At 73.6% G+C, this 111,653-nt stretch carries 106 protein-coding genes and 1 pseudogene (2 of these 107 running past the window's edge); 67 read left to right on the plus strand and 40 right to left on the minus strand.

Annotation, left to right across the window (positions count from 1 at the left end; all coding sequences use genetic code 11):
- The 17 genes from E8M80_RS05840 to E8M80_RS05920 all read left to right on the plus strand — a co-directional run.
- Positions 1-201 carry the end of a chromate transporter gene (locus tag E8M80_RS05840; protein ID WP_137124739.1) on the plus strand. It extends 324 nt beyond the left edge of the window, so 201 of the gene's 525 nt are visible here — the last part of the coding sequence; its start codon lies beyond the left edge, outside the window; the stop codon is at positions 199-201.
- Positions 198-1,466 carry a Coenzyme F420 hydrogenase/dehydrogenase, beta subunit C-terminal domain gene (locus tag E8M80_RS05845; RefSeq protein WP_240789912.1) on the plus strand — a complete coding sequence of 423 codons (1,269 nt, stop codon included), beginning with the start codon at positions 198-200 and terminating at the stop codon, positions 1,464-1,466. The genes E8M80_RS05840 and E8M80_RS05845 overlap by 4 nt, the downstream gene beginning before the upstream one ends.
- Complete coding sequence (locus E8M80_RS05850; RefSeq protein ID WP_240789913.1) at positions 1,463-1,786, plus strand: hypothetical protein; 324 nt, start codon at positions 1,463-1,465, stop codon at positions 1,784-1,786. The genes E8M80_RS05845 and E8M80_RS05850 overlap by 4 nt, the downstream gene beginning before the upstream one ends.
- A gap of 39 nt (positions 1,787-1,825) precedes the next feature.
- Entirely contained in the window at positions 1,826-3,235 is a 1,410-nt protein-coding gene (locus E8M80_RS05855; RefSeq protein WP_137124740.1) for an FAD-binding oxidoreductase, read from the plus strand.
- A 73-nt stretch (positions 3,236-3,308) separates the two neighbouring features.
- The gene (lptF, locus tag E8M80_RS05860; RefSeq protein WP_137124741.1) at positions 3,309-4,445 is read left to right on the plus strand and encodes an LPS export ABC transporter permease LptF; all 1,137 of its coding nucleotides are present in this window, start codon (positions 3,309-3,311) and stop codon (positions 4,443-4,445) included.
- A complete protein-coding gene (lptG, locus tag E8M80_RS05865) occupies positions 4,442-5,566 on the plus strand; it encodes an LPS export ABC transporter permease LptG (RefSeq protein ID WP_137124742.1) in 1,125 nt (374 codons plus the stop codon). The genes lptF and lptG overlap by 4 nt, the downstream gene beginning before the upstream one ends.
- 5 nt (positions 5,567-5,571) lie before the next feature.
- Positions 5,572-7,830 (plus strand): LPS-assembly protein LptD, encoded by a 2,259-nt coding sequence (locus E8M80_RS05870; RefSeq protein WP_240789914.1) that lies wholly within the window; start codon positions 5,572-5,574, stop codon positions 7,828-7,830.
- 61 nt (positions 7,831-7,891) lie between these two features.
- A complete protein-coding gene (locus E8M80_RS05875; RefSeq protein ID WP_137124743.1) occupies positions 7,892-9,229 on the plus strand; it encodes a peptidylprolyl isomerase in 1,338 nt (445 codons plus the stop codon).
- A 10-nt stretch (positions 9,230-9,239) separates the two neighbouring features.
- A complete protein-coding gene (rsmA, locus tag E8M80_RS05880; protein ID WP_137124744.1) occupies positions 9,240-10,073 on the plus strand; it encodes a 16S rRNA (adenine(1518)-N(6)/adenine(1519)-N(6))-dimethyltransferase RsmA in 834 nt (277 codons plus the stop codon).
- Between the two features lie 229 nt (positions 10,074-10,302).
- Entirely contained in the window at positions 10,303-11,814 is a 1,512-nt protein-coding gene (locus tag E8M80_RS05885; protein WP_137124745.1) for a replicative DNA helicase, read from the plus strand.
- Positions 11,807-12,898 carry an alanine racemase gene (gene alr / locus E8M80_RS05890; protein WP_137124746.1) on the plus strand — a complete coding sequence of 364 codons (1,092 nt, stop codon included), beginning with the start codon at positions 11,807-11,809 and terminating at the stop codon, positions 12,896-12,898. Before E8M80_RS05885 ends, alr begins: the two co-directional genes overlap by 8 nt.
- Positions 12,899-12,902: 4 nt before the next feature.
- A complete protein-coding gene (locus E8M80_RS05895) occupies positions 12,903-13,688 on the plus strand; it encodes an ABC transporter permease (protein ID WP_137124747.1) in 786 nt (261 codons plus the stop codon).
- The gene (locus E8M80_RS05900) at positions 13,685-14,461 is read left to right on the plus strand and encodes an ABC transporter ATP-binding protein (RefSeq protein ID WP_137124748.1); all 777 of its coding nucleotides are present in this window, start codon (positions 13,685-13,687) and stop codon (positions 14,459-14,461) included. The genes E8M80_RS05895 and E8M80_RS05900 overlap by 4 nt, the downstream gene beginning before the upstream one ends.
- A 108-nt stretch (positions 14,462-14,569) precedes the next feature.
- The gene (locus E8M80_RS05905) at positions 14,570-15,361 is read left to right on the plus strand and encodes a class I SAM-dependent methyltransferase (RefSeq protein WP_137124749.1); all 792 of its coding nucleotides are present in this window, start codon (positions 14,570-14,572) and stop codon (positions 15,359-15,361) included.
- Positions 15,362-15,613: 252 nt separating this feature from the next.
- Complete coding sequence (locus E8M80_RS05910) at positions 15,614-15,805, plus strand: hypothetical protein (protein ID WP_137124750.1); 192 nt, start codon at positions 15,614-15,616, stop codon at positions 15,803-15,805.
- Entirely contained in the window at positions 15,802-17,190 is a 1,389-nt protein-coding gene (locus E8M80_RS05915; protein WP_137124751.1) for an amidase, read from the plus strand. The genes E8M80_RS05910 and E8M80_RS05915 overlap by 4 nt, the downstream gene beginning before the upstream one ends.
- 123 nt (positions 17,191-17,313) lie before the next feature.
- Complete coding sequence (locus E8M80_RS05920) at positions 17,314-18,198, plus strand: TauD/TfdA family dioxygenase (RefSeq protein WP_137124752.1); 885 nt, start codon at positions 17,314-17,316, stop codon at positions 18,196-18,198.
- Here E8M80_RS05920 and E8M80_RS05925 read toward each other — a convergent pair.
- Both E8M80_RS05925 and E8M80_RS05930 read right to left on the minus strand, forming a co-directional pair.
- A complete protein-coding gene (locus tag E8M80_RS05925) occupies positions 18,129-18,659 on the minus strand; it encodes a hypothetical protein (RefSeq protein WP_137124753.1) in 531 nt (176 codons plus the stop codon). The genes E8M80_RS05920 and E8M80_RS05925 overlap by 70 nt on opposite strands.
- A 33-nt stretch (positions 18,660-18,692) precedes the next feature.
- Positions 18,693-20,255 (minus strand): outer membrane beta-barrel protein, encoded by a 1,563-nt coding sequence (locus tag E8M80_RS05930; protein WP_170979212.1) that lies wholly within the window; start codon positions 20,253-20,255, stop codon positions 18,693-18,695.
- Positions 20,256-20,446: 191 nt separating this feature from the next.
- Between E8M80_RS05930 and E8M80_RS05935 the strand changes: the two genes are divergently transcribed.
- The 7 genes from E8M80_RS05935 to E8M80_RS05970 all read left to right on the plus strand — a co-directional run bounded on the left by E8M80_RS05935 (position 20,447) and on the right by E8M80_RS05970 (position 26,472).
- A complete protein-coding gene (locus E8M80_RS05935; protein WP_137124755.1) occupies positions 20,447-21,169 on the plus strand; it encodes a Crp/Fnr family transcriptional regulator in 723 nt (240 codons plus the stop codon).
- Positions 21,170-21,394: 225 nt separating this feature from the next.
- The gene (locus tag E8M80_RS05940) at positions 21,395-21,802 is read left to right on the plus strand and encodes a hypothetical protein (RefSeq protein ID WP_137124756.1); all 408 of its coding nucleotides are present in this window, start codon (positions 21,395-21,397) and stop codon (positions 21,800-21,802) included.
- Between the two features lie 20 nt (positions 21,803-21,822).
- The gene (locus E8M80_RS05945) at positions 21,823-22,383 is read left to right on the plus strand and encodes a hypothetical protein (protein WP_137124757.1); all 561 of its coding nucleotides are present in this window, start codon (positions 21,823-21,825) and stop codon (positions 22,381-22,383) included.
- A 53-nt stretch (positions 22,384-22,436) separates the two neighbouring features.
- Positions 22,437-23,291, plus strand: a complete 855-nt coding sequence (locus tag E8M80_RS25765; RefSeq protein WP_170979213.1) for a hypothetical protein — start codon at positions 22,437-22,439, stop codon at positions 23,289-23,291.
- Between the two features lie 151 nt (positions 23,292-23,442).
- Complete coding sequence (locus tag E8M80_RS05960; protein WP_137124759.1) at positions 23,443-24,774, plus strand: dihydroorotase; 1,332 nt, start codon at positions 23,443-23,445, stop codon at positions 24,772-24,774.
- Positions 24,771-25,454: a nitroreductase gene (locus E8M80_RS05965; RefSeq protein WP_137124760.1), complete on the plus strand. Its 684-nt coding sequence runs from the start codon at positions 24,771-24,773 to the stop codon at positions 25,452-25,454. Before E8M80_RS05960 ends, E8M80_RS05965 begins: the two co-directional genes overlap by 4 nt.
- Positions 25,455-25,599: 145 nt before the next feature.
- Positions 25,600-26,472, plus strand: coding sequence for a DMT family transporter (locus E8M80_RS05970; RefSeq protein WP_137124761.1), 873 nt, complete (start codon positions 25,600-25,602; stop codon positions 26,470-26,472).
- Between the two features lie 4 nt (positions 26,473-26,476).
- On the opposite strand, the gene E8M80_RS25770 is transcribed toward E8M80_RS05970, so the two are convergent.
- Together E8M80_RS25770 and E8M80_RS26995 are read right to left on the minus strand one after the other, a co-directional pair.
- Complete coding sequence (locus tag E8M80_RS25770) at positions 26,477-26,971, minus strand: hypothetical protein (protein ID WP_170979204.1); 495 nt, start codon at positions 26,969-26,971, stop codon at positions 26,477-26,479.
- A gap of 106 nt (positions 26,972-27,077) precedes the next feature.
- Positions 27,078-27,461: pseudogene (locus E8M80_RS26995) on the minus strand (acyltransferase family protein); the annotation flags it as partial.
- Here E8M80_RS26995 and E8M80_RS25775 point away from each other — a divergent pair.
- Positions 27,346-27,633 (plus strand): hypothetical protein, encoded by a 288-nt coding sequence (locus E8M80_RS25775; RefSeq protein ID WP_170979205.1) that lies wholly within the window; start codon positions 27,346-27,348, stop codon positions 27,631-27,633. The pseudogene E8M80_RS26995 and the gene E8M80_RS25775 overlap by 116 nt on opposite strands.
- Positions 27,634-27,651: 18 nt before the next feature.
- Here the strand turns inward: E8M80_RS25775 and E8M80_RS05980 are convergent, their stop codons facing one another.
- Positions 27,652-28,434 carry an SDR family oxidoreductase gene (locus E8M80_RS05980; protein ID WP_137124763.1) on the minus strand — a complete coding sequence of 261 codons (783 nt, stop codon included), beginning with the start codon at positions 28,432-28,434 and terminating at the stop codon, positions 27,652-27,654.
- 30 nt (positions 28,435-28,464) lie between these two features.
- Here E8M80_RS05980 and E8M80_RS05985 point away from each other — a divergent pair, with 30 nt between their 5' ends.
- From E8M80_RS05985 to E8M80_RS05995, 3 genes are read left to right on the plus strand one after another with little or no spacing between them, the layout of a single operon-like run.
- Positions 28,465-29,370: a YicC/YloC family endoribonuclease gene (locus E8M80_RS05985; RefSeq protein ID WP_240789915.1), complete on the plus strand. Its 906-nt coding sequence runs from the start codon at positions 28,465-28,467 to the stop codon at positions 29,368-29,370.
- Entirely contained in the window at positions 29,360-29,995 is a 636-nt protein-coding gene (gene gmk, locus E8M80_RS05990) for a guanylate kinase (protein WP_137124764.1), read from the plus strand. Before E8M80_RS05985 ends, gmk begins: the two co-directional genes overlap by 11 nt.
- Before the next feature lie 3 nt (positions 29,996-29,998).
- Positions 29,999-30,922: an AEC family transporter gene (locus tag E8M80_RS05995; RefSeq protein ID WP_137124765.1), complete on the plus strand. Its 924-nt coding sequence runs from the start codon at positions 29,999-30,001 to the stop codon at positions 30,920-30,922.
- Here E8M80_RS05995 and E8M80_RS06000 read toward each other — a convergent pair.
- From E8M80_RS06000 to E8M80_RS06045, 11 genes are all read right to left on the minus strand, one after another.
- Positions 30,912-31,904 carry a glycosyltransferase family 2 protein gene (locus E8M80_RS06000; protein WP_170979214.1) on the minus strand — a complete coding sequence of 331 codons (993 nt, stop codon included), beginning with the start codon at positions 31,902-31,904 and terminating at the stop codon, positions 30,912-30,914. The two genes, E8M80_RS05995 and E8M80_RS06000, sit on opposite strands and share 11 nt — an antisense overlap.
- A gap of 137 nt (positions 31,905-32,041) precedes the next feature.
- Positions 32,042-32,527, minus strand: coding sequence for a F0F1 ATP synthase subunit B (locus E8M80_RS06005; RefSeq protein ID WP_370287212.1), 486 nt, complete (start codon positions 32,525-32,527; stop codon positions 32,042-32,044).
- Positions 32,527-33,129 carry a F0F1 ATP synthase subunit B' gene (locus E8M80_RS06010; RefSeq protein WP_137124767.1) on the minus strand — a complete coding sequence of 201 codons (603 nt, stop codon included), beginning with the start codon at positions 33,127-33,129 and terminating at the stop codon, positions 32,527-32,529. Before E8M80_RS06010 ends, E8M80_RS06005 begins: the two co-directional genes overlap by 1 nt.
- Positions 33,130-33,223: 94 nt before the next feature.
- A complete protein-coding gene (locus E8M80_RS06015) occupies positions 33,224-33,448 on the minus strand; it encodes an ATP synthase subunit C family protein (protein WP_131546781.1) in 225 nt (74 codons plus the stop codon).
- 75 nt (positions 33,449-33,523) lie between these two features.
- The gene (locus tag E8M80_RS06020; protein ID WP_137124768.1) at positions 33,524-34,279 is read right to left on the minus strand and encodes a F0F1 ATP synthase subunit A; all 756 of its coding nucleotides are present in this window, start codon (positions 34,277-34,279) and stop codon (positions 33,524-33,526) included.
- Positions 34,280-34,297: 18 nt separating this feature from the next.
- On the minus strand, positions 34,298-34,594 hold the full coding sequence (locus E8M80_RS06025) for an AtpZ/AtpI family protein (RefSeq protein WP_137124769.1): 297 nt from the start codon (positions 34,592-34,594) through the stop codon (positions 34,298-34,300).
- A 101-nt stretch (positions 34,595-34,695) separates the two neighbouring features.
- Entirely contained in the window at positions 34,696-37,053 is a 2,358-nt protein-coding gene (locus E8M80_RS06030; RefSeq protein ID WP_170979215.1) for a bifunctional diguanylate cyclase/phosphodiesterase, read from the minus strand.
- 10 nt (positions 37,054-37,063) lie between these two features.
- Entirely contained in the window at positions 37,064-37,537 is a 474-nt protein-coding gene (locus E8M80_RS25780; protein ID WP_170979216.1) for an oxidoreductase, read from the minus strand.
- A gap of 123 nt (positions 37,538-37,660) precedes the next feature.
- The gene (locus E8M80_RS06035) at positions 37,661-41,755 is read right to left on the minus strand and encodes a chromosome segregation SMC family protein (protein ID WP_240789916.1); all 4,095 of its coding nucleotides are present in this window, start codon (positions 41,753-41,755) and stop codon (positions 37,661-37,663) included.
- Positions 41,752-42,381, minus strand: a complete 630-nt coding sequence (locus tag E8M80_RS06040; protein WP_240789917.1) for a thioredoxin domain-containing protein — start codon at positions 42,379-42,381, stop codon at positions 41,752-41,754. Before E8M80_RS06040 ends, E8M80_RS06035 begins: the two co-directional genes overlap by 4 nt.
- A 93-nt stretch (positions 42,382-42,474) precedes the next feature.
- On the minus strand, positions 42,475-42,942 hold the full coding sequence (locus E8M80_RS06045) for a DUF721 domain-containing protein (protein ID WP_137124771.1): 468 nt from the start codon (positions 42,940-42,942) through the stop codon (positions 42,475-42,477).
- On the opposite strand from E8M80_RS06045, the gene E8M80_RS06050 reads away from it, so the two are divergent.
- Entirely contained in the window at positions 42,936-43,991 is a 1,056-nt protein-coding gene (locus E8M80_RS06050; RefSeq protein WP_240789918.1) for an A/G-specific adenine glycosylase, read from the plus strand. The genes E8M80_RS06045 and E8M80_RS06050 overlap by 7 nt on opposite strands.
- Before the next feature lie 177 nt (positions 43,992-44,168).
- On the opposite strand, the gene E8M80_RS25785 is transcribed toward E8M80_RS06050, so the two are convergent.
- From E8M80_RS25785 to E8M80_RS06070, 4 genes are all read right to left on the minus strand, one after another.
- Positions 44,169-44,819, minus strand: coding sequence for a hypothetical protein (locus E8M80_RS25785; RefSeq protein WP_170979217.1), 651 nt, complete (start codon positions 44,817-44,819; stop codon positions 44,169-44,171).
- A 47-nt stretch (positions 44,820-44,866) separates the two neighbouring features.
- Entirely contained in the window at positions 44,867-45,952 is a 1,086-nt protein-coding gene (locus tag E8M80_RS06060; protein ID WP_137124772.1) for a site-specific DNA-methyltransferase, read from the minus strand.
- A 264-nt stretch (positions 45,953-46,216) separates the two neighbouring features.
- A complete protein-coding gene (locus tag E8M80_RS06065) occupies positions 46,217-46,678 on the minus strand; it encodes a GFA family protein (RefSeq protein ID WP_137124773.1) in 462 nt (153 codons plus the stop codon).
- Between the two features lie 180 nt (positions 46,679-46,858).
- The gene (locus E8M80_RS06070; protein WP_240789919.1) at positions 46,859-47,497 is read right to left on the minus strand and encodes a ribonuclease HII; all 639 of its coding nucleotides are present in this window, start codon (positions 47,495-47,497) and stop codon (positions 46,859-46,861) included.
- Positions 47,498-47,524: 27 nt separating this feature from the next.
- Here E8M80_RS06070 and E8M80_RS06075 point away from each other — a divergent pair, with 27 nt between their 5' ends.
- Positions 47,525-48,598, plus strand: coding sequence for a nitronate monooxygenase family protein (locus E8M80_RS06075; RefSeq protein WP_137124774.1), 1,074 nt, complete (start codon positions 47,525-47,527; stop codon positions 48,596-48,598).
- Positions 48,599-48,787: 189 nt separating this feature from the next.
- On the opposite strand, the gene E8M80_RS06080 is transcribed toward E8M80_RS06075, so the two are convergent.
- Entirely contained in the window at positions 48,788-50,008 is a 1,221-nt protein-coding gene (locus E8M80_RS06080) for an MFS transporter (protein ID WP_137124775.1), read from the minus strand.
- On the minus strand, positions 50,005-50,736 hold the full coding sequence (locus E8M80_RS06085; protein ID WP_137124776.1) for a helix-turn-helix transcriptional regulator: 732 nt from the start codon (positions 50,734-50,736) through the stop codon (positions 50,005-50,007). The genes E8M80_RS06080 and E8M80_RS06085 overlap by 4 nt, the downstream gene beginning before the upstream one ends.
- A 101-nt stretch (positions 50,737-50,837) precedes the next feature.
- Here E8M80_RS06085 and E8M80_RS06090 point away from each other — a divergent pair, with 101 nt between their 5' ends.
- On the plus strand, positions 50,838-51,188 hold the full coding sequence (locus E8M80_RS06090) for an antibiotic biosynthesis monooxygenase (RefSeq protein WP_137124777.1): 351 nt from the start codon (positions 50,838-50,840) through the stop codon (positions 51,186-51,188).
- A gap of 156 nt (positions 51,189-51,344) precedes the next feature.
- On the opposite strand, the gene E8M80_RS06095 is transcribed toward E8M80_RS06090, so the two are convergent.
- The 3 genes from E8M80_RS06095 to E8M80_RS06105 all read right to left on the minus strand — a co-directional run bounded on the left by E8M80_RS06095 (position 51,345) and on the right by E8M80_RS06105 (position 55,980).
- Complete coding sequence (locus E8M80_RS06095; protein WP_137124778.1) at positions 51,345-53,291, minus strand: hypothetical protein; 1,947 nt, start codon at positions 53,289-53,291, stop codon at positions 51,345-51,347.
- A gap of 87 nt (positions 53,292-53,378) precedes the next feature.
- On the minus strand, positions 53,379-54,500 hold the full coding sequence (locus E8M80_RS06100; RefSeq protein ID WP_137125039.1) for a pyridoxal phosphate-dependent aminotransferase: 1,122 nt from the start codon (positions 54,498-54,500) through the stop codon (positions 53,379-53,381).
- 52 nt (positions 54,501-54,552) lie between these two features.
- Positions 54,553-55,980, minus strand: coding sequence for a gamma-glutamyltransferase (locus E8M80_RS06105; protein ID WP_137124779.1), 1,428 nt, complete (start codon positions 55,978-55,980; stop codon positions 54,553-54,555).
- 399 nt (positions 55,981-56,379) lie between these two features.
- Here E8M80_RS06105 and E8M80_RS06110 point away from each other — a divergent pair, with 399 nt between their 5' ends.
- Both E8M80_RS06110 and E8M80_RS06115 read left to right on the plus strand, forming a co-directional pair.
- Complete coding sequence (locus E8M80_RS06110) at positions 56,380-57,114, plus strand: DsbA family protein (RefSeq protein ID WP_137124780.1); 735 nt, start codon at positions 56,380-56,382, stop codon at positions 57,112-57,114.
- Complete coding sequence (locus E8M80_RS06115; protein ID WP_170979219.1) at positions 57,111-57,932, plus strand: MBL fold metallo-hydrolase; 822 nt, start codon at positions 57,111-57,113, stop codon at positions 57,930-57,932. The genes E8M80_RS06110 and E8M80_RS06115 overlap by 4 nt, the downstream gene beginning before the upstream one ends.
- A gap of 3 nt (positions 57,933-57,935) precedes the next feature.
- Here E8M80_RS06115 and E8M80_RS25790 read toward each other — a convergent pair whose 3' ends face one another.
- Positions 57,936-58,406, minus strand: coding sequence for a CAP domain-containing protein (locus E8M80_RS25790; RefSeq protein WP_170979206.1), 471 nt, complete (start codon positions 58,404-58,406; stop codon positions 57,936-57,938).
- 348 nt (positions 58,407-58,754) lie between these two features.
- Between E8M80_RS25790 and E8M80_RS06125 the strand changes: the two genes are divergently transcribed.
- The 3 genes from E8M80_RS06125 (at position 58,755) to E8M80_RS06135 (ending at position 61,584) form a co-directional block, all read left to right on the plus strand.
- Entirely contained in the window at positions 58,755-59,735 is a 981-nt protein-coding gene (locus E8M80_RS06125) for a succinylglutamate desuccinylase/aspartoacylase family protein (protein ID WP_137124782.1), read from the plus strand.
- Positions 59,736-59,998: 263 nt separating this feature from the next.
- Positions 59,999-60,889: a fumarylacetoacetate hydrolase family protein gene (locus tag E8M80_RS06130; protein ID WP_137124783.1), complete on the plus strand. Its 891-nt coding sequence runs from the start codon at positions 59,999-60,001 to the stop codon at positions 60,887-60,889.
- A gap of 5 nt (positions 60,890-60,894) precedes the next feature.
- Entirely contained in the window at positions 60,895-61,584 is a 690-nt protein-coding gene (locus E8M80_RS06135; protein WP_137124784.1) for a polysaccharide deacetylase family protein, read from the plus strand.
- Here the strand turns inward: E8M80_RS06135 and E8M80_RS06140 are convergent.
- Positions 61,569-62,216: a NeuD/PglB/VioB family sugar acetyltransferase gene (locus tag E8M80_RS06140; protein WP_170979220.1), complete on the minus strand. Its 648-nt coding sequence runs from the start codon at positions 62,214-62,216 to the stop codon at positions 61,569-61,571. The two genes, E8M80_RS06135 and E8M80_RS06140, sit on opposite strands and share 16 nt — an antisense overlap.
- A gap of 108 nt (positions 62,217-62,324) precedes the next feature.
- On the opposite strand from E8M80_RS06140, the gene E8M80_RS06145 reads away from it, so the two are divergent.
- Positions 62,325-62,939 carry a Tat pathway signal protein gene (locus E8M80_RS06145; RefSeq protein ID WP_137124786.1) on the plus strand — a complete coding sequence of 205 codons (615 nt, stop codon included), beginning with the start codon at positions 62,325-62,327 and terminating at the stop codon, positions 62,937-62,939.
- 196 nt (positions 62,940-63,135) lie between these two features.
- Here the strand turns inward: E8M80_RS06145 and E8M80_RS06150 are convergent, their stop codons facing one another.
- The 3 genes from E8M80_RS06150 to E8M80_RS06160 all read right to left on the minus strand — a co-directional run bounded on the left by E8M80_RS06150 (position 63,136) and on the right by E8M80_RS06160 (position 65,807).
- The gene (locus tag E8M80_RS06150; RefSeq protein ID WP_170979221.1) at positions 63,136-63,744 is read right to left on the minus strand and encodes a glutathione S-transferase family protein; all 609 of its coding nucleotides are present in this window, start codon (positions 63,742-63,744) and stop codon (positions 63,136-63,138) included.
- 28 nt (positions 63,745-63,772) lie between these two features.
- On the minus strand, positions 63,773-64,003 hold the full coding sequence (locus tag E8M80_RS06155; RefSeq protein ID WP_137124788.1) for a hypothetical protein: 231 nt from the start codon (positions 64,001-64,003) through the stop codon (positions 63,773-63,775).
- Positions 64,004-64,178: 175 nt separating this feature from the next.
- Positions 64,179-65,807 (minus strand): electron transfer flavoprotein-ubiquinone oxidoreductase, encoded by a 1,629-nt coding sequence (locus tag E8M80_RS06160; protein WP_137124789.1) that lies wholly within the window; start codon positions 65,805-65,807, stop codon positions 64,179-64,181.
- A gap of 83 nt (positions 65,808-65,890) precedes the next feature.
- Between E8M80_RS06160 and E8M80_RS06165 the strand changes: the two genes are divergently transcribed.
- Together E8M80_RS06165 and E8M80_RS06170 are read left to right on the plus strand one after the other, a co-directional pair.
- Positions 65,891-66,715 carry a uracil-DNA glycosylase family protein gene (locus E8M80_RS06165; RefSeq protein ID WP_137124790.1) on the plus strand — a complete coding sequence of 275 codons (825 nt, stop codon included), beginning with the start codon at positions 65,891-65,893 and terminating at the stop codon, positions 66,713-66,715.
- A 143-nt stretch (positions 66,716-66,858) separates the two neighbouring features.
- The gene (locus E8M80_RS06170) at positions 66,859-68,661 is read left to right on the plus strand and encodes a lytic transglycosylase domain-containing protein (RefSeq protein ID WP_240789920.1); all 1,803 of its coding nucleotides are present in this window, start codon (positions 66,859-66,861) and stop codon (positions 68,659-68,661) included.
- Positions 68,662-68,690: 29 nt separating this feature from the next.
- Here E8M80_RS06170 and E8M80_RS06175 read toward each other — a convergent pair whose 3' ends face one another.
- On the minus strand, positions 68,691-69,644 hold the full coding sequence (locus E8M80_RS06175; RefSeq protein ID WP_170979222.1) for a sterol desaturase family protein: 954 nt from the start codon (positions 69,642-69,644) through the stop codon (positions 68,691-68,693).
- An 86-nt stretch (positions 69,645-69,730) separates the two neighbouring features.
- Here E8M80_RS06175 and E8M80_RS06180 point away from each other — a divergent pair, with 86 nt between their 5' ends.
- The gene (locus E8M80_RS06180; protein ID WP_137124793.1) at positions 69,731-70,561 is read left to right on the plus strand and encodes a creatininase family protein; all 831 of its coding nucleotides are present in this window, start codon (positions 69,731-69,733) and stop codon (positions 70,559-70,561) included.
- Between the two features lie 66 nt (positions 70,562-70,627).
- Positions 70,628-71,167, plus strand: coding sequence for a molybdenum cofactor biosynthesis protein B (moaB, locus tag E8M80_RS06185; RefSeq protein ID WP_137124794.1), 540 nt, complete (start codon positions 70,628-70,630; stop codon positions 71,165-71,167).
- Between the two features lie 127 nt (positions 71,168-71,294).
- Here moaB and E8M80_RS06190 read toward each other — a convergent pair whose 3' ends face one another.
- Positions 71,295-72,410, minus strand: a complete 1,116-nt coding sequence (locus E8M80_RS06190) for a PA0069 family radical SAM protein (protein ID WP_137124795.1) — start codon at positions 72,408-72,410, stop codon at positions 71,295-71,297.
- A 122-nt stretch (positions 72,411-72,532) separates the two neighbouring features.
- Between E8M80_RS06190 and E8M80_RS06195 the strand changes: the two genes are divergently transcribed.
- The 5 genes from E8M80_RS06195 to E8M80_RS06215 all read left to right on the plus strand — a co-directional run bounded on the left by E8M80_RS06195 (position 72,533) and on the right by E8M80_RS06215 (position 75,710).
- The gene (locus E8M80_RS06195; protein WP_137124796.1) at positions 72,533-73,249 is read left to right on the plus strand and encodes a glycosyltransferase; all 717 of its coding nucleotides are present in this window, start codon (positions 72,533-72,535) and stop codon (positions 73,247-73,249) included.
- 18 nt (positions 73,250-73,267) lie between these two features.
- Complete coding sequence (locus E8M80_RS06200) at positions 73,268-73,855, plus strand: TIGR04282 family arsenosugar biosynthesis glycosyltransferase (protein WP_206035581.1); 588 nt, start codon at positions 73,268-73,270, stop codon at positions 73,853-73,855.
- Positions 73,852-74,433, plus strand: a complete 582-nt coding sequence (locus E8M80_RS06205) for an HPP family protein (protein WP_137124798.1) — start codon at positions 73,852-73,854, stop codon at positions 74,431-74,433. The genes E8M80_RS06200 and E8M80_RS06205 overlap by 4 nt, the downstream gene beginning before the upstream one ends.
- A 159-nt stretch (positions 74,434-74,592) precedes the next feature.
- Complete coding sequence (locus tag E8M80_RS06210) at positions 74,593-75,270, plus strand: DJ-1/PfpI family protein (protein WP_137124799.1); 678 nt, start codon at positions 74,593-74,595, stop codon at positions 75,268-75,270.
- A 65-nt stretch (positions 75,271-75,335) separates the two neighbouring features.
- Complete coding sequence (locus E8M80_RS06215) at positions 75,336-75,710, plus strand: hypothetical protein (protein WP_137124800.1); 375 nt, start codon at positions 75,336-75,338, stop codon at positions 75,708-75,710.
- Positions 75,711-75,893: 183 nt separating this feature from the next.
- On the opposite strand, the gene E8M80_RS25795 is transcribed toward E8M80_RS06215, so the two are convergent.
- Positions 75,894-76,211 carry a hypothetical protein gene (locus tag E8M80_RS25795; protein ID WP_170979223.1) on the minus strand — a complete coding sequence of 106 codons (318 nt, stop codon included), beginning with the start codon at positions 76,209-76,211 and terminating at the stop codon, positions 75,894-75,896.
- Between the two features lie 78 nt (positions 76,212-76,289).
- Here E8M80_RS25795 and E8M80_RS06225 point away from each other — a divergent pair, with 78 nt between their 5' ends.
- On the plus strand, positions 76,290-76,889 hold the full coding sequence (locus E8M80_RS06225; protein WP_170979224.1) for a lysozyme inhibitor LprI family protein: 600 nt from the start codon (positions 76,290-76,292) through the stop codon (positions 76,887-76,889).
- Between the two features lie 78 nt (positions 76,890-76,967).
- On the opposite strand, the gene E8M80_RS06230 is transcribed toward E8M80_RS06225, so the two are convergent.
- The gene (locus tag E8M80_RS06230) at positions 76,968-79,829 is read right to left on the minus strand and encodes a ribonuclease E/G (RefSeq protein ID WP_137124803.1); all 2,862 of its coding nucleotides are present in this window, start codon (positions 79,827-79,829) and stop codon (positions 76,968-76,970) included.
- Positions 79,830-80,480: 651 nt separating this feature from the next.
- Between E8M80_RS06230 and E8M80_RS06235 the strand changes: the two genes are divergently transcribed.
- From E8M80_RS06235 to prfB, 3 genes are all read left to right on the plus strand, one after another.
- On the plus strand, positions 80,481-81,614 hold the full coding sequence (locus E8M80_RS06235; RefSeq protein ID WP_137124804.1) for an N-acetylmuramoyl-L-alanine amidase: 1,134 nt from the start codon (positions 80,481-80,483) through the stop codon (positions 81,612-81,614).
- Between the two features lie 49 nt (positions 81,615-81,663).
- Entirely contained in the window at positions 81,664-84,288 is a 2,625-nt protein-coding gene (locus E8M80_RS06240) for a penicillin-binding protein 1A (protein ID WP_137124805.1), read from the plus strand.
- Positions 84,289-84,297: 9 nt separating this feature from the next.
- Positions 84,298-85,429 (plus strand): peptide chain release factor 2 gene (prfB, locus tag E8M80_RS06245; RefSeq protein ID WP_137124806.1). Its coding sequence is split into 2 segments (ribosomal slippage): positions 84,298-84,366 and positions 84,368-85,429, totalling 1,131 coding nucleotides; the frame shifts between segments, so codons are not numbered across the junction.
- A 77-nt stretch (positions 85,430-85,506) separates the two neighbouring features.
- Here the strand turns inward: prfB and E8M80_RS06250 are convergent.
- Positions 85,507-86,319: a hypothetical protein gene (locus tag E8M80_RS06250; protein ID WP_137124807.1), complete on the minus strand. Its 813-nt coding sequence runs from the start codon at positions 86,317-86,319 to the stop codon at positions 85,507-85,509.
- Positions 86,320-86,491: 172 nt separating this feature from the next.
- Between E8M80_RS06250 and E8M80_RS06255 the strand changes: the two genes are divergently transcribed.
- Genes E8M80_RS06255 through E8M80_RS25800 form a run of 3 tightly spaced genes read left to right on the plus strand, consistent with a single transcriptional unit; the run spans position 86,492 to position 92,038 of the window.
- On the plus strand, positions 86,492-89,020 hold the full coding sequence (locus tag E8M80_RS06255) for a glycosyltransferase (protein ID WP_137124808.1): 2,529 nt from the start codon (positions 86,492-86,494) through the stop codon (positions 89,018-89,020).
- Complete coding sequence (locus E8M80_RS06260; RefSeq protein ID WP_137124809.1) at positions 89,017-89,580, plus strand: hypothetical protein; 564 nt, start codon at positions 89,017-89,019, stop codon at positions 89,578-89,580. Before E8M80_RS06255 ends, E8M80_RS06260 begins: the two co-directional genes overlap by 4 nt.
- Before the next feature lie 16 nt (positions 89,581-89,596).
- Complete coding sequence (locus E8M80_RS25800; RefSeq protein ID WP_170979225.1) at positions 89,597-92,038, plus strand: hypothetical protein; 2,442 nt, start codon at positions 89,597-89,599, stop codon at positions 92,036-92,038.
- Positions 92,039-92,041: 3 nt separating this feature from the next.
- On the opposite strand, the gene E8M80_RS06270 is transcribed toward E8M80_RS25800, so the two are convergent.
- Positions 92,042-93,928 carry an AMP-binding protein gene (locus tag E8M80_RS06270; RefSeq protein WP_137124810.1) on the minus strand — a complete coding sequence of 629 codons (1,887 nt, stop codon included), beginning with the start codon at positions 93,926-93,928 and terminating at the stop codon, positions 92,042-92,044.
- Between the two features lie 124 nt (positions 93,929-94,052).
- Between E8M80_RS06270 and E8M80_RS06275 the strand changes: the two genes are divergently transcribed.
- A complete protein-coding gene (locus tag E8M80_RS06275; protein WP_170979226.1) occupies positions 94,053-94,760 on the plus strand; it encodes a PolC-type DNA polymerase III in 708 nt (235 codons plus the stop codon).
- Positions 94,761-94,763: 3 nt separating this feature from the next.
- Here E8M80_RS06275 and E8M80_RS06280 read toward each other — a convergent pair whose 3' ends face one another.
- Positions 94,764-96,212 (minus strand): DUF294 nucleotidyltransferase-like domain-containing protein, encoded by a 1,449-nt coding sequence (locus E8M80_RS06280; protein WP_170979227.1) that lies wholly within the window; start codon positions 96,210-96,212, stop codon positions 94,764-94,766.
- Positions 96,213-96,270: 58 nt separating this feature from the next.
- Positions 96,271-96,888, minus strand: a complete 618-nt coding sequence (locus E8M80_RS25805) for a hypothetical protein (RefSeq protein ID WP_170979228.1) — start codon at positions 96,886-96,888, stop codon at positions 96,271-96,273.
- A gap of 158 nt (positions 96,889-97,046) precedes the next feature.
- Between E8M80_RS25805 and E8M80_RS06285 the strand changes: the two genes are divergently transcribed.
- The 5 genes from E8M80_RS06285 to E8M80_RS06305 all read left to right on the plus strand — a co-directional run bounded on the left by E8M80_RS06285 (position 97,047) and on the right by E8M80_RS06305 (position 100,447).
- Positions 97,047-97,352, plus strand: a complete 306-nt coding sequence (locus E8M80_RS06285; RefSeq protein ID WP_137124813.1) for a DUF4212 domain-containing protein — start codon at positions 97,047-97,049, stop codon at positions 97,350-97,352.
- 3 nt (positions 97,353-97,355) lie between these two features.
- Positions 97,356-99,140 carry a sodium:solute symporter family protein gene (locus E8M80_RS06290; protein WP_137124814.1) on the plus strand — a complete coding sequence of 595 codons (1,785 nt, stop codon included), beginning with the start codon at positions 97,356-97,358 and terminating at the stop codon, positions 99,138-99,140.
- Between the two features lie 75 nt (positions 99,141-99,215).
- On the plus strand, positions 99,216-99,536 hold the full coding sequence (locus E8M80_RS06295) for a hypothetical protein (protein ID WP_137124815.1): 321 nt from the start codon (positions 99,216-99,218) through the stop codon (positions 99,534-99,536).
- Positions 99,537-99,650: 114 nt separating this feature from the next.
- Positions 99,651-99,950: a hypothetical protein gene (locus E8M80_RS06300; protein WP_137124816.1), complete on the plus strand. Its 300-nt coding sequence runs from the start codon at positions 99,651-99,653 to the stop codon at positions 99,948-99,950.
- Between the two features lie 101 nt (positions 99,951-100,051).
- A complete protein-coding gene (locus tag E8M80_RS06305; protein ID WP_137124817.1) occupies positions 100,052-100,447 on the plus strand; it encodes a hypothetical protein in 396 nt (131 codons plus the stop codon).
- A gap of 203 nt (positions 100,448-100,650) precedes the next feature.
- Here E8M80_RS06305 and E8M80_RS06310 read toward each other — a convergent pair whose 3' ends face one another.
- Positions 100,651-101,460: a ferredoxin--NADP reductase gene (locus E8M80_RS06310; protein WP_137124818.1), complete on the minus strand. Its 810-nt coding sequence runs from the start codon at positions 101,458-101,460 to the stop codon at positions 100,651-100,653.
- A 92-nt stretch (positions 101,461-101,552) separates the two neighbouring features.
- Between E8M80_RS06310 and E8M80_RS06315 the strand changes: the two genes are divergently transcribed.
- The 6 genes from E8M80_RS06315 (at position 101,553) to E8M80_RS06340 (ending at position 107,518) form a co-directional block, all read left to right on the plus strand.
- Entirely contained in the window at positions 101,553-102,275 is a 723-nt protein-coding gene (locus E8M80_RS06315; protein ID WP_137124819.1) for a GNAT family N-acetyltransferase, read from the plus strand.
- 333 nt (positions 102,276-102,608) lie between these two features.
- On the plus strand, positions 102,609-103,988 hold the full coding sequence (locus E8M80_RS06320) for an esterase-like activity of phytase family protein (protein WP_137124820.1): 1,380 nt from the start codon (positions 102,609-102,611) through the stop codon (positions 103,986-103,988).
- Between the two features lie 78 nt (positions 103,989-104,066).
- Positions 104,067-105,254: an amidase gene (locus E8M80_RS06325; protein ID WP_137124821.1), complete on the plus strand. Its 1,188-nt coding sequence runs from the start codon at positions 104,067-104,069 to the stop codon at positions 105,252-105,254.
- Positions 105,251-105,778: a GNAT family N-acetyltransferase gene (locus E8M80_RS06330; RefSeq protein ID WP_137124822.1), complete on the plus strand. Its 528-nt coding sequence runs from the start codon at positions 105,251-105,253 to the stop codon at positions 105,776-105,778. Before E8M80_RS06325 ends, E8M80_RS06330 begins: the two co-directional genes overlap by 4 nt.
- A gap of 37 nt (positions 105,779-105,815) precedes the next feature.
- Complete coding sequence (locus E8M80_RS06335; protein WP_137124823.1) at positions 105,816-107,081, plus strand: DUF2254 domain-containing protein; 1,266 nt, start codon at positions 105,816-105,818, stop codon at positions 107,079-107,081.
- A 116-nt stretch (positions 107,082-107,197) separates the two neighbouring features.
- Positions 107,198-107,518, plus strand: a complete 321-nt coding sequence (locus tag E8M80_RS06340) for a hypothetical protein (protein WP_137124824.1) — start codon at positions 107,198-107,200, stop codon at positions 107,516-107,518.
- A 191-nt stretch (positions 107,519-107,709) separates the two neighbouring features.
- On the opposite strand, the gene E8M80_RS06345 is transcribed toward E8M80_RS06340, so the two are convergent.
- Entirely contained in the window at positions 107,710-108,087 is a 378-nt protein-coding gene (locus E8M80_RS06345) for a hypothetical protein (protein ID WP_137124825.1), read from the minus strand.
- A gap of 45 nt (positions 108,088-108,132) precedes the next feature.
- On the opposite strand from E8M80_RS06345, the gene E8M80_RS06350 reads away from it, so the two are divergent.
- Positions 108,133-109,071 carry a metalloregulator ArsR/SmtB family transcription factor gene (locus E8M80_RS06350; protein WP_137124826.1) on the plus strand — a complete coding sequence of 313 codons (939 nt, stop codon included), beginning with the start codon at positions 108,133-108,135 and terminating at the stop codon, positions 109,069-109,071.
- Positions 109,072-109,081: 10 nt separating this feature from the next.
- Positions 109,082-111,653: the 5' portion of a methionine synthase gene (gene metH, locus E8M80_RS06355; RefSeq protein WP_137124827.1), read on the plus strand. 929 nt of this gene lie beyond the right edge of the window; only the first 2,572 of its 3,501 coding nucleotides appear in the window; it begins with the start codon at positions 109,082-109,084; its stop codon lies off the right edge, out of view.

The raw sequence follows: 111,653 nt of genomic DNA on the forward strand, positions 1-111,653 counted from the left end.
CTGCGGGTGGTCGAGCGCGGGCTGGTGCCGATCGCGGTCGGGCTGATCGGCGCCTCGGGGCTGATCCTGGCGCAGGGCACGGCGACGGGGTGGGTGCCGGTGCTGCTGACGGCGGCCTCGGCCATCTTTGTCTGGCGGACGGATTTCTCGCCCCTCTGGGTCCTGGGGGCAGGCGCCGTCGTCGGGTTCTTCCTGCTGTGAACGTCGCGACGCCGCCACTGCGGGCGCCGGAGCCGCGAGGGCTCTGCACGGATTGCGGCGTCTCCCGCATGGCGGATGCCAAGGCCTGCGGCACCGCCTGCCAGTTCATCCGCCCCGACTATGCCGCGCTCGAGGCGAAGGCGCATGGCCGCGCGCGCGACCCCGCCCGGCCGGACGAGGCGCATTTCGGCCCCTTCCGCCGCATGCTCCGCGCCGCGCTGCGCGCCCCGGCGGAGGGCGCGCAATGGACCGGCATCACGACCCGCATCGCCGAACGCCTGCTGGAGACCGGCGCCGTCACCGCCGTGCTGACCATGGCGCCCGACCCCGAGGACCGCTGGAAGCCCGTGCCCGTGCTGGTGACGAAGCCGGACGGCATGGCGCAGTGCCGCGGCATGCGCATGGGCTACGCACCGCTGCTGGCGCTGCTGGAGCCGGCGGCGGCGGCCGGGCACCGGCGCATCGCCGTCATCGGCATCCCGTGCCAGGTCTATGCGCTGCGCGCGCTGCAGGATCGCCTCGGCTTCGAGGAAGTGTTCGTGATCGGGACGCCCTGTTCCGACAACACCACGACCGAGAATTTCCATCGCTTCCTGGCGCTGGTGGACCCTTCGCCAGCGACGGTGACGTACCTGGAATTCCGCGCCGACTACCACGTCGAGATCCGCCACGAGGACGGCCGGAAGCGGGAGATCCCGTTCCTGCTGCTGCCGCTGGCCGACCTGCCGGCGGATTTCTTCCCGCTGACCTGCCGAACCTGCGTCGACTACACGAACGTGCTGGCCGACATCACGGTCGGCTACATGGGCGGCACCGGTGCGCAATGGCTGATCGTGCGCAACGCGAAGGGGGAGGCGCTGGTCTCGCTGCTCGGCGAGGAGGTGGTGCTGGAAACGCCCGCCAGCGCCGGGCGCCGCACCGCCGCGGTCCGCGGCTTCATGGCGAATACCGAACGCGCGGCGGGCGGGCTGCCGCTGCGGCGGATGCCGAACTGGGCGCGCCCGATCGTCGCCTGGCTGCAGCCGCGCATCGGCCCGCGCGGCCTCGAATTCGCCCGCGCGCGGGTCGAGATGAAGGCGATCGAGACGGTGCTGCATCTGCGCCGGCAAAGGCCCGCGATGATGCGCAACATGATCTCGCGCCATGTCTGGGCATTGGTGGAACGCTACGGGCTGAAGCCCGGCCCGGGCGAGACGCGCGAGAGCCTTGCGCCCTCGCCGCCGCGCGCGCAGAAGGCCGCGGCACACGAAGGACCACGCCCATGATGGACAAGGACGCGCTGACCGCCTGGGCGCTCGCCAATGGCTGGACGATGATCGCGGGGAACCCCTCGCTGACCAAGCCGTCCTCGCCCAAGGAGGCGATCGTGCGCATGCTGCTCAAGGCGACTGTCGTGACGATCGAGGCGAAGAAGCCCGCCGGGAAGTGGGAGAAGCTTGCCTCCGAGCCCTATGGCAAGATCGAGGCCGACCCCGAGGGCGGCCCGCCCCAGGGCCTCGGTTTCGGCAAGTTCCCGAGCCTGACCATGCTGATGCAGGAAAACCGGGACCGGCAGGTCTTCGCACGGATGACCGGCAAGGGCTGAGATTGACCGACCGGCGGCTTGCGCGGCATGTCGCGGGCCATGTCCGACCTGCCCGCCGCCCTCGCGACCCTGCTCGGCCCCGCCGGGCTGCTCACCGACCCCGCCGACATCGCGCCGGCGCTGTCCGACTGGCGCGGCCTCTATCGCGGCGCGGCGCTGGCGGTGCTGCGCCCGGCCGACACCGCCCAGGTGGCGGACTGCGTGCGGATCTGCGCGGATGCCGGCATCGCCATCGTGCCGCAGGGCGGCAACACATCGATGGTCGGCGGCGCGACGCCCGAGGGTAATGGACGCTCGGTCGTTCTCTCGCTCGCGCGGCTCAACCGCACTCGCGACATCGACCCGCTCGACATGACCATGACGGCCGAGGCCGGCGTGGTGGTGAAGGCCGCGCAGGACGCGGCGGCCGAGGCGAACTGCCTCTTCCCGCTGTCCTTCGGCGGCGAGGGAACGGCCATGATCGGCGGCATCCTGTCGACCAATGCCGGCGGCAACACCACGGTGCGATACGGCAATGCGCGCGAATTGATGCTCGGCCTGGAAGTGGTCCTGCCCGACGGGCAGGTCTGGAACGGGCTGCGTCGCCTGCGCAAGGACAACACGGGCTATGCGCTGCGCCACCTGTTCGTGGGCGCCGAGGGCACGCTCGGCATCGTCACCGCCGCCACGCTCCGGCTGTTTGCCCGCCCGCGCGCCAACGAGGTGCTGTTCTGCTCGGTGGCCGACGAGGATGCGGCACTGGCCGTCTTCCGTCGTTTCCGCGACGCCGACGAGACCGCGATCCGCGCCTTCGAGTACATGTCGGGCCTTGGCGTCGATTTCGCGGTGAAGCACATCCCCGGCGTGACGCTGCCGCTTGCTCAGCGCGCCGACCACTACATCCTGGTCGACCTCGCTTCGACCCGGGCGGATGCCGACCTGCAGGGGCTTGCCGAGCAGGTGCTGGGCGCCGCGATGGAGGCGGGCGAGGTCCTGGACGCCGTGGTGGGCGGCAGCGAGGCGCGCCGCCAGGCCCTCTGGCGCATCCGCGAGGAACACCCGGAGGCGCAGCGCAAGGAAGGCGCCTCGGTCAAGAACGACGTCTCCGTCCCGGTCTCGAAGGTGCCGGACCTCATCCGCCGCGCCTCGGCCGCGTGCGCGGAGCTGATCCCGGGAATCCGCCCCGTCCCCTTCGGCCACATGGGGGACGGCAACATCCACATGAACCTGGAGCAGCCGCCGGGCATGGACGCCGGCGCCTTCCTCGCGCGCAGCCACGACATCATGGACACCGTGAACGTGGTGGTGCGCGACCTCGACGGGTCGTTCAGCGCGGAGCACGGAATCGGCCGGCTCAAGACCGACATGATGGAAGCCTGGCGCGGCGGCGCCGAACTGGATGCGATGCGGCGCATCAAGGCGGCGCTCGACCCCGCCGGGCTGATGAATCCCGGCAAGGTGCTGCCGTAACCGGGGGTTGAAGCGGCCGCCGGGCCGCGAGGCTTCCGGCCAGGGTGACAAAGCTTTAGGTTGCCGGGCCCGCATGACCCGGATCGACCGCTACCTGTTCCGCCAGCTCGCCGCCGCCCTCATCGCCGTCACGGTGGGGCTGGCGGCGCTTGTCTGGCTCACGCAGTCGCTCCGCTTCATCGAGCTGGTGCTCGACCGCGGGCTGTCGCTGCTGGTCTTCATCAAGCTGACCAGCCTGATGCTGCCCAACTTCTTCGCGATCATCCTGCCGATCACGACCTTCGTCGCGGTGCTGTTCACCTATGTGCGCCTGGCGGCGGACCGGGAACTGGTGGTGATGCGCGCGGCGGGCCTGTCGCAGTGGCGGCTGGCGCGCCCGGCGGTGCTGCTCGGCGCCCTTGCGACCGGGCTCTGCCTCCTGCTCAACCTCTGGCTCGTGCCGCTCTCGCATACTGCCTTCCGGCAATGGCAGTTCGAGATCCGCAACCAGCTGGTCGGCGTGCTGCTGCAGGAAGGCGTCTTCTCCCAGGTGGGGGACGACCTGACCGTCTACGCGCGCTACCGCGACCCGGATGGAACGCTGCGCGGCATCCTCGTGCACGACCAGCGCGACGCCGGCGCGCCGGTCACGATCCTGGCCGAGGCCGGCCGCATCACCACCACGCCGACAGGCCCGCGCGTCACGCTCATCAACGGCGTGCGCCAGCAGGTGGAGGCCGCGCGGGGCGAGGTGCCAATGCGCCTCAACACGCTCTCCTTCACCGAGAACAGCATCGACCTCGCCCGCGCGGGCCGGGGGGAGGAGGCGCGCTCGCGCGATTCGCGCGAACGCTCGATCCGCGAATTGCTCGACCCCGACCCCGCCGAGGGCTTCCGCGACCGCGACCTCCGCCGCTTCAGGGCGGAGGCGCACCAGCGCCTCTCTTCGCCGCTCACCGCGGTCTCCTTCGCGCTCGTGGCGCTGGCGGTGGCGCTCACCGGGCAGTTCCGCCGCCATGGCGGGGGCCTGCGCATCGCGGTCGGCATCGGCATCGGCGTCGGCCTGCTGGCGGCGGGGCTTTCGGCCGGCAACCTAGCGGCGCGCGACAATGCCTTCGTGTCGTTGATCTGGGCGCAGGCCATCCTGCCCGGCATCGTCGCCGTCTGGTGGATGCTGGGCGCGCCCGGCTGGCCGCGCGGCGCGCCGCCCCCGGTGCCGGCCGCGCCATGACCCTCGCCAAGACGCTGATGTCCTACGTCGCGCGGCGCTTCGCCAGCGCCACGCTCGCCATGCTGGTGGCGCTGGCCGGCCTCGTCGCGCTGTTCGACCTGATCGAGCTGCTACGCCGCGCGGCGACCCGCCAGGACGCGACCTTCGCGCTGGTGTCGCAGATCGCGGCGCTGCGCATTCCCTTCGTCGCGATGCAGATCCTGCCCTTCGCCATCCTGCTCGGCGGCATCATCGCCTTCTGGCGCCTGACGCGGTCCTCGGAACTGGTCGTGGCGCGCGCGGCGGGCGTCTCGGCCTGGGGCTTCCTCGCGGGGCCGGTGCTGGTCGCGGTCGTCCTCGGCGCCGTCGCGACGGCGGCGATCTCGCCCCTGTCCTCGGCCATGCTGGCGCGGGCGGAACGGCTCGACCAGCAATACCTGCGCAATGCCGGGGGTATCACCGCGCTGGCCGGCGGCCGGCTCTGGCTGCGCCAGGCCGATGAGGGGCTGGACCCGCGCGGCGTCGCCATCGTCTCGGGCCGGCCGGTCACGCCGCGCGACCTCCGGCCGGGGGAGGCGTTCCGCCTCGATGGCGTGACGATCTGGCGTCTCTCCGCCGACGATCGCCCGCTCGCGCGCGTCGAGGCGCCCTCCGCCGTGCTGACGCAGGGGCGCTGGATCGTTGCCGAGGCGGTCTCCTTCGGTGGCGCCCGCCTGCCGACCCCCGTGCAGCGCCTGGAACTGCCGACCGACCTGACGCCCGCGCGCATCCAGGATTCGTTCGCGAGCCCCGACACGCTGTCCTTCTGGGCGCTGCCGGACTTCATCGCGGTGCTGGAAGGCGCCGGCTTCTCAGCCGTGCGGCACCGGTTGCACTTCCAGTCCCTGCTGGCGCTGCCGCTGCTGGCCGCGGTCATGGCGCTGCTGGCCGCCGGCTTTTCGATGCGCTCGTCGCGGCGCGGCGGCGTGGCGCAGATGATCGGCGGCGGCGTCGCGGCCGGCTTCGCGCTGTTCGTGATCGACAAGGTAACGGGCGAATTCGGGGAGGCCGGCACGCTGCCTGTCGTCTTCGCCGCCTGGGCGCCGGCCGGGGCGGGCTTCCTGCTCGCGACCGCGCTGCTGCTGCATCTCGAGGACGGGTGAGGACGATGCCGACGATGCCGAGGCTCGCGCCGCTCGCCGCCGCCTTCCTGTTCGCCGCAGCCCCGGCGTCGGCGCAGACCGCGGCGCCGGCGCCGATCGTGGCGCCGCGCGATGTTGCCCCGGTGCTGCCCGGCACCCCTGCCGCCACGCCCGCGGCGCCCGCGCGCCCCGCCGACGACCAGCCCGTCACCTTCACAGCCGCCGAGGTCGAGTACGACCAGAACCGCGCGCTCGTGGTCGCGCGCGGGCGGGTCGAGGCCTGGCAGGGCGGCCGCGTGCTGCGCGCCGACGAATTCACCTACGACCGCAACACCGGCGTCGCGACCGCGCGCGGCAACGTCCAGTTGATCGAGGCCGACGGCCAGGTCCTGTTCGCCGAGAGCGTCGTCCTCGAGAACCAGTTCCGCGACGGCGTGCTCGACGGGCTGCGCGCGCTGCTGGCGCAGAACGGCCGGCTGGCCGCCGCCGGCGCGCGGCGCACGGGCGGCAATGTCTTCGACCTCTCCCGCGTCGTCTATTCGGCGTGCAGCCCCTGCGAGAACGACCCGCTCGCGCCGCCCGTCTGGCAGTTGCGCGCGCGCACCGCCACGCTCGACCAGGCGGCGCGCCAGGCGCGCTACCGGGACGCCGTGGTCGAATTCGGCGGCGTCCCGCTGTTCTGGACGCCCTACCTGCAGCATCCGGCCGGCGACGCGCCGCGCCAGTCGGGCTTCCTGAGCCCGACCTTCGGCATCACCGACTTCCTCGGCGCCTTCGTCGAGACACCTTACTACTGGGCGATCGACCAGAGCCAGGAACTGGTGCTGCGGCCGCAATTCGCGACGCGCGCCGCGCCCAACCTCGGTCTCGAGTACCGCCGCCGGTTCAACGCCGGGGAGATCGAGGCGGAAGGCTCGCTCGGCTACCTCGACGGGGACGACAACACCTCCCGCGGGTTCGCCGGACATATCTTCTCGCGCGGGAGGTTCTCGATCGACGAGACCTGGCGGACGGGCTTCGACTTCAACCGCGCCACCAGCGAGGATTACCTCCGCATCTACCGCTACGGCGCGCGGCGGCTGCTGACCTCGACTGCCTTCGTCGAGGGCTTCTGGGGGGCCGATTCCTACGCCCGCTTCGATTCACAGATCTTCCAGGGCCTGCGCGACACCGACGACAACAGCCGCATCCCCGTCGTGCTGCCCAACCTCTATTTCGACTGGCGCGCGCCGCGCGACAGCCTGGGCGGCACCTTTACCTTCGACACCTGGAACTTCGCGACCTTCCGCGACCGCGGCACCGACACGCAGCGCGCCGCCGTGCGGCTCGGCTATTCCCTGCCCATGTCCGACCGCGCGGGCGGGCTCTGGACGCTGCGCGCGCAGTCCGACCTCGCGGGCTATGGCTACAGCGACCTCGGCCTCGCGCCTAATTTCTCGACCGCGTCCAACGACGGCAGCATCGGCACCGCCAATATCCGCGCGGCGCTCGACTGGCGCATGCCCTTCATCCGTTCGGCCGGCGAATACGGGCACCAGATCGTCGAGCCGCGCCTTCAGGTGGTGGCCGGGCCCGTCACCGGCGCGCAGGCCGGCGTGCCGAACGAGGACAGCATCGATTACGAGTTCACCGACGCGAACCTGTTCAACCTGAACCGCTTCGGCGGCCGCGACCGGCAGGAAGGCGGGACGCGCATCGACTATGCGCTGCGCGGCGCCTGGTACTTCCCGAATGGCGGGCTGCTCGAGGGGCTGGCCGGCGCGTCCTACCGCATGCAGCGCGACGGCGGGCCCTTCTACGAGGGCAGCGGGCTCGAGAACCGCGCCTCGGACTATGTGGCCCGCGCGCGCGTGATGCCCGTTCCCTGGCTCGAATTCATGGGTCGCGGCCGCTTCGCGCAGGACGACGCCGACCTGCGCTTCCTCGACCTCTCCTCCACCCTCTATCTCGAGACCGGAACCTCGCTGACGGCGGGATACCTCTACACGCCGGCGGTGCCCTACCTGAATCCGGTCCGCAATCGCGACGAAGTCGCTTTCGGCGTCACCCAGCGCGTCGGATTCTGGCGGTTCAGCGCCTTCGGTCGCTACGACATCAACGAGAACCGCGCCGTCGCGGTCTCCGCCTCGGCCGGCTACGAGGACGAGTGCTTCCTGCTTGAGGCGCGCTTCCTCCGCCGCTTCGCGGAGGATCCCGCGACGCAGGACCTCTATCCCGCCAGCACGATCCTGATGTTCCGGATCGGGCTCAAGACCGTGGGCGACATCGGGTTCCGCGCCATCTGACCCGGCGCGGGCGCAACCCGCGCTTCCCCCTCGGGGCGCGACGGCCTAAGAAGGCCCGGCCATGACCGCCGTGACGATCCCCCACGCCCGGCGCCTTGCGCGCCTTCCGGCCCTGCTCGCCGCCTTCATCCTCGGCGCGCTCGCCGCATCGCCGCCGGCCCAGGCGCAGCGTGCCAACCGCATCGCGGCGGTCGTGAACGGGGATGTCATCACCCAGGCCGAGGTCGAGAGCCGCCGGCGGCTTCTCGCACTGTCGGCCGGCGTCACCGGCGACGTGGCCGGGCGGGCCGACGACCAGATCCTGCGCCTGATCATCGACGAGCGGCTGCGCACGCAGGAAGTCGCGCGCCGGCGCATCGCCGTGACCGACCAGGACATCGCCAACTCGGTCGCCGACATCGAGACACGCAACGGCCTGCCGCAGGGCGGCCTGCGCGACAACCTGCGCCGCCAGGGCATCGACCCGCGCGTGCTGTATGACCAGATCCGCGCGCAGATCGGCTGGAACCGCCTGCTGCGCGGCCAGCTCGGCGCCCAGGCCAATGTCAGCGAGGCCGAGATCGCGGAATACGTGGCCGCGCAGCGCGCGCGCACCGGCCAGCCGGAATACCTCGTTTCCGAAATCTACATCCCCGTGACCAACCCGGGGCAGGACGCCGACGTCCAGCGCTTCGTCTCCGACATCATCGCCCGCCTCCGCCAGGGCGTGCCCTTCCCGATGGTCGCGACGCAGTTCAGCCAGTCCCAGACCGCGCTGCTCGGCGGCGACCTCGGCTGGGTCCCGCCCGACCGGCTGGACCCCGAAGTGGCCGCGGTCGTCCAGCAGATGCCCGAGGGCGCCGTGTCGAACCCGATCCGGGTGCCCGGCGGCTTCGTCATCGTCACGCTGCGCCAGAAGCGCACGGCCGGCCGCGACATGGCGACCATGCTGACCATCCGGCAGGCCTTCCTGCCCTTCGAAGGCCAGGTGAACCCGGCGGCACCCACGGCGCAGCAGCTCCGCCAGGTGGAAGCGGCGCAGCGGATCTCGGAATCGGCGCGGTCCTGCGATGCGCTCGAGGCCGCCGCGCGCGGCGGGCCGCGCCCCTCCGACCCCGGCACGGTGCGTCTCGACACCATCACGCCGCCTGAATTGCGCGACCTGCTCGGCAGCTTGCCGATCGGGCGGCCCTCGCAGCCGATCATCTCGCCCGACGGCGTGCTCATTATCGCGGTCTGCTCGCGGGAGACCCGCAACCTGGCCGAGATCACGCCGGACCAGGCGCGCGACCGCCTGCTGCGCGAACGGGTCGAGCTGGTCTCCCGCCAGGTGCTGCGCGCGCTGCAGCGGCGCGCGCAGATTGACATCCGCTCCACGCGCGAGGCCCCGGCCGCCGGCCAGCCGCAGCGCCGCGGCTGACCGCGGCTGCGTGGCGGACGAGACCCTTCCCGGCCTGCGCGAGACCATCGCGCGGCACGGGCTCGATGCCCGCAAGTCGCTCGGCCAGCATTTCCTGCTCGACGCCGCGCTCTGCGCGCGGATCGCGGCGCTGGCCGGTAACTTGGCCGGCCGCCACGTGCTGGAGGTGGGGCCGGGCCCCGGCGGGCTGACGCGCGCCCTGCTCGCGACCGGCGCGGCCGAGGTGGTGGCGGTGGAACTCGATCGCCGCGCGGTGGCGGCGCTGGCCGACCTCGCCGCGGCGCATCCGGGGCGCCTGCGTGTGATCGAGGGCGATGCGCTCAGGATCGACCCGGCCGCGCTGCTGCCCGGGCCGCGGCGGATCGTGGCCAACCTGCCCTACAACGTCGCCTCCCCGCTGCTGGTCGGCTGGCTGCGCGGCGCCGCCGCGATCGAGGGCATGGCGCTGATGTTCCAGCAGGAAGTGGCGGAGCGCATCTGCGCCGCGCCCGGCACCGACGCCTATGGCCGGCTGTCGGTGCTGGCGCAGTGGCGCTGCCGGTGCGCGTTGCTGCTGCGCCTGCCGCCCGGCGCCTTCAGCCCGCCGCCCAAGGTCTGGTCGGCCGTGGTCGGCTTCACGCCGCATGCGGAGGATCCCGGCCCTGCGCTGTTCGCCGCGATGGAACGCACCACCGCGGCCGCCTTCGGGCAGCGGCGGAAGATGCTGCGTGGGGCGCTCAAGGTGCTGGGCGAGGCCGAGTCGCTGCTGGCGGTGGCGGGCATCGAGGGGACGCGGCGGGCGGAGACGCTGAGCGTCGCGGAATTCGACCGGCTGGCGCGGGCGGTGCTGGCGCGGGGCCGATGAAGGGCGGGGGAGGGGAACCTCCCCAGAGCCGGGACCCCACGGCGTTGCTTTGCAGCCCCGCGTGGCCCCCGAGCCGTCCGTTCCTTGGCTCTTGGCGCCACACCTCGATGGATCGGCACCAGGTGCCAAGGAAGGTTGAGGGGGGCGCGGGGGGAGAAGTTCCCTTCTCCCCCCCCTATCCACAGCCATCCACAGCGCACGCCCCGCCCAGCCGGTCTAGACTGCCCCCATGAATGACATCGACCCCGCGGGGGGCAGCCTGCTTGGCCTCTCGCAGCGCCTGCCGCCCTCCAACCTCGCGGCCGAGCAGGCGCTGCTCGGCGCGCTGCTCGCGAACAACAAGGCCTATGAGCGGGTCTCGGAGTTCCTGGCGCCCGAGCATTTCGCCGACCCGATCCATGGCCGGATCTTCCAGGCGATCCAGCGCCGCGTGGAGGCCGGGCAGCTGGCCGACGTCGTCACGCTGCGCGGGGAATTCGAGCATTCCGGCCTCCTCGACGAGGCCGGCGGGCCGGCCTACCTGGCGCAGCTGCTCTCGGCCATGGTCGGCATCATCAATGCCGGTGAATACGGGCGCGTCGTCTACGACGCCTATCTGCGCCGGCAGCTGATCGATCTCGGCGAGGTGGTCGTGAACCGCGCCTTCGGCGCCGAGGCCGAGCTCGACGCCCGCATGCAGTTGGAAGCCGCCGAGCAGGCGCTGTTCGACCTGGCGAAGGAGGGCGGCGCGGGCGATGGCGGCTTCGTGTCCTTCGAACGCGCGCTGACGCTGGCGGTCACGCATGCCGAGAAGGCATTCACGACGCCGGGCGGCGTCTCGGGCCTGCCAACGGGGCTGCGCGACCTCGACGCCAAGACCGGCGGGCTGCATCCCTCGGACCTGCTGATCGTCGCGGGACGGCCCGGCATGGGCAAGACGGCGCTGGCCACCAAGATCGCCTTCGGTGCCGCGAAGTCGATCCTGCGCGCGGCGCGGGAGGAGGACCCGAACGCCGTGCCCAAGGGGGGCGTCGCGATCTTCTCGCTGGAAATGAGCGCCGACCAGCTCGCGACCCGCCTGCTGTCGGAGGAAGCGCGCATCTCGGGCGACCGCATCCGCCGCGGCGAGATCGGCCAGCGCGACTTCGACCGCTTCGTGGAGGTGAGCCGGGAGATGGCCGCCCTGCCGCTCTGGATCGACGACACGCCGGCCATCACCATCTCGGCGCTGCGGACGCGTTGCCGGCGGCTCAAGCGCACCAAGGGGCTCGACCTCGTGGTGGTGGACTACTTGCAGCTGATGCGTCCGGCGGCGGGGACGCGGCCGGAGAACCGGGTGCTCGAAATCTCGATGATCACGCAGGGGCTGAAGGCGATCGCGAAGGAGCTATCAGTGCCGGTGATCGCGCTCTCGCAGCTCTCGCGCGCCGTGGAAAGCCGCGAGGACAAGCGGCCGCAGCTGTCGGACTTGCGCGAATCAGGCTCGATCGAACAGGACGCCGATGCGGTCATGTTCGTCTACCGCGACGACTACTACCTGCAGCAGCGCCAGCCCAAGGACCTGAACTTCGACAACCCCGAGAAATTCCACGACGCGATGGAAAAGTGGAAGTCGGACATGGAGATGGCGCACAACAAGGCGGAACTGATCGTGGCCAAGCAGCGCCACGGCCCGACCGGCATGATCCGCCTGTATTTCGAGGCCGAGTTCACCCGCTTCGGCGACCTCGACACCCAGCACGAGGAGCCGATGCGTGGCTGAGCCGCTGTTCGGCCAGCCGGTCCTGCGCGTCGACCTGCCCGCGATCGTCGCCAATTGGCGCGACCTCGCGGCGCGCGGCGCGCCGGGGGCGGTGGCCGGGGTGGTGAAGGCGAACGGCTACGGCCTCGGCGCTGCGGAGGTGGCGCTGGCGCTGCGGGCGGCCGGCTGCCGGCACTTCTTCGTCGCCTGCCTGACCGAGGGGCTGGCGCTGCGCGCGGCGCTCGGCGCCGGGCCGATGATCGCGGTGCTGGAAGGCTTCCCGCCGGGTGACGATGGCGACGCGGCGCTGGTGCCGGTGCTGAACGCGCTCTCGGACGTCGCGGCGCATGGCGCGGCCGGCCGCGCGGCGGGGGTGGCGCGGCGGGCGATCCTGCATCTGGACACCGGCATGGCGCGACTCGGCCTCGATGCGGGGGAGCAGGCGCGGCTGGCCGCCGACCACGGGCTGCTGGCGGGGCTCGATCCCCTTTATGTGATGACCCACCTCGCCTGCGCGGACGAACCCGGTCATCCGCTGAACGCGGAACAGGCCCGGCGCTTTACGGCGGCGTGTGCGGCGCTGCCGCCGATGCGGCGGTCGCTTGCCAATTCGTCCGGGCTGTTCCTCGGGCCGGGCTTCGCCTCGGACCTCGCGCGGCCGGGCTGCGCGCTCTATGGCGTCAACCCGACGCCGGGCGCGCCGAACCCCATGCGCCAGGTGATGCGGCTCGAGGTGCCGGTGCTGCAGGTGCGCGACATCCCGGCCGGCGCGACGGTCGGCTATGGCGCATCCTGGGCGGCCGCGCGCCCTTCGCGCATCGCGACGGTTGCCGCGGGCTATGCGGATGGCTACCTGAGGAGCCTGTCGGGTTGCGCCGTGGCGGAATTCCGCGGCCGGCCCGTCCCCCTCGTCGCGCGAGTGTCCATGGACCTGACCACCTTCGACGTCACCGACCTGCCCGAGATCGTGCCCGGCGAACACCTGGTGCTGATCGGCGGCGCCGGCTGCAGCCCGGACGAAGTCGCGGCACGCGCGGGCACGATCGGGTACGAGGTGCTGACCTCGCTGGGCGCACGCTACGCCCGCGACTACATCCGGGGCTGAGCGCTTGGACTTGGTGCTGAACCCTGTCGCCGCGATCGGGCGCGGCGTGCTCCATGCCTGCCGGACGGTGGGCGCGGTCGCGCTGTTCGCGCTGGAGGGCGTCTCGCACCTGCTGCGGCCGCCCTTCTATGGCCGGCTGTTCCTGCGGCACCTGGTGGAGATCGCGTATTTCTCGCTGCCCGTGGTGGCGCTGACCGCGATCTTCACCGGCATGGTGCTGGCGCTGCAATCCTACACGGGCTTCGCGCGCTTCAACGCGGAAGGCGCCGTGGCCAATGTCGTCGTGCTGTCCATCACGCGCGAACTCGGCCCCGTCCTGGCCGGGCTGATGGTGGCGGGACGGATCGGCGCCGCATTCGCGGCCGAGATCGGCACCATGCGCGTGACCGACCAGGTCGACGCGCTGACCACGCTGTCGACCAACCCGATGAAGTACCTGGTGACGCCCCGGCTGCTGGCCGGCATCGTGGCGCTGCCCTTCCTTGTCGTGGTGGCCGACATCCTCGGCGTCATGGGCGGCTGGCTGATCGGCACGACGAAGCTCGGCTTCGGCTCGGCCGGCTACCTCAAGGCCACCATGGATTTCCTCGAGGTGATGGACGTAGTCTCCGGCCTCGTGAAGGCGGCCGTGTTCGGCTTCGTCATCACGCTGATGGGCTGCTGGTGCGGCTACAACAGCCGCGGCGGCGCGCAGGGCGTGGGTGCCGCAACGACAACCGCCGTCGTCTCGGCCTCCATCCTGATCCTGGCGCTCGACTACGTGCTGACCGAGATGTTCTTCGCCCGATGAGCGACGCCGCACCCAAGATCCGCCTGCGCGGCCTTTCCAAGGCCTTCGGCGCGAAGACGGTGCTGGACGGGGTCGACCTCGACATCCGCGCCGGGCACGGGATGGTGATCCTGGGCGGATCGGGGTCGGGCAAGTCGGTCACCATCAAGTGCATCCTCGGCCTGATCGCGCCCGATGCCGGCACGATCGAGATCGACGGCCGCGACATCCTCCGCATGTCGCGGCGCGAGCGCGAGGCGCTGAACGACCGCATCGGCATGCTGTTCCAGAACGGGGCCCTGTTCGACAGCCTGCCGGTCTGGGAGAACGTGTGCTTCAAGCTGCTGGCGCAGAAGCGCATCACGCGCGCCGGCGCGCGCGACAAGGCGGCGGAGGTGCTGGCGCAGGTGGGGCTCGCGGCGTCGGTCGGCGACCTGTCGCCCGCCGAGCTCTCGGGCGGCATGCAGAAGCGCGTCGGCCTCGCGCGCGCCATCGCCGCCGAGCCCGACATCATCTTCTTCGATGAACCCACAACGGGCCTCGACCCCATCATGGGCGCGGTGATCGACGGTCTGATCGTGGACGTGGTCAAGCGCCTCGGCGCCACGGCCGTGAGCATCACGCACGACATGGCGAGCGCGCGGCGCATCGGCGACGACGCGGCGATGCTGCACAAGGGCACGATCGTCTGGACCGGGCCGGCGGCGGCGCTGGGGGATACCGGCAACGCCATGGTCGACCAGTTCGCGCGTGGCGAACGGGAAGGGCCCATCCAGATGGAACTGCGGCGCTAGCGCCGCCCTGCGGCGATTGTCCTGGCTCCCCCTTCGCGCGCGGGCGCATCATCAACCCTGAATCTGCGATTGCCGCAGATCCGTCGCGAAACGGAAGGGGCCGCCCGCATGGCCGAAGACGTCATCCGCTTCCCAGACGGGAAGGTCTATGAGCGCAGCATGGGGGCCTGGAGCCGGCTGGCCGGATCCGTCTTCCTCGACTGGCTCGCGCCGGCGCCCGGGCTGCGCTGGATCGATGTCGGCTGCGGCAACGGCGCCTTCACCGAATTGCTGATGGCGCGCTGCGCGCCGGCCGAGACGCTGGGCGTCGACCCCTCCGCCGGGCAGCTGGCCTACGCGCGCGAACGCCCCGGCGTGGCGGGCGCCCGCTTTCTCGAAGGCGACGCCATGGCGCTGCCCTTCGAGGATGCCCGCTTCGACGCCGCCACCCTGGCGCTGGTGATCTTCTTCGTGCCCGATCCCGCGAAGGGCCTGGCCGAGGCGGTGCGTGTCGTGCGCCCCGGGGGCGAGGTCTCGGCCTATGCCTGGGACTTCTTCGGCGGCGGCTTTCCCTTCGAGCCCTTCCTGGAGGAATTGCGCGCGCTCGGCATCGTGCCGACGCTGCCGCCGCGCGTGGACGCCTCGCGCATGGAGGCGCTGCGCGAACTGTGGACGGAGGCGGGCCTCGAAGGGCTCGAGACCCGCCGGATCACGGTCAGGCGGGAATTCGCGGATTTCGATGACCTCTGGGCGAGCAGCACGGGCTCGGCGAGCATCAAGCCGGTGCTCGACCGGCTGGCGCCCGCGGATCTCGACCGCTTCAGGGACGGCGTGCGCGCGCGCCTGCCGGCGGGCGAGGCCGGCCGCATCGCCTATGACGCGACGGCTAATGCCATCCGCGGGCGGGTTGCCGGGCGGTAGGCCCGCGCACGTCGCCTGGACGAACCCCTCCTCTCCGCGAGGCGGCGGATGCGCACGATCCGGGCAAGGAGATGCCGGGCGGACGCCGTCTCGTCGGATCGCGCCGATGGGCCGCGCGCGCCAAGGCGCGCCGCGATGACGCGCCCGACGACAGCCGCGCCTGGCCGCTTGACCGCCCCGCGCGGGGGCGCGAGCCTTGCGCCGGGACGGAACACGCGCGGAAAACGGCAGGCCACAGCCGGAGCCCCCTTCATGCCCATCGCTGACCCCGAAACCGAATTCGACATCGCGCTGGCGCGCGCCGGCCTCACCGTACCGCCGGAACGCCGTGCCGCGATGTTTGAGGGCTTCCTCGCCTGGCGGGTGATGCGCGCGACGCTGGCCGAGCCCCTGCCGCCCACGACTGAGCCCGCCTTCGGCCTGCGCCAGAAGGCCCCGCGATGACCGCGCCGCTTCCCGGCCTTGCCGAGGCCTCGCGCGCCATCGCCGCCGGCACGCTCTCCCCTGTCGCGCTGACCGAGATGGCGCTGGCGCGCATCGCCGCCCTCGACCCCGCGCTGCATGCGTTCATCGAGGTGACCGCGGAGCGCGCGCGCGCCGCCGCCCGGCAGGCCGTGGCCGAGATCGCCGCCGGGCGCCGCCGCGGCCCGCTGCACGGCATCCCCTATGCGCTGAAGGACATCTACGACGTCGCCGGCATCCGCACGACCTGCCATTCGCGGCTGATGCTGCAGAACATGGCGCATGAGGACGCGGTCACGACCGCGCGGCTCGAAGCGGCGGGGATGGTGCTGCTCGGCAAGCTGTCGACCCATGAATTCGCGCGCGGCGGCCCGACCGACAGCCTGCCCTTCCCCAATGCGCGCAACCCCTGGGACCCGCTGCGCTTCGCGGGCGGGTCGTCCTCGGGTTCCGGCGTGGCGGTGGCGGCGGGCATGGTGCCGCTCGCGATGGGCAGCGACACGGCGGGCTCGATCCGCCTGCCGGCCTCCTATTGCGGGATCGTCGGGCTGAAGGCGACCTATGGGCGGATCAGCCGGCGCGGCGTCTTTCCGCTGTCCTTCACGCTCGACCACGCCGGGCCGCTGGCGCGCACGGCGGAGGATTGCGCCATGGCGCTGCAGGTCCTCGCCGGCCATGACCCGGAGGACCCGGGCTCGGCCGACGAACCCGTGCCGGACTACCTGGCCGGGATCGGCGCGGGCATCGCGGGCGCCGTGATCGGCCGGGCGCGCGCCTACGACATCGAATCCGGCGTGGATGCCGAGACGATGGCGGCGCTCGATGCCGCCTGCGACGCGCTGCGCGGCCTTGGCGCCACGGTCATGGAGGTCGGCCTGCCGTCGCGCGCGCGCACCGACGCCTGCACGCAGACCATCCTGCTCGCCGAGGGCTTCGCCATCCACCAGCAGTGGCTGCGCGATCGGCCGGAGGCCTATGGCCGCGTGACGCGCGAACGCCTGATGATGGGCGCCTTCGTCTCCGGATCCGAATACGTGCAGGCGCAGCGGCTGCGCCGGGTCGTCGCGGCGGAGGTGGATTCGGTTCTTGCACGGTGCGACGCGATCCTCTGCGCCGGCAGCACCTCGGCCGCGCCGCTGCTGGAGGAGGTGGACGAAGGCCCGTTCCGCCGGTCGCACCCGGTCACGGCTGCCTTCAACAGCACGGGGCATCCGGTGCTCGCGATGCCCTGCGGGTTTGGCGCGGGCGGCCTGCCGCTGTCGCTGCAACTGGTTGGCCGATCCTTCGGGGAGGCCGACCTGCTGCGCATCGCGCATGCCTATGAACGCGCCGCGGGCTGGTGGGAACGCCGGCCGCCGCTCGGGTAGTGAGCCTTCGTGTCCGCGCGCCTTCCCGGCACCCTTGACCCGCGCGCCCTCCCGGCGCGACCCTCACCCCCGCGAGAGCCCGGCCGCCGGCCGCGGACCGGGCCGAATCCGAGGAACGCGCCCATGCCGCTGACGCTCAAGGCCCTGCACCCGCTCTTTGTCGCCGAGGCGACCGGCGTCGACCTGCGCCAGCCCCTGCCGCACGGCATGGCGGACGACATCCACCGCGCGATGGACACCTACGCGGTACTGGTCTTTCCCGGCCAGGCGCTCGACGACGACCAGCAGATGGATTTCGGCCGCGCGCTCGGCACGCTCGAGCCGACGCGCGGCGTGGTGGACGCGCACAGGCACCGCCTGAAGCACCAGGAGATGAACGACATCTCCAACCTCGACACCGACGGGACGCTGCTGGCTGCCGACGACCGGCGCCGGATGTTCAACCTCGGCAACCGGCTCTGGCACTCGGATTCCTCGTTCAAGGCGACGCCCGCGCTCTATTCCATGCTGCATGCGCGCGTGATCCCGCCCGAGGGCGGCGAGACCGAGTTTGCCGACATGCGCGCCGCCTGGGACGCGCTGCCCGAGCGGACGAAGGCGAAGGTGAAGGACCTCACGACCTGGCACTCGCTGATCTATTCGCGCGCGCAACTCGGCTTCGATGCGTACACGGAGGAGGAGAAGCGCGCCTTCGCCCCGGTGCCGCAGCGGCTCGTGCGCCGGCATCCAGGCTCGGGGCGCGTGTCGATCTACCTGTCTTCCCATATCGGGCGCGTGGAGGGGATGCCGGTGCCCGAAGGCATGGCCCTGATCCGCGACCTGATCGAGCACGCGACGCAGCGCGACTTCGTCTACAGCCACCGCTGGAAGCAGCATGACCTCGTGATGTGGGACAACCGCTGCACGCTGCACCGGGCGCGGCCCTTCGAGGACGCGACCTACCCGCGCGACATGCGCCGGGTGACGCTGCAGGACGTGGCGCCGACGCTGGAGCAGGCGGCGGCGTAGCGCGCCGTCACGCTCCGCCTTCCGTCGGCCCTGGCCCGAGGCGCGGCCAGGCGTCGGGCGGCAGGTGGGGCGGCAGCCCCTCGGCCGTGTTGCGCCGGCCTGGTGCGGATCGCCGCGGCCGTGGCGCCCGGCTCGCGCAGCAGCGCGGCGGAGGATTGGCGAGACGCGTTGAGCGCCGCGTAGCGCAGCAGTTCCTCCGTCTGCTCGACCGGCATCGCGTCGAGCCGCGCGGCACGACGGCCAGCGCCGTAGATCACGCCGATCCGGTAGCCGACCGGCTTGACGCAGCGTGCTACGCCGATCCCACACAGCACGATGGCGTGCGGGCGCAGGTCGTACAACTTGCAGCCGCCCCAGAATCCGAGACTGCGCGGCTGCTGCGCGGCCTTCAACGCCGCGCGGGAGGCGTAGTAGGCCAGCCGGTCGAGTTGCCGGGCGACGAAGCGCATCAGGTCACGCATGGATCGACGTCCTGACCCCGAAGGCGGGAGCAGTCAGTAGTAGAAGCCGGCGCGCAGGAAGACCTGGTGCCGGCTGAAATCGGCGAAGTCCACGTTCGCGTCGCGCCGCGTGAAGCGGTAGTCGAGGCCAACCGCGATGTTCTGCGTCAGCCGGTACCGCACGCCCGCCGAGGCGTCGTAGTAGTCGTCCGTGCGGACCACGCCCACGAAGTCGCTGACGCCCCAGGACGCGCGCAGGATGCCGGTCAGGTTCGGCATCAGGCGCTGCTCGTAGCGCAGCCCGACGACGGAGTAGACGTAGCCGGCGGCACCGGGCAGCGTCGTCTCCTCGATCGAGCGGTCGGCATAGGCGACGAGCAGCGTGCCCGGCCGCGGCCGCCAGCGGAGCGAGAAGTTGAAGGCCGGCGTCTGGATGTAGCGCAGCAGCGGGTCGTCGTAGTCCTGCCGCATCAGACCGGCGAAGACCTCGCCGGTCAGGGTGGGATCGAGCCGGTAGCGCGCGCCCATGCCCACGCGCCAGCCGGAGGAGGACCGCCGGAAGCCGAAATCGTCCTGCGTCTGCTCGTAGTGGCGGAAGTCGCCCAGCGCCTCGACGAAGGGCTGGATGAAGGGGTCCGCCTCGTAGCGCGCGAGCACGCCGGCGGTGGTGCGGGTGCGGTCTCGGTCGGCGTTGTTCACCGGGCCGAAGGGCGTCGTCGAATCCTCGTAGACCAGGCGCTCCACCGCGGCGCCGACCCGTAGCGCGACATTGCCGATGCGCTGCCCGACGCCGCCATAGGCGCGGTAGTCGTAGTACTCGACCGGGCTCTCGCCAAAGGCCACGGAATCGGGCGTGCCGCGATCCTCGTGGTCGCGGGAGGCGAGCGCGCCGAGATAGATCTGCGTCGTGTCCGTGATGTCGAGCCGCGCCTCGGCGTCCACGCGCCAGTCGAGCGTGTTCTCACTCGTGTAGGTTGCGTAGTTCGTCCAGTCGAGGCCGCCGGAGACGGCGAACCAATGCCGGTCGAGGTTGGATTCGAGAGCCGCGCGCGGCGAGACGACGGTCACGAAGTCCGCCCGCGGCGACCGCCGCGTCGCGAAGGCGTTGCTGTCGTAGTAGGCGGCCGTGTCCACCGAGGGATAGAGCGTGAAGGCGCCGAGGCGGATGCCCTCGAGCGCGCCCGGCGCACCGGGGCTCGCGGCCGGCGCGGGGCCGGATGGCGCGGGCGCCACGCTCTGCGCGTCCGCGCGCGCGAAGCCTTCCACCTCGGCCGTCACGGCGGCCTCGACCGCAGGCCGCACCGGGGCCGGCGCGGCGCCCACGATCGTACGCGTAATGGAGCGGTAGACCGGCAGGCTGGCACCGACGAAGCCGCTCACCTGCTGTGCCGCGGCGCGCGCCAGCCCGGCGGCGGCGTCCGGCGTGGCGACGAGGGAGGGATCGCGGCGGATCGCCTCGTTGAGGGCGCGGAGCAGGCCGCCCGGACCGTCGGTCGCGCCCGTGCGCAGCGCGGCGCCGACGGCGGCGGGGGGCTGCGTCTGGGTCGCGCCGGGCAGGGGCGTCGTGGCCAGGACCGCGGCGCAGGCGGCGAGCAGGGCGAGGCGATGGGGTGTCACGACAGGTCCTTCTGGTCTGCGGCGGTCGCGAATCGCGGATACAGAATGTGTGAATATAATATTTGATGCAGTTTAACCTCATCTGCCCGGGGCGAGAGGGGCTCCAGGATGCAGGCGGGAGGGAACTGTTGCCGCAGAACCATGGTGTGGGTTTCCGGCTGTCCCGGCCGGGCGGCCCTGGGCGGCCGCCGATGGAATGCCGGCTGTGCGAGGTGCGGCGGCTCGCGCTGTTCCGGCCCTTCGCGGGCCAGGTGCTGGAGCGCCTCGGTCGCCTGCGGGCCGGCACGCGCGAGGTGGCGGCCGGCGCCCCGATCAGCAGCCCCGGCCTCGCCGACGGGCACCTCTACACCGTCTATCAAGGCTGGGCCTTCAGCTTCCGCCTGCGCCCGGATGGACGGCGCCAGATCCTGGACTTCCACCTGCCCGGAGACCTGCTGGGCACCGAATCGCTCGCCGTGCCGAGCACGGAGATCGGGCATGAGGCGCTCACCCCTGTGCTGCTCTGTGCCTTCCGCCGCGACGTGCTGCTCAAGGCCGTCCATGACGAGCCCGCCTTCGGCGAGGCCCTGTCCTGGATGACGGCGCGCGAGGGGGCGACGTTCGCTGAGCGGCTGGTCTCGCTCGGCCGCCGCAAGGCGAGCGAGCGGGTCGCGCACCTGCTCCTCGAATTGTGGACGCGCCAGCGCTGGCGTGACGGCGGGTCCGCCGTGCATTGCGCCTTCCCGCCGACGCAGCGCCACCTTGCCGACGCGCTCGGCCTCACGCCCGAGCACGTCAACCGCGCCATGGCCGAACTGCGCGAGGCCGGGCTGATCGAGACCCGCCGCCGGCGACTGCTAGTGAAGGATCCGGAACAGCTCGCCAGGATCGGGGACTGGACCGACACATACCTGACACCGCGCCCGCTGTTCTGATCTGAGTTCAGAACGCGCCCCAGGGCGCCGCGGCACATTGATCTGGATCAGCCGGACGACCGACCTTTCCGCATGCCGGTGCGGCGGATTTGCGGGGCGGCATTGCGGCAGATCAATTCCGGATCTTGCCGAATATCGTATGTAAGAAACATGCGAAATATAGCCTCAGGCTCCGCGCGTCGGTCGGCAGCACGATGGCAGGCCCGCCTTCCGGCGGTCGTCGCCGTGGTTGCGGTCACGTCCTGCGCGCAGGCCGGCCCGGTGCTGAGCCCGGCCGCTTGGTGCGACGGCTTCGAGCGTGGGCGCCTCGGCATCGCCGGGCGCATGGAAGGCGTGAACCTGGTCCGGCTACGCGCCGCTGAGGCGCGCGTCGCGCCCAGCATCGCGGGCACCCGCGCGGTCAGCGGCGTCTCGCTGCTCGGCGGCTACCAGGAGGAACTCGAGCGCACGCGGCCGGACACCGGCACGGCGGCGATCTTCCTCGCGACGGCCAGCGCGGTGTCGGTGACCTACGACCTGGTCGCCGAGGTGAACGGATTGCTCTGCGTCAGCACGAGCACGGCGCAGGCGCGGCGGATCGCCGCCGCGGCAGCCGACGCGCAGCGCGAGATGCTGGCCGAGGCCCGCCGATGACACACGAAACGGAGGAGACGATGCCAGGCACCGAAAAGACACCGTTCGGGCGCCGTGCCCTGGTGGCGCTGTTGGCCGGCACGGCGATGGCCGGGCTCGGCGCCCTCGCCGCCACTGCGGCCGAGGAGGGCGGCGGCCATTCCGGTGGCAGCAGCGGCGGTGGCCATTCGGGCGGCAGCAGCGGCGGCGGCCATTCCGGCGGCGGTGGCGGCGGCGGCCATTCCGGCGGGGCGGGGCCCGGTGGCGGGCAGGGCCGGGCGCCCGGCTGGGCGGGCCGCGGCGCTGGCGGGCAGGGCGGAACGCATCACGGTTCCGAGCGCGGCGGGTATCGCTACGGCCGCGCCGGCGGGCGCGGCGGCGAGGGCGACGACCACGACCATGGCGAGGAGGGCGGCACCGACCGTGGCCGGCCCGGGCAGCCCGGAGCGGAGATCGTGACGCAAACCGCGCCCACGCTGACGGATTCCAGCCCGTCCGGCGGCCTGCTCCCCGGCATCGTCGGCGGCTCGGGCGGCGGCGAAGACTTCGTTGCGACAGGCCGCGGCAGTTGGGCCGTGGACAGCAGCGTGCTCAGGCGATGACGGCGAACGGCGCTGACAACGCATCACAATCCAGCAAGGACAGGACAAGTCGCATGACGAATCTCAGGACCCAGTTGAAGGCGGGTGTCGCCGCGGCGGCGCTGGCGATCGGCCTGTTCGCGGCCGCGCCCGTGCTGACCGGCAACGGTGACGGCGCCGCCTGGGCGCAGGGCCAGGGGCAAGGCCAGGGCCAGGGTGGCCGCGGCGCGGGTGCCGGTGGCCCCGGTGCTGGCGGTGCTGGCGGCGGCGGTGCCGAGAGCCGCGGCGGCGGCCAGGGCGGCCGCGCCGGCACGGCGGCGGCGCCGAGCGGGCGCGGCAGCGAGAGCGGCCAGCGCGGCCCGTCCTCCGACAGCGACGGCACGCCGCATCGCGGCCAGCCTGCGGCGGGCGACCGTGGCGGCCGCCCCGTCTGGGCCGGCGACGGCGCCCTTCCCGTGGTCGAGCTCGGCCGGCTTAATGTCTCGCGCGCGCCGGTCCGCGTGCTCGAATCCCGCTATGCGGAACTGCTGACCAACTGGGCGACGATCGGCACCACCAGCATGACGCTGGGTGGCGTGACCTACACGGTGGCCGAGCTCTACAGCCTGCCCGCGGCGCAGTTCGCCGCCCTGCTCCAGAGCTACTACGACCAGATCACGCGCATCGACTCGCCGCTCGAGAATCTCGGGCTGCTGCGCACGATCTACCTGAACCCGACGAACATGCTCCCGGGCGTGACGCCGGCCTCGACCAACGACCTGGCGGCGATCGCCATCGCCAGCGCGTCGGACAAGACCGTCCCGGTCACGAACGAGACGGTGATCGCGCTCAGCACGATCCTCGGGCTGAACATCCTCGCCTCCGACGTGCCGACCATCGCGGCCGCCGCGCTGCTGGTGCAGCAGGCGATCATCGCCGGCCACGGCTGAGATACCTGCCCCCGGGACCTCCCGGGGCACGTGACTGCGAAGGGCGCATGGGTGCATCCCATGCGCCCTTCGTGCATCCGGGCGCCCGCAGCCTTCCCCGCGCCGGCATCCGGTGCGACATAGGCCGAGGCGCTTGACGGAGGCTCTGCCCATGGACCGGTTCGATCTCATCCTGAAGGGCGGGCATGTCGTGATGCCCTGGGGCGTGGAGGAGGCCGACCTCGCCATCCGCGCCGGCCGCATCGCCGCGATCGGCGACCTGCGCGGGGCCGAGGCCGCCGAGGTGGTGAACTGCCGCGGCCTGCACGTCCTGCCCGGGCTGATCGACCCGCATGTGCATCTGCGCGACCCCGGCGACGCGAAGGTCGAGACCATCGCGACCGGCACCAAGGCCGCGGTGCTGGGCGGCCTGACGGCGGTGTTCGACATGCCCAACACGGCGCCCGCCATCACCGATGTCGCGCGGCTCGATGCCAAGCGCGCCGGGCTCGCGGGCGTCGCCTGGTGCGACGTCGGGCTCTATGTCGGCGCGACCAAGACGAACATCGCGACGCTCGCGGACCTCGAGCACCAGGCCAATGTCTGCGCGATCAAGGTCTTCGCGGGCAGCAGCACCGGCGACCTGATGGTGGAGGACGACGAGAACCTCGAGCGCGTGATGCGCGCCGGGCGGCGGCGCATCGCCTACCATTCCGAGGACGAGTACCGCCTGCAGGCCCGCAAGCCGATGTTCACGCCCGGCATGCCGCACCGCAACCACATGGAATGGCGCGACGTGGAATGCGCGCTGCTGGGGACGCGCCGGCTGATGGCGCTGGCCCGCCGGACGAACCGCCCCGCTCATATCCTGCACGTCTCGACCGCCGAGGAACTCGACTACCTGAGCGAGTACCGCGACCTCGCGACCTGCGAGGTGCTGCTGAACCACCTGACCCAGACCGACGAGGCCTATGACCGGCTCGGCGGCTATGCGGTGATGAACCCGCCGATCCGCGACGCGCGCCACCTCGAGGCCGCCTGGGCGGCGGTGCGCGACGGGCGGGTCGATTGCGTAGGCTCAGACCACGCGCCGCATTCGCGCGAGGCGAAGGAGCGTCCCTGGCCCAATACCGCGGCGGGGCTGACCGGCGTGCAGACCATCGTGCCGCTGATGCTCGACCACGTGAGCGCCGGGCGGCTCTCCCTGCCGCGCCTGGCCGACCTGATGGGCACCGGGCCCGCGCGCGTCTATGGCGCGCTGAACAAGGGGCGGCTTGCGGTCGGCTACGACGGCGACGTGACGGTCGTGGACATGAAGCGCACCCGCACCATCGAGGAATCCTGGATCGTCTCGCCCTGCGGCTGGACGCCCTTCGCCGGGCACCGCTGCACCGGCTGGCCGATGATGACGATCATCCGCGGCCATGTCGTGATGCGGGAGGACGAGGTCCTGGGCGCCCCCGCCGGCCGCCCGGTCACGTTCGCCGACACGGCGCGCGCGTGACCGCCGAGGCCGTCGCGGCGGCGATCACCTCCCGCCGTTCGATCCGCGCCTTCCTGCCGACGCCGGTGCCGCAGGCGACGGTCGAGCGCATCCTCGACATCGCGGCGCGCGCGCCGTCGGGGACCAACATGCAGCCCTGGCGGGGCTACGCGCTGGCCGGTGAGCCGCTGCGGCGGCTCTCGGCCGCGCTGGCCGCCGAGGCGCTGGCGGGCACGAAGCAGGAAGGCGAATACAAGTACTACCCGGACGCCTTCTTCGAGCCCTACCTCTCCCGCCGCCGCAAGGTCGGCTGGGATCTCTACGGCCTGCTCGGCATCGCGAAGGGCGAGGCGGAGAAGATGAAGCGCCAGCACGCGCGCAACTTCGATTTCTTCGGCGCGCCCGTCGGGATCGTCTTCACCATCGACCGGCGGCTCGAGATCGGCTCCTGGCTCGACTACGGCATCTTCCTCGGGAACGTCATGACGGCGGCGCGCGGCTTCGGCCTCGACACCTGCCCGCAGGCCGCCTTCGCGCCGCATCACCGCACCATCCGCGCGCATCTGCCTGTTCCCGACACGGAAGTCGTCGTCTGCGGCATGGCGCTGGGATACGCGGACCCGGCGGCGCCGGAGAACACGCTGGTGACGGAGCGCGTGCCGGCGGCGGAATTCTGCCGCTTCCTCGGATGGGACGGCTGAACACGACCAGGCCAGCAAGGCCGGGGGCGGGAATACCCCCGGACCCCCTCCTTTTTCTGTCGTCTGGCGCCGGCCCCGGCGGCCGGAGCCCGGTATCCAAAGAAAGGAGGGGGTTCGGGGGCGTTCACTCCCCCGACCTTCGCTCATGCCGCCGCTGACCGGCGCTGCGCTGTGGCTCCGCCTCGTCGTCATCGGCGCCCTCTGGGGCGCATCCTTTCCCCTGATCCGCTACCTCGCCTTCCATTTCCCGCCCTTCACGCTGGCGGCGGTGCGCGGCGCGATGGCGTCCGTCGCGGTGCTGGCCTTCCTGTGGTGGCGGCGCGAGCTCGCCGCCATCGACCGGCGCGTGGCGATGGGCGCGCTCGTGCTCGGCACGTTGAACGGCGTGCTGCCCAATACGCTCATGCCGCTGGCGCTGATGCGGATCGAGGCGGCGCCCGGCTCGCTCGTGCAGGCGGCGGGACCGCTGGTGGTCACGCTTCTGGCTGCCGCCTTCCTGCCGGGGGAGAAGCCGACGCGGCGCATGCTGGGCGGCGTCGCGCTCGGCTTCGCGGGGATTGCGCTGGTGGTCGGGCCGGGCGGCATGTCGGGCGGGTCGCTTGCCGGTGCCGCGCTGATCTTCTGCGCGACCTTCTCCTACGCGCTCGGTACCATCTGGATGCGGCTCAAGCCGCGCGGCGCGGCGGCGGCGCTGGCGCTTGGGCAGCAGGGGGTCTCGGCCATCCTGTCGGGCATGCTGGCGCTGGCGGTGGACGGCACCGGCGCGCTGGCGCAGCCGGCCGGCGTCTGGGCGGTCGCGGTGGTGCTCGCCATCCTCGCGACCGCGGTGCCGCTCACGATGTTCCTGGGCCTCGTCACCCGCGCGCGGGCGGCGGATGCCTCGATGGTCAGCTACCTGCAGCCGGTCTTCGCCACCCTGATCGCCGCCGCGTGGCTGCGTGAAGTGCCGTCCTGGCCGACGCTTGCCGGCGGCGCGGTGGTGCTGGCCTCGGTCTGGCTCGTGACGTCGCGCCGGTAGCGCCCTACAGCCCCAGGGCGCGCGCGAGCCCAAGCCTGCGCGCAATGCCGGACGCCGCCAGCGGCACCGTGACGCCGACGAACACCAGCAGCGGCAGGAGCGCCGGCGTGGCGATGCCGAACAGCTTCGTCATCACGATCCGCGTGCCGGCCAATGCCATGACATGCAGGACGTAGATCGCCATGCTGCGCCGCCCGAGAAATGCGAAGGCGGCGCGCAGCGACCCGCTCAGCCTGGCCGAAGCCGCCGCCACCGCCACGGTGCCGGCGATGGCCGCGACGGCTGACAACGGATGCCAGGCCAGCGCCGCGATGCCGCCGGCGCGCATCGCCGCGAAGGTCTCCGGCCCAGCGATCGCGACCAGCGCCGCCATCGTCGTTCCGCAGACCGCCATCGCGACGAGTACGATCCCGGCGACCTGCCGGTTCCCCAGCCCGGCGGGTGCGGCGATCCGGCCCCGCGCCCCCACCGCGCAGCCAAGGGCGAAATAGAGCAGCATCTTGGACGCGAGAGCCGGGCACGACCGGCATCCCCCCCGGCGCGCCCAGGAAGACGACCACGGCGACGCCGACGAGGCCCGCGGCGCCGATCAGCGGCAGCAGCAGGACCGCCAGCAGCTGCAGCACGAGCAGCACATACAGGAACCAGAACTGCGAAGGCGGCGAGACGAACACCATTCCGGCCAGCGCTCCGGGGAGGTCGTCGAGGGGCGCATTGACCAGGGTCCCGGCGGCGTGAATGACCAAGATCTGCGTGCTGCCCCACAGCAGGTAGGGCCAGGCCAGCGCGCCCAGCGACCGCTTCGCCACGCCCGCCCGTCCGCCTTCCAGCCGGTCCGGCAGGAACAACCCGGAGAGGAAGAAGAACAGCGGCATGTGGAACAGGTACATCGCCAGCATCAGCGGCCGGAACCAGTCGGTCTCCGGCCTGATCCCGGCATCGATCAGGCCACCGATCGCATGCCCGGCGACGACAAGGACGATGCCGATGCCCTTCGCCACGTCGATCCACGCGACGCGCGCCGCGGGTGCGGCCTCCCGGCCACCCGCGACGAGGGCCTGTTCGCCGAACCGGGATGCCTTCATCACATGCGACATGACCCGTTTGTCCGCCGCCTCTTCGCGCGGCCTCAAAGACCGGCAGGGAAAACTTCTGCGCTGAACGGCGCCCGCGCGTCGGTCAGCGTGCCTGCCCCTTGGCCGCCACGCGCGAGAAGATCCAGGCGCGCAGCGCCGGCGTCAGGGCCCCCGTGAGGCGCGCCATGGCGTAGGTCGGCCACGGATAGGCCACGCGCACCTGCCCGCGCGCGATGCCGGCGAGCGTGCGCCGCGCCGCTTCCTCCGCGTCCATGAGGAAGGGCATGGGAAAGGCGTTCGCGGCTGTCATCGGCGTGCGGACATAGCCCGGGCAGATCGCGTGCAGGCGGATGCCGCGGGCGCGTTCCGTCGCGTCCAATGCCTCCGCCCAGCGCTGCACCGCGGATTTCGTGGCGCAATAGGCCGGCGCGCCGGGGGCGGCCACGAAGGCAGCGAGCGAGGCGACGACGGCGACGCGGCCGCGCACCCCGTCGGCTCCCGGTGCCTGCGCCGCCATGGCGTCGATCGCGGGGAGCGCGGTGTTCAGCACGCCGGTCACGTTCGTTTCGAAGATCGCGCGCGCCTGAGCGGCCGGCTCCGTCGCGCCGCCCGTGCCGGCCGAGATGCCGGCATTGGCTATCACGAGGTCGAGCCGTCCGGCGCCGCCGATCCAGCCCGCCATGGCGGCGGCATCGGTCACGCTCAGCACCGCCGGGCGTACCTCGGCGCCTATCGCGCGGCAGGCGGCGGCGGCGTCCTCCAGCCGTGCGGCGTCGCGCCCCGACAGGTGCAGCGTCGCGCCGGGCCTGGCGCAGGCCAGCGCCAGCGCGCGGCCGAGGCCAGAGGAGGCGCCGGTGATCAGCACATGGTCCCAGGCTGCTTGCATCCTGCCCCTCCGCGGGGGAGAAGCGGCGCCATGGCCGCACATCCCCTCTCCTCCATGACCGGCTTCGCCCGCGACAGCGGAACGCTGCCGGACGGGTCCTCCTTCGTCTGGGAAATCCGTAGCGTCAACGGGCGCGGGCTCGATGTGCGGCTGCGCCTGCCGAACGGCTTCGACATGCTGGAAAGCCCGCTCAAGGAAGCGGCGGCGCGGGTGCTCAAGCGCGGCAATGTCTCGGCGACGCTGACCGTGAAGCGGGAGGATCGCGGCGCGGCCCGCCTCACGCCGGACCCCGTGGCGCTCGAACAGGCGCTCAGGATGGCGCTGGACCTGGCGGCACGCATCCCAGGCTGCCCGCCGCCGCGCGCCGAGGCCCTGCTGACGCTGCCCGGCGTGCTGCGCGCCGAGACCATCGAGCCCGACGAGGCGGAGGAGGAGGCCAAGCGCGCCGCCGTCGCCGCCGCCTTCGGCCGCGCGGTCGATGGCCTCGTCGCCTCGCGCCGGGCGGAGGGCGCCAAGCTCGCGGACATCCTGGGCGTGCTGCTCGACGAGGTGGCGGCGCTGCGCGACCTCGCGCAGGCCGAGGCGGCCGAGCAGCCGGCGCAGCACGCGGCGCGGCTGCGCGAGGCCCTGGCCGCGCTGCTGGAGGGCGAGCGCCGCGTGCCGGAGGACCGCCTGGCGCAGGAAGTCGCGCTGCTGGCCACGAAATCCGACGTACGGGAGGAACTCGATCGCCTGTCCGCCCACATCGCCGAGGCCCGCCGCATGCTCGCGAGCGGCGAGGCGATCGGCCGCAAGCTCGACTTCCTGACGCAGGAATTCGTGCGCGAGGCGAACACGCTCTGCTCGAAGTCATCGAGCACCGCGCTGACGCGCATCGGGCTCGAGCTCAAGGCCGCGATCGAGCGGCTGAAGGAGCAGTCCGCGAATGTCGAATGACGGCATCGCGCGGCGCGGCTTCTGCCTCGTGCTCGCGGCCGCGCCGGGGGCGGGCAAGACCTCCGTCTCCCGCGCGCTGCTCGAGACCGAGCCCGCGCTGTCCCTGTCGGTCAGCGCCACGACGCGCGCACCCCGGCCGGGGGAGCAGGAGGGCGTGCACTACTTCTTCAAGTCGCCCGCCGAGTTCGACGCGATGGTGAAGCGCTCGGAGTTCCTGGAACACGCGCATTTCCTCGGCCGCGCCTACGGCACGCCGCGCGCGCCGGTGGAAGCGGCGCTGGCGGCCGGGCGCGACGTGCTGTTCGACATCGAATGGCAGGGCCACCGCCAGATGATGGCCATGCTGCCCGAGGACGTGGTCGGCGTGTTCCTGCTGCCGCCCTCGCTGCCCGACCTCGAGGCCCGGCTGCGCGGCCGCGGCCAGGACAACGAGGTCGAGATCGCGCGCCGCATGGCCGTGGCGCGGGAGGAGATCGCGCACTGGGACGAGTTCGACCACGTGGTCGTCAACCGCGACTTCGCGCAGACGGTCGCGCAGGTGCGCGCCATCCTGCACGCGGCGCGGAGCGAGCGGCGCCGCCAGCCCGGCATGGCCGAGTTCATCGCGCGGCTCCTGGCGGGCTGACGCTTGGGCGTCATCCTCGAGATCGTCGCGCCCGTCTTCGTCATCGTCGCCCTGGGCTGGATCGCGGCGCGCCGCCGCCTGGTGGACGAGGCGGGCTTCCGCGGCCTCAACGCCTTCACCTTCAGCCTGGCGGCGCCGGCGCTGCTGTTCGCTGGCGGCACGTCGGGCCACGTGGGCGGCGGGCCGGCGGCCTTCGCCTTCTTCGTCGCCTCGACGCTGTTGTATGGCGCGGCGCTCTGGTTCGCCGTGCGGCGGCTCCGCCTGCCGCTGGGGGAGGGCGGGCTGTTCGCGCTGAACTGCACCTTCGGCAACACGGTGATGATGGGCATCCCGCTGATCGCGGCGGCCTATGGGCAGGCGGGGCTGACCATCCTGGTCGCGATCCTGGCGCTGCATTCCATGGTGCTGCTGGGGCTGGCCACGGTGGTGGCCGAGATCGGACTGCACCAGCACGCCCCCTGGCGGCGGGTGCTGGCCGCGACGGTCGGCGGCGTGGCGCGCAACCCGATCGTGATGGCGGTCCTGGCCGCGCTGGTCTGGAGCACGCTCGGCCTGCCGGTGCCGCCGGTGGTCCGGCGCACGCTGGACCTGCTGGGCGCGGCGAGCCCGCCGGTCGCGCTGTTCTGCCTCGGCGGCTCGCTGGCGGCCTTCCGCATGGGGGGCGCGCTCGGGGAGGTCGCCTGGGCGACCGTGCTGAAGCTCGCGGCGCTGCCGCTGCTGGTCTGGGGGCTTTGCCTGCTGCTCGGCCTGTCGCGGCTGGAGGTCGCGGTGGCCGTCACGACCGCGGCGCTGCCGACCGGTGCCAATGCCTTCCTGCTGGCGCGTCGCTACGCCACGGGGGCGGAGCGGTCGGGGGCGACGGTGCTGGTCTCGACGGTGGTCTCGGTCTTCACCCTCGCGATCCTGCTGGCCTGGTTCAGGGCATAACGCCGGGTGGCGCCGCCCGGCCCGGCCGGTGCGGCCGCGACACCGCGCGCAGCCGGGCCTCGCCACCCTCGAGGACGACGCGCCAGGCCTCGGCCGGTGCTTCGGGCGAAGGGTGCCAGGCCAGCGCGGCGTCGCGCGCGAAAACCTCCTCCGGGTCCGAGACGCCGGCCGGGAGCGCACCCAGTTCCCCGAGCGGGCGCCAGTCGAGCCTCACCGTCCCGGGCAGCGCCTTTCCCGACGGTGCGAAGGGATAAGCGAGCGCGGTCGCGCGCATCCTCTCGAGCGGCAGGGTCTGGCGAGGCGCATCGACGTCGCCAAGCTGGCGCCGCATCCGGTGCAGGTGGAAGGAAGCGCCCGGCGGCGCGTGCCGGACGTCCGCGGCGCCACGCGACCCGAGCCCGGCCTTGACCGCAAGCTGCCACCCGCTGCGCACCGGCACGTGGTCGAGCCAGCCGAGATCGCACTGCGCGACCAGGCGCAACCCGGTCGCGCCATGACTGCCGAGGCCGATGGCCAGTGGACCCTTCGCCTCGCGCCAGCGGCGGGAGACGGCGACCTTTCGCGTCTCGCTCCAGGGCTCCGGCAGGGCCTCCATGCCGCCCGCGACTTCGAACCGTGCGAATTCCTGCGCGGCGAGCGGCCAGAGGTTGCGCCAGCGCCAGATCCCGGCGTCGCACTCCGGCTGCAGGCGCGCGAGCAGGTCGGCCCGCGTCGCCACGGCCGGGAATTCGTCGGCGTCGAGGGGAAAGACCCAGTCCGCGCCGAGCGAAAAGGCCTGCTCCACCAGCGCGGACACGACGAGGTCCTGTGTCCGTGCCCGGTGCGGGAAATTCCACCAGGTCAGCGGCATCTGCTGTGTGGCCGCCGCCAGTATCTCCCGCGTGCCATCCACCGAGAGGTGGTCCGCGACCAGCACGCCGTCGAACAGCGCGGCGCAGTGGCCGAGGAACTGCGGCAGGATATCCGCCTCGTTGCGGATCATGGAAACGGCAAACAGGCGCATCGCGGCTCGCCCTGAATGGTGCGTCGACCTTGCCGCACGCGGCGGAGCCTGTCGCGCGCCACGAAAAAGGGCGCCAACCTTGCGGCAGGCGCCCTGCTTCGGTCGGCGGCGCGCCGTCAGGCCGCGCGCAGCGCCTTGGACAGGTCGACGACGCTGGCGTCCACCAGCGCGGCGTCGGCCGCGGCGTCGTGCGTCTCGGCAATCACGGCGCGCGCTGCCACGACCGCGATCTCGGCCGCCGCGTTCCGCACATCGGCAACCGCGCTGGCTTCCGCGGCGGCGATGCGGTCCATGGCCATGCGCTCGCGGCGCTTCGCGGCGGCCTCGGCCTCGGCGGCGGCGGCGATGGAGAGGCGCTCGGCCTCCTCGCGGGCACGCGCAAGCAGTTCGGCGGCCTCGGCGGCCGCGGCGGCGCGCTCGGCCTCGGCGGCGATCAGCATCTGCTCGGCCTGGGCGCGGAGATCCGCGGCCTCGGCCAGCTGGCGGCGAATACCATCGGCCTTGCCGTCGAGCGCCCCCGTCAGCACGCCCCAGATCTTCCTGCCCAGCAGGGCGAAGAACAGGACGAAGGAGACGGCAACCCAGAACTTCGGATCGGACATCAGGCCCTCCCGCTCGCTTCGAGGGCACGACCGACCGCGACATCGACCTTGGCGCGGTCGGCGCGGCCCACGAGGCGCGCGACCAGCGCCTCGGCCGTGTCGGCGGCAACGCCCCGGATGGCGCCCATCGCTGTGGCGCGGGCGGCGTCGATGCGTGCCTCGGCCTCGGCGACCTGCGCGGCCAGCCGGGCGTTCAGCGCGGCCGACTTGGCGTCGCTGTCGGCCTGCGCGGCCTGCACGGCGCTGGCCACCGCCGTCCGCGCCTCGGACCGCGCGGCCTCGGTGGCGGCGTGGTGGGCGGACATGGCGGCGTCGGCCTCCGCCTTCGCGGCCTGCGCGGCCTCGAGGTCGGCGGCGATGCGGCGGTGGCGCTCCTCGATCACGGCGCCGACGCGCGGCAGCGCGACATGCGTCATGAGGTACACCAGGGCCGCGAAGATCAGCAGCTGCCAAACGATCTGGCCGACCAGCAACCGCCCCTGCTCGGGGTGGCTGAAGGCGAGCTGCGGCATCCCCTCGACGGGCACCGCCGAGGAACTCGCTGCCATCGCGATGGTGGGCAGGGTGGCGGCCAGGGCCGCCAGCAACATCACTCGGCGCATCGCCGTCGTCTCCTCGCCTGCATGGCCCGGGCACGGGGCGCCGGGGCCGGCCCGCATGCCCCGCCGCGCCCGGATGGGCGGGCGGGGCAGGGGATCAGGCGAACAGGATGAGGAAGGCGATCAGCAGCGCGAACAGCGCGACCGCTTCCGTGAGCGCGAAGCCCAGGATGCCGATCGGGAAGACCGCGTCGCGGGCCGCCGGGTTGCGCGCCACGCTGGTGATCAGCGAGGAGAAGATGTTGCCGATGCCGAGACCCACGCCGAACAGCGCGATGACGGCGATACCAGCCCCGAGGGCCTTTGCAGCGGCGACTTCCATGATACTCGTCCTTCCGTCTTTACATGGAGGTTCTGTACGTACGCGTGTGCAGATGCACCCCGGTCACATGGCGGGTCAGTGCAGGTGCACGGCGTCGTGCAGGTAGATGCTGGTGAGGATCGCGAACACGTAGGCCTGCAGGAAGGCCACCAGGAATTCGAAGCCCACCAGGGCAATGTTCACCGCGAGCGGCATGGCGGCCACGAAGGGGCCGACCGCGCCGAGGCCGCCCAGCAGCACGACGAAGGTGGCGAACACCTTCAGCATGACGTGGCCGGCGACCATGTTCGCGAAAAGGCGGACCGAGAGGCTCACCACGCGGGAGAAGTAGGAGATGACCTCGACCGGGATGATGATCGGCGCCAGCCACTTGGGCGCGCCCTCGGGGAAGAAGTAGCTGAAGAAGTGCATCCCGTGGATGCTGAGCGCGACGCCCGTCACGACCACGAACACCACGAGCGCCAGGGTCAGCGTGACCATGATGTGGGAGGTGAAGGTGAAAGCGTAGGGCAGCATGCCGAGCATGTTGCCGAACAGCACGAACATGAAGACCGAGAAGACGAAGGGGAAGTACTTCCTGCCGTCGTCGCCCACCTGGTCGCGCACCATGCCGGCCACGAATTCGTAGGCGCTCTCGCCCAGCGCCTGCAGGCGGCCGGGGACGAGTTCGCCGCGGTCGGCCGTCGCCTTCATCAGGTAGAAGGTCAGCGCGACGGCCACCACCATGAACAGGTTGGACTGGCTGAAGGACACGGCATCGCCGAAGATGCCGAGCACCGGCGAAAGCTCGAACTGGCTGAGCGCGTCGATCGTCTTGCCTTCAACGGCCACCGTCTGGTCTCCCGTCCGTCACTGCGCGCGCGGTCGCTTCCGGGGACTGAACAGGCGATAGACGTTCATCACCCCGGCGGCGCTGCCCATGACGAAGAACACCAGGAAAAGCCAAGGCCAGGTGCCGAGCCACCGGTCGAGCAGAAAGCCCAGTCCGATGCCGACCACCAGGGCCGAGAACACCTCGACCCCCGCCCGAACGCCGATTCCCCAGGGACTTTGCGGCAACTGGCCCTGCCCCCGCGGGGGCTTGTCCAGGCCCTCGCGGGCCCTGGCCTGTCGCAACCTATCCTCGAAACCGTTGCGTTCGTTCACCTTAGCTCCCTGGCGGGACCCCGCCGGAAGGCAGGCCGCGCTTTACGGGCCGCCCCCCTGCCTGTCAAGCGCATGACGCGGCGCAGCATCGCCCGGGACGATCAGGCGGCGCTGGTCAGCGCCTGGCCACCGGCCGCGCCGCATGCGGGCTCCGGCGCGGCCGCGGAGCCGGCCATCAGCGCGAGCGCCTTCGCCGGCATGGGCCGGCCGAGCAGGAAGCCCTGCGCCTCGTCGCAGCCGATCTCGCGCAGCCGCGCGAGCTGCTCCACCGTCTCCACCCCCTCGGCCACCAGGCTGGCGCCGAGGCCGTGCGCGATCCGCACCACCGCGTCCACGATCCGTTCCGTCCGCGTGCTGCTGCCTAATCCCGCGACGAAGGTGCGGTCGAGCTTGATGACGTCGAAGGGCAACTGCTGAAGGTAGCCGAGCGAGGAATACCCGGTGCCGAAATCATCCAGCGCCAGCCGCACGCCGAGCTCGCGAAGCCCCGCGAGCGTCGCCGCCGCGGCGCCGGGGTCGCGGATGAAGACATCCTCCGTCACCTCGAGCTCGAGCCGGTCGGCGCGGCCTTCCTCCAGTTCCAGCGCCTCCCGCACCAGGGCCGAGACCTGGCCGGACACAATGTGCCGCGCCGAGACATTGACCGCGACCCGGACATCGATCCCCTCCGCCCGCCATGCCGCCTGCTGCCGGAGGGCCATGCGCAGCGTGTGGCGGACGAGCCTGAGCGACAGGCCGGCGGCCTCGGCGGCCGGGATGAAGCGATCGGGCGGCACCGCCCCGCGCACCGGGTGGCGCCAGCGCAGCAGCGCCTCGCAGCCGGCGAAGCGGAGGTCGGCGACGCGGAACTTCGGCTGGTAGTCGAATTCGAAGGCGCGGTCGGCCAGCGCCTGCTTGACGTCGGCCTCGAGCAGCCGGCGCTCCGCCTGTTCCGCCGCCATCGCCGCAGAGAAGCGCAGCGACCGGCCCCGCCCCGCGCCCTTGGCGCGGTGCAGCGCGATGTCCGCCCGCTGCAGCAGCGCGAGCCCGTCCGCGCCGTCCGCCGGCGCCATCGCGATGCCGATGCTGGCCCCGGCCTGCACCAGGGCGCCGTCGATGCCGAAGGGGGCGGTCAAGGCGCGCACCAGGCGAGCGGCCGTCTCCTCGGCCTCGGCCTCCGAGCGGAGCCCGGACTGGATCACGGCGAATTCGTCGCCGCCGAGGCGCGCCAGCAGGTCGCCGGGGCCGAGGCAGCCACGCATCCGCCCGGTCGCGGTCAGCAGCAGCGCGTCGCCCGCCGCGTGGCCGAGCGAATCGTTCACGTCCTTGAAGTTGTCGAGGTCCACGAGGTGCAGCGCGACCGGCGCGCCGTCCGCGAGCGCGCGGCTCAGCGCGCGCGTGAACAGCATCCGGTTGGCGAGGCCGGTCAGGGAATCGTGCTCGGCCATGTAGCGGATCTGCTCCTCCGCCGCCTTGCGCTCCGTGATGTCGATGCCGATGCGCACGACGGCCGAGATCGCGCCGCCTTCCTCGCCGACCGGCGCGGCGGTCGTGAGCAGGGTGCGGCGGGTGCCGTCGCCGGCCTCGGCCTCGGTCTCGCGAAAGGGCAGTTGCGCCCGCGCGGCAAGCGCGGTGGCGATGTCGCGGCCCTCTCCGTCAGCGTCGCCCGGCAGGCGGCCGAGCAGCCGGTCCTCCGTGGTGCCTCGGAATGCCGCCAACGCCCGGTTGGCCAGGGTGAAGTGCCCCTCCCGGTCATGCGCCGAGACCATGACGGGCAGCGCATCCACCACCACGCGCAGCAGCCGTTCCGACCGCCGCGCGCGGTCCTCGGCGGCCGCGGCGCTCGCGAGCGTGCGTTGCGCCCGGCGCCAGAGCCAGAACAGCAGGCCGCAGAGCAGCGCCATGCTGCCCACGAGCCCGAGGGTGCTGATCGCGAAGGTGGCCTGCAGCCGGCGCAGCCCGAGCGACGCGGCCTCCGCCGTCAGCTGGCGGTCCTGGTTCAGCGTACGGTGCGCCTCGGCCAGTTCGGCGATCGTCGACGCGGCCAGTTCCTCTGCCTCCGCGAAGGCCGCCGCATTGCCCGCCGTGACCGCCGGCAGCAGTGCCTCGACCCGCGAGAGCCGCGTGAAGATCGCGGGCAGCGCCGCGCGCACCTGCTCGATCGCGGGATAGGTGGTCGCGCCCTCGCGCCCGGCGTCGAGCAACAGCAGTCGGCTCCAGAGGATCTCGAAGCGCAGCGCCAGCTCCGCCCCGTCGTCGTCCAGATGCTGCGCGCGGTAGAGTTCCGCCCGCAGGCGCTGCGCCTCGGTCAGCGCCTGGCTGCTCTCCCAGAAGCCCATCCGGTGGCCGTTCGACTCGAGATCCGCCTGATGCAGCAACTGGCTGCCCGAGACCAGCAGCGAGGCGATGAAGACCAGCGCCGCGGCGGCGAAGCCGGCCAACGGGATCAGGGACCGCGACCGGATGCCGGTGCGGGTCATGGGCTGTGCGTCAGCCCGCCTCGATCCGGGCCAACTGCCAGACCGACCACTGGCGCACACGCGCAGTGTCGAGATCGGGCCGGCAAGACCAGGGAAAGACGATCCAGAAGGGGCCGCGGCTGCGGACCGGCATCGGGTTGCCGTCCTGCCGCGTCGCGACGAAGGGCTCGGCGTCCAGGGCCTCGCGAAGCGGCATCGTGACGGCATAGTCGTTGAGCGCCACCGCACGCAGGACCCTGCCGCGCGCGCCGACGGCGCCGAGCAGGCGTTCGAGCGGCACGCCGGCGAAATGCTGCGGCCCGCGCGTCCAGGTCGTGATGGTGACCAGGTTCTTCTGGCCGAGCGCCTCGACCGCGCTCCGCGCGAGGCGATGCGGGGCTGGCGACGCGACGGCACCGGCCACTTCGAGTACCGGCTCGCCCGCCGCGTGCGCCCCGCCGGGAAGGGCGATGGCAGCCAGCACCGCGCGTCGTGCGAACGTCATGACGGGACCCTCCGGCTCGCCCGTCATGGATACGCCGGTCGGGATGACCGGAAAGTTACCGTGCCGCGGCGGGCCGGTACCGGACATCGGGATGCGCCCGAAGGCGCAGCCTCGAACGGTCCGTCAGGCCGCGACCGGCCCTTCCGCCATCTGCACCGCCTGGCCGAGATCGACGCTCAGCAGCCGCGACACCCCGCGTTCCTGCATCGTCACGCCATAGAGCCGGTGCATCCGCGCCATGGTCAGCGGGTGGTGCGTCACCACCAGGAAGCGCGTGCCGCTCTCGGCCGCCATGGCGTCGAGCAGGTCGCAGAGGCGCTCCACGTTCGCGTCGTCGAGCGGCGCATCCACCTCGTCCAGCACGCAGACGGGCGCCGGGTGGCAACGGAACACCGCGAAGATGAGCGAGAGCGCCGTCAGCGCCTGCTCCCCGCCCGACAGCAGGCTCAGCGTCGCGAGCTTCTTGCCGGGCGGCTCGGCATAGATCTCGAGCCCCGCTTCCAGCGGGTCGTCCGAGCCCACCAGCGCGAGATGCGCCCGGCCGCCGCCGAACAGCCGCGCGAACAGCCCGCGGAACTCGGAATCCACGCGGTCGAAGACCTCGCGCAGGCGCTCGCGCCCTTCCCGGTTCAGGTGGCCGATCGAGCCGCGCAGCTTGGCGATCGCCGCCGTCACCTCGTCCCGGTCGGTCGTGATCCGGGTGATCCGCTCCTCGATCTCGGCGACCTCGATCTCGGCGCGCAGGTTGACCGGGCCCATCTCCTCACGCTCGCGCGCCAGGCGCTCGACCTTGCGCTGCGCCTTCTCCTCGGCGGCGTCGGAGAGTTCCTCGGGCGGCGGCGGCAATTCGGCGTCCTCGCCGAGCCGTTCCGCGATGCGCGCGGCGACGGCATCGCCCGCCGTGCCCGCGGCCTCGGCGGCGGCCTCGGCACGCACCTGGCCCTCGCGCGCGGCGGAGAAGGCGGCATCGGCGCGCCGCCGCGCCTCCGCCCCTTCGCGCAGCCGCGCCTCGGCCGCGGAGAGCGCCGCGGCCGCGGCGGCATGTGTCGCCTCCGCCTCGGCCAGCAGGGCGGCGCCGGCGCTGCGGCGGGCGGCGGCGTCCTCCGGCGCGCCGGCCAGCGCCTCCTGCTCGGTCGCCGCCTCCGCGCGGCGGCGGCGCAACTCGATGACGCGCGCCTCCGCGTCCGCGCCGCGCGTGGTCCAGAGCGCGGCTTCCTCCGCCACCGAAGCGAGGCGCGCCGCGACGCGCCCGGCCTCGGCCGCGAGCGCGCCGATGTCGCCGCGCGCCGCGACCTCGGCGGCGCGCGCCTCGGTGAGCGCAGCGCGCGCGTCGTCCACCGCGGCGCGCAGCGCATCGAGGTCGGGGGCGGCGGCTGTCGCGGCGGTGGCTGCGGCGAGCGCCGCCTCGGCCTCCGCGCATTCCGCACCGAGCCGCGCGAGCTGCGGCTCCAGCGCGGCCAGCCGGCTTTCCGCCTCGGCCGCGCGCGCGGTGAGCATCGCCTCGTGCTGGCGCGCGCCGCGCGCGGTCGCTTCCGCGGTGCGGCGGGCCTCGCGTCCCGCGTGCTCGGCGGCCTGGGCACGAGTTTCGGCGACGGCGGCCTCCTCTGCAGCGCGGCGGAGCGCCGGCAGGTCGGGCAGGGCGCCGATGGCGGCCCAGGCGGTGTCCTTCGCGGCCTCGGCCTCGGCACGGTCGGCGGCGAGCCGATCGAGCTGCGGCGCGATGGCGGCAAGGCGGCTTTCCGCCCGCGCGTGCCGGGCGGCGAGCGCGCCCTCGGCCTGGCGGGCCTCGGCCAGCGCGGCCTCGGCCGCGGCGCGGGCGTCGCGGGCGGCGGCCTCTGCGGCGCGCGCCTCCTCCTCCCGCGCTGCGGCGGCGAGGCGCCCGGCCTCGGTGGTCGCGGCCTCGGCCTCGGCGCGGTCGAGCTTCGCCTCCGCGGCGCGGAGCGCGTTGCGCTGGGCGAGGCGCACGGCACCCGGCGTCGGCGCGCCGGCGCGCGCGGTGTGCCCGTCCCAGCGCCAGAGCGCGCCATCCTCGGTGACCAGCGACTGGCCGGGCCGCAGCGCCGCCTGCAACGCGGCGCCGTCGGCCTCCTTCGGCAGCAGGCCGATCTGCGACAGCGCGCGCGACAGCGCCGCCGGGGCCTCGACCAGGCGCGACAGCGGCACCGCGCCGCCCGGCAGGGGTGCCGCGGCCTCAAGCGGCGGCAGGCTGCGCCAGAAGCGCGGGCCGCCTTCCTCGGCGGGGCTTTCCAGCGCCTCCCCGAGCGCCGCGCCGAGCGCGGCCTCGAGGCCCGCGGGCACGCCCACCTGGTCCAGGATGGGGGCCGCCGCGCCGGGTTCGCGGGCGGAGAGAACCTCGGTCAGCGCGGCAACCTCGGCGCCCGCGCGGGCGCGTTCGCCGGCGGCGGCGGTGGCGGCGCGGGCGGCTTCGGCGTGGGCGGCGGCGGCCCAGGCGCGCATCGCCTCGGCCTGCTCCAGCGCGCCGCCGGCGGCTGCGACGGCCTCGGTCGCGGCTTCCAGCGCCGCGGCGGCGGCGGCCCGCTCGGCGGGGGGGATGTGCTCGGCCAGCGCGGCGTCGCGGTCGCGCAGCATGGCGGCGTGCTGGGCGGTGATGCGCGCCAGGCGGTCCTCGGCGGCGCTGCGCGCGGCCTCGGCGCGGGCTGCGGCGTCGGCGGCCTCGGCGGCGCCACGGCGGGCATTGGCGTGCGCGTCGGCGGCCCCGGCACGGGCGGCCTCGGCCTGTTCCAGCGCGACCCGGGCGGCGTCCAGCGCGGCGTCGGTGGCGGCGACCTCGGCGGCGGCCTCCGCGCGCGCCTCGGCCGGGATGCGGGCGCGGTCGGCGGCGTCGCGCTCGGCGGCGAGGCGGACATGGCCGTCCCGTGCGCGGGCGAGCCGCGCCTCGGCCAGGGTGCGCGCCTCGGCGGCGGCCTGGGCGCGGGCGGCGCCCTCGGCGGCCTCGACCGTCGCGGCCTCGGCGGCGCGCTCGGCGGCGGCGGCGACATCGGAGGCGGCGGCGAGCGCGGCCTCGGCGGCGGCGCGCCGTGCGGGCAGGGAGCCTTCGACCGCGTGCAGCGCCTCGGCTTCCTGCGCCAGCCGCTCGCGCGCCGCCTCGGCGTCGCGCAGCACGCCCTCGGCATGGGTCAGGTCGCGCTGCAACTGCGCGAGGCGCGCCTCGGCGGCGCCCAGCGCCTCCCGCGCACGGCGTTCCTCGGCTTCCAGCCCCTCGGTCTCGACGCGGCGGCGCTCGAGCGCGGTGCGGGCGGCGGCCTCGGTGGCGCGCGGCGCGGGGATGGCCTGCTCGGCCTCGAAGGCGGCGATGGCGGCGCGCTCGGCCTCGGCCTCGGCGGCGCGGACGCGGGTGCGCGCGTCGGCCAACTGCGCCTCGGCCAGCGCGGCGGCGGCCTCGGCGCGGGCTGCCAGGATCGCGAGCCATTCGCCCTCGGCCTGGCGCACCAGCCCCGAGAGGTTGCGGTAGCGGTTCGCCTGCCGCGCCTGGCGCTGCAGCCCCTGGCGTTGGGTGTCGAGTTGGCCGAGCAGGTCCTCGGCGCGCGACAGGTTCGTCTCGGCCTGGCGCAGCTTCAGCTCCGCCTCGTGCCGGCGGGCGCGCAGCCCGGCGATGCCGGCGGCCTCCTCCAGCACCTGGCGTCGGTCCTCGGGCTTCGCCTGGATCAGCGTGGAGACGCGCCCCTGGCTGACCATGGCCGAGGCGCGGGCACCCGAGCCGATGTCGGCGAACATGGTCTGCACGTCGCGCGCGCGGACCTCCTTGCCGTTCACCCGGAAGGCGCTGCCCTCGCCGCGGTTGATGCGGCGGGCGATCTCGAGTTCCGGCTGGTCGTGGTTGGGCGGCGGCGCGAGCCCCTCCGCCTCCTCCAGGCTGAGCGTGACCTCGGCGAGGTTGCGCCCCGGCCGCGTTGCGGTGCCCGCGAAGATGACGTCGTCCATCTCGCCGCCACGCATCGCCTTGGCCGAGGTCTCCCCCATCGCCCAGCGCAGCGCCTCGACCACGTTCGACTTGCCGCAGCCGTTCGGGCCGACGATGCCGGTGAGCCCCGCGCGGACCTCGACCACGGTGGCCTCGGCGAAGGACTTGAAGCCGGCGATGCGGATGCGGGCCAGCGTCGCGCGGATCGCGGCGTCGCGCTGCGCCTCGCTCCGCGGGGCGCCGTCGCCCTCCTCGCCCTCCTCCGGGGTGGGCGTGACGTGCCCGTCCGGCGTCACGAGGCCTGGGCCTCGCGCGCGAAGCGGTCGAAGGGGATCGCGCCCGAGACGACGCGCGTGCCGAACACGAAGGTCGGCGTCGCCTGCACGCGGTGCTCCGCCTCCCCCTGTGCGCGGAGCGCCAGGATGGCGCGCGCGAGGTCGTCATCCGCCCAGGCCGCGTCGAAGGCCGCCTGGGTCATGCCGGCGAGCAGCGCGACCTTGCCGATCTCGGCCTTGTGATCCACGCCGCGCGCATAGGCCCAGCGGTCCTGCGTCGCGAACAGCGCACTGAGGAAGGCCTCGTAGCGCTCGGCGGGGAAGGCGCGGGCGACGGCATGGGCGCGCAGCGCGACCTGGTCGAGCGGGAAGTCGCGCCAGACCATGCGCACCTTGCCGGTGCGCACGAGTTCCGCGTTCACGCGCGGCCAGGTGTCGCGGTGGAAGGCGCCGCAATGGCTGCAGGTGAGGGAGAAATACTCGATCACCGTCATGGGCGCGTCGGCGCGGCCGGTGGCGCGCTCGCCGAGCCGCGGGTCGCCGGGCGTACCCGGATCCGGAATGGCGGGAACCGTGCCCTGGGCCAGGGCCGGCCCGGCCAGGAGGATCCCGGCGGTGGCCAGGAGGCTGCGGCGGTCACGCATCATTCGTCCTACTCCCTCGATCCGGCGGCCCGCGGCGTCGCGGGCCGGTCCGGGACAGATATGGGGCGGCGCGGCGCGGGCGGGACTCGGGGCCGCTCACCCCCTGTTTCGATAGACGCCGCGGCCCAATCTTTCCAGCGCCGCACGTAGCTCCGGGGAGGCGACGCCGTCCAGCGCCGAGGAGACCTGCTCCGGCAGGGGGTCCGGGCGGGGCGCCGGCCGCTTGCGCGCCGCCGCGCCGGCGGGGGCCTGCTGCACGAAGCGGAAGCGCTCGACCGCCTGGCGGCCCAGCGCGGCGTTGATCCGCGCCGCCAGTTGCGGCGCCAGGTGCTGCAATTCCATCGCGACCGGCCCGCCGCAGGCCAGCGTCAGCGTGCCCGAGGCAAGGCGGAGCGGCTGCGTCACCGCCGCCAGCGCGGGGCCGACCAGTGCCGGCCAGTCCGCCATGATCTGCGCCCCCGCGGGGCTCTTGCGCTTGAAGGCCGGGCGTGTGAGGGCGGGGACGAGGGCGCCGAGCGGCCTCGGCCCGCCCAGGAACCGCCTTGCCTCCTCGTCCCGTGCCATCCGCCATCCCCTCCGCCGGCCTGCTCCTCGCCTGGTACGACCGGCACCGGCGACGCCTGCCCTGGCGCGCCGCGTCCGGGGAGGCCCGCGATCCATACCGCATCTGGCTGTCGGAGGTGATGCTCCAGCAGACCACCGTGGCCGCGGTCGGGCCACGCTATGCCCGCTTCCTGGCCCGCTTCCCATCGGTGGAGGCGCTGGCGGCGGCCGATTGGGCGGAGGTCGCGGAGGAATGGGCGGGCCTCGGGTATTATGCCCGCGCCCGCAACCTCCATGCCTGCGCGAAGGCCGTGGCGGCGGCCGGGCGTTTCCCGTGCAACCGGGACGGGCTGGCGGCGCTGCCGGGCATCGGCCCCTATACGGCCGCCGCGGTCGCGGCCATCGCCTTCGACGCGCCCCTGGTGCCGCTCGACGGCAATGTCGAGCGCGTGACCGCACGGCTGCACGCGGTGCAGGAGGCGTTGCCGGGCGCCAAGCCGCAGCTTTCGGCGCTCGCCGCCCGGTTCATGGAGGACGCCGCGGCGCGCGCCCGGCCGGGGGATTTCGTGCAGGCGCTGTTCGACCTCGGCGCCACCATCTGCACGCCGCGCAGCCCGGCCTGCGGCCTCTGCCCCTGGCGGGAAGGCTGCGCGGCGCAGGCGGCCGGGATCGCGGCGGCGCTGCCGCGAAAGGCGCCGAAGGCCGTCCGGCCGTTGCGCCACGGCGCGCATTTCCTGCTCCGGGACGCAGCAGGACGCGTGCTGCTGCGCCGCCGGCCGGCCAAGGGGTTGCTCGGCGGCATGCTGGAGGTGCCGGGCACGCCCTGGCGCGACGCACCCTGGCCCGCGGCCGAGGCGCTGCCCCATGCGCCGCTGGCCGCGCCCTGGCGGCTGCTGCCGGGCCTCGCGCGGCACGGCTTCACGCATTTCGAGCTGGAGATGGTGCTCTTTGCCGCCGCCCTGCCCGATGCCCCGACGCCGCCCGGGGGCGAATGGCTGCCCGCGCCCGAGGCGGCCCGCGCGCTGCCGAGCGTGATGCGGCGGCTGCTGGCGCTGGCGGCCGACGCCTGAGCGCGGCTTCGGCGGGATGTCGACGAAGGTCGGGGGAGGGGAACCTCCCCCGAGCCCCCTCCCTTCTTTGGCACTTGGTGCGGACCTCGGTAGGGAAGGCGCCAGGTGCCAAAGAAGGTTGTGGGGGGAACGGGGGGAGAAGTTCCCTTCTCCCCCCGCCTTTCGTCCTGGCCGGCGCTACCCCCGCCCGCGCGCCGCCAGCATCACGAACACCGCGCCCGCCGCCCCCACGAGCACCGCCGCGCCCAGGATCAGCAGGAAGGATTGCTGCACCAGTGCCAGCAGCGGCACCGAGGCGCCGAGCACCACGCCGACCGCGCCGATCCGCCAAGACCCCGCATGCACCCCGGCCACGAAGGTGCCGAGCGCCAGCAGCATGAGCAGCCCGATCTCGGCGCCCCGGCCCGCGAGCGCCGCCTGCACCTCCGGCCGGAACAGGACCAGCATGGCAAGCAGGAAGCCCGCCCAATGCAGTGCCTGCGTCCAGATCAGCCGCATCCGCCCGCCGCGGTCCGGCGCGCCGGACCAGCCGGCGACCACGCAGAGCACGCCGAACAGCGGCGTCACGATCTTCCAGTAGGTCGGATTCGGCCCCGAAGCGAACGCCGCATAGGAAACCCCGAAGAAGGCGGCGGCCAGCATCGCGATGTAGGGCGCCTGGTGCAGCATGGTGCGCGGCAGGGCGCTCGGCGGGGGCGCCGGCGCGGCGGGCGGGGGCGGCGTGTCGTCGAGCCCGTGCCGGTCCTCGAAGGCCTGCCGCGTCGGGTCCGGCCGGGGCGGGGGCGGCGGCGGGGTTTCGGCCGCGCCGCCGGGTGTCGTGTCGCTCATCGCCGGGGTCTCCCTTCTTGCGGGCAGCATAGCGCGCCGGGCGCCGCCTAGGTCTCCCGCTGCACCTCGGCGCGGTATTCGTCGAGCACGCGCAGCCGGCCGTCGCGCAGTTCCACATGCCAGAACAGCCAGCCATTGCAGGACGGCGCTTCCTGCACCGCCGCGCCAACCTTGTGGATGGACCCGGTGGCGAGGCCGCAGCGCAGCGTGCCGTCGGCGCCGACCACCGCTTCCCAGCGCTTCTGGCGGTCGAAGACCTTCGCGCCCGCGGGCACGATGCCGCGCTCGACCAGCGTGCCGAAGGGGATGCGCGGCTGCTCCTTGCGCGAGGGCAGGGCGGCGGCGGCATCCTCGGGTGCCGGTTCCACCGCGGCGATGCGTGCGAGCGCCGCGTCGGCATAGGCGCGGTCACGCTCGATCCCGATGAAGCGCCGGCCGAGCCGCTTGGCCACCGCTGCCGTGGTGCCCGAGCCGAGGAAAGGGTCGAGCACCACCTCCCCCGGCGCGGTGCAGGCGAGGATGACGCGATGGAGCAGGGCTTCCGGCTTCTGGGTCGGGTGGAGTTTCGCACCCTTCCCGTCGCGCAGGCGCTCGTGGCCGGTGCAGAGCGGGATCAGCCAGTCGCTGCGCATCTGCAGGTCGTCGTTCAGCGCCTTCATGGCAGCGTAGTTGAACCGGTAGCGGCTTTCCGGGCCGCGCGCGGCCCAGACCAGCGTCTCATGCGCGTTGGTGAAGCGGCGGCCGCGGAAGTTCGGCATCGGGTTCGACTTCCGCCAGATCACGTCGTTCAGGATCCAGTAGCCCTGGTCCTGCAGCGCGGAGCCGAGGCGGAAGACGTTGTGGTAGGCGCCCATCACCCAGATGGTGCCGTCCTTGCGCAGCACGCGGCGGCATTCGGCCAGCCATTCGCGCGTGAAGCCGTCGTAGGCGGGCAGGTCCGCGAAGCGGTCCCATTCGTCGTCCACGCCATCCACCAGGCTGTCGTCGGGCCGTCGGAGCGTGCCCTTGAGCTGCAGGTTGTAGGGCGGGTCGGCGAAGATGGCGTGCACGCTGGCGGGCGGCAGGTGCCGGAGCCACGCGATGCAGTCCCCGACCAGAACCTGGTCGAGCGGCAGATCGATCTGCGTGCCCAAGCGAGAACCCCGTACCCCTGCGAAGCCGGCAGAATCGCTTGCGCGACTCGGCAGGTCAAGCGATCCGGGAATACGCCCCACCGAGGGGTCGGGAGGGACCTCCCCCGTTCCCCCGCCTTTGTCCGGCGATCCGGACCCGATATTCGGGGCCGCTCCCTTGGACGCCGGGCCAGGTGGCCGGCGTCCAGCGCCGAGATGCGAAGGGGCCGACGGTCATCGCGTCCAGGATGGGCGAGTGGATGCGCGCGCCGCTCCCGCGCTGCTCTAGGCTGCGCCGCCCCGCCGCTTCGCCACCGCCGCCTCGGCCGCGGCCTTGAAGGCGGCGCTGTGGCCCTCGTTCTGCGGCACGCCCTCCGGGATGACGACCCAGGGGTGCCGATGCGGGACAAAGATCGCGACGCTCGGCGGGGGGAAGCCCGGATCCGCGAAGATACCGACCGGAATGCCGATGCGCCCGGGCATCGCCTCCACCTCCCAATGTGTGGTGGAGCCGCAGTCCGGGCAGAAGTGGAAGTCGACCATGGCTCCCGTATCGCCGGCCCGCGCATAGCGCTTCGGCGTCCCGTGCAGGCTCACGCGCTCCTTCGGGAAATAGGCGTGCACGCTGTAGGTGGTGCCCGTACGACGCTGACAGGCGAGGCAGTGGCACATCGAGACGCTGAGCGGCTCGCCCTCGGCGGTCAGGCTGACCGCGCCGCATGCGCAGGCCGCGCTTCGGGTGTTCATGCTCGCTGTCCTCGCTCCGTTCAGGGCGGTCCGGGTCGAACCCGGCGTCACGTCGGATCCGGGCCTCGCCCGCCGATGCCCTGCCGCCTGAGCCGGAACGCTACGGGATCGCGAGGTCCTGCCTCAAGGAACAAGAACAGTTCTGGGGGGCGCCGGACGAACTCCCCTTCTCCCCGCCTCTCAAAGCAGCCGGTCCACCGGCCCGAACCCCCGCCGGTGATGCGGGCTCGGCCCCAGCCGCGCGAGCGCCTCGCGGTGCGCCGCCGTCGGATACCCCGCATGCCGCGCAAAGCCGTAGCCCGGCCAGCGCGGGTCGAGCCGCGCCATCGCCCGGTCCCGAACCACCTTGGCCAGGATCGACGCCGCCGCGATGGACAGCGACAGCGCATCGCCCCCGACGACGCAACGCACCGCGCAGGGCAGCGGCGGCGCCCGGTTGCCGTCCACCAGCGCGAGGTCGGGCAGGGCGCGCAGCCGCGCCACTGCGCGCGCCATGGCGACGTGCGTCGCGACCAGGATGTTGAGCCGGCCGATCTCCGCCGCCGAGGCCGCGCCGACGGCGAGATCGAGCACGCCGTCGCCCGCCGCGGCGCGGATCGCGGCGAAGGCGGCCTCCCGCCGCGCCGCCGCGAGCCGCTTCGAATCGTCGATCAGCGCGGCGAGCGCCGCCGGCGGCGCGCGCAGGAACACCACCGCCGCCGCGACCACCGGGCCGGCGAGCGGCCCGCGCCCGGCCTCGTCCACGCCGGCCACGCGGCCATGCCCGGCTTCGAGGGTGAGGTCGGGGCGCGGGCGCATTGCCGGGTCGTCTCGCTTCATGCAGGGAAGGGTGCTGGAGGATGACGCATGACGACCCGCCTCGCGACCCCGTCCGCCCGCACCCGCGTCGCCGCCTTCTGCGATCGCTTCGGGCTGCGCATCCCGATCCTGCTGGCACCCATGGCCGGCGTGCCGGCGCCCGCCCTTTCGGCCGCCGTCGCCTCGGCCGGCGGTATGGGCGCCCATGGCGCGCTGGCGACGACGCCGGGCGGCATCGCCGACTGGGCACGCAGCGTCCGCGCGGCGTCCAACGGCGCCTTCCAGATCAACCTCTGGATCCCCGACCCGCCGCCGGCGCGCGATGCGGCGCGGGAAGCGGCGATGGCGGATTTCCTCGCCGCCCATGGGCCGCGCCCGGCCATCCCCGAAGGCCCCTTCCTGCCGGATTTCGACGCGCAGTGCCGCGCGATTCTGGACGCCGCGCCGGCCGCGATCTCGTCCATCATGGGCGTCTTCCCCGACTGGGTGGTGGCCGAATCTAAGGCGCGCGGCATCGCGTGGTTCGCGACCGCGACTACGCTCGCCGAGGCGCGCGCGGCGGTCGCTGCCGGCGCCGACGCGATCGTCGCGCAGGGTGCCGAGGCCGGCGGGCATCGCGGCGCCTTCGATGCCACGACGGCCGAGGCGCAGCTGACCGGCGGGCTCGCGCTGATCCCGCGCCTGGCCGATGCGCTGGACGTACCGGTCATCGCGACGGGCGGCATCGCCGATGCCCGCGGCATCGCGGCCGCGCTCACGCTCGGCGCCAGCGCGGTGCAGGTCGGCACCGGATTCCTGCGCTGCCCGGAGGCCGCGATCCACCCGGCCTGGGCGGACGCGATCGGCGCTGCTGAGCCGGACGGGACGGCGCTGACGCGCATCTTCTCGGGCCGCCTCGGGCGCGGCATCGCGAACGAGGTGGTCCGCGCCGCGGCGCCGCCGGCCGCGCCCTACCCGGTGCAGCGCGCGCTGTTCGCGCCGGTGCGCGCCGCGGCCGAGGCGGCGGGCGACCCGCGCGCGATGCAGATGTGGGCGGGGCAGGCGGCACGCCTGGCGGCGGCAGAGCCGGCGGGGGACCTGGCGCAGCGGCTTTGGGCGGAGGCGCTGGCGCTGCTGCCGTGACGGCCACGGAAGGATCAAGGTCGGGGGAGGGGAACCTCCCAGAACCGGGACCCCACGACAGTGCTGCGCAACGCCGCGGCAACCCCAGGCCCTCCCTTCCTTTGCGCATGGCGCCGGATCCGTTGGTTCGCGCATCCCGCCCGGCATTGTGTGCGGGCCGGTCCCGGTGCTGCCGACGCGCAAGCCGCGCTATTCCTTCGCCCCGCCCTTGGGCAGCGCAACCCAGCCGAGGATCCCGAGCCCCAGCGCCAGGCCCAGCACCGCGAACGCCGCCCGATACGCCGCCTCCGGCCGCGCACCACCGGCCTCGGGGAACAGCCCCACCACCGCGCCCACCAGCAGCGGCAGCAGCGCCGAGCCCAGCACCTGCGCCAGGTTCACCGTCGTCGCCCCGCGCCCGACGAGGTGGTCGGGGAACAGTGATCGTCCCTCCGCCACCACCAGCACCGGAAAGGCCGAGAACAGCACCAGCAGCACGAGCAGCGCGAGCGCACCCGCAAGCGGCGCCCCGGGCCACACCGCCAGCCCCAGCAGCGCCGCCGCGGCCAACGCCGCCCCCGCCGTGACCACCCGCCGCCGCGGCCCGAAGCGCCGCTCCACAGGGCCGATGAGCAGCAGCCCGGCCGGCATCGCCACCCCCATCGCCGCCAGCGCCCAGCCGCGCCCGGCCGCATCCAGCCCATGCACATCAGCCAGGTACGGCCCGGCCCAGAGCCCCAGCACCGTCGCCGCCGCCGCGTAGCCGACCAGGTGCATCGCGAGCACCCGCGAAAGCCCCGGCAGGCGCCAGATCGAGACCTGCCCGACCAGCGCCTCGCGCAGCGTCTCGGGCCGCCGGGCGGGCGCCCCGGCCGCCTCCTCCGGCACCAGGCGCCACCAGGCGAGGCCAGCCAGCAGGGTCAGCACGGCCGAGGCGCCGAGCGCCCCGCGCCAGCCGAGCAGCCCGGCCACCGCCGCCAGCGGCGCGCCCGCCAGCAGGATGCCCATCTGCGACAGCGCGAAGACGCGCGACAGCGCGACGGTCATCGCCGCCCCCTGGTGCCAGCGCGCGCAGAGCACGACCGCCGCCATGAAGGACCCCGCGCAGCCAAGGCCGATCAGGAAGCGCGACGCCAGCAGCCAGCCGCCATCCGGCGCGACCGCCTGCAGCCCCGCGCCGAGCACGGCAAGCCCGGTCAGCGCGCCCACCGTCCGCCGCGGCCCCGCGCGATCGAGCGCGATGCCGACCGGCACCTGCGCCAGCAGCAGCGCCGCGAAGAACATCCCGTTCGCCGCGCCCAGCACCGCCGGGCTCAGCGCGAGGTCTTCCGACAACTCCGGCGCAATGACGCCGAGCGCCGCCCGGTGGAACTGCGACAGGCCGGTCATGAGCGCCAGCGCAGCGAGGGCCGCCGGCCCGACACCCGTCATGCGGCGTCGAGGCCGAGCGCGTCCCGCAGACCGCGCGCGCCCTCGGGCGAGACGGCAAGGCGCCGGCGCGCCAGGATGTCACCCTCGCCCGTCGCCGGCAGGCGGCGCAGCCACCCGCGCGCGAGCCAGCCGCGCGCGATCTCCCGCCCCAGGCCACCGGCCAGATGCGGGCGGCGCTCGGACCAGTCCATGCAGTCCCGCGCCAGGCAGCAGGGGGCGGCGCCGCGCGCCGGGCGCGCCGCGGCGTCGAGGTCGACGCCCGCCGCGGCGAGGCGCGCGCGGCCTTCGGCCGTCGCGTCCCAGCCGCCGGGCACGGGCAGCAGCCAGCCCGCGCCCGTGAGCCGCGCATGCAGCGCGACGCCAAGCCGCCCGGCCAGGTGGTTCCAGCAGAGCCGCGCCGCGCGCGCCGCGTCCCCGTGCTTCCAGGGGCGGGCGGGGGCGATGCGGGCGGCGAGGCCGCCCAGCGTCTCGATCGCCGCCGCGACATCCTCGCCCGCCAGGCGGTGGTAGCGGTGGCGTCCCTGCGCATGGACCACCAGCAGCCCCCCGTCGACGAGGCGCGCGAGGTGCTGGCTGGCCGTGGCCGCCGTCACCCCCGCCACGCGGGCGAGTTCGCCTGATGTCAGCGCCTCGCCCCCCATCAGTGCGGCGAGCATGCGCGCGCGGGTCGGGTCGGCCATCAGCGCCGCGGTGGCGGAGAGCGGTCCGGGGGCGGTGGGGTCTGTCATGGCGCGATGCTATCCCGCTTCGGCGTGCGAGGCTTCGGCCGACGGCGAAGCAAGTGGCGCCCCGCCATGCGATACGGGCGGCAACGAGGGGAGCGGCCGGCATGATTGCGGTGATCTTCGAGGTGGAGCCGGCGGAGGGGCGCGAGGCGGACTACCTCGCCATCGCCGCCGCCATGCGCGCGGAACTCGAGCGCCAGCCGGGCTTCGTCTCGGTCGAGCGGTTCCGCAGCATCGCGAACCCCGGGAAGCTTCTGTCGCTGTCCTTCTGGGAGGACGAGGCGTCGGTGCGCGCCTGGCGCTGCCATGACGGGCATCGCGCATCGCAGGCGGCCGGGCGGGGCGGCATCTTCGCCGGCTACCGCCTGCGTGTTGCGGGCGTGATGCGCGACTACGGCCCGCGCGAGCGGCGGGACCAGGCGCCGGCGGACAGCAACGCGCTCTGGGGCCTCTGATCCCCAGTGGCCGAAGATTTGATCTTCGGCCGCCCTCGGACGCCGGGCGGGCCGCATCCGGGGTCCTTGGCTTCGCCGCATTTGCGGCGGGCGCCAGTCGCCGCCTCGGCCCTTCGGGCCCCAAGTCAGACCGTCGGCCGACAGGTATGATGACGCCTATTCCAGGCCGCGCGCGAAGGCCGCAGCGCAGGTCATGGCCGGCGGCCAGGGGCGGCGCAGCGCCTCCTCTCGCCGGTCGGCCGCGGCAAAGAAGGGCTCCTGCTGGCGCGGCGCCGCCATCGCGTCGATGTCGAGGCCACGGAAGCGCCCCTGCCGCGCCAGCCGGATCCCCGGATGGCGCGGGCTGCTCCGCCACAGGCCGCGCACCCAGGCCGAGAAGCGGGCGTTCTCCCAGAACGGGATGTCAATGCCCTCGCCACCCCAGGCGTATGTGCCGCGGTCGAGTGGGTCGCGCCGGTGGATCGCGACCGCGATGTTGCGCAGCGGCGTCTGCACGCCGACATCGAAGATCGTGGTCGCCATCACGCCGAAGCGGCCGCGCACGTGTTCGGCCAGGCCCACGGTCGCGGCGGTGACGAATTCCGGCCGCTCCCCATGCAGGAGCAGGTCGTAGATCGTGTACTGCGCCGCAACAGAGCGTGCCGCGCCGACGCGTTCGTCGCAGCCGATATGCGCCCAGGGGATGCGCACCTGGCTGTGCATCGCGCGCCAGAAGTCCAGCGGGCCGAACGCCTCGGGCGCCTCGGGCCGCGGCCCCGGCGTGGGCTCGGTGACGAAGGGGATCACGCCGGCCGCCTGCAGCAGGCTCATCGCGAAGGCCGAGCAGCCCGCGCCGGTGCCCCGGAAGGGACGGTTCAGCAGGGATCCGAAGCGGTTGTGCCCGCCGCGCGCGACGAATTCCGCCAGGTAGGCGAGCGCGTCGGTCGCGTTGCGCTCGGGGACGCGGATGCGGGCGAAGACCACGTTGCCGGCGTCGAGCAGGTATTCGGGCCCCGTGTTGCGGCCGCCTTCCGGGCGAAAATAGAGGCCGTCCACGACGCGCAGCTGCCGCTGCCGGAGCGCCAGTTCCCGCGCCACCTCCGACGCCGCGTTCAACCGACCCGGCTGCGGCGTCAGCAGGATGCCGCCGATGCCGAGCTCGCGCCGGATGGTCAGGTCCACCAGTTCGGCGTCGCTGCGATGGATCGTGGTCATGCCGGTCAGGACCGGTGGGTAGCCCGGCACCTCCAGCTTCACGACGAAATGCCCGATCGGGTGGTTCGCCACCGCCACGGGCGCGGCGTCCTCGGTGCGGACGACGCTGACGGCATTGGCATAGGCCGACTTCACGAGATCGGCAGGGTTGCGGAAGTCGATGCTCCGGTCGATGCCCGGCTGGCGGGACGGCAGGCCGGTCAGTGGCGGGTCGATCTGGTAGAGCGTGATGACCGCCTCGCCCGGCGACGCGGCCGAGACCGTCGCCGCGTCGGCCAGGGTGATGTCCGTTGCCACCGGTACGTCCGGGTCGGCGATGGGGTCGTGGCCGTGCCGGACGGCGCGCAGGTCCACGCGATCCTCCCCCACGGCGAGCACCCCCTGGCCGAGATGGCGGACGCGCCGGCCCGTCGCGGTGATGTCGGCGCCGTCGCGGGCCGCGGGCGGGCGGCCGAGGAGAAGCGGCGCGACCGCCGACGCCGCCGCCTCGGCCAGCACGGATGCCTCGGCCTCGCCCGGTGCGGCCGGCACGCCTGGCGCGGTCGCGGCCACGGTGATCCGCGTGCCGTTCGACCCACGCTCGTGCAGGCTCGCCACCATGAGCGCGCCCTCGTGCAGCGCGGGCGTCTCGAGGCCCGGACCGCGACGCTGGACGAGGGTGAGGCGGAGTTCCGTCGTCGCGCGCCCGAGGCCGTCGGCCTCGGCGTCTATTCCGCGCGCGCGGAGCGCGGCCACCAGCGCGGCGCGCAGCGTGACCATGGCGAGCCTGTCCGGCGGCGCGCCGGTCTCGTCGCGCGGCTCCGCGACGCCGAGGGAGGGCGGCGGCGCAGGCGGGCCGACCGCCGGCACGCAGCCCGCGGCCGCCAGCGAGAGGGCCATCAGGTCGCGTCGGCGCGTCGGGCTCCGCATCTCGCCGAGGCTATGGCCGGCCCCACGCCGCGACCTTGATCCGGCGCAATCGCCGCCGGCGCCACGCAGCGCCGGCCGGATCGCGCCTCAGCCGCGCAGCCAGGCGGCGAGCCGCCCTGGCGCCTGCGTCATCTCCGCCTCCGGCCCGCAATAGGAAAAGCGGAGGAAGCGGCTGCCGCGGTCGCGGTCGAAGTCGAGCCCGGTGGTCGCCGCGATGCCCGCATGGTCGAGCATCGCGGCGCAGAAGGCCGTGCTGTCGTTGGTGAGGCTGCCGACGTCGCACCAGAGGTAGAAGGCGCCGTCCGCCGCGGCGATGTCCGTGAAGCCCGCCTTCGGCAGCCCCTCGAGCAGCGCGGCGCGGCTGCGGGCATAGGCGGCCTTGTTGGCCTCCAGTTCCTCGACGCAGTCCATCGCCGCCTCGGCGGCCACCTGTGCGATGTGCGGCGCGCTGATGAACATGTTCTGCGCCAGGCACTCGACCGGCCGGACCAGGTCCTCGGGCAGCAGCAGCCAGCCGATGCGCCAGCCGGTCATGGACCAGTATTTCGAGAAGGAATTCACGACGACCGCGCTGTCGCTGAACGATGCCGCGGTGCTCTCGGCCACCGTGCCCCAGGTGAGCCCGTGGTAGATCTCGTCGGACACCAGCCGGACGTCGTTCGCGTGACACCAGCGCGCGATGGCCGCGAGGTCCTCCGGCGCCAGCATCGTGCCGGCCGGGTTGCAGGGGCTCGCGACGATCAGCCCCTGCGGCCGCGGGTCCATCCGTTCCAGCATCGCGAGCGTCGGCTGGAAGCGCGTGGACGCATCGCAGGGCAGCAGCACGGGCTGCATGCCGAGCGCGGTCAGGATGTTCGCATAGGGCGGGTAGAAGGGCGCCGCCATCGCCACCCTGTCACCCGGGTCGAAGGCCGCGAGGAAGGCGAGCGGGAAGGCACCCGAGGCGCCGACGGTGACGGCGATGCGCGCCTCCGGCACCGTCACGCCGTAATGCTCGCGATAATGTCGCGCGATGCGGGCGCGCAGGCTCCGGAGCCCGAAGGCTTCCGTGTAGCCCATGGGGCTGCCCGCCTGGAGCGCGCGGATCGCCGCCTCCGCTGCTCCCCTGGGTGCGCCCGTGCCGGGCTGCCCGACCTCCATGCGCAGGATGCCGGGCGCGCCGGGCGGCAGCGCCGACGCGCGTGTGTTGGCCGCCGCGATCACGTCCATCACCAGGAAGGGCGGCGCATCCCCGGCGCGCCCGACCTTCACGGCCGCAGCCTCACCGCGCGAAGCTGCCGAGCGCCACGCCCCCGCCGCGCGGATCCGCGCTGCCCGAGCAGGTGGCGTTCGAGGCCGGCGCATAGCCCGGGCAGGAGATGACGAGGCCGCGCCCAGGCTCCGGCACCGAGGAGAATATCGCGGCGGGCGGCTGGTTGCGCAGCGCCGCGGCGAGCGACGCGCCGGCCGCCGGCCCCGCGGCCTGTTGCCCCGACCCGGCGGCGGCGGCGCGGAAGCCGCGCAGCTCGCGCCCGGTCGCGAGCGCCGCGGCGAGCGGCGCCATCGGGACGCCCCCCGCGCCCGGCGCCGCGGCCAGCAGGATGCCCGTGCCCGGCACGATCCGCCCGGTGCCGAACAGGTTGTTCATGGTGAAGGCGCAGGCAACGGCATTGCCATCGGGGTCCAGCGTCAGCAGCCCGGCCTGCGCGCCGACCGGCTGGCCGCTGCCCGAGAACGCCGCGCGGCCGGCGAAGGCCTCCTGGAAGGCGGCGGCGGTGCCGGCGCCTGCGTCGGCCCCTGCGGGCAGGAAGAAGGCGAGGTCGTTGCCCGCCTGCAGGCGCTGCGGCTCGGTCACCTCAGCGCGCGCTGCGCGCAGTTCCGGCCCCGTCAGCCCGCCGCCCGCGATGCGCGAGCCGTCCTCGAGCCGGTTCGACAGCGGGCCCTGGTACATCTCGCCGACGCCCGCCGTGCGCAGCGTGGCGAGCGTCGCACCGAGGTCGAGCTGCGTCACGCGGTCCCCGGCCGCGAGCGTGCCGCCGCCCGGGCCCTGGAAGACGCTGCGCGCATTGGGGTCGGCCAGCAGCGGCCGGGCCACGGCGGCGAGGTCGTCGGCGAGGACGCGGCTGATGCCGGTGCCGAGCCGCGCGAGGTCCTCGGCCGGGCGTACGAGCTGTTCGAAGCGCAGGCGCCCGCCGCGGGTGTGCAGCAGGAACAGGCCGCGCGCCATGAGCGGCACCGCCGCCGGCCGGTCCATCCCCTGCGGCAGGCCGGCGCGGGCGCCCGGGGGGAAGACCACCGCCTCGGTCGTCCGGCGCGCCTGGTTGTAGACGAGGCACGCGCCGCCGCCGCCGAGCCCGGCGCGGGACGGCAGCGTGACCGACATCGCGAAGGCGCCCGCGACGGCCGCATCGACGGCCGTGCCGCCGGCCGAGAGGATCTCGCGCGCCACGATCGCCGCGCGGGGTTCCTCGGCCGCCACGCCGCCGACGAAGCCCGTGACATGGCCCGGCGTGCCGAGCGGCGCGGGCGGCGTGCGGCCTGCGAAGGGGTTGACGGCGTTGAGGGTCGAGCAGCCCGGCAGCAGCGCTGCCAGCGCCAGCAGCAGCGCGGGGGCGGGCCCGCGGGCGCGGCGCGGCGTGGCGGTTTCGGGGCATGCCCGGGCACCCGCGATGCGGGGCCCCTCGGCGCTCGGCGTCGTCATGGTGTTCATGCCGCGGGTCCTGGCCTCTCCCCTGCCGCGCAGGCGCAATCCCAGGCGCGGGTCGTCACGATGTCGGAGGCGATGGCGGCGTCCGCCCGACGGCGCCCCCGCGATCCGGGAGGCGGCCCGCGGCCGGCGGCGTTCCGCATCGCGCTCCAGCAGGCCCCGGCCATAGACGCCTTCGCCACGAGCGGCAACCGCCGCTGCGCGTCGCACGCCCTCGCCGGGGGGTGGCGGGGAGCCCGTCGGCCCGGCGGGAACGCGACGATGTTGAGAGATTTCCGCGCTCCCGCCATGCTGGCCCCGGGCATCGCACCCCGCTTCGGCTATCCTGCCGTCCCCTGGGGATGCACCCGCCGCCCGGACATCGCGGGCGGTCGAAAAGGCGCAGCGGCGCCGGGAGAGACGATGAGGCGAAGCTTCCTGCTGGCCGCGGCCGGCATGCTGGTCGGCGGGCGCGCCATGGCGCAGGCCTTCACCGAGGCGCAGCGCGCCGAGATCGTGACGATCCTGCGCGAGGCGCTGACGCGCGACCCGTCCATCCTCCGCGACGCCTTCGCCGCCATCCAGGCGGCCGAGGAGCGCGACCGGGAGGGTGCCCAGCGTGCCGCCATCGCCGCCCGGCGCGCCGCCCTGTTCGAGACGCCGGGCGACCCCGTCCGCGGCAACCCGCAGGGCGACGTCAGCATCGTCGAGTTCTTCGACGTGCGCTGCCCCTACTGCAAGCGCCTGCACGGGGAGATGGCCGAGGTGCTGCGCCGCGACCGCAACCTGCGCGTCGTGATGAAGGACCTGCCCATCCTGGGTCCGCAGTCGGTGGTCGGCGCGCGCGCGCTGCTCGCCGCGCAGCGGCAGGGCAAGTACGCGGAGTTCTACGACGCGCTGATGCGCCTGCGCGGCGAGCCGACCGACGCCGCCATCCGCGAGGAGGCGCGGCGCCTTGGCATCGACCATGCCCGGCTGCTGCGCGACATGGAGACGCCCGAGGTCCAGCGGCGGATCGACTCGAACCTGGCGCTGGCGCGGGAATTGCGCATCGAGGGCACGCCCGCGCTCGTGATCGGCGACACGCTGGTGCCGGGTGCCGTTCCCTCGGCCGAGATCGAGCGCATGGTCGCCGCCGAGCGGCGCCGGCCGCGGTGAGCGCCACCGCCTTCATCTGCGCCACCTGCGGCACGCAGCACGCGCCCGCCGCCGCGCCGCCCGCCGCCTGCGCGATCTGCGAGGACCCGCGCCAATGGGTCCCGGCCCAGGGCCAGCAATGGACGACGATGGAGGCGCTGGCGCGCCGGCACGCGATCGGCTGGCGGGAGGTGGCGCCGGACCTGCTCGGCTGCGGCATGTTCCCCGACTTCGCGATCGCGCAGCGCGCGCTGCTTCTGCGCACGCCGGCGGGCAACGTGCTCTGGGACTGCGTCGCGCTGCTCGACCCCGCCACCATCGGCATCGTCAACGCGCTGGGCGGGATCGCCGCCATCGCGATCAGCCACCCGCACTACTATGCGTCGATGGTGGACTGGGCGCGGGCCTTCGGCTGCCCGGTCCTGCTGCACGAGGCGGATGCGCGCTGGGTGATGCGCCCCGACCCGGCGATCCGCTTCTGGTCGGGCGAGGCGCATGACGTCCTCCCCGGCGTGACGCTGCACCGCCTGGGCGGGCATTTCGCGGGCGGGACGATCCTGCACTGGTCGGCAGGCGCAGGCGCCATCATGACCGGGGACATCGCGAGCGTGACGCCCGACCGCCGGCATGTCGCCTTCATGTGGTCCTTCCCGAACTGGGTGCCGCTGCCGGCCGATGAGGTCGCGCGCATGGGCCGCGTGCTCGAAGGTCTCGACTTCGATGCGGTCTACGGCGCCTGGTGGGACCGCGTGATCCCGACCGGCGGCAAGGCGGCGGTGCGGCGGAGCGTCGCGCGCCACGTCCGCGCGGTCACGGGGCCCGGGGCGCCCGGCCCCTGAGGTTCAGCGCGGGGCGGCCAGCACCATCGTCCAGAACATCCGCGGGATGCCGCCCGCCATCACGCCCGGGCCGCCGGCGAAGCCGATGCCCATCTGCGTCACGTCGGGGGCGAGGATGTTCGCGCGGTGGCCGGGGCTCGTCATCCAGGAATACATTACCTCCCGCGGGTGCAACTGCCCGGCGGCGACGTTCTCCCGGTAGGTGCTCCAGCGGTAGCCGGCGCGGCTGAGGCGCTGGCCCGGGTCGCTGCCGTCGCGCCCCTGGTGGCCGAGGCGCCCGGTCTCGAGCATGTCGCGCGAATGCTGCGTGGCGGTGCGCGAAAGCCGCGGCTCGAGCCGGACCGGGGGCAGGCCCATGCCGCCGCGAACGGCGTTCACCTCGGCCAGCATCGCCTGCTGCGTGCCGGGGTCGGCCGCCATCGCCGGCCCGCCCGCGACCAGGGCAGACAGGAGCAGGAGGAGGATGGTTCGCATGGCGGCACTCCCGGAGCATCTCGGCGGGGCCTGGATAGCGCGGATCACCCAGGCCCGCACCGCCCGCCTGCGTCGGTGGGGGCAGGCTGCGCCGTGACCTGCGTCACATGGCATCCCGACGTCCTGCAACGGCCCGCGGCACGCCGCCGCCGCGCGTTCCGGGCCGTTGCGGGCCGAAAGGTTGGCGACATCTCGACATTTCTCGACGCACGGCGCCGGACCCGGCCCGTGGACGATGCCCGGCGGCCATATACACTTGCGGCATGAGGTGTTTTCCCGCGGCATGTCTGCGCTTGGCGTTTCCGGCACGACGCCGCAGGCCCATCCGGGCGCAGCGACCGTACCGGCATGGCTGACGCTCCGCTGCGCGGCTGGCCGCGGGTGCTGCCGAACCCACGGCCGGTGAACATCTCCAAGCCCGACCTCCGGCCCTGGCTTCGGGGCAATTGCGGCATCCGGGGCGTCTGGTCCTTCGCCGCTTCCCTGCCGGGGCCGCATGTGGCGGTCACCGCCATCCTGCATGGCAACGAGATCGCCGGGGCGATCGTGCTCGACCGCTGGCTGCGCGCCGGGCTCAGGCCGGCGCGCGGGCGTCTCAGCCTCGTCTTCGGCAACCTCGATGCCTTCGCGCATTTCGACCCCGCCGACCCGACCCTGACGCGCTTCCTGGAGGAGGACCTGAACCGCGTATGGGGCCTCGACATGCTCGAAGGGCCGCGGCGATCGCTCGAACTGCGCCGCGCGCGCGAATTGCGCCCGCTGATCGACACCGTCGACATCCTGGTCGACATGCATTCGATGTCCTGGCCGTCCGACCCGCTGACGGTGACGGGCGCGCCGGAGAAGGCCGCCCGCTGCGCGATGCAACTCGGCGCGCCGTCGCTGGTCGTGGCGGATGAAGGCCACCCCGACGGCCGCCGCCTGACCGACTACGCGCGGTTCGCCGACCCTGCGACCGAGCCCCAGGCGGTGCTCGTCGAGGCCGGCGGCCATTGGGAGCCCGAGACGGTCGCGATGGTCGAGCAGGTCGGCGCGCGCGCCCTTCGCCTGGCCGGCCTCGCCGGGCCGGAGGCGCCGCTGGCGCCGATCCGCCCGGCCCCGGCGCCGCGATTCGCGCGCGTGACCCGCACCGTGGTCGCGCGCACGCAGCGCTTCGGCTTCGTGCGGGATTTCCGCGGTGGCGAGGTCATTCCCGAGGGCGGCACGCTGATCGCGATGGACGGGGAGGAGGAGATCCGCACGCCCCATGACGACTGCCTGCTGGTGATGCCGACGCCGCTCGCGCCGCGCGGCTACACGGCAGTCCGCCTCGCGCGCCACGAGGACTGAAGCACGGTTCATGAGATTCCGGCCTGCGGCCAAGGGGGCCGATGCCGCGCCTCCGGCCCGCAGCCCGTGCGGGGAAGCCAGGCCGCGCGAATGCGCGGCGCCCGGCGCCCGATGGACACGAAGGTGAGGCCTTCGTGCGCTCGGAACGATGCCGCCCGCCGGCACCGGCCGCCGCCGGCGCGGACCCGGGTTGCGCCGGCCGGGGCTTGCGCGCCCGGGCGCCCCGCGCTTGCCTGCCGCCCGCCAACCCAGGGGAAACCGCCATGGCCGCCTTGCACCTGATCACCTTCGCCGACGCGGCCGGAAGCCGCGCGGGCGTGCTGCTCGACGGTGGGCGCGTGCTCGACCTCGGCGTCGCGATGCCGCCCGCGCGCGACATGGTCGCGTTGATCGAGGCCGGGCCGGCGGCGCTGGCCGCGGTGCGCGCCCTGGCCGCCGCCCCGCCCGCCGGGGCGGTGCTGCCGCTTGCCGCCGTGGCGCTGCAGGCGCCCATCCCGCGCCCGCGCCGCAACGTCTTCTGCGTCGGGCGCAACTACATGGACCACGTGGCGGAGGGCGACCGCACCCGCGGCATCACCCAGTCCGAGGTGCCGAAGTTCCCGCAGTTCTTCACCAAGGCCGCGGACACCGTGATCGCGCCGGGGGCGAAGGTGCCGACGCATGACGGCGTGACCAAGTGGCTCGACTACGAGGTGGAGCTGGTCGCCGTGATCGGCTCCGCTGGGCGCGACATCCCGAAGGACCGCGCGCTCGAGCATGTCTTCGGCTGGACCATCGGCAACGACGTGACCGGGCGCGAGCTGCAGCGCCGCCACGGGCAGTGGTTCAAGGGCAAGTCGCTCGACCGGTCCTGCCCGATGGGCCCCTCGATCGTGCCGGCGGCGGACCTCGACGCGTCGGACATCGCCATATCGCTGAAGCTCAACGGGGAGCAGCGGCAGTCGTCCCGCACCTCCAAGATGATCTTCGACGTGGCCGAGATCATCCACCAGCTCTCGGCCGGCTTCACCCTGCTGCCGGGCGACGTGATCATGACCGGCACGCCCGAGGGTGTCGGCTACGCCATGCAGCCGCCGCAGGCGATGAAGGCCGGCGACGTCATGGAGCTGACCATCGAGGGCATCGGCACGCTGACCAACGCCATCGGGGACTGAACACCGTGCCGGAGGTCTGCCTGACCTTCGACAACGGGCCGGACCCCGACGCCACGCCGGGCGTGCTCGACGTGCTCGCCCGGCGCCGGGTCCCGGCGGTCTTCTTCCCGATCGGCACGAAGCTCCGCAACGCCGCCGCGCGCGGCTGCGCGGAGCGCGCCTGGGCCGAGGGGCACGCCCTCGGCAACCACACGCTGAACCACGGCGCGCCACTCGGACGGCGCGGCGCCGCCGAGGCGGTGGCCGAGATCGCCGGGGCCGAGGCGCTGCTCGCGCCGCTGCGCCGCCCTTCGCCGCCGACGGACGCGGCGCCATCGCCCGCCTGGGGCCGGGCGGAGCGCCTGTTCCGCCCGAATGGCGGCGGCGGCGCGATCGGGCCGCATCTGTTGAACCGGGCCGCGGCGGCGCATCTGGTCGCGGGTGGCTACACGGTGGTGCTCTGGACCGCGGTGCCGGGGGATTTCCGCGATCCGGAGGGCTGGCCGGGCACCGCGCTCGCCATGCTGGAGGCCGCCACCGGCACGGCGGTGCTGGTCCTGCACGACCTGCCGAACGGGGCGATGCGGCATCTCGACCGCTTCCTTGGTGCGGCGCTCGACGCCGGCCATGGCTTCGGCGCGACGCCGCCCGAGGCCTGCCTGCCGATCCGCCGGGGCACGCCGTCGCCCGGCCTGCCGCACTACCTGGCGGATTGAGGCAGCGGGCGCGCCGGCACGCCCGCGACGGTCGCGCCGGCCGGGACATCCGCCACGACCGCGGTGCCGGCGGCCACCATGGCGCCGGCACCAACCACGATGCCGGGGCGGATCACGGCCCCCGCGCCGACCATGGCGCCGGCGCCGACGCGCACGCCGCCCGCTAGCACCGCACCCGGGGCGATATGCGCGCCGTCCTCCACGATGCAGTCGTGCTCCACGATCGCGCCCGTGTTCACGAGCACGAGACGGCCGAGCCGCGCCTCCGGCCCGATCACGGCGCGCGCCATTACCGCCACCCCGTCGCCGAGCACCGCGCCTCGGCCGAGGATCGCCGCCGGGTGCACCAGCGCGGGCAGCGCGAAGCCCGCCGCCCCGAGCCGTGCCGCGGCGGCCAGGCGCTGCACGTTGTCGCCCACCGCCGGATGCGCCGCCGCGATGCCGCGCGCGCGCAGCGCGGGCAGCAGCGCCTCGTTGCCCAGCACCGGCACGCCGAGCACGGCGGCGACACGCGGCACCGCGTCCACCACCCCGGCCGGGTCGAACGCGCCGGCCGCCAGCAGCAGGTCGAGCACCGCCTTGCCGTGGCCGCCCGCGCCCAGCACCAGGATTCCAGGTCTTGCCCCGCCCATGCCTCGCCCCATCGGATGCGCCACGCTACATCAGGCGCGACACGTCATCACCTTGCCACCCGCGGACGGCTAGAGTGGCCGAGTCGCAGCACCGGGGGAGACATCGAGATGCGCATCCTCGCCGCCATCGTCGCGTTCGTCGCGCTGGTCGCCGGTGCTGCGCCGGCAGAGGCGCAGAACCGCTTCTGGCTGCAGAACAACACGGGGCAGGAGATCGTGGCGGCGAATGTCTCGCCCTCCCGCGTCACGGAATGGGGGCCGAACATCCTGACGCGCGGCGGGCTGCAGCCGGGCATGCAGGTCTGGGTCGAGCCCGCCTTCCGGGACTGCTACCTCGACATCAAGGTGCGCTTCGCCGACGGCACCGAGGATGGGCACCTCGGCGTGCATGCCTGCACGCTGACGCGGATCGTGTTCGGCCCCGACACGCCTGCCACGCCGCGTCCGCCGCCGGTGGCCGACCAGGCCGACCCTTCCTTCACCCTGGTCAACCGCAGCGGGGAGGCGATCCGCGAGATCTACGTCTCCCTGACCAGCGACCGGAACTGGGGGCGGGACCGGCTCGGGCCGCGGCAGATCCTGCCGCCGGGCGCGCAGATGCCGATTTCGCTGCCGCGCACCGGCGTCTGCACGGTCGACATGCGCGTCATCTACATGGACGGGCGCGCGCTCGAGCAGCGCAATGTCGAGACCTGCTCGGCGCGGAGCTACGCCTGGCGTTAGGGCGCGGTCGCGTTGGACGGGCGGCCGGAAAGGTCGGGGGAGGAGAACCTCCCCCCGATCCCCCTCCCTTCCTTGGCACCTGGCGCCCATCCTCGAAGGTGGGGCGCCGAACGACAAAGAAGGGTGTGGGGGGGGCCGGGGGGAGAAGTTCCCTTCTCCCCCCGGCTTTTCTGTCGTGACGAATCACCTCGGCGCGTCAGCCTTCGCGCTGCTTGCGCGCCTTCAGCGCCGCCGGGCGCGTCAGGCAGGCATCGAGCCACGCCTTCACCTTCGGGAAGGATGCGTAGTCGTAGCCGTTCAGCCACGACCCATAGAGCACCGATGCGAGGTTCAGGTCCGCGACGGTGAAGGCGCCGCCCAACAGGAAGGGCCGCGCGGCGAGCTCGCGTTCCAGCACCGCGAGCCGCGCATCCAGCGCTTCCTTGCCGGCCGCCGCCTCGGACGCCACGCGCTCGGCCTCGGGCTTCAGGTAGGCGTTGTAGGACCAGCGCATGACGTGCGGCTCGGCCTCGGTTGCGGTCCAGAGCGTCCATTGCAGGGCCCGGCTCTCGTCATGGCCGGCGGGCATCAGCGGCGCGCCGGCCTTCTTCGCGATGTGCAGGTTGATGGCCAGGCTCTCGAACAGCATCAGGTCGCCGTCCTCCAGCGCCGGGATCTTGTTGTTCGGGTTGATGTCGACGCTGCGCTCCAGCTTGAAGCCTGGCTGGAAGCCGATCGGGATGACCTCGTAGGGCAGGCCCGCTTCCTCCGCTGCCCAGATGCAGCGGAAGGCGCGGGAGCGGGGGATGCCGTGGATCTTGAGCATGGTCGTTCCTCGGGACGCGCGCGCGGGATCAGCCCCGCGGCGGAGTTTCCTTGCGTATCGCCTCCGCCAGGGCCTGCAGGGCCCCATGGAAGCGGCGGAGCAGCAGCACCCAGAGCACCAGCACCAGGGCCGCCCACATCACGCCGAACAATTCCCAGGCAAGCGCCGCGGCGGCCACCCAGCCGAGGCCGAGCAACACCCCCGCCCGCAACACGCCGAGCACGGGATGCGCCACGCGATGGACGGGGGCCTCACTCACGGCGCGCGTCACCGCCTGCCATGATCAGCGCCAGCGGATCGCGGCCCTGCCGCGATCGGGGAGCGCGAAGCGCGACCGCGCCCAGACCGACCGGGACGCCCGGCGCGCCAGTGCGTGGCGCGCAAGCCACGCGGCCGGAGGCCGCGCCCGGCGCCTGAGGGCACAAGAAGCCCTCTCACATCCCGCCGATGTAGTTCGGCCCGCCGCTGCCTTCCGGCGTGCACCAGTCGATGTTCTGCGTCGGGTCCTTGATGTCGCAGGTCTTGCAGTGCACGCAGTTCTGCGCGTTGATCTGCAGCCGCGGCTGGCCGTCCTCGACGCCGACCGCCTCATAGACGCCGGCCGGGCAGTAGCGGCTCTCCGGACTGCCGAAGGTCTCGAAATTCACGGCCTTCCAGCGCGACGGGTCCTTCAGCTTCAGGTGCGCGGGCTGGTCTTCCTCATGGTTGGTGTTCGACAGGAACACCGAGGACAGACGGTCGAAGGAGATCACGCCGTCGGGCTTCGGATACTCGATGCGCGGCGCGTCCGAGCCCTTCTTCAGCACCGAATGGTCCTCGTGGTGCGCCAGCGTCCAGGGCGCCTTGCCGCGAAAGACGTAGGCCTCGAGCGCCGCGTTCGCCATGCCGCCCCAGAAGCCGAACTTGGCGAAGCCCGGGCGGATGTTGCGCACCGCCTTCAACTCGTCCCACACCCAGGAGGCTTCGAGCAGCGCCGGATAGGCGCCGAGCACCGGCGGGCGCGCCTCCTGCTTCAGCGCTTCCGCGATGGCCTCTGCCGCGATCATGCCGGACTTCATCGCCGTGTGCGTGCCCTTGATCTTGGGCACGTTCAGGAAGCCCGCGCTGTCGCCGATGATGGCGCCGCCCGGGAAGACCAGCTTCGGGATGGACTGGAAGCCGCCCTCATTCAGCGCGCGCGCGCCATAGGCGATGCGCTTGCCACCCTCGAGCATCGGGCGCACGGCCGGATGGTGTTTGAAGCGCTGGAATTCGTCGAAGGGCGACAGCCAGGGGTTGGTGTAGTCCAGCCCGACGACGAAGCCGATCGAGACCAGGTTCTCCCCGAACATGTAGAGCCAGGACCCGCCATAGGTGTCGGACTTCATCGGCCAGCCGGTGCTGTGCCAGATGAGGCCGGGCGTGTGCTTCTCCTTCGGGATCTCCCACAGCTCCTTGATGCCAAGGCCGTAGGTCTGCGGTTGCACGCCCTCGCGCAGGCCGTATTGCTCGAACAGCCGCTTCGTGAGCGAGCCGCGGCAGCCCTCCCCGAACAGCGTGTATGTGGCGCGCAGTTCCATCCCCGGCTGGTAGTTCGGGCCCTGCTCGCCGTCCTTCGTGATGCCCATGACGCCGGCGACGACGCCCTTCACCACGCCGTCCTCGATGATCGTCTCCGACGCCGCGAAGCCCGGGTAGATCTCGACGCCGAGCGCCTCGGCCTTCGCCCCCAGCCAGCGACAGACGTTGCCCAGGCTCACGATGTAGTTGCCATGGTTGTTCATCTGCGGCGGCGTCGGCAGCTTCCAGGCCTTCGTCTCCGTCAGGTACATGAAGCGGTCGTCGGCCGCGGGCGTCGCCAGCGCCGGCGGGTCGTCGCGCCAGTCGGGGATCAGCTCATCGAGCGCGCGCGGCTCGAGCACCGCGCCCGACAGGATATGCGCGCCGATCTCGCTCCCTTTCTCGACCAGGCAGACCGAGGCGTCGGGGGCGAGCTGCTTCAGCCGGATCGCGGCGGCCAGGCCCGACGGGCCGCCCCCCACGATCAGCACGTCGAACTCCATCGCCTCGCGCTCTTCGGCCATCTCGCCCGGGTCTCCTGCCTGATCCGCATCATGTAGCGGCAGGGCGGGTTGCGCGGAACCCCGCGCCCGCCCGATATGGCGGCATGGAGCCTGATCGGGCGTCGCTGCTGGCGGCGCTGGCGCTGCAACTGGACTGGGGGGCGGAGGAGGCGCTGGAGGAAGCGCCGCCGGACCGCTCGGTGCGGCGCGCGCCCGCGGCGCCCGAACCGCCGCAGCGCGCGATGCCGGCCGCCGGGCCGGGCACCCGCCCCGTCGCCGTCCGCACGCCTGCCGCCGCGCCCGGCCCCGCCGCGGCCAGCCGCGCCGCCGAGGCCGCCGCCGCCGCCGGCACGCTCGATGCGCTGCGCGACGCGATCGCGGCCTTCGACGGCTCGGCGCTGCGCGAGACCGCGACCAACCTGGTCTTCTCCGATGGCGACCCGGCCAGCGGCCTGCTGCTGATCGGGGAGGCGCCGGGCGCCGAGGAGGACCGGCTCGGCCGCCCCTTCGTAGGCCAATCGGGGCAGCTGCTCGACAGGATGCTGGCGTCGATCGGCCTGTCGCGTGAGGCCGGCGGCTTCGCCATCACGAACATCCTGCCCTGGCGCCCGCCCGGCAATCGCACGCCGACGGATGCCGAGATCGCGCTGTTCCTGCCCTTCGTGCTGCGTCACATCGCCCTGGTCCGGCCGCGCCACGTCGTGCTGCTGGGCGCGACCGCCGCGCGCGCCCTGCTGCGGACGAAGGAGGGCATCACGCGCCTGCGCGGACGCTGGCACCGTATCAAGGTCGAGGGCCTCGGCGAGGCGCCGGCGCTGGCGACGCTGCACCCGGCCTATCTGCTCCGTACCCCGGCGGCGAAACGCGACGCCTGGGCCGATCTGCTGATGCTGCGCCGCACGCTGGACGGCGCGCCGCCGGAATCGTGACGAAGCGGAATCATCAAGACGCTGTGGAACATGTTGATAAGCCGAGGCGCCGTCTCAATTTATACAATTCGTCCCGTTCATCGGGGTTGCGCGGGGCGTTAGGGGGTCGTTAGTCCCGAGTCGCCATGCGCGCGATCTGCCCCATGGCCCTGCGCAGCCCGGCCACCCTCGCGGTGGCGATCGGTGCGCCGCTGTGGCTCGGAGCCCCCCTTCCAGCCGCGGCGCAGAGGGCCGACCAGACCGCCTCCGGCGCCCCCCGCCAGGCTGTCGGCACCACGGGGACGGCCGGGCTTCCACGTCCCCTGGCCGCGGCCGATGCCGCGCGCCTGGTGCGCATCTTCCAGTTCCAGGCCGAGGGCGCGCACGCCGCCGCGCGGCGCGAGCACGAGGCGCTGCGCGACCGGCGGCTCGACGGCCATGTGCTCGCCGACCGCTGGCTCGGCCCTCGCGCCGAGACGCCGGCCGCCGAGGACGCGCGCGCCTGGCTCGCGCGCCACGCCGACCACCCCGATGCGCCGGCCATCCACGCCCTGTTCACGCGCATCGCGCCGCGCGGCGCTGCGCTGCCGCCCGCGCCGGAGGAAGCCGCCCTGCCCGAGGATGGCGAGGCCGTGCCCGAGGAACGCGAGGCCCCGGCACGCGGCTTCACGCGCAACCCGGCGCTCGACCGGGAGGTGCGCGAACGCGCCTTCGCCGGCGACACGGCGGGCGCGCTCAACCGGATCCGCCGCGCGCGGGGCATGACCCCGGCCTATGCCGCGGCGCTGCGCGCCGACGTGGCGCTCGCGCTGTTCCGGCGCGGCGAGGATGCGGCCGCATTCCGCATGGCGTCGGAAGTCGCGCGCGGCCGGCAGGATCGGACGGGCCGGGCCGCCTTCGCCGCCGGCCTCGCGGCCTGGGGCCTCGGCCGGCCCGAGGTCGCGCTGCCCTATTTCGAGACGGCCGCGCGGGCCGAGGGAGGCTCCGCCGCAGCGCGCGCCGCTGCCGCCTTCTGGACCGCGCGCGCCGCCATCCGCGCCCGGCGCCCGCAGCTCCATGTCCCCTGGATGCTCCAGGCGGCGCAGGAGCCGCGCACCTTCCACGGGTTGCTGGCGCGTCGCGCCCTGGGCCTGGCACCCGGCTTCGCCTGGCACGGCGAGGCTGCGGGGGAGGGCGCGCTCGGCCCGATCGCCGAGACCGCCGGCGGCTGGCGCGCGCTGGCGCTGCTGCAGGTCGGCCAGCCAGCGCGGGCGGAGGCGGAACTCCGCCAGCTCTGGCCTGCCGCGCGCGGCAATGCGGCGCTGCTGAATGCCATGCTCGCCGTGGCCGGGCGTGCGGGGATGACGCATCTCGGCGCGCAACTGGCCGACCTCGCGCAGGGGGCCGACGGGCGGCCGCGGGACCTCGTGCGCTTCCCGCTGCCGCGGCTGGAGCCGGCCGCGGGCTTCCGCGTCGATCCCGCGCTGCTCTATGCGCTGGCGCGCCAGGAATCGAACTTCGACCCGGCGGCGGTCTCGCGCGCCGGGGCGCGGGGCCTGATGCAGGTGATGCCGGCGACCGCCGCCTACGTGGCGAACGACCCGTCCTTCCGCGGCGCGGGCGCCGAGCGGCTGCACGACCCGGCGCTCTCGCTCGAGATCGGGCAGCGCTACCTGTTGTATCTCGCGCGGCACGAGGCGGTGGGCGGCGACCTGATCCGCCTGCTGGCCGCCTACAACGCGGGGCCGGGCAACCTGACGCGGTGGCTGCCGGCGGCGCGGCACCGCGACGACCCCTTCCTGTTCATCGAGGCGATCCCGGTGGCCGAGACGCGCGCCCATGTGCAGCGCGTGCTCGCCTATTCCTGGATCTACGCCTCCCGCCTCGGCCTGCCCTCGCCCAGCCTCGAGGCCCTGGTGCGCGGCGCCTTCCCGCGGTTCGATGCCGGGGCAGCGATGGCCGCCACGCCGCGGGTCGCGTCGAACTGAAGCCTTCGGCCGGTTGCCGCGCCGTCGCGTCAGGTGCCGCGGACGGCCGTCGCCGAAGGCGGCGCGGCGGGTGCCGGCGCCGCCTCGGTCGCCGGCGCCTCGAGGCCGAAGCGGAACCTCTCCTTCGGGTGCGGCAGGTAGAGGGTTCCGAACATCCAGTCCCACAGGGCGAAGACGGTCGCGAAGTTGCGGTCGTGGTGGCGTTCCTCGACCGAGTGGTGGACCTGGTGCATGTGCGGGCTGACCAGCACGTGGGACAGCCAGCGCGGGAAGGGCAGTGCCACATGGCTGTGCCGCAGATGCGCGAAGGCGAGGTTCCAGACCAGCGAGAAGGCATTGGCGCCGAGCAGCGTCAGTGGCGTCACGCTCGCCCCGGCCAGCGTCGTCGCGAGGCCGACGCCGAAGCCGTTCAGGAACGCCGACGCCGCGAAATGCACGATTTGCTCCTGCGGCCAGAAGCGGAAGGCGGTGAACGGCGTCAGGATCTCGGGCGCGTGGTGCATCCTGTGCGCGCGCCACAGGAGCGGGTAGCGGTGGAACAACCGATGCGTCCAGTAGAGCGCGAAATCCCCGAAGGCAAAGGCCGTCAGCGCGGCCAGGACCATGATGGCCGGGTCGGCGAGCGTCCTTCCTAGATCCGGTTGGCCGACCAGCGGCACCATGAGGACATAGCTCAGCAAGGCCCCCGAGGCGCTGACCAGGAACAGCACCGGCGCGGCCATGAAGGGCAGCGACGAATTGACGACCATCAGGCCGAGATCGACCGGCAATTGCCGCCAGAAGCGCCGAACGTCGCGCGGCAGCGCTTCCCGCCGCGCCTCGCGCCAGCCGATGCCGGTCGCCCAGGCGGCGATGGCGAAGCCCAGCAGCGCCACGGCGATGGATGGCCACCAGAAGGGCGATGCCGGATCGGTCAGGATGCCCGCCAGCGAGGAAAGCCAGTTCCAGGCGGCGGTCAGCGGATCATAGTCGGAAGGTCTCATACCTGGGATTCGTCGCGCGGTTTTCGCCACGACCTTTCCCACGGACGGGGGCATATTGAAAAGGTTTTCGACGTGAGGCAGGCGGCATGACGGGAATCGGCAGGTCCGGCTTCGGGCGGCGGGCGGCGTTGCCGGCGGCGCTCGGCGCACTTACGGGGCCGGCGGCGGCGCAGCCGGCCCCGCGCGCGGCAGGGCCCGAGATCGCCGAGATGACCTGGGTCGCGGTGCGCGACGCCGTCGCTGCCGGCGCGCGCACCGTGATCGTGCCGAGCGGCGGCATCGAGCAGAACGGCCCGCACATGATCCTCGGCAAGCACGACCACATCGTCCGCCACGCGGCGCTGCGCATCGCGGCCGCGCTGGGCGATGCGCTGGTCGTGCCGGTGCTGCCCTTCGCGCCGCAGGGGCGGCTCGACCCGCCGGAGGGCAACCTCCGTTTCCCCGGCACGATCGGCGTGACGGACGACGCCTTCGCCGGGATGCTCGAGGGGATCGCGCGCAGCCTGCGCGCGGCCGGTTTCCGCCGGATCTGCCTGCTGGCCGACAATGGCGCGAGCCAGCGCCCGCAGGCGCGCCTCGCGCTGCGGCTCGCGGCCGAATGGCGGCGCGAGGGGACGCGCGTCATCGCGGTCGACCGCTACTACGGCGCGATCGCCGAACAGGATGCCTGGCTGCGCGCGCAGGGCGAGACCGCCGCCAGCATCGGCACCCATGCCGGCATCGGCGACACCTCCGAACTCATGGCGGTGCATCCGGCCGGGGTGGACCTCGTGCGGCTGCCGGCGCGGCCGGAGGACCTGCCGGCGCTCGGCGCCAGCGGCGATCCGTCCCGCGCCTCGGCCGCGCGGGGGGAGGCGCTGCTGGCGATGCGCGTCGCCGCCGCCGTCGCGCAGATCCGCGCCGCGGGCGGGGGCTGACCCCGCGGGGCGGTTGCGGCGCCGCCCCGGCGCGCCCATCGTCTGGGGCGAGACGCGGAGGACGCCATGCCGATCGACGAGACACTCCCGTTCCTGCCCGTGAACATCGCGGTCCTGACCGTGAGCGACACCCGCGACCTGGCGAGCGACCGCTCCGGCCAGACGCTGCAGGAGCGGATCGAGGCCGGCGGCCACCGCTGCGCCGCGCGCGAGATCTGCCGCGACGAGGCCGACCTGATCGAGGCGCTGCTGCGCCGCTGGATCGCCGACCCCTCCATCGACTGCGTCCTCACGACGGGCGGCACCGGCATCACCGGCCGCGACGTGACGCCCGAGGCCTTCAAGCGCGTGCTCGAGAAGGAGATCGAGGGCTTCGGCGAATTGTTCCGGATGCTGAGCTACCAGAAGATCGGCACCTCGACGATGCAGTCCCGCGCGCTCGGCGGCGTCGCGGACGGCACCTACCTGTTCGCGCTGCCGGGCTCGACCGGGGCTTGCAAGGATGCCTGGGACGACATCCTGAAGTGGCAGCTCGACAGCCGCCACCGCCCCTGCAACCTGGTCGAGCTCATGCCGCGCCTCAAGGAGCACCTGAAGGCGGCGTGACACCCGGCGCACGAAGTTCCGACCTGCGGCCCGCCGGTTGTCCGGCGAAGCCAGGGGGCGCGGATTCGGCCCGCCCGGCGCTTGAGGGGCACGAAGGCGAAACCTTCGTGCGTTGGGCATGAGGCGTTCAGAACAGCGCGAGCTGCGCCGCCCGCGGCGCCGCGCCGGGCACGCGGAACTGCGCGCAGTCGAGCGCGCCCACGCCGCCGCCCCGCTGCTCGAGCCCGAGGCGGCGCATCGCGACCGCGAAGCGCTGCGCCAGCAGGTCGGCATAGGCGCCGGTGCCCTTCTGCCGCACGCCGAAGCGGCTGTCGTACAGCGCGCCGCCGCGCGTCTGTCGGATCAGCGCCAGCACGCGCGCCGCGCGGTCAGGCATGTGGCGGGCGAGCCAGTCCTCGAACAGCTGCTTGATCTCGAGCGGCAGGCGCAACAGCACGTAGCCCGCGCCGGTCGCGCCGGCGGCGGCGGCTCGCTCCAGGATGGTCTCGAGCTCGGCGTCGTTCACGCCCGGGATCATCGGCGCCGCGAGCACCGCGGCCGGCACGCCGGCGGCGGTGAGGTCCCGGATCGCGGCCAGCCGCCGCTCAGGCGATGCCGCGCGCGGCTCCATGATCCGCGCGAGGCGGGCATCGAGCGTCGTGACCGACAGGCAGACCCGCGCCAGGTTCCGCCGCGCCATGGCCGAGAGGATGTCGAGGTCGCGCAGCACGCCGGCCGACTTCGTCACGATGGTGACCGGGTGGTTGTAGCGGTCGAGCACCTCGAGCACCGCGCGGGTCAGCCTGAGCGTCCGTTCCACCGGCTGGTAGGGGTCGGTGTTGGAGCCGAGCGCGATCGGCTTCGGCTCGTAGCCGGGCTTGCGCAGTTCCTTCTCGAGCAGCGCGGCGACCTCGGGCTTGAACAGCAGTCGGGTTTCGAAATCGAGGCCGGGCGACAGGCCGAGATAGGCATGCGACGGCCGGGCGTAGCAGTAGACGCAGCCATGCTCGCAGCCGCGATAGGGGTTCACGGCGCGGTCGAAGCCGATGTCGGGGCTCTCGTTCCAGGCGAGCGCGGACTTCGCGTGGTCCTTCGTCAGCGTGGTCGGCAGCGGCGGGAGTTCCGCGAAGGCGGCCTCCAGCGTGCCCCAGCCATCGTCGAAGGCTTCGCGCGCCGTGCGCTCGAACCGGATGGCTGGGTTCAGCCCCGCGCCGCGGCCGCGGCGGGCGAGGGAGGGCAGGGCATGGGGCGTTCCGTCCGGCATGGCGGTGGTGCTCGTCCTCTTGGTCCGGTGGTCCCCGGGAGGTCAAATGTTCCAGTTTTGTTCGTGTCGATCCTGCGCAACCCAGCGGCGCGCGTCAAGAACATAGATAGAACGATTGATTAATGGGATCTGAATCCCCCTGGGACAGGACGGGAACGCCGCCTGCATTCGACGCGCTGATCCCGACACTGAACGCCGCCGCCGGCCTCGGCCGCACCCTGGCCGCGCTGCGTGGCCAGGTGGCCAGCGTGGTTGTCGCCGATGGCGGCAGCACGGACGACACCCTCGCCATCGCGCGGGATGCCGGAGCGCGCATCGTCCCGGCCGGCGGCGGGCGCGGCGGTCAACTGGCCGCCGGCGCCACGGCGCTGACCGCCCCCTGGGTGCTCGTGCTGCACGCGGACACGTTCCCCGGCCCCGGCTGGGCGGACGCCGCGCGCCGCTTCGCGGCCGATCCGCGCAATGCCGACCGCGCCGCCCATTTCCGCTTCGCGCTCGACGATGCTTCGCCGCAGGCCCGCCGGCTCGAACGCCTCGTCGCCTGGCGCTGCCGCGTCCTTGCGCTGCCCTATGGCGACCAGGGGCTGCTGATCCGCCGCGGCTTCCTCGAGGCGCTGGGCGGGTTCCGTCCCATCCCGCTGATGGAGGATGTGGACCTCGTGCGCCGCATCGGCCGCCGGCGCCTGGTCGCGCTCGACATCCCCTTCGTCACCTCGGCCGAGCGCTGGCGGCGTGAGGGCTGGCGGCGCCGATCGGCGCGCAACCTCGCCTGCCTCTCGCTCTGGTTCGCGGGCGTGCCGCCCGAGCGGATCGCGCGCATCTATGCGCGACGGCGCTGATCGGCTTCCCTGGCCTTGATGCCGCGCCCCGTCGTGATCCTGTTCGCCCGCGCCCCGCGCCTCGGCACCGTGAAAAGCCGCCTCGCGCGCGGCATCGGCCAGCGTGCGGCGCTGCGCTTCTACGTGGGCACGCTGGCCGCCGTCGCGCGGCCGATCGCGCGCGACCGCCGCTGGACGACGCTGCTGGCGACCACGCCGCGCGGCGCGCGGGCGCGCTGGGACCGCTTCGTGCCGGCGGCGACGCGGCGCGTCGCACAGCCGCCGGGCGACCTCGGCCGGCGCATGGCCGGCGCGATGCGCCGGCATCGCGTGGCCATTCTCGCCGGCAGCGACATCCCCGGCCTCCGCCCGGCCGACATCGCCGCCGCTGCCCGCGCGCTCGGCCGCGCCGATGCGGTCTTCGGTCCGGCCGAGGATGGCGGCTACTGGCTGGTGGGCATGGGGCCGCGCCGCCCGTCGCGGCCCTTCGCAGGTGTGCGGTGGTCGGGTGAACACGCGCTCGCGGACACGCTGGCCAATTTCCGTGGCCGGCGCGTCGCCCTGCTGCGCTGCCAGCCGGACGTGGACACGGCCGAGGACCTGGCCGCGCTGCGGGCGGGCCGGTGAAGCCGCCGCCGCCGCGCCTGCTGGTGCAGGTCCTGGGCGCCGCGATGGCGCTGCTGCTCGCCCATGCCGCGCTGTCCTTCACCGAGCATCCCTGGCTGCTACCCTCCCTCGGCGGGTCCTGCGTCATCCTGTTCGGCATGCCGCGCAGCCTGATGGCGCAGCCGCGCTCCTTCCTCGGCGGGCACCTGGTCGCGACGGTTGTGGGGCTGATGATGCGCACCGCCTACGACCTGGCGGGCGGGCCGCTCGAGATCTGGTTGGCGCTCGCGGTCGGCCTGGCGCTGGCGGCCATGGCCGTGACGCGCACCATCCATTCGCCGGCGGGCGCCAACCCGGTCGTGGTCTTCGTCGAGGCCGCCCGGTGGGAGTTCCTGGCCTCGCCGCTGCTGCCGGGCCTCGCGATGCTGTTCCTGGTGGCCTTCGCGGCGAACAACCTGCCGCGGCCCTGGGGCGTGGGCCCGTGGCCGCGCCGGATCCGCTGGCGCAGGGCCGACGAGCCGGACGCGCAAGATGACCCGGCCGCGAGCGCCGATACGCGGGCATCGTCGCCACGTCGGCGGCTGCGCCTGCGCCGCTGAGGCCGGGACACGGGGGCGCGTCCCTTCCCCCGCCAGGGCCCCGGGCCGGCCGCCGCGCCGGTCCCGTGGCTGCCGGGCAGGCCGGCCAAAGGCGGGTTCGACATCGCAGCCGCCACGCGGCAGGCTCGACCTTCCCGCACGCAAACCCTGGACACGCCCATGCTCCGCTTCGGCCTGCTGCTGTTCCCCCGCCTCACGCAGCTCGACATGACCGGCCCCTTCGAGGTCTTTGCCCGCGTGCCGGGCGGCCAGGTGCATCTGGTCTGGAAGACGCGCGAGCCGGTGCGCGCCGATACCGGCCTCGCGATGTTGCCGGACACGGACTTCGCCGGTTGCCCACAGTTGGACGTGGTCTGCGTGCCGGGCGGCCCCGGCGTCGCGGCGCTGATGGAGGACGAGGAGGTGCTGGCCTTCCTGCGCGCCCAGGCGCCGGGGGCGCGCTTCGTCACCTCGGTCTGCACGGGGGCGCTGGTGCTGGGCGCGGCGGGTCTGCTCAAGGGCGTGCGCGCCACGACGCACTGGGCGAGCCATGACTTCCTCGCGCCGCTCGGCGCGCGGCCGGAACAGGCGCGCTGGGTGCGCGACGGCAAGGTCGTCACCGGCGGCGGCGTGACCGCCGGGATCGACTTCGCGCTGGCGCTGGTGGCCGAGCTGGTCTCGCCCGAGGCGGCGCAGGCGATCCAACTGCAGATCGAATATGCCCCGGCGCCGCCCTTCGCCGCCGGCTCCCCCGACACGGCGCCGCCCGAGGTGCTGGCCGCGGCGCGCGCCCGCGGCGCCGGCATGCGGGCCGAGCGCGAGGCGCTGGTGGCGCGCGTCGCCGCTCGGCTCGGCTGAGGCGCCGCGCGGTCTTCACTGGTGCTTCATCCCCGCCGGGCGATGCTGCGCGCGGAGGCCGTCCCATGGACCAGACCACCGGCATGACCGAGGCCGAGCGCGAGGCGCGCGCGCGCATCGCGCGCCACCTGCAGGACCTGCACCGGCTGCACCTCGTCCTCGCGGAGGAAAGCCGCGCCCTCAAGGCCTTTACGACGGAGGGCCAGGCGCGCGCCGAGATCGACCTCGCGGCCGAGATGCTCGAAGGCTACCTCGGCGCCTCGGCTGCCTTCCTCGAGAACATGCGCGGGCGGTTCGAGGCGCGGCTCGCGCTGCTCCGCCGCGGCGAGCCCGCCTTCGGCGTCCGCCCGGAACGCGCGCCGGAACACGGCGCCTTCTGGCTCTCATTCTCCCGCCTCTGCGCCGTCCTGCGGCGCGCCGCGAAGGGCGCCGAGGCGTAGGGCATCATCCCAGCCTATCGCACCATCCGATCGGATGTCCTGCGCCGGAAAACCGGGATTCCGAAGCCGGCCTGCCCGACCGGCGAGACTGTGCGACGGGCTTACCGCATCGGGCGCTGCGTCGCGCCCGCGCCCCGCATCGGCCTCCTCGGGTCCTTCGCCCCTTGGGGCAGCGAACCCCCCTCAGGGCCGCGGCCCCCGCATCGTCCCCTGCCAGACGCAGACGAGATGCGTCTGCTCGCCGCGGTCGAGCAGCACCGGACGGTCGAAGCGGCAGTGCCGCGCGGCGGCCGCCGCCGCCATGCCGTCCTCGGCGAAGGTGAAGTGCAGCAGGTCGCCGGCCGCGCAACCATCCCCTGCGAGTAGGCCCACCAGGCGCCGCTCCAGCGCCAGCCGGTCCCCCGCCGCGAAATGCGCGGCGCAGAGGCGCGCAGAGGCGTCCTCGCCCCGCACGGCGGGGGCGGCGGCGAACAGGGCGACCATCGTCAGGGGCAGCATCATGCGCATGGATGGGGCATGATGGACCGCCGGAATGAACGCCGGATTGACCGGCCTGGCCCGGCCGGCGGGAGGAAGCACATGGCGCATCCGGCGCGGCTGCCGCGATGGACCGGCCGGCGCCGCGCCATCGCCCTCGCGGTGCTGGCCGCCCTGTTGGCCGGCCCGGCCCTGGGGCAGGGGCGCGGGCCGGACCCCGCCCGCCCGCATGGCGCCGAGCGCGCCTGGGTCGAGGCCTGCGTGTTGTCCGCCCAGGCCCATCCGCCGCGTGCCGCCTTCGGGCGCTGCGCCTGGCGGATCGCCGCCGCCTGCCGTGGCGAACCGGGGGAGGGGCTGCTCTACGCCCGCCTGCCCGCGCTGCCGGATCGGCCGCAGACCTTGCCCGTGTGCACCCTGGTCGAGACCGCGATCTGGCAGCAGCAGATGGACCGCTGGCTGCGCGAGGTGGGTCTGCTGGCGACCGCCGCGGCGGTCGAGCCGCTGCGGCGTTCGCAGCGCGCCTTCCTGGCCTGGCGGGATGCCGCCTGCCTTGCCGAGGCCGCGCTCTCGGCCCCGTCGGAGGCCGAGGAGCACCGGCTCGCCTGCCGGCTCGAGCAGACCGCGCTGCGCGCGCTCGAACTCAAGCGGCTGCGCGACGAGGCCTGGCTCGCGATTGCGACGGCTTCGGCGGAGGATCCGTAGCGCGGGCCGCCGATCCGCGGTCGCCGTGCGGGCGCCCGGGCCGCCGCGATGCGCGCATCACGGCCGCCCGGGATCAGGTCAGCGGCGCCACCAGCCCTGGCGCTTCGGCAGGGCTGCCTCGGCACCAGAGCCGAGAAGCACCGGCTGCACCGGCACGCCGATCACCGGCCCCTCCGGCTCAGGCTCGGGCGCGGCAGCGACGGGTTCGGCCGGCGGCGCCGCGGCAGCAGGCTCCGGCGCGATTTCGGCTGCGGGCGGCTCGGCAGTCGGCGCTTCCGCCTCTGGGGCCGGTTCGACCGCTGCCGGCACCATTTCTGCGGCGGCGGTCTCGGTCGCCATCTCCTGGGCCTGTGGCGCCTCGGCAGGGGCCGGGGCGGCCTCCCGCACCAGGCGGGCGGCCGCGGCGCGCTCGGCCGCGGCCTCGGCCGCCTCCATCGCCTCGAAGATGTCGTCGATCTGGCCGGCGAAGGGGTCGGCCGGCGTCGGCCCCGCGTAACGCGGGGCGCGGGGCGCGCGCTCGGGCGCGGCAGCGGGCGCAGGTTCGGCGGTGGGCTCGGCGCCCTCGGCCGGGGCCTCATCCTCGCGCCGGCGACGCCCGCCGCGGCGGCCGCGGCGGCGACGGCGGCCATCGGCATCGAGGCCGCCATCGCCCTCGGCCGCCTCGGACGGTGCGGCAGGCTCGGCGGCGGGCTCGGCTTCGGCCCCGGGTGCGGCGTCGGCCTCGGCGGCGGGCTTGGGTTCGCCATCGCCCTCGGCATCGTCCTCGGGCGGCGCCTCGCGGCCCTCATCCTCGCGCCGGCCGCCGCGACGGCGGCGGCGACGGCGGCGGCGGCGTTCGCTTTCCTCGGCGGTCTCGGCGCGGTCCTCACCGGGGGCGGCGGCCTCCTCGCCCTCCTCGGCGGCCTCGACCGCCTCGGGTTCCGTGGGCTCGGCCGGCTCGGGCGCATAGTCCATCCGGAGCGCGGAGGGCGCGGTGGGGGCCGCGCCCGGCTCGGCGGCGCGCAGGCGCTCGATCTTGAGCGCCGGGGGCATCAGCGTGTCGTCGGGCTCGAACAGCACGACCATGCCGAAGCGGGCCTCGATCTCGGCCAGCCGCTCGCGCTTGCGGTTCAGCAGCCAGAGCGCGACCGGGGCCGCGACGCGGACGCAGATCTCGGCGGCGCGGCGCTTGGCGCCCTCCTCCTCGATCGCGCGCAGCACCTGCAGCGCGCTGCTGTCGACGCTGCGCACCAGGCCGCGGCCCTGGCAGTGCGGGCAGGTGACGAAGGTCTGCTCCGCGATCGAAGGCCGCAGCCGCTGGCGCGACATCTCGAGCAGGCCGAAATGGCTGATGCGGCCGACCTGGATGCGGGCGCGGTCCTGCTTCAGCGCCTCCTTCAGCCGGCGCTCGACCATGCCGTCGTGCTTGGAGGACTCCATGTCGATGAAGTCGATGACGATGAGGCCCGCGAGATCGCGCAGGCGAAGCTGCCGCGCGATCTCGTCGGCCGCTTCCAGGTTCGTCCGCAGCGCGGTGTCCTCGATGTGCCGGTCGCGCGTGGCGCGGCCCGAGTTCACGTCGATCGCGACCAGCGCCTCGGTCTGGTTGATGACGATGTAGCCGCCGGACTTCAGCTGCACGATCGGCGAATGCATCGCGTCGAGCTGCTGGTCCACGTTGAAGCGCGCGAACAGCGGCACCGCCTCCCGGTGCAGGCGCACCTTGGACGCGTTGGAGGGCATCAGCATGCGCATGAATTCGCGCGCCTGCGAGTAGGCGTCGTCGCCCTCGACCGTCACGTCCTCGATGTCGCGGCCGAACACGTCGCGGATCGAGCGCTTGATGAGGTCCGCTTCCTCGTAGATCAGCGCCGGCGCGGTCGAGGCCAGCGTGCGCTCCCGGATATTGTCCCAGAGCCGCAGCAGGTATTCGCAGTCCCGCTTGATCTCGGGCTTCGGGCGCTGCGCGCCGGCGGTCCGGACGATGAGCGACATGCCGTCGGGCAGGCTCATTTCCTCCACCACCTCGCGCAGCCGCTTGCGGTCGGCGGCCGAGGTGATCTTGCGGGAGACGCCGCCGCCGCGCGGGCTGTTCGGCATCAGGACGGAGAAGCGCCCCGCGAGCGAGATGTAGGTGGTCAGCGCGGCACCCTTGCCGCCGCGTTCCTCCTTGACGACCTGCACCAGCATGATCTGCCGGCGCTTGATCACTTCCTGGATCTTGTAGTGGCGCAGGAAGCGGGGCGGGATGCGGCGCTCGCGGCGCTCCTCCTCGCTCTCGGCGGGCATGTCCTCGCCGCCGATGGTCTCGGGCGGCGGCGGCTCGTCGGAGGCGTGGGCTTCGGCCGGCTCGCTCTCCTCGGCGACGGGGGCGGCGTCCGCGCCGGCCGGCTGATCCGCCGCGGGCTCCGCGACGGCCATGCCGGCGTCGGGCGTGCCGGTGATGCGGTCATCCGCCATGTCGAGGGGCTGAGCCGCTTGCGGAGCGGGTTCGGCCGACATCGCATCGGTCGCCTCCGCGTCCTCGGCGGCGCCGGCCTGCGACGGGGCGGCCGGCGGCGCGTCGCCATTCGGCTCCTCCCCGTTGGCCCAGGCCTCGTTGCCCTCGCCGTTCCAGTCGGCGCGGTCCATGGCGGATTCCGGCGGCAGGTCGTCCTCGTCCTCCTCGCGCGCTTCCTCGGCCTGCATCTCGATCAGGCGCTGCCGGTCGGCGACGGGGATCTGGTAGTAGTCCGGGTGGATCTCGCCGAAGGCCAGGAAGCCGTGGCGGTTGCCGCCGTATTCCACGAAGGCGGCCTGCAGGCTGGGCTCCACCCGCACCACCTTGGCCAGGTAGATGTTGCCCTTGAGGGGCTTGCGGTTGACGGTCTCGAGGTCGAATTCCTCGATGCGGTTGCCGTCCAGCACCACCACCCGCGTTTCCTCGGGGTGGGATGCGTCGATCAGCATGCGCTTGGTCATCGGGTCGCGGTGCTCCGCGCCGCGGCGGGGCCGGCGGCGCAAGGGGATGACAGGGACCGTTCGAGGGCGGACAGCGGCCGGGCGTGCTTCGGCATCCGGCGGCGGTCGTCCTCGTCCGGCGGGCCCGGCGCCGCGCGCGGCGCGGAGCGGGCCCTGGGTGGGCGCGCCTGGTCTCTGCCCCGGAATGCCCTCGGACGGCCGCGGTTTGCGGCGGTCACAGGCGCAGGTGGGCCGGCGATCCGTTGCGGCACGCCCAGCGCCGGCGGAGGGGCGGGAAGGGCGATGCGCGCACAGGCACGACCGCGCCGGCGGAGACGACAGGGGGGCGCCCGGCAAGCCTTCGGAGGAACGGGGGGGTCTGTCGCGACCGCCCCGGCTCCAGGCCGGGCACCCGACGATCCGATCCGGCGGCGCGCCCCGCCTCGGTCGCCCGGGGGTCGCGTGCCGGGCGGACCCGCCCGGGACTCCGCCCGCAGCGGCTACCGCCGGGGCAGGGCACCATAGTCGCCGAGGGGGCGGCGCCACAACCCCGCATTGTGCGCCGGCGGTGTTGAGCCCTGACATGAATAAAACCCTGGCAAATATCTGAAAAGATGCGTATCTTTTGACGTTCGCCCGATAGGGGATCGGGCTGGTCAGGGGTTGTTGGGCATGGTCGGCCTCGGGCGACGCCCCTTTCTGGGGCTGGGCCTGCTCGCCGCGACGGGTCTGCGGTCCGCGCAGGCGGGCACCATCATCGAGGGCGGCATCACCCCGGCAGGTGCCGGGGCACGGCTGACGCTCGCGATCCAGGGTGGGCAGCGCTGGAGCCTGGTCGCGCTGGCGGATCCGCCGCGGCTCGCGCTCCGGCTGCCGGGCGCAGCCTGGCGTGCAGGCGCGGCGATGCGCGGCGCCGGCCTGGTGCGCGGTGCCCGCTTCCAGGACGCCGGGGACACGCTGCTCATCGACCTCGCGACGCCGGCGCTCGGCCGCGCCGGCCCGGCGCGGGACGGGCGCATCGTCATCGACATCCTGCCGGCCCGGCCCGGCGCCTTTGCCGCCGCGGCGCGCGCCGGGCGGACGCTGGCCCAGGGCGGCGACGCCGACGCCGCGACCCTCCCGCTGGTCGTGATCGACCCGGGCCATGGCGGGCGCGACCCGGGCGCGATCGGCGTCTCGGGCACGGAGGAAAAGCGGATCGTGCTCGCGACCGCGCTCGACCTGCGGCGGCGCCTGCTGTCGGCGCGCACCTGCCGCGTCGCGCTGACCCGCACGCGGGACGTCTTCGTCCCGCTTTCGGACCGGGTGGATTTCGCCCGCCGGCGGGAAGCCGCGCTGTTCGTCTCCCTGCATGCCGATTCCGCGCCGGGCGCGCGCGGCGCGTCGGTCTACACGCTGTCCGACACCGCCACGGACGCCATGTCGGACGCCTTGGCGCGGCGCGAGAACCAGGCCGACCTCGCGGGCGGGCTCCGCCTGCCCTCGGTCAGCCCCGAGGTGCAGCGGATCCTGGTCAGCCTGATGCGGCAGGAGACACGGGCCGGTTCCGCCCGGCTCGCCCGCCATGCCGTGCGCGAATTGGGGGAGGAGGTGCCGCTGCTGCCCAATACGCACCGGGAGGCCGCCTTCGTCGTGCTGAAGTCGCCCGAGATCCCGTCTGCCCTGGTGGAGTTGGGCTTCCTGTCGGACCCGCGGGACGAGGCGGCGCTGCGCCGGCCGGAGCACCGCGCGCGGCTCGCGGGCGCGCTCGCGCGCGCTGTCGGCACGTGGTTGGAGGCCGCGCCGGTGCTGGCGCGGGGCGGATGATGCACCGCAACTGTCGCGGCGGCGGCCCGGTCGGTGTATCAGGGCGCGGATGAGTCCGATCGACCTGCACGCCGACGCGCCCCTCGACCCCGGCCGCCACCGTCCGCGCGGGACGGGCAAGGGGAAGGCCGACCGCCGCGCGCCGCCCCCGCCCGCCGCGGAGACCCCGCCCGGCGCGTCGCGGGACGCCGCGCCCGAGCCGCGCCGCCGCGCCGCGAAACCGGAGAAGCGCCGCCGCCGCCGCGGCCTCGGTCTGCTGCGGCTGTTCCTCGCGCTGCTGGTGGCCGGCGGCCTGGTCGCCTCGGTCGCGGGCTACGGCCTCTATCGCCAGATCGCCGAGGACCTGCCCGACTACCGGTGGCTCTCGGACTACGAGCCGCCGCAGATGAGCCGCATCTTCGCCGCCGATTCCCGCCTGACCGCCGAGCTGGCGACCGAACGGCGGGTGTTCGTGCCGATCGAGGCGATCCCGGCGCGCGTGCAGCAGGCCTTCGTCTCGGCCGAGGACCAGCGCTTCTGGGAACACCACGGCGTCGACCCGCTCGGCATCGGGCGGGCGCTGCTGACGGCGATCGAGAACTACGGCAGCGGGCGGCGGATGGGCGGGGCCTCCACCATCACGCAGCAGGTCGCCAAGAACATGCTGGTCGGCGCCGACCGCACCCTGCTGCGCAAGGCGCGGGAGGCGATCCTCGCCGTGCGCATCGAGCAGGCGCTGAGCAAGGAGCGCATCCTCGAGCTCTACCTGAACGAGATCTTCCTCGGGCAGAGTGCCTACGGCGTCGCCGCCGCCGCGCAGGCGTACTTCAACAAGAGCCTCGACGAGCTGACGCTGGCCGAGGCCGCCTTCCTGGCCGTGCTGCCCAAGGCGCCCAACAACTACAATCCGCTCCGCTTCCCCGAGCAGGCGCGCGCCCGGCGCGACTGGGTGCTCGACCGCATGGCCGAGGACGGCCACATCACGCGCGAGGAAGCCCGCTACGCCAAGGCCGAGCCTATCGTGCCGCGCCCGTCGCGCCGGCCGGAGGTGCTGGCCGTCGGCCAGCATTTCACCGAGGAAGTGCGGCGCGAACTGATCCAGCGCTTCGGCCAGGAGCAGACGACGACGGGCGGGCTCGTGGTGCGCACCAGCCTCGACCCGCGCATCCAGGCCGCGACCGAGCAGGCGCTGCGCAACGGGCTCATGGCCTATGACCGGCGCCGCGGCGGCTGGCGCGGCGCATTCGGCACCATCGCGGCCGGGGCGACGGAATGGTTGCCCGCGCTCGATGCCTTCCAGCGCCCACCGGGGGGCTTGCCCGACTGGAAGCTCGCGGTGGTGCTGGAGGTCGGCAACACCCAGGCGCGGCTCGGCTGGATCGACCGCGCCGACCCGCGCGCGGCGCCGCAGGCGCGCACCGGCCTGATGTACCTGGCCGACCATGCCTGGGCGCGGCCGGCGCGGGACGGGCGGATCGGCGGCCAGCCCACCCGCATGCAGCAGGTCCTGAACCCGGGCGACGTCGTCTTCGTCGAGCAGATGCCGACCGAGACCGCACAGGGCCGCCCCGCCCGGCCCGAACGGCTGGAACTGCGCCAGATGCCGCAGGCCGAGGGCGCCGTTGTCGCGCTGGACCCGCAGACCGGGCGCGTGCTGGCCATGGCCGGCGGCTGGTCCTTCGAACGCTCGTGGTTCAATCGCGCGACACAGGCGATGCGCCAGCCCGGGTCGTCCTTCAAGCCCTTCGTCTACATCACGGCGTTGGAGCAGGGCATCCCGCCGAACCAGGAACTGCTGGACGAGCCGATCGAGATCATGTCCGGCGGGCGCGTGTGGCGGCCGCAAAACTACACAGCCGGGCGGTCCTACGGCTGGGTGACGATGCGCCAGGCGATGGAGCGCAGCCTCAACCTGGTCACGGTGCGGCTCGCGCAGCAGGTGGGCATCGACGCGGTGGCCGATGCGGCCGCGCGCTTCGGCGTCATCCAGAACATGCCGCGCTTCCTGGCACTTTCCCTCGGCGCGGGGGAGACGACGGTGATGCGCATGGCGGCGGGCTACGGCGCCTTCGTCAATGGCGGGCGGGAAGTGACGCCGACGCTGATCGACAGCGTGCAGGACCGGCGCGGGCGCGTCGTGTTCCGCGCCGACCGGCGCGGCTGCGACACCTGCGGCGCCGGCCCCGCCGCGCCGCCCGACCTGTCCGACGCCGAGCGCCGCCAGGTGACCGACCCGATCGCGGCCTACCAGATGGTGAGCCTGCTGCAGGGCGTGGTGCAGCGCGGCACGGCGGCGAACGCCATCGGCAGCCGGCTCGGCCGGCCGGTCGCCGGCAAGACCGGCACGACCGACGACTACAAGGACAACTGGTTCGTGGGCTTCACGCCCGACATCGTGGTCGCGGTCTGGATCGGCTTCGACGAGCCGCGCAGCCTCGGCAACGGGGAGACCGGCGGCGGCAACGCCGCGCCGATCTTCCGGGAGGTCGTCGCCGCGGCGCTGCGCGACAACCCGCCCGTGCCCTTCCGCGCGCCGCCCGGCGTCGCGCTGGTGCGTCTGAATGTCGGCAACGGCTCGATCCTCGAGGCCTTCCGCCCGGGGACCGAGAATTCCGCGCAGCGCATGCGCGACGAGCGTGACAGAGGGGGCGGCTCGGCCGCCGGCCTCGACAGCAACCTGGGCGGCCTCTATTGAGCGCCTCCCATGCGCGCTGAAGCAGAATCCCTGAACGAGCAGATCACCGCCTCGGTGTCCCTGCTGAGGAGGCATCTTTGACTGGGATGCCGCAACCCGTCGACTCGAGGAACTGAACGCCCGCGCCGAGGATCCCGGCCTCTGGAACGATGCCGCCGAGGCGGGGCGCGTGATGCGCGAGCGCGGGCGCCTCGCCGAGCAGGTCGAGGGCGTGCAGCGCCTCGAACGCGATGTCGCCGACGCGCTCGGCCTGATTGAACTGGCCGAGGCGGAGGGCGACGAGGACACGATCGGCGCCGCCGTCGCCGACCTCGAGCGGCTCGCCGAGGAAGCCAAGCGCCGCGAGATCGAGAGCCTGCTGTCCGGCGAGGCCGACGCCAACGACGCCTACCTGGAAGTCAATGCCGGCGCCGGCGGCACCGAGGCTCAGGACTGGGCCGAGATGCTGCTGCGCATGTATGTCCGCTGGGCCGAGAAGCGCGGCTACAAGGTGAGCGTGACGGAACGCAGCGACGGCGAGCAGGCCGGCGTGAAGTCCGCCACCATCCAGGTCAGCGGCCCCAACGCCTATGGCTGGCTCAAGACGGAATCAGGCGTCCATCGCCTGGTGCGCATCAGCCCCTTCGACGCGGCGGCGCGGCGGCAGACCTCCTTCGCCAGCGTCTACGTCTTCCCGGTGATCGACGACCGCATCGAGATCGAGGTCAACCCGGCCGACCTCAGGACCGACACCTTCCGCGCGAGCGGCGCCGGCGGGCAGCACGTCAACAAGACCGAATCCGGCGTGCGCTTCACCCATATCCCGACCGGGATCGTGGTGGCGTCCACGCAGGACCGCAGCCAGCACCGCAACCGCGCCATCGCGATGGAGATGCTGAAGGCGCGGCTGTACGAGCTCGAACTGCGCAAGCGCGAGGCGATTTCCGACGCGGTCGAGGCCGGCAAGACCGACATCGGCTGGGGCCACCAGATCCGCTCCTACGTGCTGCAGCCCTACCAGATGGTGAAGGACCTGCGGACCAGCGTGGAGAAGGGCAACCCCGACGCGGTGCTCGACGGCGACCTCGACGCCTTCATGGCGGCGGCGCTGGCGCAGCGCGTCGGCGCGACGCGGTCCGAGGCCAGCGCGGCGGCGCGCTGAACGCGCTCAGAACCCGGTTCAAGAAGGCGCCTTCGGGCGCATTCCGATGTCCGGTGCCGGCTTTCCCAAACAGGCGCTCAGCCGTCCTCGACCTGCCGCTGCAGGCTGCGCGCCAGCCGCCGGATGTCCTCGAGGTTCGCGACCAGCGCCTCCTTCCCCGCCGCCGTGGGCCGGAGCGGCGAGGGCCCGAACAGCCGCGCCGTATCCGCGGCCGGCACCCCAGCGAGCCGCGCGATGCGCTCCGCCGCATCCGGCGCCACGGTCTGCCCCGCGATGAAGTCGGGATAGGACACCTCCAGGAAGCGCGCATGCCCCGCGAAGGCGCGCTGCACGAAGCGCCGCGTGCGCAGCACCGGCAGCATGTAGGCGAGCGCCTGGTCGGCACCGAGCGTCACCTGCATCCCGCGCGCCGCATCGGCGTCGTTGCCCGTGTGGTAGATGCCCCGTGTCTCGGCGATGACGTGGCTCGCGAATCCCTCCGCGAGGTCCGGGCGCACCAGGTGGATGATCGCTGCGCGGCGCGACTTCAGCCAGTTGATCAGGAAGTTCGACCCCGGCGTGCCGATCGGCGGCGTCCAGATCGGCGCGAAGCTGCCGAGGTTGTTGTACATCAGGTCGAAATGCAGCAGCCGCGGCGCGACCTGCTCGCGCAGCCGGTCGACGAAGCCGTCGAGCAGCGCGCCCATCTCCTCCGCCTCGAAGCCGAAGGCGCCGCGCGCGGCCACGAACTCGGCGACGAAGGCCCGGAAGGCCGCGCCCGAGGGGCCGGGCTGGAACACCTCGCCCTGGGATCGCGCGAGGTCGCCGGCCGACAGCGACGTGCCGAGGAACTTCGTGCCGCTCCGCTGCGTCGCCACGGTCACGAGGAACGGGGGGGCGCCGTCAGCCATGCGCGGCGCGTCGTCGGCTCTGCACGGCGGTCGTCCCCCTTGCCTCGGCAGGCGCGGCGCGCCCCGGTCGCCGAGAACAGGGGCGCATGAGGCGGCAAGTCAAGCGTCCATGCCGTCCTTGACCCTGCCGGTGGCGCAGTCTACCGGCGGTTGAGCGAAGGGGGTCGCGCGCTTGGCACTCAGTGTCGTGCATGTCTCGCATGGCGCGGGCGGCGGGGCCGGCCGGGCGGGGCGGCGCGCGCATCTCGCCGCACGGGCCGCCGGGCTGCGGTCCGCCTTCGCCTTCGCGGATGGGGAGGCGGCAGCCGAGGGCGAGATGCGCCTCGCCGCGACACCGCCTGAGGGGCCTGCCGCCGCCCTGGCCGAGGCGCTGACCGCCCGCGTGCAATGGGGCCTGGTGCCGGCCTCGCGCAGCGACGCGACGAACACGCTCTTCTCCATCGCGCATCCGGGGCTGGCGCTCGACCGGCAGGGCGTGCTCGCCGCGGCCGACATCCTGCACCTGCACTGGACCTCCTGGCTGGTCGCGCCCGCGACGATCCGGCGCTGGCTCGCGGCCGGGCGGCGCGTGGTCTGGACGCTGCACGACCTCTGGCCCATGACCGGCGGCTGCCACTACCCGGCGGGTTGCGAGCAGTACCGCACCGCCTGCCTCGCCTGCCCGCAGCTGGCCGATGGCTGGTCGCTCGTGCCCAATGCCTTCGCCGAGAAGCGCGCCGCCTGGTCGGACCCCGGGCCCGTCTTGGTCGCACCGTCGCGCTGGATGGCGGCGCGCGCGGCGGAGAGCGCCATCCTCGGCGGCTGCCGCATCGAGGTGATCCCGAACGCGGTCGAGACCGGGCTTTTCGCCCCGCCGGCCGAGCGCGACGGGCTGCGCGCCGCCTGGGGCGTGGGGCCGGGCGACCTGCTGGTCGTGGCCGGAGCCTTCGACAACCGCGAACGCCGCAAGGGCGGCGCGCTGCTGGCCGAGGCGCTCGCGCGCCTGGCCGCCGACGGGCGCCTCGCGGCGCTGCTGCCGCCGGGCGGGCGAGTGGTGGTGGCGGGCTTCGGCCGCGCCGCGCCGGCGCCCGCGCCAGGCCTCGACGCCCTGGCCTTCGGGGAGGTCTCCGAGGATTCGGTGATGGCCGACATCCTCGGCGCCGCCGACCTCGCGGTGATCCCATCGCTCGAGGACAACTACCCGAACATCGCGCTCGAGGCGCTGGCCTGCGGCACGCCCTGCGTCGCGACCCCCGTGGGCGGGCTGCCGGACCTGGTGCGGGACGGGGAGAGCGGCCTGCTCGCCGCCGCGGCCGAGGCGGGCGCACTGGCCGAGGCGCTGCTCGCCTTCGCCGCGCGCCACTTCGGCGATGCGGGGCTGCGCGCCCGCGCCCGCGCCCAGGCCGAGCGCGAGAACGCGCTGCCCGTCGTCGGTGCGCGCCTCGCCGCGCTGTACGCCGGGATCGCGGCGCCGCCGCGCGCCCCGTCACCGAGCGCGGCCGCCCATGCCCGCGCGCTGCGCGCCTTCGCCGAGGCGCCGGTGGCGGTCGAGGCGATGCCCGCCGCGCCCTTTCTGCGTTTCCCGGCAAACCTGCTGCTGGGCGGCATGGCCGGCGACGGTGCGGCGGGTCTCGCCGCACCCGAATTGCCGGCGCCGCGGGCGGCGCTGAACGTGTTGGCGCTGCACACGCGCCACCTCCATCACGGTGCGCGCTCCGGGCCCTGGCAGTTCCTGCGCCACCTGCCCGAGGGCATGGCGGCCGAAGTGCGCGCCACGCCACTCGGCGACGCGCTGGCGGGCGGGGAGGCCGCGACCTACCGCGACTGGGGCCGCCTGCTCGGCGCCGTGCCCTTCGGCCAGCAGGGCAATGCCTGGCTCGCGGAGGCCGAGATCCTCGCCGCCTGCGCCGCGACCGGCTTCGACGTGCTGCACGCAATCGACGGTGAGCACGCGATGTGGCTGCTGCCCCGCCTGCCGGCCGCGCTGTTTTCCGGTGGCCGCCGCCCGGCCTTCGCCGCCACCTTCCACCAGCCGCCCGCGCTGCTGGCGGCCATGGTGAACACCGGGCTGCTCGCGCGGCTCGACGCCGTGGTGGTGCTCTGCGAGGCGCAGCGCGCGGCGCTGGCGCAGCATCTCGATCCGGCGCGGCTGCATGTCATCCAGCATGGCGTGGACACTGCGTTCTTCACGCCGGGGCCGCGGCAGGCCGGGGAGGGGCTGCGGCTGCTCTCGGTCGGCCACTGGCTGCGCGACCACGATGCCGCCTTCGCGGCGCTCGCCCTGCTGCGGCAGGCCGGGATCGACGCGCGGCTGCGCATCGTCTCGCCCGCCGCGCCGCACCCGCTGCCGCAGGGCGTCACGGCCGAGGCCGGCCTGTCGGACGAGGCGTTGCGCCAGGCCTATCGCGACGCCGATGCCCTGCTGCTGCCGCTGGCCGACGCCACCGCGAACAACGCGGTGCTGGAGGCGATGGCCTGCGGCCGGCCGGTGGTCAGCACCGATGTCGGCGGCGTGGCGGAGATGACGGCCGGTGCGGCGCGCCTCGCGCCCGCGGGCGATGCGGCGGCGCTGGCCGAGGCGGTCGCCGCCCTGGCACGCGACCCCGACGCCGCGGCGGCGCTCGGCCGCGCGGCGCGCGCGCGGGCGGAGGCGCTCGACTGGCGCCATGTCGCGGCGCGCCATGCCGCGCTCTATGCGGACCTGGCCGCGCTACGGGCATGAGCCGCGCCCTGGTCCTGTCCGCCGCCGCCTGGCGCCGCGCGGGGGAGGGCGCCTGGACGGCGGGCGCCGCGCTGCCCGCCGCCGGCCGCCTCGCCGTCTGGGCCGAGGGCTGGGCGCCGGCGCCCGGTGCCGCGCTCGCGGCTGGCGGTGCCCCGGCACCCTTCGCGATGCTCGGCGCCACGGCCTTCGCGGTGCCGCAGGGCGTGCCGGGCGCGGTGCTGCTGCTGCGGGCTGCCGCACCGCCGCCCGCCTGCCGCGTGCTGCTCCCCGCGGCGGCGCATCATTCGCCGACGCTCGACGGGGTCTGGCCGCGCGCCGTCGCACGCCCGGCGGCGCCCGCCGCGCCGGACCTCGCGGCGGCGCGCGCGCTGATGGCGGCGGCGCTGGCGGCCGGCGACATCGACGGCGCGCTCGGGCAACTGGCCGACATGCTGGCGGCGGCGCGCCGGGCGCCGGAGACGCTGGCGGCCGCGGCCGCCCTGCTCGCGCATCTCGCGTGCCATCCCTTCTGCCGCAGCCCGCGCCTCGGCGCGCTGGCCGCCGCGCTGACCGACGACTGACCGCGGGGATCGCCGCATGGGCCTGATCATCCTCGACCCGAACCTCGACGGCGAAGCGGGGCATCACCTCGCCTACGACCTCGCCATCGCGCGGGAGGCGATGGCGCGGGGCGAGACCGCCACCATCATCGCCAACCGCCGCTTCCCGTCCGCCGAGGCCGAGGGCGTGCGCATCGTCCCGCACTTCACCGAGACCTGCTACGCGCTCTGCCACGACGACCCGGTGACCGGGCGCTTCGACGACTACCGCCACTTCAACGACCTGCTGCAGGCGGAACTCGCCGCCCTGCCGCGCAACGAGTTCCGCGCGACCGACGCCGTGCTGGTGCCGACCGTCACCGAGATCCACCTGGCCGGCTTCATCGGCTGGATGAAGGGCTTCGATCCGGCCGAGGCGCCGGTGTTCCTCATCCACCTGATGATGCCGTCCGGCATGGCGGTGGAGGACGGCGCGGCGCGGGTCGAGGATCCGCTGCGCGCGCTGTTCTATCGCCTGGCCGACCGCGCGGCGCACGAGCCCGGGCCGCCGGTCCACCTGTTCGCGAGCGGCGGGCAGCATGCGGCGGAATACGGCGCGCTGTTCGGACGCGCCGTGGCGCCGCACCCGCTGCCGCTCCGCCCCGAGCCCGGCGCGCGCGTGGCCGGGCGCCGGGCGTTGCTGTTTGCGGGCGACGCGCGCGCCGACAAGGGCATCGGCGTGCTGCCCGACCTCGTGCCGCGCCTGGCCGAAGCGCATCCCGACTGGACCTTCGCCGCGCATGTGAACGCCGCCCACGCCTGGGGCCCCGCCCGCGCGGCGGCCGAGGCGCTGGCCGGGATCGCCGCCGGGCTGCCGGCGCTGGCGCTGGCCGGCGGCCGCCTGCCGCCGGAGGAGTACCTGGCGTTGCTGCAGGGTGCGCGGATCGCGCTGTTCCCCTACGACCCGGACCTCTATCGCCGGAAATCCTCCGGCGTGCTGTGGGAGGCGGTGAGCCTCGGCTTGCCGCTGATCGTGCCCGCCGGCACTTGGCTCGCGCATGAGGCGCGGCACTGGGGCGCCGGCCACGTGACCTATGCCGCGCAGGATGCCGAGGCGATCGCCGCCGCCTTCGCCGCGGCGCTGCCCCGCATCGCGGAACTCGAGGCCGCCTCGGCCGCCGCCTCGGCGCGCTACCGCGCGGCGAACGGCGCCGCGGCGCTGCTCGACCAGATCGCCGCGTTATGGGTGCGGCATAAGGCGACGGCGATGCTGGCGGCGCGCCCGCGCGGCGTGGCGCTCGACCTTGGGCGACTCGAGGCCGGCTGGCATCGGCCCGAGACGGTCGAGGGCCGCCCCGCGCGCTGGACGACGCAGGACCCCGTGATCGCCTTCGACTGGCCCTTCGAGGAAGGCTGGGAGGTGCGGATCTCGGTGCAGGCGATGCTGGACGCGAAGCAGGTCGAGAGCGTGCAGGCGAGCGCCAATGGCGCGCCCGTCGCCGCGATGCCGCTGCGCGACGGGCGGGGCATGCGCCTGCTGCTGCGCGGGCCTGGGCCGGGCCGGGCGGCGCCGCGGGTCGAGCTGCGCCTGCGCCTGCCCTTCACGCGGCGCCCGGCGAACGACGCGCGCGACCTCGGCCTGCTGGTCTCGGGCATCCGGGTCGGGCCGGCCTCGGCCGCGCCGGGGCAGCCGGCGGCGCTGCCGCAGGCGCACATCCTAGGGCGCGCGGGGCCGGGCGGCGGCTGGCCGGTGGCGCCGGCCGTGAGCGGGGAGGTGGCAGCGGCCGCCGGCGCGCCCTGCGTGCTCGCCTTCCGCCTGCGGGCGGAGGTGGCTGCGGCGCGCGGCCTCGTGCTGCATGTCAACGGCGTACCGGTGCCGCTCACGGTCTCGGCGGAGCCGGGTGGGACCTGGCTCGCCACTGCGGCGCTGCCGCCGGCCGTGCTGCGCCTGGCCGGCGCGCGCGGCACCTGGGACCTCGTCGCGGACGGCACGAACGAGGCGCCGGTGCTGCTTTCGGTCGCGGCGGCGGAGACGGCGGGCACGGCCTTGCCGGGCGAGGCACCGCCCGAGGCGCTGCCCCCGCCCGCCTCCCGCCCCGCGGGGCCCGGGCCCTGGATCCGCTGGGACCTGTCGGAGGGCTTCGGAGGCGAGGAGGGGCCCTTCCCCGACCTCGGCATCCCGGCCGGCGTGCGCTGGGTGCTGGCGCGGGAGGCGCGCCTGGTGCTGGAGGCGACGGAGGCTGGCGCCGTGCGCCTCGCGATCCGCCACCGCGGGCTGCTGCCGCGCCAGGCGGTGCGCGTGGCGCTGAACGGCGGCGCGGCCACCACGGTCGAGGCGGCGGGCGGCGGGCTGAAGGCGGTGGGCGAGATGGTCCTCGACCTCGACCTCGCGGCCGGGGCGAACACGCTCTCGCTCGGCTTCGCGGGCGCGGTGCGCGAGCCCGGCACGGGCCGCGAACTCGTGCTGCTGGTCGAGCGCGCGGAACTCGCGCGCGGCTGAAGGTCAGCGCATCGCGGCCTTCAGCACCGCGCCCACCTCATCCAGGATGACGGGGTCGTCGATCGTGGGCGGCACGACGTAGTCCTCCCCGTCGGCGATCTTGCGCAGCGTGGCGCGCAGGATCTTGCCGGACCGCGTCTTGGGCAGGCGGGCGACGACACGGGCGTCCTTGAAGGCGGCGACGGGGCCGATGCGGTCACGTACCATGGCCACGACCTCGCGCGCGATCTCGGCCTCCGGCTTCGTCACGCCGGATTTCAGCACGACCAGGCCGAGCGGCACCTGGCCCTTCAGCGTGTCGCGCACGCCGACCACGGCGCATTCCGCGACATCGGGGTGGGAGGCCAGCACCTCCTCCATCCCGCCGGTGGACAGCCGGTGACCAGCGACGTTGATGATGTCGTCGGTGCGCGACATGACCGAGACGTAGCCCTCGGCGTCGATCATCCCGGCATCGGCGGTGCTGTAGAAGCCGGGATGCGCCGAGAGGTAGGCGTCGCGGAAGCGGTCGTCGGCGTTGAACAGCGTCGGCAGGCAGGAAGGCGGCAGCGGCAGGCGGATCGCGAGGCTGCCGATCTGCCCGCGCGGGACTTCCTGGTTGGCCTCGTCCAGCACCACCACGTCGTAGCCGGGGGCGGGCTTGCCGCCCGATCCCGGCCTGGTCGGGAACAGGCCGAGGCCGCGGAAATTGCCGGTGATGGTCCAGCCCGTCTCGGTCTGCCACCAATGGTCGACCACGGGCTTGCCCAGCAGGCGCTGCGACCAGGTGATGGTGTCGGGGTCGCAGCGCTCGCCGGCGAGGTAGAGGGCTTCGAGCTTCGAGAGGTCGTGGCGCTTCAGGAATTCGCCTTCCGGATCCTCCTTCTTGATGGCGCGGATCGCGGTCGGCGCGGTGAACAGCACCTTCACCCCGTGCTGTTCGCAGACCCGCCAGAAGGTGCCGGCATCGGGCGTGCCGACGGGCTTGCCCTCGAACAGCACGGTGGTGCAGCCGGCCAGCAGCGGCGCGTAGACGATGTAGGAATGCCCGACGACCCAGCCGACATCGGACGCCGCCCAGTACACGTCGCCCGCCTGCACGCCATAGACCATGGCCATCGAGTTCATCAGCGCGACAGCGTGCCCGCCATTGTCGCGGAGAATCCCCTTGGGCGCGCCCGTCGTGCCGGAGGTGTAGAGGATGTAGAGCGGGTCGGTGCTGTCCACGGAAACGCAGGGATGCGGCGCCGCGGCGCGCTCGGCTTCCAGCAGGTCCTCGTCGCGGCCGGGGGTCAGCTCGCAGGGCGAGGCTTCGCGCTGCAGGATCAGCACGGCGCCGGGCTTGTGCGGGCTGAGCGCGATCGCGGCGTCAAGCAGCGGCTTGTACTTCACCACGCGCCCGGGCTCGAGCCCGCAGGAGGTGGAGACGATCGCCTTCGGCTTCGCATCGGCGATGCGCGCCGCGAGCTCCGCCGCGGCGAAGCCGCCGAACACCACCGAATGCACCGCGCCGAGCCGCGCGCAGGCCAGCATGGCGATCGCCGCCTCCGGCACCATCGGCATGTAGATGACAACGCGGTCGCCCTTGCCCACGCCCCGCGCGGCGAGCGCGCCGGCCACGCGCGCCACGCGGTCCTGCAGCGCGGCGTAGGTGATGGTCAGGGTCCGCCCGGTCATCGGGCTGTCCCAAATGATCGCGGCCTGGTCGCCGCGGCCGGCGGCGACGTGGCGGTCCACCGCGTTGAAGCAGGTGTTGAGCCGCCCGCCCGGGAACCACCGGCCATAGACGCCGAGCGACGCGTCGAAGGTGGCCGCCGGTGGCGTATCCCAGGCGATGCCGCGGGCGGCCTCGGCCCACCAGCCCTGGGGGTCCTGCTTCCAGCGCGCATAGGTCTCGTCGTAGTGCGTCATGGCGCCTGTCCTCCCCCGGTCCCGGCGCGAAGCCTGGACCGGCGCGTCCTTGGCAAGCAAGGGGGCGCCCGGCCTTGCGTCAGATCAAGTGACGAGGGCCGGGGGGCGTGCCACGCTTCGGTGCATGAGCGGTCTGCTCCGCCGTGCCGCCGCCGCCTTCGCCAATGGCATGAAGCCCTCGGCGCGCGAGTTCGTGCGCGCGCGCGCGCATTTCCACGCCGCCCTGCCGCCCGGCCCGCTGCCCTTCCAGCGCTACGTCGTGTTCGACCTGGAATCGACGGGCCTCAAGCCCACCACAGGCGACGGGCTGCTGTCGATCGGCGCGGTACGGCTGCGCGACACCGAGACGGTCGAGCGCTTCGAGACGCTGGTGAACCCCGGCCGGCCGATCCCGCCCGAGGGCATCCGCTACCACGGCATCACCGACGATAAGGTCTGCGCCGCGCCGCGCGCCGCGGAGGCGATCGCCGCCTTCCTCGACTTCGCGAAGGACGACGTGCTGGTCGCGCACAACGCCGCCTTCGACCGCACTCTGCTGTTCATGGAGGAATTCCGCGGTGCGCCCGCGGTCCCGAACCCGTTCCTCTGTTCCATGGCGACGTCGCGCTGGCTCGACCCCGGGGAGCCGGACCATTCGCTGGACGGCCTCTGCGGCCGCGCGGGCATCGTCATCGAGGGGCGGCACGAGGCGCTGGGCGATGCCGAGGCGACGGCCGCGCTCTGGGTCCACCTGCTGGCGCGCGCGGCGGCGCGCGGCGTCGAGGATCTGCAGGAGCTGACGCGCCGCAGCCGGATGCTGTCCGGCATCGCCGAGACCGCCGAACATTTCTGACCGCTACCAGAGCTGCCCGGTGAAGGCGCCAAAGGCGCCGCGGCTGAAGGATCGGACGGCCTTCAGCGCGTCCCGCAGGTCGCCGCGCGCGGCCTTCGGCAGCGCCGCCGTGTCCACGAGGTTGCCGGGGCTCTGTCCCGCCGCGTGGTCGGCGAGCTGCTGGTGCAGCACGGTGTCGAGCAGCAGGTCGAAGGCCGCCGCGAGGTCCGCCGCCTCCCGCGCCGAGACCTTCCCGACCTGCCCGAGCGCCGCGATGCGCGCGAGCGTGCCGGTTTCCGCCACGCCGGCCGAGAGCGCCACCAGCCGCACCGCGGCCACCAGCGGCATGAGCCCGTGCAGCTTGAGGTCGGTGCGCGTGCCGGGCCCCGGCTCGTCATCCGTGAAGCCGCCCCAGAGCGTCAGCCCGACGGTGAGCGCCTGGTTCTGCCCGGCCATCGCCGCGAGCAGCGCCGGGCTGGCCTTCAGGATGCGCGAGAGGTGCCCGCGCAGCGCCTCGGCCGGGGCGGTGTCGCCCCAGGCGGCGCGGAAGTCGAAGGCGATGTCGGAGAACAGCAGCGCGGCACCGGCTCGGCGATAGGCCCAGTGCTCGAACTGCCGCTGCCATTGCGGCAGCGTCTTCCGCCACAGCGGGTTCATCGCCATCACGCCGCCGGGGCAGAGCGGGAACCCCGCCTTGTCGAGGCCGCGGTTGAAATGCTCGGCGAAGGCGCGGAACCAGGCGTCGATGCGCCCGTGGTCGTCGTCGTGGTAGTCGCCGAGGATCAGGCCGTTGTCCTGGTCGGGGCGGAGCAGGCTCTCGCCGCGCCCGGCGCTGCCCATCACCAGCAGGGTGAAGGGAACTGGCGGCGCGCCATGCGCGGCCAGCGTCCTGTCGAGCACGCGGCGGTGCAGCTCGACATTGATGCCGCTGACGAGGCCGACCACGTCGCGCGCGGCGACGCCCTCGGCCAGCAGCGCGGCGGCGACGCCGGCCTGCGCCGCCTTCACCTCGGCGTCGTCGCCGGCCAGGCTGTCGAGATGACCGAGCAGCCGGCCGGAGACGGCGGCGAGCGTCTCGGCGCGGTGCAGCATGCCGACGCAGCGCCCGTCCTGCCCGAGCACCGGCAGGTGCCTGAGGTGCCCGGCGCGGAGCAGTGCCACGGCGCGCCAGAGGCCGGCATCCTCGGTGCAGGCCGTGACCGGGGCGGTCATGGCGGCCAGGAGCGGTGCCTCGGGCGGCAGGCGGAAGACGACGCGGCGGGTCACGTCCTGCTCGGTCAGGATGCCGACGGGCCGTCCGTCCGGATCGACCGCGAGCACGGCCGAGGCGCGCGCCGCCTCCATCGCGCCCAGTACCGCGGACAGCGGGGCATCGGGCCGGAAGGCGGGCGGCGGCGGCGCCATGGCGGCGGTCACGGCGCCCGTCAGCGCCGCGGCGGGGGAGGAATGGCCAGGAGCCGTCGAACGCTGCATCGTCCTCAGCCAGTCTCGGTCGGTTGCCGGGCCAGTATGGCGATGCGGCGCGCCGGCGTCAGTCTTCGGCGACGAGGCGGGCGGCGAGGCGCGGCGCGTCGAAGCGGCGTTCCATCTCCTGCCGTGCCGAGACCAGGTGGAAGCGCAGCGCGCCGCGGATCGAGGGCGCTTCCCCCCTGCGCTGGTCGGGATGGATGGGCAGCGTGGCGAACAGCGGGGCCTCGGCCAGAAGCGGCATCTCGTTGGAGCGCGCGGGCGGGGAGATCTGCAACCCCGCGAGGTGGTGGCGGATCGAGAAGCCATCGATGGTCTGGCGCTCCGCCTCCGGCGGCGGGTCGGCCATGAGGGCCGAATCGTGCAGCCGGGCCAGGGCTTCGAGCAACGTCTCCGCCCGTTCTGGGGCGTAGGGCCTGAGCCAGGCTTCTGACACGGCCGTAACGTCCGCGAGCGCGCCGAAGAAGACCTGCCAGCGGCAATGGTCGAGCGCCGCGCGGAACATCGGCTCGGAGAACAGCTTCTCCTCATGCCGGCCCGACTTCACGCGACAGTAGTCGAGCACCGTCTTCTGCGCGACGTAGGCGCCCTGGGCGCGGATGAACTCGCCGAGCAGCAGCGGGTCGGCGGATTGCGCGGGTGTCATGAATCGGCCGAGCAGGCCGGCCAGCCGGGACTTCATTCGTAAGCAACCTTGTTGCGTTGCAACGCCGCCGCATGGCAGCCTTGCCGGGCGAGGACTATGGACTGGCCGGGTCAGCGGCCGGGTGGCGCCCTCGCTCAACATGCCGAGCCCGTTGATTCGGGGTCGGGGAAGACAATAGGGGGGACAAAGGTCCAATGCCACTCGCTGAACCGGGAACCGGCCGACCGTCGAGTTCCGAACCGGCCGTCGATGCCGCGACCGCGGCGCGCTACTGGTCCAAGACATCCGGCCTGATGTGGCTGATGCTGGTGATCTGGGTGATCGCGGGCTTCGGCATCCACGCCTTCGCGCCGATGCTGAACAATTACAAGTTCCTGGGCTTTCCGCTCGGCTTCTACATGGCGGCGCAGGGCAGCCTCATCATCTTCGTCGTCATGCTGTTCTGGTTCGCGCGCCGGCAGAACGCGATCGATGCCGAATTCGGCGTGTCGGAGGACTGAGGCATGTCGGAGAACTCCTCCCAGAAGGGCGATTTTCTCTCGAATCTCGGCAAGGTCTACACGTGGTACACGGGCGGCTTCGCCGCCTTCGTGCTCGTGCTGGCGGTGCTCGAGCAGATGGGCGTTCCGAACCGCATCATCGGCTACCTGTTCGTGTTCCTCACGATCGGCGTGTATGCGCTGATCGGCTACCTGTCGCGCACCGCGCAGGTGTCGGAATACTACGTTGCGGGACGACGCGTGCCGGCCTTCTATAACGGCATGGCGACCGGCTCCGACTGGATGTCGGCGGCCTCCTTCATCGGCATGGCGGGCACGCTCTACCTGCTCGGCTTCGACGGCCTCGCCTTCGTGCTGGGGTGGACGGGCGGCTACGTGCTGGTGGCGATCCTGCTGGCCCCGTATCTCCGCAAGTTCGGCGCCTACACGGTGCCCGACTTCCTCGGCGCCCGGTACGGCGGCAACTTCGCGCGCTTCTGCGGCGTCATCGTGCTGATGTCGGCGTCCTTCACCTACGTCGTGGCGCAGATCTTCGGCACGGGCATCATCGCGTCCCGCTTCCTTGGCATCTCCTTCGAACTCGCGGTCTTCGTGGGGCTCGCGGGCATCCTGGTGTGCTCCATGCTGGGCGGCATGCGAGCGGTCACCTGGACCCAGGTGGCGCAGTACATCATCCTGATCATCGCCTACCTCATCCCGGTCGTGCTGCTCTCGGCCAAGGTGACGGGCGTGCCGATTCCCCAGCTGATGTACGGCCAGGCGATCGACCAGATCGAGATGCTGCGCGCGACGAAGGAGGCGCTGGCTGGCGCGCCATCGCACATCACGCCATTCCAGACCTACGACCCGCTCAACTTCTTTGGGCTGATCTTCTGCCTCATGGTCGGCACGGCGTCGCTGCCGCATATCCTGATGCGCTACTTCACCACGCCGTCCGTGCGCGACGCGCGGAAGTCGGTGGCCTGGTCGCTGTTCTTCATCTTCCTGCTGTACTTCACGGCGCCGGCCTATGCGGCCTTCGCGAAGCTGGAAGTGTTCACCAACGTCATCGGCTCGCAGATCGCGGACCTGCCGAACTGGGTGCGCATCTGGTCCGACATCGGCCTTGTCCGCGTGAATGACGCGAACGCGGACGGCATCCTCCAGTTCCGGGAATTCGTGATCAACGCCGACGCCATCGTGCTGGCGACGCCGGAGATCGCGGGCCTGCCCTACGTGATCGCGGGACTGGTGGCGGCGGGCGGCTTGGCCGCGGCGCTGTCCACCGCCGACGGGTTGCTGCTCGCGATCGCCAATGCGCTCAGCCACGACATCTACTACCGGATGATCGACCCGAATGCGAACACCAAGCGGCGCTTGGTCGTCGCCCGCATCCTGCTGATCTGCGTGGCGATCGTCGCGGCCTACGTGGCCAGCACGCGCCCGGCGGGCATCCTGGCCATGGTGGCCTGGGCCTTCTCCATCGCGGCCTCGGGCCTGTTCCCGGCGCTGGTGATGGGTGTCTGGTGGAAACGCACGACGACGGCCGGCGCCGTCGCCGGCATGATCGTGGGCTACGGCGTCTGCCTCTTCTACCTGATCGGCACGCAGTACTACGGCATGCCGCTCTGGTTCGGAGTGCGCAACATCTCCTGCGGCCTGTTCGGCATCCCGGCGGCATTCCTGACCACCTGGGTGGTCAGCATGATGACGCCGGAGCCGTCGAAGGACATGCAGGACTTCGTCGAGAGCATCCGCACGCCGCGCGGCGGCGTGCGCATGGCCGGGGGCGAGAAGGCGCCCGAATAGGCGCCTGGCCGCGGCCCGTACGGAACGGGGCGGGACCCTTGCCAGGGTCCCGCCCTTTCTGCATGAGGAGCCCCGATGGGCGAAGACTTCCTGCTTTCCCACCTGCCGTTCTGGATCGTCACCTACCTGCTCGCGCTGGCGGGGTGGGTCTGCATCGGACGCTTCATGATGCAGTTCCTCGTGCCGCCGGACAGTACCAACTACATCTGGCGGTCCTTCCGCGCGCTGTCCGCATGGCCGATGGCCGCGGCACAACTCATGGTGCCGTCCTACGTGCACGGGCTGTTCCTGCCCCTGATCGCCGCCTTCTGGCTGTTTATCCTGAGGATCGGCTTCGGCATCGTGATGCTGGCCGCGGGCCTCGCGCCGCGCATCACGCCGCCGGGGGCGGGCTAGGCCATGTCCCAGCCCACACTGCGCGCCGCCGGCCCGCTCGCCCGCCCGGCCACGCGGCCGGCGTGCCTTCGCCCGACGGCCCGGCCGCCGTCCGATCCGATGGTGCGCTAGGCCATGCAGCCGCAGACCCTGTTCACCCTGACCGTGGCCGTCAGCCTGCTGGCCGGCCTCTCGAGCCCGGCGCTCGCGCTGGTCTTCGCGCTCTATCCCCTCTGGCTGCCCGAGATCTTTCCGCGCACGACCGAGGTCGTCTTCTATGGCGCGAGCCTGATCGTCGCGACCGGCACGTTGCTCGCCTCCGCCATCCCGGCCGCGGTCGCCGAGCGCATGGGCGCCGATCCCGTGACCACGATGAAGGTCTGGCTCGGCGCCGCGGCGCTGCTCACGGGGCTCGGCATCCTCGCGCGGATGTGAGGCCGGTGCCGGCGGACCGCGCCGGCACGCCGTCGGTCGCGGCTGATCCGCCCCGGCCCTTGTCGGCCGGCCGCGGTCGCCCAATGTCCCCCTATCGGAAGATGGATCTCCTCCAGACCCTTGCGGACCTCTCGATCCGCCGCGCCTGCGGCTTCGCTGCGCTCGGCATCGGCACGGTCATGCTCGCGCTGTCCTTCGATCTGGAGCTCGCCTTCCGGTCAGGTGCCGTCCTGACCTCCATCGCCTGCGGCGTGATCTGGCTCTGCGCCTGGTGGTCGCCGCGCCGCGACGTACGGGAGACCGAGCTCTGGTCAATGCTGGCGGCCGAACGCCTGCACCTGACGCGCGGGCCCGAGGCGCCGCGCCTGCAGGCGCTCGCCGGGCGCATCCTGCACGAACGCCTGGTCTGGCACGGGGAACGGGTCGCGCTGGCCGCCATGGCGCTCTGGATCTGCACCGGGCTGACGATGCTGCTGCGCTTCGTCTTTGCGGGCTGAGGACGGGCGGGGGCGGTCCGGAGGTCGCGGCGCAGCCGGTCATGGGTTGCGTTGCGCGGCGCAAGCGGCCTTGAGGAAACCACGGCGCCCCGGCGCCTTTTCGTCGATCATGCGGAGGTCGGTGGCGACGTCGCGCCCCGGCACCTTCAAGCGGGCGGGCCCTTGTCGAAGGCGCGCGCCAACGGCACGAACCGCATTCCGGTCTATTTCGTCACGAACGCCTTCTCGACCACGTAGGTTCCCGGCGCGTTGTTCGCCCCTTCCTCGAAGCCGCGCGCTTCCAGCATGGCCTTGCAGTCCCGGTTCATGGCCTCGGACCCGCACAGCATCACGCGATCGTGCGCGGGGTCGAGCGGCGGCAGTCCGAGATCGGCGAAGATCCGCCCCGATTCGATCAGCGCCGTGATGCGGCCCTGGGTCGGGAAGGCCTCGCGCGTGACGGACGGGTAGTACTTCAGCTTGCCCGCGACCATCTCGCCCAGGAATTCGTGCTCCGGCAGGTCGCGCTCGAACAGATCGCGGTGCGCGAGTTCCGCCACCTGGCGGACGGTGTGCGCCACCACCACCGTCCCGTAGCGGTCGTAGACGTCGGGCTCGCGCGCCAGGCTCAGGAAGGGGGCGAGACCCGTGCCCGTCGCCAGCAGCCAGAGCGTCCGGCCGGGCAGCAGGTTGTCGGTCACCAGCGTGCCGGTCGGCTTCTTCCCGATCAGCACCGTGTCCCCCACCGCGATGTGCTGCAGGCGGGAAGTGAGCGGCCCGTGCTGCACCTTGATCGAGAGGAACTCGAGTTCCTCGTCCCAGGTCGGACTGGCCATGGAATAGGCGCGCACCAGGGGCTTGCCGGCGACCATCAGCCCGATCATCGCGAATTCCCCCGCGCGGAAGCGGAAATGCGCGTCGCGCGTGCAGCGGAAGGAGAACAGCCGGTCGGTCCAGTGGTGCACCCAGGTCACGCGCTCGCCGAAATAGGCGGCGGGAATGACGGGGGAGGCGGGGGTCGGGGCGTCGTTCATGGCCCCGTCTTGTGCTGCGCTGCGGCGGGCGGCGCAACAGGGAAGCGCCGCCGCGCCTTGCACGCGGGCGGGGGGCGGTTTCTGCTGGGGGCATGACAGACCTGCCCGAGGGGGTCCCCTTCGACCCCGCCACCGAACCGCCCGTGGGGCCGCTCCTGCCCGATACGACGCCTCGCCCGCTGCCGGCACGGGTGCCCCATCGCGGGCTGTCGGTGGACCTCGAGCCGCTGCACGCGCGCCATGCGGCGGAACTGTTCCGTGCCGCGCAGGCGGATGCCGGCGGCGCCGGCTGGGCCTACATGGGCTACGGGCCCTTCGCCGATGCCGCGGCGATGCGGGCCTTCGTCGCCGGCTTCGCCGCGACGCACGACCCGATCGCCTGGGCGATCCGCCCGCACGCCAGCGGCACCGCCGATGGCTGGCTGACGCTGATGGAGATCTTCCCGGCCCACGCGCATATCGAGATCGGCAACATCTGGTTCAGCCCGCGCCTGCAGCGAACCCGCGCGGCGACCGAGGCGATGTTCCTGCTGATGCGCCATGCCATGGACGACCTCGGCTATCGGCGCCTGACCTGGAAGTGCAACGCGCTCAACATGCCGTCCCGCCGTGCCGCGGCGCGGCTCGGCTTCAGCTATGAGGGCACGCTCAGGAACCTGCTGGTGGTGAAGGGCCGCCGGCGCGACACCGCCTGGTTCTCGATCCTGGACGACGAATGGCCGGCCCGGCGCGACGCCATCGCGGCCTGGCTGGACGCGGGGAACTGGGGCGCGGACGGGCGGCCGAAGCGGAGCCTCGGCGCGTTCCGGAGCTGAAGTCTCGGGCGCCGGCGCGCGCGGCGCCGGGGTCGCAGGCGGCGGGTGGCGTGCCGACGGGGGGCTCGCGGCGCGGCATCCCGGCCTCGATCCGCCCGGTCGCGGTCTGGTCCGCGCAACCCCGTCGTGCATGAGGCAGGCGATGGCGCGTGCCGCCGGCAGCGATCGCGGCATGATCCGCTTCGCGTCCGTCCCCGTGCCGTGGGCCTGGCCGGCGCCTGGCCGGCCCGGCCACGCCATCGACCGCCAATGTCGCGCCGATGCCATGCGTCCGACACGCAGCCGCAACGGGGCTGGCCTAGACCGCGCCCATCCCCGGCCGAGGATGGTCCCATGCGTCGCCTCCTGCTCGCCGCCGCCCTGTTCGCGGCATCGCCAGCCCTGGCCGACCAGCGCTTCGAGGCCACACTCGCCGGCCACGCCGTGCTGCCGGCCGCGACCTTCGTCGCACCGCCCGCCGGCGCCCCGCCGGGCTTCGCCACCTCCGGCCGTTTCACCGGGCCCGGCAATGCCCGCAACGATCGGGTCGGCAGCCAGCCGGGCGACACGGGCGCCCTGCATGGCCGCCGCCCGACCGGCCTGGCGCTGCCTTTCCAGGGCCAGCCGATGCAGGGTTTCTCGGGCATCGCCCCGGTGCGCGGCGAGGCCGGCGCCAGGTGGGTGCTGACCGACAACGGCTTCGGCAACCGCCGCAACAGCCCCGACGCGCTGCTGATGTTCCACAAGATGCGGCCGGATTTCCGCACCGGCCAGGTGGCGGTCCTGCAGACCATCTTCCTGTCCGACCCGAACCGCGTGATCCCGTTCCACATCGTGACGGATCCGTCGCCGACGCGCTTCCTGACGGGTGCGGATTTCGACCTCGAAGCCATCCAGCCCATGGCCGATGGCAGCTTCTGGATCGGCGAGGAATTCGGCCCCTTCCTGCTCCATGTCGATGCGCAGGGCCGCGTGCTGCGCCTGGTCGAGACCATGCTGGACGGCCAGCCGCTGCGTTCGCCGGACCATCCGGCGCTGTCCGTGCCGGCCAGCCCGACCCAGGCGGTTCCCTACCGCGTGCGGCGCTCGGGCGGCTATGAGGGCATGGCCGCAAGCCCGGATGGGTCGCGCCTCTATGCCATGCTGGAACAGCCGATCTTCGCGCCGAATTCCGACCAGCCGGAGGGCCGGTTCCTGCGCGTGCTGGAATTCGACACCGCGCGCGCTGCCTGGACCGGGCGCGTGCTGCGCTACCGGCTCGAGGACGGCGCCACCGCGATCGGCGACTTCAACATGATCGACGACCGCCGCGCCCTGGTGATCGAGCGCGACAACGGGGAAGGCGACCCCGGCCTTGCCTGCGCGCAGGGCACGCAGAGCACGGCGGACCGCCCCTGCTTCCCGCTGCCTGCCCGCTTCAAGCGGGTCTACCTGATCGACCTCGGCGCCACCGATGCCGAGGGCTTCGTGCGCAAGATCGGCCACATCGACCTGATGGCGATCCGCGACAGCGAGGGCCTGGCGCGGAGCCGCGGCGACCTGCCGGCGAACGCGCCGCGCGATCGCTTCACCTTCCCCTTCTTCACCATCGAGGACGTGGCGATGGTCGATGCCGACCACATCATCGTCGCCAACGACAACAACCTGCCGTTCAGCGCCGGACGCCACCTGACGCGCGCCGACGACAACGAGTTCATCCTGCTGCGCGTGCCCGAACTGCTGCGCGCCCGCTGAAGCCTGGCGGCGGCACGCCTGTTGTCAGCGCGCCGCCGCTGCTTCAATTTCGCTCGCCTCAGCACAGGAGCGGGCAGCATGGCCGAGGACAGCGTGGGCGCCTTCGTTCCCGGGGAACGGGCAACGCGCGGCGGCGCCCCGGCCGGGCCGCTCGCGGGGCTCACCTTCGCGGTCAAGGACCTCTATGACGTCGCGGGCGTGGTCACGGGCTACGGCAACCCTGACTGGGCGCGCACGCACCCGCCGGCGGTGCGCGATGCGGCGGTGGTCTCGGCGCTGCTCGGCGCCGGCGCCGCTCTCGTCGGCAAGACGCGGACGGTCGAGCTTGCCTACGGCCTGACCGGCGAGAATGTCTGGCAGGGCACGCCCATCAACCCGGCCGCGCCGGACCGCTTCCCGGGCGGGTCGTCCTGCGGCTCGGCGGCCGCCGTGGCGGCGGGACTCGCCGACATCGCCATGGGCTCGGACACCGGCGGCTCGGTGCGCATCCCGGCCTCCTATTGCGGCGTGTTCGGCATCCGGCCGAGCTGGGGCGCGGTCAGCCTGGTGGGCGCCTGCCCGCTCGGGCCGTCATTCGACACGGCCGGCTGGTTCGCGGCGCGCGCCGCGGTGCTGCGCCGCGCGGGGGAGGTGCTGCTGCCCCCGGGGGGCGAGGCGCCGCTCGGCCCGCTGCTCAAGGTGCAGGAGGCCTGGGTCAATGCCGAGCCCGGCACTGCCGCCGCGCTCGCCGACGGGCTCGCCGCGGCCGAAGCCGTGCTCGGCCCCGCGCTGGCCGTGCATCTGGCGCCCGAGGGGCTCGATGCCTTCTACGAGAATTTCCGCTGCGCCCAGGCCGAGGAAGCCTGGACCACGCTCGGCCCCTGGATCGCGGCGACCGACCCCGCCTTCGGCCCCGGCGTGAAGGAACGCTTCGCCGCAGCGCGCGCGATGGACCCCGCCAAGGCGGCGGCGGGGCGGGCCTTCCGGCGGATGGCGCAGGCGCGGCTGCATGCGCTGCTGGGCGGCGGCGCGGTGCTGATCTACCCGACCGCCCCCGCGCCGGCGCCGCTGCTGACGGCGAGCCAGGCGGAGCAGAACGCGGTGCGGGAGCGGACGATGGGCGTGACCGCGATCGCAGGCCTCGGCGGCCTGCCGGAGGTGACCCTGCCGGCCGCGCGCGTGGACGGCGCGCCGGTCGGGCTCTCGCTCGTGGCCGCCCCCGGGCGGGACCGCGCGCTGCTGGCGCTGGCCGAGCGCGTCGCCGCCGCCGCGGGGCTGCCGGCATGACGCTCGCGCTGCGCGACGCCGGGCCGGCCGACATCGCGGACATCACCGCGATCTACGCCCATCACGTCCTGACCGGTGCCGGCACCTTCGAGGAGGAACCGCCCGACGTGGCCGAGATGGCCGCGCGCATGGCGAAGGTGCAGGGCGCGGGATGCGCCTGGCTGGTGGCTGAGGACGAGGCGGGGCGCATCCTCGGCTTCGGCTATTTCTCGCAGTACCGGGACCGCTCGGCCTACCGGTATTGCGCCGAGGATTCCGTCTATGTCCGCAACGACATCCGCGGCCAGGGCGTGGGCAAGGCGCTGGTGGCGGAACTGCTGGCGCGCGCCGAGGCGCGGGGCTTCCGGCAGATGATCGCGGTGATCGGCGATTCCGAGAATGTCGGCTCGATCGGGCTGCATCTCTCGCTGGGCTTCCGGCAGGCGGGCATCCTGAAGGCAGCGGGCATGAAGTTCGGCCGCTGGCTCGACGTGGTGCAGATGCAGAGGCCGCTCGGCGAGGGCGACCGGAGCCTGCCGGCCTGAGCCCGTCGCCGCCCCCCGCCGACCGGGGAGGACGGGCATGAGGGCCCGGCTGCTGGCGTTCCGCGAATGGGCCGGCGACGTCTTTTGGGTCATCCCCGTGCTGCTTTCAGCCGCCGGGATGCTGCTGGCGGAGGCGATGCGGTGGCTCGAGGTCCCGGGCCATGCGGGGCTGCCGCCCGACCTTGTCTTCGCGGCGGATGCGGCCGGCGCGCGGGCGCTGCTCGGCGTGGTCGCGGGCTCGGCGATCGGCGTTGCGGGCACGATCTTCTCGATCACCATCGCGGCGCTGTCGATGACCTCGGGCCAGATGGGGCCGCGGCTGCTGCGGAACTTCGTGCGCGACAGTGGGAACCGCTGGGCGCTCGGCCTGTTCCTCATGACCTTTGCCTATGCCGTGACGCTGCAGCGCGGCGTGGGCGCGCAGGCAGTGCCGCATCTCGGCCTTGCCGTCGCGGTCGGGCTCGCGCTGCTCTGCACCGGCACGCTGGCCTGGTTTGTCCATCACGTGGCGACGGGCATCAATGTCGAGACGGTCATCACGCTGGTCCATACCGAATTGATGCAGGCTGCGGCGCGGCTGACCCATGCGGATCCTCCGGGCGCACCCGTGCTGCTCGCCCTGCCGCCGCCGCGCGGCGCGCCCGTGCGCTGCGGCGGCACCGGTTACCTGCGCGCGATCGACTACGGTGCCCTGGCCGACTGGGCAGCCGCGCAGGACGCCGTGCTGGTCGTGATGGCGCGGCCGGGGGACTACCTGCACCCCGCCTCGCGCGTCGCCGAGGTGGTCCCGGGCACGAAACGGGACGAGGCCGAGGCGGCGCTGCGCGCGGCGATGTCGCTCGGGCCGAGCCCGGCGGCGGCGCAGGACCTCGAATTCGCGGTTCGGCAGTTGGTCGAGGTCGCGGTGCGCGCGTTGTCGCCCGGCGTGAACGACCCCTTCACCGCCATGGCCGTGCTCGACCGGCTGGGCGCTGTGCTCGCGGGCCTGGCTGGGCGACATTTTCCCGCGCCCGCGCTGCTGCGGGACCAGCGCGTGGTGCTCTACCGCCGCGTCACGACCCATACCGGGCTCTGCGACGCGATGTTCCACATGATCCGCGAGGCGGGGGGCCGCGAGGCGGCAGTGCTGATCCGCCTCCTCGAGGTGCTGGAGGCGACGCTCGATGTCGAGGCCGATCCCGCGCGGCGCACGGTGCTGCAGCGCCATGCGAGGCTGGCGCTCGCGACCGGGCGCCGCTGCATCGCGGACGAGGCCGGATGCGAGGACCTCGAGCTGCGCGCCGCGTCCATCGCGCAGGCGTGACCGGCGCCGCATTGCCGGTCGCCGTCGCATGGCCCATCTCAAGGGCCCCGAGGCGGCGGCACCCCCGCCGCGGCCCGGCCTGCGGAAGGGAGGAGCATATGCCTGCCCACCACGCGATGCCCGCACGGGTCCTGGAACGCGCCATGTTGACCCCGGCGGAGGTGTTCGAGACCCCGGAACAGGTTGTCGCCCATGACGGCCTGACCCGGGCGCAGAAAATCGAGATCCTGCGCCGCTGGGAATACGACGCGGCCTCGGAGGCCGTGGCGATCGAGGAAGGCATGGCGGGCGGCGAGGAAGTGCTGCTGCGGCGGATCACGCTGGCGCTGGACGGGCTGGCTGACGGTCTCGACCCCGACCGGACGGCTGCTGGCAAGCAGGGCGGCTTTCCGCGCGCGGCGGTGACGGGCGCGCGCGGCGGCGCCCGCGGCAGCTGAGGCGGCGCGGTCCGCGCAGCCGCGCGCCGCGCCGGGGCAGGAGCCGATCGGATGGATCGGTTCCTGTGGAACGGTACCTGATTCAAGCGTCGCCGGCGCCCCGATCGGCCCGGCCGCTGCCGGATCAGACCCGGTCGGGCATAAGCCACTCTGGAATCGAGATTTTCCGGATCAGGGCATCCGGCCGGATGTCAGGCGTGCGCCGGGGCCGCCCGGAAGCGGGCCGCGGTCAGGGCGTCGCGCGCCAGGGCCTGCGTCACTTCCGCACGGCCCTCGGCCGTGACCGGCAGCACAAGCACCCGCTCGAACCATCCGGCGCGGCCGCGAACCCGCGCCTGGAACAGGCGGTCGAGGGCCAGCGCCGCCGCGCTCCGGCCCGCGCAGCAGGCGCAGCCGGCGGCGTGGAGGGTGACGGGGCGGAAGCCGTCGGCGGCTATCGTACCGGGCGCCGCGATGGCCTCGCCCTCGGCCAGCAGCGCGGCTGGGCGCCCGGCCGCGAGCGCCGTCGGCAGCGCCGCGGCATCGTCCAGCAGCGTCACGGGAATGCGGGCGTCGAGCGACCAGACCATGATGTGCTGGACATAAGGATATCTTTATGACTATGTCCAGTCCTTATGGATTCCCTGCTGACCCAGCTTCGCGCCGCCGCCGAGCCGACCCGGCTCCGGCTGCTCGCGCTCTGCGCGCGGGGGGCCTGGTGCGTCTCGGACCTGGTCGCGATCCTTGGCCAGTCGCAGCCTCGCCTGTCGCGCCACCTGAAGCTGCTGGTCGAGGCCGGGCTGCTGGTGCGCACGCCCGAGGGTGCCAATGCCTGGTTCCAGCTGGCGCCCGAGGCCGACCTCGCGCGCCAGGTGCTCGCCCGCCTGCCGGAGGATGACCCGATGCTCGCCGCCGACCGCCGCGCCGCCGCGCGGCTGGCGGCGGAACGCGCGCGCGTCGCCTCCGAGGCCTTCCGCCGCCACGGCGCCGACTGGGACGAGGTGCGTGCACTCGGCCTGCCCGACGCGGCCATCGCGGCCGCGCTCGACGCCGCGCTGCCCGCGCGGATCGGCAAGCTGCTCGACATCGGCTGCGGCACCGGCGGGTTGCTCGAGCGCCTCGCGGGGCGGATCGAGGAGGGTCTCGGCGTCGACGCGTCCCGCGACATGCTCGCGCTGGCGCGGACACGGCTGGCCGAGCGCGGCCTGTCGCACATCGCGGTGCGCCAGGCGGACATGTACCGCTTGCCGATCGCCGACAGCGTCTTCGACGCCGTCACGCTGCAGATGGTGCTGCACTACGCCGAGGACCCGGCCGTCGCGCTGGCCGAGGCCGCGCGCGTGCTGAAGCCCGGCGGCATCATGGTCATCGTGGACCTCGCGCCGCACCAGCGGGGCGACCTGCTGGGCGCGCACGCGCATCGCTGGCCGGGCTTCGACGATGCCGGCATCGCCGGCTGGCTCGGCGCCACGGGCTGCGTCCCGGCGCGCAGCGCCACGGTCGAGGGGCCACTTCCCGTCCGCATCTGGGTCGCGGAGCGCAAGACCCGGTCTGTTTCCGTCCTGACCTTCTGAGGCCAAGCCAATGTCCCGCCCGCACCTCCTCGATGCCCTCCGCGACCGCGTGCTGCTGTGCGACGGCGGCATGGGCGCGCGCGTGCAGGTGATGGACCTGGACGTGGAGCGCGACTTCTGGGGCAAGGAGAACTGCACGGACGTGCTGGTGCTCTCGCGGCCCGACGTGGTGCGCGAGATCCACCGCGACTACTTCGCCGCCGGCGCCGACATGGTGCTGACCAACACCTTCGGCGGATCCCCCGTGACGCTGGCCGAGTTCGAGCTGGAGGATAAGGCGTTCGAGCTCAACAAGCGCGCCGTCGAGATCGCGCGCGAGGCGGCGGAAGGCTTCGCCGATGGCCGCCACCGTTGGGTGGTGGGAGACATCGGGCCGGGGACGAAGCTGCCGACGCTTGGCAACATTGCGTATGACGCGCTGGAGGCGGCGCTCCTGGTCCAGTGCCGCGGCCTGATCGCCGGCGGCGCCGACGCGCTGCTGACCGAGACGAACCAGGACACGCTGTTCATCAAGGCCGCCGTCAACGCCGCCAAGATCGCGCGCGCCGAGGCCAAGTCGGACATCCCGGTGTTCGTCCAGGTGACGGTCGAGACGACGGGCACGCTGCTGGTCGGCCCCGACATCGGCGCTGCCGCGGCCGTCGTCCATTCGCTCGACGTGCCGCTGATGGGGCTGAACTGCGCGACGGGGCCGCAGGAGATGGCCGAGCACGTCCGCTGGCTCGCGCAGAACTGGCCCGGACTGATCTCCTGCCAGCCGAATGCGGGCCTGCCGGAACTCGTGGACGGCAAGACGCACTACCCGCTGGGCGCCGCGGAGCTCGCGACCTGGATGGAGCGCTTCGTCACCGAGGACGGGTTGAACCTGATCGGCGGCTGCTGCGGCACCTCGACGCCGCACATCGCCGCGCTGGACGCGATGCTGCGCAAGCTCGGCGGTGCCGCGGCGCGGCCAGCGCCGGTACGGCGCAGGCCGGTCTGGGTGCCCTCGGTCGCATCGCTCTATTCGGCCGTGCCGCTGCGCCAGGAGAACGCCTATTTCTCGATCGGCGAGCGCTGCAACGCGAACGGATCGAAGGCCTGGCGGGAGCGCCAGGCGGCCGGCGACTGGGATGGCTGCGTCGCCATGGGGCGCGAGCAGGTGCAGGAGGGCTCGAACAGCCTCGACATCTGCACCGCCTTCGTCGGCCGTGACGAGCTGGCCGAGATGACCGAGGTGATCCGCCGCTTCACCAGCAGCGTGAACGCGCCGCTGGTGATCGACAGCACCGAGACGCCGATCATCGAGGCCGCGCTGAAGCTGCATGGCGGCAAGGCGATCATCAACTCGATCAACTTCGAGGAAGGCGAGAAGGCCGCCGCCGACCGCATGGTGCTGGCCAAGAAATTCGGCGCCGCCGTCATCGCGCTCACCATCGACGAGGTGGGCATGGCCAAGACCGCCGAGGACAAGCTGCGCATCGCGACGCGCCTGGTGGAATTCGCCTGCGACCGCTACGGCCTGCCGCAATCCGACCTGATGATCGACCCGCTGACCTTCACCATCGCGACCGGCAACGAGGACGACCGCAAGCTCGGCCTCTGGACGCTGGAGGGGATCCGGATGATCCGGGAGAAGTTCCCCGACATCCAGATCATCCTCGGCCTGTCGAACATCTCCTTCGGCCTCAACCCGGCGGCGCGGCACGTGCTGAACAGCGTGTTCCTGGACCACGCGGTCAAGGCCGGCATGACGGGTGCCATCGTGCATGTCAGCAAGATCAAGCCGCTGCACCTGATCCCGCCGGAGGAGGTCCAGGTGGTCGAGGACCTGATCTTCGACCGCCGCCGCGAGGACTACGACCCGTTGCAGAAGGTGCTGGAGATCTTCTCCGGCCGGAAAGCGGCGGACAACGTCAAGAAGGTGCGCGCCGAGACGGTCGAGGGCCGGCTCAAGGACCGCATCGTGGATGGCGACCGCAAGGGGCTGGACGACGAGCTGGCCGACGCGCTTGCCAAGGGCATCGCGCCGCTGTCGATCATCAACGACGTGCTGCTGGACGGCATGAAGGTGGTGGGCGAGCTGTTCGGCGCCGGCAAGATGCAGCTGCCCTTCGTGCTGCAGAGCGCCGAGACGATGAAGGCTGCCGTCGCCTACCTCGAGCCGCACATGGAGCGCGTCGAGGGGCAGGAGAAGGGCACGATCGTGCTCGCGACCGTCAAGGGCGACGTGCACGACATCGGCAAGAACCTGGTCGACATCATCCTGACGAACAACGGCTATCGCGTCGTCAACCTCGGCATCAAGGTGCCGCTGGCCGACATGGTGGCGGCGGCGAAGGAACATCGCGCGCATGCCATCGGCATGTCGGGGCTGCTGGTGAAGTCCACCGTCGTGATGCGCGAGAACCTCGAGGAGATGTCGCGCCAGAACCTCGACATCCCCGTCATGCTCGGCGGCGCGGCGCTGACGCGCAACTACGTCGAGGATGATTGCGTGCGCGCCTATGCCTGCGGGCGCGTGGCCTATGCGCGCGATGCCTTCGACGGGCTGCACCTGATGGACAAGGTGGTCGGCAACGGCTTCGACGACTATCTCGGTG

It is taken from the genome of Roseomonas sp. HF4, from assembly GCF_005222755.1.
In the GTDB taxonomy this organism is placed as follows: Bacteria; Pseudomonadota; Alphaproteobacteria; order Acetobacterales; family Acetobacteraceae; genus Neoroseomonas.

Coding starts and splice junctions, on each gene's coding strand:
- E8M80_RS05850 (WP_240789913.1), top strand. CDS start 1,463: ATGATGGACAAGGACGCGCTGACCGCCTGGGCGCTCGCCAATGGCTGG.
- E8M80_RS05855 (WP_137124740.1), top strand. CDS start 1,826: ATGTCCGACCTGCCCGCCGCCCTCGCGACCCTGCTCGGCCCCGCCGGG.
- lptF (WP_137124741.1), top strand. CDS start 3,309: ATGACCCGGATCGACCGCTACCTGTTCCGCCAGCTCGCCGCCGCCCTC.
- lptG (WP_137124742.1), top strand. CDS start 4,442: ATGACCCTCGCCAAGACGCTGATGTCCTACGTCGCGCGGCGCTTCGCC.
- E8M80_RS05870 (WP_240789914.1), top strand. CDS start 5,572: ATGCCGACGATGCCGAGGCTCGCGCCGCTCGCCGCCGCCTTCCTGTTC.
- E8M80_RS05875 (WP_137124743.1), top strand. CDS start 7,892: ATGACCGCCGTGACGATCCCCCACGCCCGGCGCCTTGCGCGCCTTCCG.
- E8M80_RS05885 (WP_137124745.1), top strand. CDS start 10,303: ATGAATGACATCGACCCCGCGGGGGGCAGCCTGCTTGGCCTCTCGCAG.
- E8M80_RS05900 (WP_137124748.1), top strand. CDS start 13,685: ATGAGCGACGCCGCACCCAAGATCCGCCTGCGCGGCCTTTCCAAGGCC.
- E8M80_RS05905 (WP_137124749.1), top strand. CDS start 14,570: ATGGCCGAAGACGTCATCCGCTTCCCAGACGGGAAGGTCTATGAGCGC.
- E8M80_RS05910 (WP_137124750.1), top strand. CDS start 15,614: ATGCCCATCGCTGACCCCGAAACCGAATTCGACATCGCGCTGGCGCGC.
- E8M80_RS05915 (WP_137124751.1), top strand. CDS start 15,802: ATGACCGCGCCGCTTCCCGGCCTTGCCGAGGCCTCGCGCGCCATCGCC.
- E8M80_RS05920 (WP_137124752.1), top strand. CDS start 17,314: ATGCCGCTGACGCTCAAGGCCCTGCACCCGCTCTTTGTCGCCGAGGCG.
- E8M80_RS05925 (WP_137124753.1), bottom strand. CDS start 18,659: ATGCGTGACCTGATGCGCTTCGTCGCCCGGCAACTCGACCGGCTGGCC.
- E8M80_RS05935 (WP_137124755.1), top strand. CDS start 20,447: ATGGAATGCCGGCTGTGCGAGGTGCGGCGGCTCGCGCTGTTCCGGCCC.
- E8M80_RS05945 (WP_137124757.1), top strand. CDS start 21,823: ATGCCAGGCACCGAAAAGACACCGTTCGGGCGCCGTGCCCTGGTGGCG.
- E8M80_RS25765 (WP_170979213.1), top strand. CDS start 22,437: ATGACGAATCTCAGGACCCAGTTGAAGGCGGGTGTCGCCGCGGCGGCG.
- E8M80_RS05960 (WP_137124759.1), top strand. CDS start 23,443: ATGGACCGGTTCGATCTCATCCTGAAGGGCGGGCATGTCGTGATGCCC.
- E8M80_RS05970 (WP_137124761.1), top strand. CDS start 25,600: ATGCCGCCGCTGACCGGCGCTGCGCTGTGGCTCCGCCTCGTCGTCATC.
- E8M80_RS25770 (WP_170979204.1), bottom strand. CDS start 26,971: ATGCTGCTCTATTTCGCCCTTGGCTGCGCGGTGGGGGCGCGGGGCCGG.
- E8M80_RS25775 (WP_170979205.1), top strand. CDS start 27,346: ATGTGGAACAGGTACATCGCCAGCATCAGCGGCCGGAACCAGTCGGTC.
- E8M80_RS05980 (WP_137124763.1), bottom strand. CDS start 28,434: ATGCAAGCAGCCTGGGACCATGTGCTGATCACCGGCGCCTCCTCTGGC.
- E8M80_RS05985 (WP_240789915.1), top strand. CDS start 28,465: ATGGCCGCACATCCCCTCTCCTCCATGACCGGCTTCGCCCGCGACAGC.
- gmk (WP_137124764.1), top strand. CDS start 29,360: ATGTCGAATGACGGCATCGCGCGGCGCGGCTTCTGCCTCGTGCTCGCG.
- E8M80_RS06000 (WP_170979214.1), bottom strand. CDS start 31,904: ATGATCCGCAACGAGGCGGATATCCTGCCGCAGTTCCTCGGCCACTGC.
- E8M80_RS06005 (WP_370287212.1), bottom strand. CDS start 32,527: ATGTCCGATCCGAAGTTCTGGGTTGCCGTCTCCTTCGTCCTGTTCTTC.
- E8M80_RS06010 (WP_137124767.1), bottom strand. CDS start 33,129: ATGCGCCGAGTGATGTTGCTGGCGGCCCTGGCCGCCACCCTGCCCACC.
- E8M80_RS06015 (WP_131546781.1), bottom strand. CDS start 33,448: ATGGAAGTCGCCGCTGCAAAGGCCCTCGGGGCTGGTATCGCCGTCATC.
- E8M80_RS06030 (WP_170979215.1), bottom strand. CDS start 37,053: ATGACCCGCACCGGCATCCGGTCGCGGTCCCTGATCCCGTTGGCCGGC.
- E8M80_RS25780 (WP_170979216.1), bottom strand. CDS start 37,537: ATGACGTTCGCACGACGCGCGGTGCTGGCTGCCATCGCCCTTCCCGGC.
- E8M80_RS06040 (WP_240789917.1), bottom strand. CDS start 42,381: ATGATGCGTGACCGCCGCAGCCTCCTGGCCACCGCCGGGATCCTCCTG.
- E8M80_RS06045 (WP_137124771.1), bottom strand. CDS start 42,942: ATGGCACGGGACGAGGAGGCAAGGCGGTTCCTGGGCGGGCCGAGGCCG.
- E8M80_RS25785 (WP_170979217.1), bottom strand. CDS start 44,819: ATGAGCGACACGACACCCGGCGGCGCGGCCGAAACCCCGCCGCCGCCC.
- E8M80_RS06065 (WP_137124773.1), bottom strand. CDS start 46,678: ATGAACACCCGAAGCGCGGCCTGCGCATGCGGCGCGGTCAGCCTGACC.
- E8M80_RS06070 (WP_240789919.1), bottom strand. CDS start 47,497: ATGAAGCGAGACGACCCGGCAATGCGCCCGCGCCCCGACCTCACCCTC.
- E8M80_RS06075 (WP_137124774.1), top strand. CDS start 47,525: ATGACGACCCGCCTCGCGACCCCGTCCGCCCGCACCCGCGTCGCCGCC.
- E8M80_RS06080 (WP_137124775.1), bottom strand. CDS start 50,008: ATGACGGGTGTCGGGCCGGCGGCCCTCGCTGCGCTGGCGCTCATGACC.
- E8M80_RS06085 (WP_137124776.1), bottom strand. CDS start 50,736: ATGACAGACCCCACCGCCCCCGGACCGCTCTCCGCCACCGCGGCGCTG.
- E8M80_RS06090 (WP_137124777.1), top strand. CDS start 50,838: ATGATTGCGGTGATCTTCGAGGTGGAGCCGGCGGAGGGGCGCGAGGCG.
- E8M80_RS06095 (WP_137124778.1), bottom strand. CDS start 53,291: ATGCGGAGCCCGACGCGCCGACGCGACCTGATGGCCCTCTCGCTGGCG.
- E8M80_RS06100 (WP_137125039.1), bottom strand. CDS start 54,500: ATGGACGTGATCGCGGCGGCCAACACACGCGCGTCGGCGCTGCCGCCC.
- E8M80_RS06105 (WP_137124779.1), bottom strand. CDS start 55,980: ATGAACACCATGACGACGCCGAGCGCCGAGGGGCCCCGCATCGCGGGT.
- E8M80_RS06110 (WP_137124780.1), top strand. CDS start 56,380: ATGAGGCGAAGCTTCCTGCTGGCCGCGGCCGGCATGCTGGTCGGCGGG.
- E8M80_RS25790 (WP_170979206.1), bottom strand. CDS start 58,406: ATGCGAACCATCCTCCTCCTGCTCCTGTCTGCCCTGGTCGCGGGCGGG.
- E8M80_RS06125 (WP_137124782.1), top strand. CDS start 58,755: ATGGCTGACGCTCCGCTGCGCGGCTGGCCGCGGGTGCTGCCGAACCCA.
- E8M80_RS06130 (WP_137124783.1), top strand. CDS start 59,999: ATGGCCGCCTTGCACCTGATCACCTTCGCCGACGCGGCCGGAAGCCGC.
- E8M80_RS06140 (WP_170979220.1), bottom strand. CDS start 62,216: ATGGGCGGGGCAAGACCTGGAATCCTGGTGCTGGGCGCGGGCGGCCAC.
- E8M80_RS06145 (WP_137124786.1), top strand. CDS start 62,325: ATGCGCATCCTCGCCGCCATCGTCGCGTTCGTCGCGCTGGTCGCCGGT.
- E8M80_RS06150 (WP_170979221.1), bottom strand. CDS start 63,744: ATGCTCAAGATCCACGGCATCCCCCGCTCCCGCGCCTTCCGCTGCATC.
- E8M80_RS06160 (WP_137124789.1), bottom strand. CDS start 65,807: ATGGCCGAAGAGCGCGAGGCGATGGAGTTCGACGTGCTGATCGTGGGG.
- E8M80_RS06165 (WP_137124790.1), top strand. CDS start 65,891: ATGGAGCCTGATCGGGCGTCGCTGCTGGCGGCGCTGGCGCTGCAACTG.
- E8M80_RS06170 (WP_240789920.1), top strand. CDS start 66,859: ATGGCCCTGCGCAGCCCGGCCACCCTCGCGGTGGCGATCGGTGCGCCG.
- E8M80_RS06175 (WP_170979222.1), bottom strand. CDS start 69,644: ATGAGACCTTCCGACTATGATCCGCTGACCGCCGCCTGGAACTGGCTT.
- E8M80_RS06180 (WP_137124793.1), top strand. CDS start 69,731: ATGACGGGAATCGGCAGGTCCGGCTTCGGGCGGCGGGCGGCGTTGCCG.
- moaB (WP_137124794.1), top strand. CDS start 70,628: ATGCCGATCGACGAGACACTCCCGTTCCTGCCCGTGAACATCGCGGTC.
- E8M80_RS06190 (WP_137124795.1), bottom strand. CDS start 72,410: ATGCCGGACGGAACGCCCCATGCCCTGCCCTCCCTCGCCCGCCGCGGC.
- E8M80_RS06195 (WP_137124796.1), top strand. CDS start 72,533: ATGGGATCTGAATCCCCCTGGGACAGGACGGGAACGCCGCCTGCATTC.
- E8M80_RS06200 (WP_206035581.1), top strand. CDS start 73,268: ATGCCGCGCCCCGTCGTGATCCTGTTCGCCCGCGCCCCGCGCCTCGGC.
- E8M80_RS06210 (WP_137124799.1), top strand. CDS start 74,593: ATGCTCCGCTTCGGCCTGCTGCTGTTCCCCCGCCTCACGCAGCTCGAC.
- E8M80_RS06215 (WP_137124800.1), top strand. CDS start 75,336: ATGGACCAGACCACCGGCATGACCGAGGCCGAGCGCGAGGCGCGCGCG.
- E8M80_RS25795 (WP_170979223.1), bottom strand. CDS start 76,211: ATGATGCTGCCCCTGACGATGGTCGCCCTGTTCGCCGCCGCCCCCGCC.
- E8M80_RS06225 (WP_170979224.1), top strand. CDS start 76,290: ATGGCGCATCCGGCGCGGCTGCCGCGATGGACCGGCCGGCGCCGCGCC.
- E8M80_RS06230 (WP_137124803.1), bottom strand. CDS start 79,829: ATGACCAAGCGCATGCTGATCGACGCATCCCACCCCGAGGAAACGCGG.
- E8M80_RS06235 (WP_137124804.1), top strand. CDS start 80,481: ATGGTCGGCCTCGGGCGACGCCCCTTTCTGGGGCTGGGCCTGCTCGCC.
- E8M80_RS06240 (WP_137124805.1), top strand. CDS start 81,664: ATGAGTCCGATCGACCTGCACGCCGACGCGCCCCTCGACCCCGGCCGC.
- E8M80_RS06250 (WP_137124807.1), bottom strand. CDS start 86,319: ATGGCTGACGGCGCCCCCCCGTTCCTCGTGACCGTGGCGACGCAGCGG.
- E8M80_RS06260 (WP_137124809.1), top strand. CDS start 89,017: ATGAGCCGCGCCCTGGTCCTGTCCGCCGCCGCCTGGCGCCGCGCGGGG.
- E8M80_RS25800 (WP_170979225.1), top strand. CDS start 89,597: ATGGGCCTGATCATCCTCGACCCGAACCTCGACGGCGAAGCGGGGCAT.
- E8M80_RS06270 (WP_137124810.1), bottom strand. CDS start 93,928: ATGACGCACTACGACGAGACCTATGCGCGCTGGAAGCAGGACCCCCAG.
- E8M80_RS06275 (WP_170979226.1), top strand. CDS start 94,053: ATGAGCGGTCTGCTCCGCCGTGCCGCCGCCGCCTTCGCCAATGGCATG.
- E8M80_RS06280 (WP_170979227.1), bottom strand. CDS start 96,212: ATGCAGCGTTCGACGGCTCCTGGCCATTCCTCCCCCGCCGCGGCGCTG.
- E8M80_RS25805 (WP_170979228.1), bottom strand. CDS start 96,888: ATGAAGTCCCGGCTGGCCGGCCTGCTCGGCCGATTCATGACACCCGCG.
- E8M80_RS06285 (WP_137124813.1), top strand. CDS start 97,047: ATGCCACTCGCTGAACCGGGAACCGGCCGACCGTCGAGTTCCGAACCG.
- E8M80_RS06290 (WP_137124814.1), top strand. CDS start 97,356: ATGTCGGAGAACTCCTCCCAGAAGGGCGATTTTCTCTCGAATCTCGGC.
- E8M80_RS06295 (WP_137124815.1), top strand. CDS start 99,216: ATGGGCGAAGACTTCCTGCTTTCCCACCTGCCGTTCTGGATCGTCACC.
- E8M80_RS06300 (WP_137124816.1), top strand. CDS start 99,651: ATGCAGCCGCAGACCCTGTTCACCCTGACCGTGGCCGTCAGCCTGCTG.
- E8M80_RS06305 (WP_137124817.1), top strand. CDS start 100,052: ATGGATCTCCTCCAGACCCTTGCGGACCTCTCGATCCGCCGCGCCTGC.
- E8M80_RS06310 (WP_137124818.1), bottom strand. CDS start 101,460: ATGAACGACGCCCCGACCCCCGCCTCCCCCGTCATTCCCGCCGCCTAT.
- E8M80_RS06315 (WP_137124819.1), top strand. CDS start 101,553: ATGACAGACCTGCCCGAGGGGGTCCCCTTCGACCCCGCCACCGAACCG.
- E8M80_RS06320 (WP_137124820.1), top strand. CDS start 102,609: ATGCGTCGCCTCCTGCTCGCCGCCGCCCTGTTCGCGGCATCGCCAGCC.
- E8M80_RS06325 (WP_137124821.1), top strand. CDS start 104,067: ATGGCCGAGGACAGCGTGGGCGCCTTCGTTCCCGGGGAACGGGCAACG.
- E8M80_RS06330 (WP_137124822.1), top strand. CDS start 105,251: ATGACGCTCGCGCTGCGCGACGCCGGGCCGGCCGACATCGCGGACATC.
- E8M80_RS06335 (WP_137124823.1), top strand. CDS start 105,816: ATGAGGGCCCGGCTGCTGGCGTTCCGCGAATGGGCCGGCGACGTCTTT.
- E8M80_RS06340 (WP_137124824.1), top strand. CDS start 107,198: ATGCCCGCACGGGTCCTGGAACGCGCCATGTTGACCCCGGCGGAGGTG.
- E8M80_RS06345 (WP_137124825.1), bottom strand. CDS start 108,087: ATGGTCTGGTCGCTCGACGCCCGCATTCCCGTGACGCTGCTGGACGAT.
- E8M80_RS06350 (WP_137124826.1), top strand. CDS start 108,133: ATGGATTCCCTGCTGACCCAGCTTCGCGCCGCCGCCGAGCCGACCCGG.